Origin of the sequence: Acaryochloris sp. CCMEE 5410 (assembly GCF_000238775.2) — a bacterium.
Classification (GTDB): domain Bacteria; phylum Cyanobacteriota; class Cyanobacteriia; order Thermosynechococcales; family Thermosynechococcaceae; genus Acaryochloris.
Map to the genome: position 1 here is coordinate 115,343 of NZ_AFEJ02000006.1, position 115,343 is coordinate 230,685.

General features: G+C 46.6%; 113 protein-coding genes and 12 pseudogenes (2 of these 125 running past the window's edge). 53 read left to right on the top strand and 72 right to left on the bottom strand.

Annotated features, from left to right (window positions below; genetic code table 11):
• The 3 genes and pseudogenes from ON05_RS35300 to ON05_RS35310 all read right to left on the bottom strand — a co-directional run.
• On the bottom strand, positions 1-896 hold the beginning of the coding sequence (locus ON05_RS35300) for a DUF4157 domain-containing protein (RefSeq protein WP_236618869.1). It extends 997 nt beyond the left edge of the window; 896 of the gene's 1,893 nt are visible here — the first part of the coding sequence; the start codon lies at positions 894-896; its stop codon lies off the left edge, out of view.
• Between the two features lie 110 nt (positions 897-1,006).
• Positions 1,007-1,156 (bottom strand): hypothetical protein, encoded by a 150-nt coding sequence (locus tag ON05_RS35305; protein WP_262562713.1) that lies wholly within the window; start codon positions 1,154-1,156, stop codon positions 1,007-1,009.
• 71 nt (positions 1,157-1,227) lie between these two features.
• A pseudogene (locus ON05_RS35310) lies at positions 1,228-1,560 on the bottom strand (transposase); the annotation flags it as partial.
• A 126-nt stretch (positions 1,561-1,686) separates the two neighbouring features.
• On the opposite strand from ON05_RS35310, the gene ON05_RS35315 reads away from it, so the two are divergent.
• Both ON05_RS35315 and ON05_RS35320 read left to right on the top strand, forming a co-directional pair.
• The gene (locus ON05_RS35315; RefSeq protein WP_010470557.1) at positions 1,687-2,553 is read left to right on the top strand and encodes a transposase; all 867 of its coding nucleotides are present in this window, start codon (positions 1,687-1,689) and stop codon (positions 2,551-2,553) included.
• A 190-nt stretch (positions 2,554-2,743) separates the two neighbouring features.
• Positions 2,744-2,941 (top strand): annotated as a pseudogene (locus ON05_RS35320) (ISAs1 family transposase); the annotation flags it as partial.
• Positions 2,942-3,172: 231 nt separating this feature from the next.
• On the opposite strand, the gene ON05_RS35330 reads toward ON05_RS35320, so the two are convergent.
• From ON05_RS35330 to ON05_RS35350, 5 genes are all read right to left on the bottom strand, one after another.
• Positions 3,173-3,931 carry a DUF4261 domain-containing protein gene (locus ON05_RS35330; RefSeq protein WP_010470563.1) on the bottom strand — a complete coding sequence of 253 codons (759 nt, stop codon included), beginning with the start codon at positions 3,929-3,931 and terminating at the stop codon, positions 3,173-3,175.
• Between the two features lie 34 nt (positions 3,932-3,965).
• Entirely contained in the window at positions 3,966-4,403 is a 438-nt protein-coding gene (locus ON05_RS35335; RefSeq protein WP_039779242.1) for a hypothetical protein, read from the bottom strand.
• Between the two features lie 17 nt (positions 4,404-4,420).
• Positions 4,421-17,311, bottom strand: coding sequence for an FG-GAP-like repeat-containing protein (locus ON05_RS35340; RefSeq protein ID WP_010470567.1), 12,891 nt, complete (start codon positions 17,309-17,311; stop codon positions 4,421-4,423).
• A 109-nt stretch (positions 17,312-17,420) separates the two neighbouring features.
• Complete coding sequence (locus ON05_RS35345; RefSeq protein ID WP_029315046.1) at positions 17,421-18,158, bottom strand: hypothetical protein; 738 nt, start codon at positions 18,156-18,158, stop codon at positions 17,421-17,423.
• A gap of 382 nt (positions 18,159-18,540) precedes the next feature.
• Complete coding sequence (locus ON05_RS35350; protein ID WP_010470571.1) at positions 18,541-19,323, bottom strand: glycosyltransferase; 783 nt, start codon at positions 19,321-19,323, stop codon at positions 18,541-18,543.
• A 55-nt stretch (positions 19,324-19,378) separates the two neighbouring features.
• On the opposite strand from ON05_RS35350, the gene ON05_RS35355 reads away from it, so the two are divergent.
• The 3 genes from ON05_RS35355 (at position 19,379) to ON05_RS35365 (ending at position 22,270) form a co-directional block, all read left to right on the top strand.
• Complete coding sequence (locus ON05_RS35355) at positions 19,379-20,269, top strand: Rpn family recombination-promoting nuclease/putative transposase (protein WP_010470573.1); 891 nt, start codon at positions 19,379-19,381, stop codon at positions 20,267-20,269.
• A gap of 514 nt (positions 20,270-20,783) precedes the next feature.
• A complete protein-coding gene (locus ON05_RS35360) occupies positions 20,784-21,038 on the top strand; it encodes a hypothetical protein (protein WP_010470575.1) in 255 nt (84 codons plus the stop codon).
• 89 nt (positions 21,039-21,127) lie between these two features.
• Positions 21,128-22,270 (top strand): peptidylprolyl isomerase, encoded by a 1,143-nt coding sequence (locus tag ON05_RS35365; RefSeq protein ID WP_010470577.1) that lies wholly within the window; start codon positions 21,128-21,130, stop codon positions 22,268-22,270.
• A 217-nt stretch (positions 22,271-22,487) separates the two neighbouring features.
• Here the strand turns inward: ON05_RS35365 and ON05_RS35370 are convergent, their stop codons facing one another.
• From ON05_RS35370 to ON05_RS35445, 16 genes are all read right to left on the bottom strand, one after another.
• A complete protein-coding gene (locus ON05_RS35370) occupies positions 22,488-25,742 on the bottom strand; it encodes an efflux RND transporter permease subunit (RefSeq protein WP_262562709.1) in 3,255 nt (1,084 codons plus the stop codon).
• A 22-nt stretch (positions 25,743-25,764) separates the two neighbouring features.
• Positions 25,765-26,553 (bottom strand): sulfite exporter TauE/SafE family protein, encoded by a 789-nt coding sequence (locus ON05_RS35375; RefSeq protein WP_010480395.1) that lies wholly within the window; start codon positions 26,551-26,553, stop codon positions 25,765-25,767.
• On the bottom strand, positions 26,553-27,248 hold the full coding sequence (locus tag ON05_RS35380; protein WP_010480394.1) for an MBL fold metallo-hydrolase: 696 nt from the start codon (positions 27,246-27,248) through the stop codon (positions 26,553-26,555). The genes ON05_RS35375 and ON05_RS35380 overlap by 1 nt, the downstream gene beginning before the upstream one ends.
• A 168-nt stretch (positions 27,249-27,416) precedes the next feature.
• A complete protein-coding gene (locus ON05_RS35385; RefSeq protein WP_010480393.1) occupies positions 27,417-27,959 on the bottom strand; it encodes an NUDIX domain-containing protein in 543 nt (180 codons plus the stop codon).
• Between the two features lie 72 nt (positions 27,960-28,031).
• Positions 28,032-28,394: a helix-turn-helix transcriptional regulator gene (locus ON05_RS35390; RefSeq protein ID WP_010480392.1), complete on the bottom strand. Its 363-nt coding sequence runs from the start codon at positions 28,392-28,394 to the stop codon at positions 28,032-28,034.
• Between the two features lie 54 nt (positions 28,395-28,448).
• Positions 28,449-29,423 carry a cysteine synthase A gene (gene cysK, locus ON05_RS35395; protein ID WP_010480390.1) on the bottom strand — a complete coding sequence of 325 codons (975 nt, stop codon included), beginning with the start codon at positions 29,421-29,423 and terminating at the stop codon, positions 28,449-28,451.
• Positions 29,424-29,436: 13 nt separating this feature from the next.
• On the bottom strand, positions 29,437-32,121 hold the full coding sequence (locus ON05_RS35400; protein ID WP_010480388.1) for a cyclic nucleotide-binding domain-containing protein: 2,685 nt from the start codon (positions 32,119-32,121) through the stop codon (positions 29,437-29,439).
• Between the two features lie 106 nt (positions 32,122-32,227).
• Positions 32,228-33,226: an NAD(P)/FAD-dependent oxidoreductase gene (locus ON05_RS35405; RefSeq protein ID WP_010480387.1), complete on the bottom strand. Its 999-nt coding sequence runs from the start codon at positions 33,224-33,226 to the stop codon at positions 32,228-32,230.
• A 48-nt stretch (positions 33,227-33,274) separates the two neighbouring features.
• Positions 33,275-34,375, bottom strand: a complete 1,101-nt coding sequence (locus ON05_RS35410; protein ID WP_010480386.1) for a nitronate monooxygenase family protein — start codon at positions 34,373-34,375, stop codon at positions 33,275-33,277.
• A gap of 108 nt (positions 34,376-34,483) precedes the next feature.
• Positions 34,484-35,170, bottom strand: coding sequence for a 4Fe-4S single cluster domain-containing protein (locus ON05_RS35415; RefSeq protein ID WP_010480385.1), 687 nt, complete (start codon positions 35,168-35,170; stop codon positions 34,484-34,486).
• A gap of 244 nt (positions 35,171-35,414) precedes the next feature.
• The gene (locus ON05_RS35420) at positions 35,415-35,822 is read right to left on the bottom strand and encodes a hypothetical protein (protein ID WP_010480384.1); all 408 of its coding nucleotides are present in this window, start codon (positions 35,820-35,822) and stop codon (positions 35,415-35,417) included.
• Positions 35,823-35,929: 107 nt separating this feature from the next.
• Positions 35,930-36,463: a DUF3122 domain-containing protein gene (locus ON05_RS35425; RefSeq protein ID WP_010480383.1), complete on the bottom strand. Its 534-nt coding sequence runs from the start codon at positions 36,461-36,463 to the stop codon at positions 35,930-35,932.
• A gap of 45 nt (positions 36,464-36,508) precedes the next feature.
• Complete coding sequence (locus tag ON05_RS35430) at positions 36,509-37,018, bottom strand: hypothetical protein (RefSeq protein WP_010480382.1); 510 nt, start codon at positions 37,016-37,018, stop codon at positions 36,509-36,511.
• Between the two features lie 285 nt (positions 37,019-37,303).
• Positions 37,304-38,653: an efflux RND transporter periplasmic adaptor subunit gene (locus tag ON05_RS35435; RefSeq protein WP_010480381.1), complete on the bottom strand. Its 1,350-nt coding sequence runs from the start codon at positions 38,651-38,653 to the stop codon at positions 37,304-37,306.
• Positions 38,650-38,982 (bottom strand): metalloregulator ArsR/SmtB family transcription factor, encoded by a 333-nt coding sequence (locus ON05_RS35440; RefSeq protein ID WP_010480380.1) that lies wholly within the window; start codon positions 38,980-38,982, stop codon positions 38,650-38,652. The genes ON05_RS35435 and ON05_RS35440 overlap by 4 nt, the downstream gene beginning before the upstream one ends.
• A 34-nt stretch (positions 38,983-39,016) precedes the next feature.
• Positions 39,017-40,321, bottom strand: coding sequence for an NAD(P)/FAD-dependent oxidoreductase (locus tag ON05_RS35445; protein WP_010480379.1), 1,305 nt, complete (start codon positions 40,319-40,321; stop codon positions 39,017-39,019).
• Positions 40,322-40,974: 653 nt separating this feature from the next.
• Between ON05_RS35445 and ON05_RS38245 the strand changes: the two genes are divergently transcribed.
• The 5 genes and pseudogenes from ON05_RS38245 to ON05_RS35465 all read left to right on the top strand — a co-directional run bounded on the left by ON05_RS38245 (position 40,975) and on the right by ON05_RS35465 (position 43,880).
• The gene (locus tag ON05_RS38245; RefSeq protein WP_236619152.1) at positions 40,975-41,082 is read left to right on the top strand and encodes a YgaP-like transmembrane domain; all 108 of its coding nucleotides are present in this window, start codon (positions 40,975-40,977) and stop codon (positions 41,080-41,082) included.
• Positions 41,061-41,183, top strand: coding sequence for a DUF2892 domain-containing protein (locus ON05_RS38250; RefSeq protein ID WP_236619155.1), 123 nt, complete (start codon positions 41,061-41,063; stop codon positions 41,181-41,183). Before ON05_RS38245 ends, ON05_RS38250 begins: the two co-directional genes overlap by 22 nt.
• 197 nt (positions 41,184-41,380) lie before the next feature.
• Positions 41,381-41,878: pseudogene (gene petC, locus ON05_RS35455) on the top strand (cytochrome b6-f complex iron-sulfur subunit); the annotation flags it as partial.
• A 57-nt stretch (positions 41,879-41,935) separates the two neighbouring features.
• The gene (locus ON05_RS35460; protein ID WP_236619154.1) at positions 41,936-42,388 is read left to right on the top strand and encodes a beta-lactamase hydrolase domain-containing protein; all 453 of its coding nucleotides are present in this window, start codon (positions 41,936-41,938) and stop codon (positions 42,386-42,388) included.
• Positions 42,389-42,632: 244 nt separating this feature from the next.
• Positions 42,633-43,880: an IS256 family transposase gene (locus tag ON05_RS35465; protein ID WP_010480376.1), complete on the top strand. Its 1,248-nt coding sequence runs from the start codon at positions 42,633-42,635 to the stop codon at positions 43,878-43,880.
• Positions 43,881-44,027: 147 nt separating this feature from the next.
• Here the strand turns inward: ON05_RS35465 and ON05_RS35470 are convergent.
• A pseudogene (locus ON05_RS35470) lies at positions 44,028-45,556 on the bottom strand (IS5 family transposase).
• 205 nt (positions 45,557-45,761) lie between these two features.
• On the opposite strand from ON05_RS35470, the gene ON05_RS35475 reads away from it, so the two are divergent.
• The 4 genes and pseudogenes from ON05_RS35475 (at position 45,762) to bchD (ending at position 49,680) form a co-directional block, all read left to right on the top strand.
• Complete coding sequence (locus ON05_RS35475) at positions 45,762-46,190, top strand: rhodanese-like domain-containing protein (RefSeq protein ID WP_010481378.1); 429 nt, start codon at positions 45,762-45,764, stop codon at positions 46,188-46,190.
• 57 nt (positions 46,191-46,247) lie between these two features.
• Positions 46,248-46,997, top strand: a pseudogene (locus ON05_RS35480) (Photosystem Q(B) protein 1); the annotation flags it as partial.
• 110 nt (positions 46,998-47,107) lie between these two features.
• Positions 47,108-47,446: pseudogene (locus ON05_RS35485) on the top strand (Photosystem Q(B) protein 1); the annotation flags it as partial.
• Between the two features lie 176 nt (positions 47,447-47,622).
• Positions 47,623-49,680 (top strand): magnesium chelatase ATPase subunit D, encoded by a 2,058-nt coding sequence (gene bchD / locus ON05_RS35490; RefSeq protein WP_010481379.1) that lies wholly within the window; start codon positions 47,623-47,625, stop codon positions 49,678-49,680.
• Between the two features lie 217 nt (positions 49,681-49,897).
• On the opposite strand, the gene ON05_RS35495 is transcribed toward bchD, so the two are convergent.
• From ON05_RS35495 to hemF, 5 genes are all read right to left on the bottom strand, one after another.
• On the bottom strand, positions 49,898-50,263 hold the full coding sequence (locus ON05_RS35495) for a 2Fe-2S iron-sulfur cluster-binding protein (RefSeq protein ID WP_010481381.1): 366 nt from the start codon (positions 50,261-50,263) through the stop codon (positions 49,898-49,900).
• 255 nt (positions 50,264-50,518) lie between these two features.
• Positions 50,519-50,845 (bottom strand): MgPME-cyclase complex family protein, encoded by a 327-nt coding sequence (locus ON05_RS35500; RefSeq protein WP_010481383.1) that lies wholly within the window; start codon positions 50,843-50,845, stop codon positions 50,519-50,521.
• A 324-nt stretch (positions 50,846-51,169) separates the two neighbouring features.
• Complete coding sequence (pdxH, locus tag ON05_RS35505; RefSeq protein ID WP_010481385.1) at positions 51,170-51,796, bottom strand: pyridoxamine 5'-phosphate oxidase; 627 nt, start codon at positions 51,794-51,796, stop codon at positions 51,170-51,172.
• A gap of 76 nt (positions 51,797-51,872) precedes the next feature.
• Entirely contained in the window at positions 51,873-52,622 is a 750-nt protein-coding gene (locus ON05_RS35510; protein WP_029315810.1) for a heme oxygenase (biliverdin-producing), read from the bottom strand.
• Between the two features lie 141 nt (positions 52,623-52,763).
• Positions 52,764-53,711 carry an oxygen-dependent coproporphyrinogen oxidase gene (gene hemF, locus ON05_RS35515; RefSeq protein WP_010481388.1) on the bottom strand — a complete coding sequence of 316 codons (948 nt, stop codon included), beginning with the start codon at positions 53,709-53,711 and terminating at the stop codon, positions 52,764-52,766.
• 531 nt (positions 53,712-54,242) lie between these two features.
• Here hemF and acsF point away from each other — a divergent pair.
• From acsF to ON05_RS35535, 6 genes and pseudogenes are all read left to right on the top strand, one after another.
• A complete protein-coding gene (acsF, locus tag ON05_RS35520; protein ID WP_010481390.1) occupies positions 54,243-55,322 on the top strand; it encodes a magnesium-protoporphyrin IX monomethyl ester (oxidative) cyclase in 1,080 nt (359 codons plus the stop codon).
• Positions 55,323-55,325: 3 nt separating this feature from the next.
• Positions 55,326-56,277: pseudogene (locus ON05_RS35525) on the top strand (class I SAM-dependent methyltransferase).
• 289 nt (positions 56,278-56,566) lie between these two features.
• The gene (locus ON05_RS38915) at positions 56,567-56,770 is read left to right on the top strand and encodes a hypothetical protein (RefSeq protein WP_396150935.1); all 204 of its coding nucleotides are present in this window, start codon (positions 56,567-56,569) and stop codon (positions 56,768-56,770) included.
• Positions 56,771-56,873: 103 nt separating this feature from the next.
• Complete coding sequence (locus tag ON05_RS38920; RefSeq protein ID WP_396150937.1) at positions 56,874-57,305, top strand: hypothetical protein; 432 nt, start codon at positions 56,874-56,876, stop codon at positions 57,303-57,305.
• Positions 57,306-58,087: 782 nt separating this feature from the next.
• Positions 58,088-58,841 (top strand): annotated as a pseudogene (gene istB, locus ON05_RS38925) (IS21-like element helper ATPase IstB).
• Between the two features lie 346 nt (positions 58,842-59,187).
• Positions 59,188-60,294, top strand: coding sequence for an acyl-CoA desaturase (locus ON05_RS35535; protein ID WP_085945267.1), 1,107 nt, complete (start codon positions 59,188-59,190; stop codon positions 60,292-60,294).
• Positions 60,295-60,451: 157 nt separating this feature from the next.
• Here the strand turns inward: ON05_RS35535 and hetL are convergent, their stop codons facing one another.
• Both hetL and thiO read right to left on the bottom strand, forming a co-directional pair.
• Entirely contained in the window at positions 60,452-61,165 is a 714-nt protein-coding gene (gene hetL, locus ON05_RS35540; protein WP_010481568.1) for a heterocyst differentiation pentapeptide repeat protein HetL, read from the bottom strand.
• 24 nt (positions 61,166-61,189) lie between these two features.
• Positions 61,190-62,308, bottom strand: coding sequence for a glycine oxidase ThiO (thiO, locus tag ON05_RS35545; protein WP_010481570.1), 1,119 nt, complete (start codon positions 62,306-62,308; stop codon positions 61,190-61,192).
• 143 nt (positions 62,309-62,451) lie between these two features.
• On the opposite strand from thiO, the gene ON05_RS35550 reads away from it, so the two are divergent.
• The 5 genes from ON05_RS35550 to ON05_RS35570 all read left to right on the top strand — a co-directional run bounded on the left by ON05_RS35550 (position 62,452) and on the right by ON05_RS35570 (position 66,780).
• The gene (locus ON05_RS35550) at positions 62,452-62,817 is read left to right on the top strand and encodes a helix-turn-helix transcriptional regulator (RefSeq protein WP_010481572.1); all 366 of its coding nucleotides are present in this window, start codon (positions 62,452-62,454) and stop codon (positions 62,815-62,817) included.
• 374 nt (positions 62,818-63,191) lie between these two features.
• Positions 63,192-63,635 (top strand): DUF4079 domain-containing protein, encoded by a 444-nt coding sequence (locus ON05_RS35555; protein ID WP_029315831.1) that lies wholly within the window; start codon positions 63,192-63,194, stop codon positions 63,633-63,635.
• A gap of 546 nt (positions 63,636-64,181) precedes the next feature.
• Positions 64,182-65,279 carry a fatty acid desaturase gene (locus ON05_RS35560; protein WP_010481577.1) on the top strand — a complete coding sequence of 366 codons (1,098 nt, stop codon included), beginning with the start codon at positions 64,182-64,184 and terminating at the stop codon, positions 65,277-65,279.
• 222 nt (positions 65,280-65,501) lie between these two features.
• Positions 65,502-66,470 carry a sodium-dependent bicarbonate transport family permease gene (locus ON05_RS35565; protein ID WP_010481579.1) on the top strand — a complete coding sequence of 323 codons (969 nt, stop codon included), beginning with the start codon at positions 65,502-65,504 and terminating at the stop codon, positions 66,468-66,470.
• Positions 66,471-66,474: 4 nt separating this feature from the next.
• Positions 66,475-66,780: a P-II family nitrogen regulator gene (locus ON05_RS35570; RefSeq protein WP_010481581.1), complete on the top strand. Its 306-nt coding sequence runs from the start codon at positions 66,475-66,477 to the stop codon at positions 66,778-66,780.
• A 249-nt stretch (positions 66,781-67,029) separates the two neighbouring features.
• Here the strand turns inward: ON05_RS35570 and ON05_RS35575 are convergent, their stop codons facing one another.
• The gene (locus tag ON05_RS35575; protein WP_010481583.1) at positions 67,030-67,278 is read right to left on the bottom strand and encodes a DUF6429 family protein; all 249 of its coding nucleotides are present in this window, start codon (positions 67,276-67,278) and stop codon (positions 67,030-67,032) included.
• A gap of 144 nt (positions 67,279-67,422) precedes the next feature.
• Here ON05_RS35575 and ON05_RS35580 point away from each other — a divergent pair, with 144 nt between their 5' ends.
• The 4 genes and pseudogenes from ON05_RS35580 (at position 67,423) to ON05_RS35595 (ending at position 70,720) form a co-directional block, all read left to right on the top strand.
• Entirely contained in the window at positions 67,423-68,310 is an 888-nt protein-coding gene (locus ON05_RS35580) for a DUF4351 domain-containing protein (RefSeq protein ID WP_010481586.1), read from the top strand.
• 246 nt (positions 68,311-68,556) lie between these two features.
• Positions 68,557-69,083: pseudogene (locus ON05_RS35585) on the top strand (hypothetical protein).
• A 499-nt stretch (positions 69,084-69,582) separates the two neighbouring features.
• On the top strand, positions 69,583-70,020 hold the full coding sequence (locus ON05_RS35590; protein WP_262562657.1) for a hypothetical protein: 438 nt from the start codon (positions 69,583-69,585) through the stop codon (positions 70,018-70,020).
• 253 nt (positions 70,021-70,273) lie between these two features.
• Positions 70,274-70,720 carry a carboxypeptidase-like regulatory domain-containing protein gene (locus ON05_RS35595; RefSeq protein WP_010473928.1) on the top strand — a complete coding sequence of 149 codons (447 nt, stop codon included), beginning with the start codon at positions 70,274-70,276 and terminating at the stop codon, positions 70,718-70,720.
• A 90-nt stretch (positions 70,721-70,810) separates the two neighbouring features.
• Here the strand turns inward: ON05_RS35595 and ON05_RS35600 are convergent, their stop codons facing one another.
• The 4 genes from ON05_RS35600 to ON05_RS35610 form a co-directional block, all read right to left on the bottom strand.
• The gene (locus tag ON05_RS35600; RefSeq protein WP_262562658.1) at positions 70,811-71,029 is read right to left on the bottom strand and encodes a leucine-rich repeat domain-containing protein; all 219 of its coding nucleotides are present in this window, start codon (positions 71,027-71,029) and stop codon (positions 70,811-70,813) included.
• Positions 70,984-71,295 (bottom strand): hypothetical protein, encoded by a 312-nt coding sequence (locus tag ON05_RS38930; protein ID WP_396150947.1) that lies wholly within the window; start codon positions 71,293-71,295, stop codon positions 70,984-70,986. The genes ON05_RS35600 and ON05_RS38930 overlap by 46 nt, the downstream gene beginning before the upstream one ends.
• A 133-nt stretch (positions 71,296-71,428) precedes the next feature.
• Positions 71,429-71,560 carry a hypothetical protein gene (locus ON05_RS35605; RefSeq protein WP_010473930.1) on the bottom strand — a complete coding sequence of 44 codons (132 nt, stop codon included), beginning with the start codon at positions 71,558-71,560 and terminating at the stop codon, positions 71,429-71,431.
• Between the two features lie 94 nt (positions 71,561-71,654).
• Positions 71,655-72,182, bottom strand: coding sequence for a DUF4303 domain-containing protein (locus ON05_RS35610; protein ID WP_262562659.1), 528 nt, complete (start codon positions 72,180-72,182; stop codon positions 71,655-71,657).
• Positions 72,183-72,309: 127 nt separating this feature from the next.
• Between ON05_RS35610 and ON05_RS35615 the strand changes: the two are divergent.
• Positions 72,310-73,994: pseudogene (locus ON05_RS35615) on the top strand (ISL3 family transposase).
• Positions 73,995-74,519: 525 nt separating this feature from the next.
• Entirely contained in the window at positions 74,520-74,903 is a 384-nt protein-coding gene (locus ON05_RS35620) for a hypothetical protein (RefSeq protein WP_262562660.1), read from the top strand.
• Between the two features lie 32 nt (positions 74,904-74,935).
• Here the strand turns inward: ON05_RS35620 and ON05_RS35625 are convergent, their stop codons facing one another.
• The 4 genes from ON05_RS35625 to ON05_RS35640 all read right to left on the bottom strand — a co-directional run bounded on the left by ON05_RS35625 (position 74,936) and on the right by ON05_RS35640 (position 76,817).
• On the bottom strand, positions 74,936-75,193 hold the full coding sequence (locus tag ON05_RS35625) for a hypothetical protein (RefSeq protein WP_010480672.1): 258 nt from the start codon (positions 75,191-75,193) through the stop codon (positions 74,936-74,938).
• Between the two features lie 65 nt (positions 75,194-75,258).
• On the bottom strand, positions 75,259-75,996 hold the full coding sequence (locus ON05_RS35630) for a sigma-70 family RNA polymerase sigma factor (protein ID WP_010480674.1): 738 nt from the start codon (positions 75,994-75,996) through the stop codon (positions 75,259-75,261).
• Between the two features lie 62 nt (positions 75,997-76,058).
• A complete protein-coding gene (locus tag ON05_RS35635; RefSeq protein ID WP_010480676.1) occupies positions 76,059-76,436 on the bottom strand; it encodes a DUF6876 family protein in 378 nt (125 codons plus the stop codon).
• 69 nt (positions 76,437-76,505) lie between these two features.
• A complete protein-coding gene (locus tag ON05_RS35640; protein WP_010480678.1) occupies positions 76,506-76,817 on the bottom strand; it encodes a hypothetical protein in 312 nt (103 codons plus the stop codon).
• 254 nt (positions 76,818-77,071) lie between these two features.
• On the opposite strand from ON05_RS35640, the gene ON05_RS35645 reads away from it, so the two are divergent.
• The 8 genes from ON05_RS35645 to ON05_RS35680 all read left to right on the top strand — a co-directional run bounded on the left by ON05_RS35645 (position 77,072) and on the right by ON05_RS35680 (position 80,578).
• Positions 77,072-77,218, top strand: coding sequence for a helix-turn-helix transcriptional regulator (locus ON05_RS35645; protein ID WP_236619170.1), 147 nt, complete (start codon positions 77,072-77,074; stop codon positions 77,216-77,218).
• Positions 77,215-77,661: a DUF29 domain-containing protein gene (locus ON05_RS35650; protein WP_010480681.1), complete on the top strand. Its 447-nt coding sequence runs from the start codon at positions 77,215-77,217 to the stop codon at positions 77,659-77,661. Before ON05_RS35645 ends, ON05_RS35650 begins: the two co-directional genes overlap by 4 nt.
• Before the next feature lie 68 nt (positions 77,662-77,729).
• Complete coding sequence (locus tag ON05_RS35655; protein ID WP_010480683.1) at positions 77,730-77,984, top strand: hypothetical protein; 255 nt, start codon at positions 77,730-77,732, stop codon at positions 77,982-77,984.
• A complete protein-coding gene (locus ON05_RS35660; protein WP_262562661.1) occupies positions 77,959-78,222 on the top strand; it encodes a hypothetical protein in 264 nt (87 codons plus the stop codon). Before ON05_RS35655 ends, ON05_RS35660 begins: the two co-directional genes overlap by 26 nt.
• A 44-nt stretch (positions 78,223-78,266) precedes the next feature.
• The gene (locus ON05_RS35665) at positions 78,267-78,620 is read left to right on the top strand and encodes a hypothetical protein (RefSeq protein ID WP_010480684.1); all 354 of its coding nucleotides are present in this window, start codon (positions 78,267-78,269) and stop codon (positions 78,618-78,620) included.
• Between the two features lie 53 nt (positions 78,621-78,673).
• Positions 78,674-79,087, top strand: coding sequence for a hypothetical protein (locus tag ON05_RS35670; RefSeq protein WP_010480688.1), 414 nt, complete (start codon positions 78,674-78,676; stop codon positions 79,085-79,087).
• A 598-nt stretch (positions 79,088-79,685) separates the two neighbouring features.
• Positions 79,686-80,063: an AbrB family transcriptional regulator gene (locus ON05_RS35675; protein WP_010480694.1), complete on the top strand. Its 378-nt coding sequence runs from the start codon at positions 79,686-79,688 to the stop codon at positions 80,061-80,063.
• Between the two features lie 173 nt (positions 80,064-80,236).
• Positions 80,237-80,578, top strand: a complete 342-nt coding sequence (locus ON05_RS35680; RefSeq protein WP_010480696.1) for a hypothetical protein — start codon at positions 80,237-80,239, stop codon at positions 80,576-80,578.
• A gap of 25 nt (positions 80,579-80,603) precedes the next feature.
• On the opposite strand, the gene ON05_RS35685 is transcribed toward ON05_RS35680, so the two are convergent.
• Positions 80,604-81,197: a hypothetical protein gene (locus ON05_RS35685; RefSeq protein WP_010480698.1), complete on the bottom strand. Its 594-nt coding sequence runs from the start codon at positions 81,195-81,197 to the stop codon at positions 80,604-80,606.
• Positions 81,198-81,348: 151 nt separating this feature from the next.
• Between ON05_RS35685 and ON05_RS35690 the strand changes: the two are divergent.
• The 5 genes and pseudogenes from ON05_RS35690 to ON05_RS35710 all read left to right on the top strand — a co-directional run.
• Positions 81,349-81,486 (top strand): annotated as a pseudogene (locus tag ON05_RS35690) (HU family DNA-binding protein); the annotation flags it as partial.
• Between the two features lie 508 nt (positions 81,487-81,994).
• The gene (locus tag ON05_RS35695; RefSeq protein ID WP_010480701.1) at positions 81,995-82,387 is read left to right on the top strand and encodes a DUF1830 domain-containing protein; all 393 of its coding nucleotides are present in this window, start codon (positions 81,995-81,997) and stop codon (positions 82,385-82,387) included.
• A gap of 536 nt (positions 82,388-82,923) precedes the next feature.
• Complete coding sequence (locus ON05_RS35700) at positions 82,924-83,418, top strand: hypothetical protein (protein WP_010480703.1); 495 nt, start codon at positions 82,924-82,926, stop codon at positions 83,416-83,418.
• A gap of 339 nt (positions 83,419-83,757) precedes the next feature.
• Positions 83,758-84,252: a hypothetical protein gene (locus ON05_RS35705; RefSeq protein WP_010480705.1), complete on the top strand. Its 495-nt coding sequence runs from the start codon at positions 83,758-83,760 to the stop codon at positions 84,250-84,252.
• Between the two features lie 433 nt (positions 84,253-84,685).
• A complete protein-coding gene (locus ON05_RS35710; RefSeq protein WP_010480706.1) occupies positions 84,686-84,931 on the top strand; it encodes a hypothetical protein in 246 nt (81 codons plus the stop codon).
• A 645-nt stretch (positions 84,932-85,576) separates the two neighbouring features.
• On the opposite strand, the gene ON05_RS35715 is transcribed toward ON05_RS35710, so the two are convergent.
• Together ON05_RS35715 and ON05_RS35720 are read right to left on the bottom strand one after the other, a co-directional pair.
• Entirely contained in the window at positions 85,577-86,221 is a 645-nt protein-coding gene (locus ON05_RS35715) for a hypothetical protein (protein ID WP_010480708.1), read from the bottom strand.
• Between the two features lie 286 nt (positions 86,222-86,507).
• Positions 86,508-87,032: a hypothetical protein gene (locus ON05_RS35720; protein ID WP_010480709.1), complete on the bottom strand. Its 525-nt coding sequence runs from the start codon at positions 87,030-87,032 to the stop codon at positions 86,508-86,510.
• 305 nt (positions 87,033-87,337) lie between these two features.
• Between ON05_RS35720 and ON05_RS35725 the strand changes: the two genes are divergently transcribed.
• On the top strand, positions 87,338-88,381 hold the full coding sequence (locus ON05_RS35725) for a DUF6930 domain-containing protein (protein ID WP_010480710.1): 1,044 nt from the start codon (positions 87,338-87,340) through the stop codon (positions 88,379-88,381).
• 711 nt (positions 88,382-89,092) lie between these two features.
• Here ON05_RS35725 and ON05_RS35730 read toward each other — a convergent pair.
• The 5 genes from ON05_RS35730 to ON05_RS35750 all read right to left on the bottom strand — a co-directional run bounded on the left by ON05_RS35730 (position 89,093) and on the right by ON05_RS35750 (position 91,751).
• Positions 89,093-89,245 carry a chlorophyll a/b-binding protein gene (locus tag ON05_RS35730; RefSeq protein WP_010480711.1) on the bottom strand — a complete coding sequence of 51 codons (153 nt, stop codon included), beginning with the start codon at positions 89,243-89,245 and terminating at the stop codon, positions 89,093-89,095.
• Positions 89,246-89,309: 64 nt separating this feature from the next.
• Positions 89,310-89,453, bottom strand: a complete 144-nt coding sequence (locus ON05_RS35735; RefSeq protein WP_039782002.1) for a chlorophyll A-B-binding protein — start codon at positions 89,451-89,453, stop codon at positions 89,310-89,312.
• A 443-nt stretch (positions 89,454-89,896) separates the two neighbouring features.
• Positions 89,897-90,229 (bottom strand): hypothetical protein, encoded by a 333-nt coding sequence (locus tag ON05_RS35740; protein ID WP_010480715.1) that lies wholly within the window; start codon positions 90,227-90,229, stop codon positions 89,897-89,899.
• A 117-nt stretch (positions 90,230-90,346) separates the two neighbouring features.
• Positions 90,347-90,541, bottom strand: a complete 195-nt coding sequence (locus ON05_RS35745) for a helix-turn-helix transcriptional regulator (RefSeq protein WP_071826402.1) — start codon at positions 90,539-90,541, stop codon at positions 90,347-90,349.
• Between the two features lie 319 nt (positions 90,542-90,860).
• A complete protein-coding gene (locus ON05_RS35750) occupies positions 90,861-91,751 on the bottom strand; it encodes a tyrosine-type recombinase/integrase (RefSeq protein WP_010482428.1) in 891 nt (296 codons plus the stop codon).
• A gap of 71 nt (positions 91,752-91,822) precedes the next feature.
• Here ON05_RS35750 and ON05_RS35755 point away from each other — a divergent pair, with 71 nt between their 5' ends.
• From ON05_RS35755 to ON05_RS35780, 6 genes and pseudogenes are all read left to right on the top strand, one after another.
• Entirely contained in the window at positions 91,823-92,293 is a 471-nt protein-coding gene (locus ON05_RS35755) for a double zinc ribbon domain-containing protein (RefSeq protein WP_039782493.1), read from the top strand.
• Positions 92,293-93,444, top strand: a complete 1,152-nt coding sequence (locus ON05_RS35760) for a DUF4158 domain-containing protein (RefSeq protein ID WP_010482425.1) — start codon at positions 92,293-92,295, stop codon at positions 93,442-93,444. The genes ON05_RS35755 and ON05_RS35760 overlap by 1 nt, the downstream gene beginning before the upstream one ends.
• A gap of 146 nt (positions 93,445-93,590) precedes the next feature.
• The gene (locus tag ON05_RS35765; RefSeq protein WP_262562662.1) at positions 93,591-94,049 is read left to right on the top strand and encodes a hypothetical protein; all 459 of its coding nucleotides are present in this window, start codon (positions 93,591-93,593) and stop codon (positions 94,047-94,049) included.
• On the top strand, positions 94,031-95,143 hold the full coding sequence (gene istA / locus ON05_RS35770) for an IS21 family transposase (RefSeq protein WP_262562663.1): 1,113 nt from the start codon (positions 94,031-94,033) through the stop codon (positions 95,141-95,143). The genes ON05_RS35765 and istA (ON05_RS35770) overlap by 19 nt, the downstream gene beginning before the upstream one ends.
• A gap of 11 nt (positions 95,144-95,154) precedes the next feature.
• Positions 95,155-96,014, top strand: a pseudogene (gene istB / locus ON05_RS35775) (IS21-like element helper ATPase IstB).
• 170 nt (positions 96,015-96,184) lie between these two features.
• On the top strand, positions 96,185-98,143 hold the full coding sequence (locus tag ON05_RS35780; protein WP_262562664.1) for a Tn3 family transposase: 1,959 nt from the start codon (positions 96,185-96,187) through the stop codon (positions 98,141-98,143).
• A 255-nt stretch (positions 98,144-98,398) separates the two neighbouring features.
• Here the strand turns inward: ON05_RS35780 and ON05_RS35785 are convergent, their stop codons facing one another.
• From ON05_RS35785 to ON05_RS35805, 5 genes are all read right to left on the bottom strand, one after another.
• Positions 98,399-99,349 (bottom strand): ParB/RepB/Spo0J family partition protein, encoded by a 951-nt coding sequence (locus ON05_RS35785; RefSeq protein ID WP_010481593.1) that lies wholly within the window; start codon positions 99,347-99,349, stop codon positions 98,399-98,401.
• Complete coding sequence (locus tag ON05_RS35790; protein WP_010481594.1) at positions 99,336-99,941, bottom strand: ParA family protein; 606 nt, start codon at positions 99,939-99,941, stop codon at positions 99,336-99,338. Before ON05_RS35790 ends, ON05_RS35785 begins: the two co-directional genes overlap by 14 nt.
• 279 nt (positions 99,942-100,220) lie before the next feature.
• The gene (locus ON05_RS35795) at positions 100,221-100,703 is read right to left on the bottom strand and encodes a tetratricopeptide repeat protein (RefSeq protein WP_010481596.1); all 483 of its coding nucleotides are present in this window, start codon (positions 100,701-100,703) and stop codon (positions 100,221-100,223) included.
• 44 nt (positions 100,704-100,747) lie between these two features.
• The gene (locus ON05_RS35800) at positions 100,748-101,152 is read right to left on the bottom strand and encodes a hypothetical protein (protein WP_010481598.1); all 405 of its coding nucleotides are present in this window, start codon (positions 101,150-101,152) and stop codon (positions 100,748-100,750) included.
• Positions 101,153-101,259: 107 nt separating this feature from the next.
• Positions 101,260-101,682 (bottom strand): hypothetical protein, encoded by a 423-nt coding sequence (locus ON05_RS35805; protein ID WP_039782244.1) that lies wholly within the window; start codon positions 101,680-101,682, stop codon positions 101,260-101,262.
• A 209-nt stretch (positions 101,683-101,891) separates the two neighbouring features.
• Between ON05_RS35805 and ON05_RS35810 the strand changes: the two genes are divergently transcribed.
• Entirely contained in the window at positions 101,892-102,251 is a 360-nt protein-coding gene (locus ON05_RS35810; protein ID WP_010481601.1) for a PleD family two-component system response regulator, read from the top strand.
• Between the two features lie 131 nt (positions 102,252-102,382).
• On the opposite strand, the gene ON05_RS35815 is transcribed toward ON05_RS35810, so the two are convergent.
• Both ON05_RS35815 and ON05_RS35820 read right to left on the bottom strand, forming a co-directional pair.
• Positions 102,383-103,108, bottom strand: a complete 726-nt coding sequence (locus ON05_RS35815; RefSeq protein WP_010481602.1) for a hypothetical protein — start codon at positions 103,106-103,108, stop codon at positions 102,383-102,385.
• A 434-nt stretch (positions 103,109-103,542) separates the two neighbouring features.
• The gene (locus ON05_RS35820; RefSeq protein WP_010481603.1) at positions 103,543-104,094 is read right to left on the bottom strand and encodes a hypothetical protein; all 552 of its coding nucleotides are present in this window, start codon (positions 104,092-104,094) and stop codon (positions 103,543-103,545) included.
• Positions 104,095-104,207: 113 nt separating this feature from the next.
• Between ON05_RS35820 and ON05_RS35825 the strand changes: the two genes are divergently transcribed.
• A complete protein-coding gene (locus ON05_RS35825) occupies positions 104,208-104,996 on the top strand; it encodes a PD-(D/E)XK nuclease family protein (protein ID WP_010481604.1) in 789 nt (262 codons plus the stop codon).
• Positions 104,997-105,186: 190 nt separating this feature from the next.
• Here ON05_RS35825 and ON05_RS35830 read toward each other — a convergent pair whose 3' ends face one another.
• The 16 genes from ON05_RS35830 to ON05_RS35905 form a co-directional block, all read right to left on the bottom strand.
• On the bottom strand, positions 105,187-105,342 hold the full coding sequence (locus ON05_RS35830; protein WP_175307306.1) for a hypothetical protein: 156 nt from the start codon (positions 105,340-105,342) through the stop codon (positions 105,187-105,189).
• Between the two features lie 249 nt (positions 105,343-105,591).
• Positions 105,592-105,963, bottom strand: a complete 372-nt coding sequence (locus ON05_RS35835; protein WP_010481608.1) for a hypothetical protein — start codon at positions 105,961-105,963, stop codon at positions 105,592-105,594.
• A gap of 15 nt (positions 105,964-105,978) precedes the next feature.
• Positions 105,979-106,152 (bottom strand): hypothetical protein, encoded by a 174-nt coding sequence (locus ON05_RS35840; RefSeq protein WP_085945268.1) that lies wholly within the window; start codon positions 106,150-106,152, stop codon positions 105,979-105,981.
• Positions 106,153-106,256: 104 nt separating this feature from the next.
• Positions 106,257-106,844: a DNA cytosine methyltransferase gene (locus ON05_RS35845; RefSeq protein ID WP_010481610.1), complete on the bottom strand. Its 588-nt coding sequence runs from the start codon at positions 106,842-106,844 to the stop codon at positions 106,257-106,259.
• A gap of 142 nt (positions 106,845-106,986) precedes the next feature.
• On the bottom strand, positions 106,987-107,850 hold the full coding sequence (gene istB, locus ON05_RS35850; protein ID WP_262562667.1) for an IS21-like element helper ATPase IstB: 864 nt from the start codon (positions 107,848-107,850) through the stop codon (positions 106,987-106,989).
• Between the two features lie 12 nt (positions 107,851-107,862).
• Positions 107,863-109,416 (bottom strand): IS21 family transposase, encoded by a 1,554-nt coding sequence (istA, locus tag ON05_RS35855; protein WP_262562668.1) that lies wholly within the window; start codon positions 109,414-109,416, stop codon positions 107,863-107,865.
• Between the two features lie 240 nt (positions 109,417-109,656).
• A complete protein-coding gene (locus tag ON05_RS35860; RefSeq protein WP_010482100.1) occupies positions 109,657-110,580 on the bottom strand; it encodes a DNA cytosine methyltransferase in 924 nt (307 codons plus the stop codon).
• Positions 110,581-110,584: 4 nt separating this feature from the next.
• Positions 110,585-110,998, bottom strand: a complete 414-nt coding sequence (locus ON05_RS35865; RefSeq protein WP_010482098.1) for a hypothetical protein — start codon at positions 110,996-110,998, stop codon at positions 110,585-110,587.
• 51 nt (positions 110,999-111,049) lie between these two features.
• Positions 111,050-111,364 (bottom strand): hypothetical protein, encoded by a 315-nt coding sequence (locus tag ON05_RS35870; RefSeq protein ID WP_010482096.1) that lies wholly within the window; start codon positions 111,362-111,364, stop codon positions 111,050-111,052.
• Positions 111,365-111,375: 11 nt separating this feature from the next.
• A complete protein-coding gene (locus tag ON05_RS35875) occupies positions 111,376-112,425 on the bottom strand; it encodes a phosphoadenosine phosphosulfate reductase family protein (RefSeq protein WP_010482094.1) in 1,050 nt (349 codons plus the stop codon).
• A 10-nt stretch (positions 112,426-112,435) separates the two neighbouring features.
• The gene (locus tag ON05_RS35880) at positions 112,436-112,651 is read right to left on the bottom strand and encodes a hypothetical protein (RefSeq protein WP_175307316.1); all 216 of its coding nucleotides are present in this window, start codon (positions 112,649-112,651) and stop codon (positions 112,436-112,438) included.
• 42 nt (positions 112,652-112,693) lie between these two features.
• The gene (locus tag ON05_RS35885) at positions 112,694-112,954 is read right to left on the bottom strand and encodes a hypothetical protein (RefSeq protein ID WP_010482092.1); all 261 of its coding nucleotides are present in this window, start codon (positions 112,952-112,954) and stop codon (positions 112,694-112,696) included.
• Between the two features lie 228 nt (positions 112,955-113,182).
• Positions 113,183-113,650, bottom strand: coding sequence for a DUF488 family protein (locus tag ON05_RS35890; protein ID WP_010482090.1), 468 nt, complete (start codon positions 113,648-113,650; stop codon positions 113,183-113,185).
• 24 nt (positions 113,651-113,674) lie between these two features.
• Positions 113,675-113,932 carry a hypothetical protein gene (locus tag ON05_RS35895; RefSeq protein ID WP_010482088.1) on the bottom strand — a complete coding sequence of 86 codons (258 nt, stop codon included), beginning with the start codon at positions 113,930-113,932 and terminating at the stop codon, positions 113,675-113,677.
• Between the two features lie 736 nt (positions 113,933-114,668).
• Positions 114,669-114,986 carry a hypothetical protein gene (locus tag ON05_RS35900; protein ID WP_010482086.1) on the bottom strand — a complete coding sequence of 106 codons (318 nt, stop codon included), beginning with the start codon at positions 114,984-114,986 and terminating at the stop codon, positions 114,669-114,671.
• Positions 114,983-115,343, bottom strand: partial view of a hypothetical protein gene (locus ON05_RS35905; RefSeq protein WP_010473985.1) — the 3' portion only. The gene runs 86 nt beyond the window's last position; only the last 361 of its 447 coding nucleotides appear in the window; its start codon lies beyond the right edge, outside the window — the gene reads right to left on this strand; it ends in the stop codon at positions 114,983-114,985. Before ON05_RS35905 ends, ON05_RS35900 begins: the two co-directional genes overlap by 4 nt.

Here is a 115,343-nt window from a genome sequence, read left to right on the forward strand (position 1 = left end):
ACTCCAACAGGACGTCCTGCTCTCTTCACTGCGTAATTGATTGACGTTAGCTCTACAAAGTCGCCCGAAGGTTTGTCCCTAGCCAGGACAACTTGACGCTGGACAACGGCCTCTTCTGCATCGGATACTTGTTGTGTCAAGGGAATCAGGTTACGCTGCACCTGTTGTTTTTGTTGCTGCACAACGTGAGTTAATTCATGGGCAATCAGCTCTTGGCCTACGGGCTGGGTAGGCTGATATTCTCCTTGCCGAAAAAACACATCTTGTCCCGTCGTAAACGCCCTTGCCTGAATCGATTGATTTAACTGGTCTGATTGGACATCCGTATGCACCCTTACCCCACTAAAATCTGCCCCCATCGCCTGACCCATTGGCTGTTGCAATCCTGCATCCAATGGCTGACCACCACCCCTCGCGCTACTGATAGCAGACTCTAAATCTGCTGATGCTTCCTCATCTGTCATTGCTTGACGACGCTGGATAGCAGCACGAAGACTTTTCGCTTGCATCTCCCCTTCCAGTTCTTTCTCTTGCTGCACGGATTGCCCTTGATTGAATTGAGATAAAGAAGGGGCATTAATTTGATGTACTACCTGAGAAGCAACCCGATCCGCTTCCTGTTCATACTTATCTCCCGGTTCTCCAAGTGTCAGCTTTCGCTGAATCCAAGGTTGTACCAATTCTCCGGATGGATTAGGAACCTTATCTTTCCAGGGCGTTCCAAACCTTTCCCACTTCTCCTGTTGAGCTTTCCATTCAGCCAAACCCTCTTCATTTGTTTTGGCTTGAAGGGGGGGAGGAACTGGTGTTGCTGATTGAGCCTGATCTGATGATATTGGTTGAGGTATCGGTTGTGACTTAGATTTTTCTGGCTTATAAGAATGAGTACGCTTCATCAACTGTCCCTCATCTGCAACCGAATCACATACATTTAATCCTAAACTCACGGAAAAATTTCTTACGGTAGAAATCCAAATAGAAATATTTACCGCACTTTAAGGATTTTCTACCCCCAAACCCTACTCACCCGCTCCCGATCCAACCACACTCCAACCATCTCCTCGATCCGCTCAATGGTTTCCCCTGGCCGCAGCTCAATAACCTGCAACACATCGAACATGTCCTCTAATTCAAGTGCTGCTGTTGTACAGTACATCGCTATTTGGGTCTTGTCCTCTTTTGGTGATGCTGTAGTAAATGTACTCAAAGCCATAACTAGTAATTATTTCAGCTTGCCAGCACCAGGCGTTTATTCAAAAGGTCGAGGCCAGCCCTCCCGTACATTTGGCGCTTAATCATTTTCAGTTTGTTGTTAAATCCCTCCACTGGCCCGTTGCTCACCTCTAATGTCAGCCCAGCCTTGACTGCCTCATAGTCATCACTTAACCCTTTCGCAAAAGTCTGAAATGGCTTGAATACGCTGTTCTTTGCAAGATCCAGCCAGTTGTCCAAGTGCTGGGGTAACCGCTTTCGGACTAAGAACAAAAAGCTCTGTGTTAGCGTAATGGCATCGGATAGCTCAGGCTGTCCACTGAGTTGTATCAGAGTTTCTTCTTCTTCTAGGCAACTCATTTCGGGTTTTATTCCATAGCTCAGATCACCTAAAACCCGTTCCCTGCATAGTCTTCCAGCGTTACAGACTAAAATGACGCCAGTCATTTAGTTTACCGTTCGTTAGGAGTGCAGATGCCTCAAACTAAGTCCCATAAATGGATTCCAACATTCTTAACCCTTGAGCAGTTTGAGACATTTGTCTTACCCCATTTGCACATCGGCACTCGGGGACCTCAACCCAAGCTCTCTTTGCATGCCATCTTCAACTACATTTTGAAGTTGCTGCACTTGGGATGTCAGTGGAGTGAACTACCCATTGAAAAGGACAAAAATGGGCGACCGGAAATTCACCACTCCAGTATTTATAGAGCCTTTCGACGCTTTGAAACCCATGGGTGTTTTGAAGACATTTTCAAGGCGTCAGTCTCAATGCTTAATGAAAAAGGAAAGTTAGACACTAGCGTTATTCATGGAGATGGGACAACCACTGCAGCCAAGAAAGGCGGCGACAATCTGGGATTCAATGGCCACAAACATATGAAGGGAGACAAGGTGGTAGCCTTCTGTGATCGCAACTGCAATATCATCTCTCCATTTGTGACTGCCCCAGGTAACCGGAACGAGTCACCTCTATTCAAAACGGCACTGACGCAAGTGATGAGTACGGCCCGAACAGTAGGCATAGACTTGATTGGGACTGTCGTCAGCTTGGATGGCGTGTACGATAGTCGTGAGAATCGCAAGACCATTTTCAATCGAAGGATGGTGCCAAATATCAATGAAAATCTTCGGGGGAGAAAGACGCCAAAGCCAGGTCCTAAAAGACTGTTCGACTCATCCATCTTTCAAGAGAGATTCAATACTATTGAGCGAGTCTTTGCCTGGGAGGATAAATTCAAGCGCTTGCTACTGCGATTCGAGCGGATCAGCAAACTGCACTATGCCTTGAAAAGCTTGGCATACACGATGATCAATCTCCGTCATTTTTGCCAAGGTTAGTTTCAACTTGAAATCTATAAATTCTAGAGGTCTCTGCAACTGAGATCCAGTTCGTCATGCTTAGAAAACGGAACTATGGGGTTAATTCTCAAAGTGAGGCGATGCAATTGCCTGTTTCTTCTCTCTTTGTTGTTCATGTTAGGTTAAAAATCCGATTTGTCAGGTCAACTGGATAAAAACCCGAAATGAGTTGGAAGATAAGCTGCGGGCTTGTCAGGGATACAGTGCTCAAAACCTATCTGTCATTCGTCATATTGCTGCTAATTTGCTGCAGCAAGAGTCAACTGCGAAATGTGGGGTTAAGGCCAAACGGCTCAAGGCAGGTTGGGATGATGACTACCTGGTCAAGATCCTCAGCGTTGCTGCCAAGGGAATACCTTCTTCATGAAGAACTATGTGCGATTGCCCTGATCATCCAACCTTAAGATTTGGTGAATTTAATGCAGCTCAACGATTTTGCAAAGCGGTGGATGAAGTGAGTAACTTTTTGAGACCTCGCACTCGAATGGCAGAATTCGTGTCACTATCTGATCGAAGAAAGAAATTCATCAAAGGAGTCAATGAACTCCAAGAATTATTCCAGGCTGCTTAACAACAAAGACGAGGAAAATTGGGGGTACTAATCACTATTCTCAGGGATTTGGCTAACCACTTCTGACGGATTCCACTCGGGTGCAAGCTCCCACATCCCAAATGAATTGTGGAAGTAATTATCTGGGGAATATAAGTCACAATCTTGGTGTAGAACTTTATAAACTTTTGATTCTGGAGATGTACTGAACTTATCACCATCTTTTATAAAAGGATTTTCATTCAACAAATAGAGTAGAAATATTTCTAACAATTGAGCAGCTTCATTGGGACTAATATTGTCCTTGAGAATAGCATCGCGACAACCCAGATTATGCATTCCACAGGAGTAATAAGTGCCATCATTACCAATGAGAGTAACATAGGCTTTATAAATAGAGAATATATCCTGTTGCATTGTGAGTGTTAACCAATCTTGAAAACAGTGCGCAATACCAGAGGACTCAACTTTTATAGCTAATCCTCCACAGGTGAGCAGCTTGCCCGAGACTTCCATTGCCCTGTACGCTGATTCTATGGAGCCACCAGGAGCAGTTATGTATACGGTATAGGTATGAGAATCTATAGCCTCCAAATCTTGTTTATTTAGTGACTGGCGACCTGCTAAAGAAAATGCCTTACTTAATTGAGGATCATAATCGTATACTTCAAAGTGGTAGTTTTGATTTTGCCGTAAGTCTTTAACTTGGTTTGAGCTACAAAGTAGATATTGGCTTTCATTAACCGATGAAATGATCTCTGCTTGGGTAGACCATCTCCCAGGAATACCGATAATAATATCTTCCATCTTCTTCAATTAATTTCAATAAATACATTAATAGCTAGTTTTTAAGATAATCATAAAGTCCTTCTTTAAAAACAATAACCTCTTTAGGACGCTTATGTTTAAATAACTTAAAACTTGGAGTGATTAGAACAAACCCAAATTTATATGATACACATTCAAATCCAGTCATGATAGCTGATTCATCCATAGACTTGATCCATTCATTTAACTTCTCAAAAGATAGCCGCTTAAGTAGACTACGATTTAGAAAAATAGGATTTGCTGGCAAAAAAAGAAGTATGCGATCACAACGGTGACTGGGAGCTCTATAGACTATATGGAGACCAAGATTCCCAAAATAATCTCTAATTTCATCAGAGTCAGGATTTACAAATGTTTTAGGTAAACAGTTCAAAGCTTTGTGGACTTGTTTAGGAGTCATTCCTAGCTTAACTGGGCCAACACTCTCATATGGTTTAATAAGAAAATCCATCTTTTTCACTCTAAGATTTACCTTGGCCGAAACAAATCAGGTTCTTCTCTCATAAGTTTCTCTGTGTAGATCTCCATTTGCCTGATTCCTTCCTCATACCTATCTCCGAAAAGCCTCCTAATATTTCGAATATCCATGTTTTGTGCTTCTTTAAACTTACCTTGTTTAATCAGCTCTGCTTGCTTTTCTCGGTATTCTATGGGATCCGCTGCTTCTTCGATATCCGTTGCTAAATTGTGGCTAGCTGTTTGTTGATGGTCGGCCACTGTCAAGCAAATGGTTGGGGCTCTGCCATAACTAAGTTCTAGCCCATTCTTTTCAATGGCAGCCCAAGAAGGTGTGTGGTGAGCTTGGCCACCTTGATTGCTAGTGGAAACTGTAGAGTGTGAACCACCGAGATGGTGTTTTCTACCAGGCACTTTGGGTACACACCCTTCATCACACTCATCTGGATTAGGATCTAAGAAGTCTTGCCAGGACTCAATAGCAGTTTTCCACGCAAGCGCATCTAATATTCGTCGGCCTATGTCATATAAAATATTTCTTTCTGGTCCAGATGGCTCGGGATCATTACCATTATTTTCCGGTTCCGGGCGTCCATTCTGACTTGGCTCTTGTGTCTGAGGTTTAGCTTCTACATCTGGAGTAGTAGTCGGTTCTGCTGGTTTCGGTTGTGTTATGAAGCCACTAATCCTATCAGATATATCTTCTGCAATATCTTGAGAAAGCTCTCGATCAGCAGCTATTCTTGACAATCCAATTATTGTGCCCGCTAAGATCACTTCACCAAGCTTAATACCTAAAGGAATAGCTATAAAAGCCGCATTGCCACTGGGGTCAGTAAAATTGACAGGACTATTGAACACATATCGACTCAGATTTACATCCCCAGCACTAAACCCAATCGGATCTTCACTGATAAACTTTCCTACCCTCGCATCATAGTAACGAGCCCGGTAAAAGTACTTTCCTGTTTCTTCATCAAACTCCCGCCCCGTATAGCCAAACCGGAAGTCAGTTTCAGGATTTGTCTCACTCGTTATTTGACCAAAGCTGTCATAGGTAACATGATTGAGAACATTCCCGTCATTATCAATCACATCCCGGATAGTCCCTTGATTATCCGCTAATGCCCAACGCACCTCGCCATTGGCAATTTCTTCAGCCAATACCTGGTCAATTTGAGGACCATGCAGATAGCGATGTGTCTGCTCGCCATTCTCATCAAATACCAGGGCAATATGGTCACCATCGTAAACAAAGCGTTCCGTCTGCTCTGATTCAGGACCATCCCCGTCTGGATCTACTGTCTTCTCTATCCGACGATCATAAACGTCATAGCCATATTCCACATCCTGGATAACATTACCTGCACTATCCTTCGTCACTACTCCCGTCAAACGATTACGATAATCCCAGGTGTATTCTGTGACTTCACCCGTAGTAATCTCCGTTCGGGTAATCCGATTGCCTTCCCCATCATAGGTATAGGTATAAGTGCCATCACTCAACAGTCGATTATTACCGCCCGTCTCATAACCAGCGTTAGTTCGATTGCCATTGTTGTCATAGCTATAGGCTTCATCATCCTGATAGCTATGGTCAGACCCCGTATTCTGGTTACGGTCATCATAGTTATAGTCACTGGTACCATCTGGTGAGGTAAAGCGAATAATCCGATTCGCGGCATCATAGTCCCAGCGATAATCTGCAATCACCACCGAGTCCCGAGAATGAGTCAGATTCGTTAATCGGCCTGCCAAGTCGAAGGTGTAATCACTTTGAGCCACCAGTTGAGTGCCAGCCAGGTCAGCATAGCGAGTAGACCCCGTCATTTGGCTAGCCACATCATAGGCAAAGTCAACCCGTTTCTCCGTGACACCATTTCCGCTCTGGGTCAGTCGTATCACCCGGTCTAACGCATCATAGGTATATTCCTCCAAGCCAGACACTTGACCCTCAATGGTGTCCGTCACCGTCAACATATTGTTAACGGCATCATAGGTATAGGTCAGCAAGACATTGGGAACACCCGGTGTGCCAGCATTATCAACCGTAATCAAGCGACCCGCTAAGTCATAGGTATAGGTATAGGCTGAATCAAGATCACTTATTGCCGTTAGCTGGTCCGCAGCATCATAGATGTAGCTGAAGGTCCGAATTGGATTGCCGGCTGCATCCAGCCAGATTTCCTCTGTCTGCCGATCCAGATCATCATAGGTATATTCCAACTGCCGACCATTCCGATCCGTCATCCCAATTAAGTTATCAACGGCATCAAAGGCATAGCGACGCGTATCTCCCAGCTCATTGGTATCCGTAATTCGTCGGTCTAAGGCATCGTAGGTATAAGAGGTCGAATTGTTCTCTGGGTCCGTAATTTGAAGGAGATTCCCCACTAGGTCATAAGCATACGTCGTGACTTGACCAATAGCATCGGTTTCACTCGTTTGTCGGTCGAGTGCATCATAGCCATAGCGGGTGGTATGGCCTAGCGCATCAATGATTGCGGTAACATTTCTCACCCCGTCATATTCAGTGGTGGTGGTATGACCTAAAGCATCTGTCACACTAGTACGCAAATCACGGTCGTCGTAAGCAAAGGTCGTGACACGACCTAACTCATCCGTTACAGCAATGACATTGTCAACCGCATCATAGGTATAGGAATGGGTATCTCCTAATGCATTGAAACGAGTCGTTTCCCGATCAAGGTCATCATATTCATACCGAGTGATGCGGCCCAACGCATCCGTTACACTGACCAGATTATCGACGGCATCATACCCAAAAGTCGTGGTGTGGTTAAGGGGGTCAGAGACGCTAGTTTGTCGATAAAGCGCATCATACTCATACGTTGTGGTCCGATTTAGCTCATCCGTGGCAGATAGAAGGTTACCAACGGCGTCATAACTAAACCTGCTGGTCTGGTTGAGGGGGTCCGTGATACCGATTTGGCGATAGAGATCATCATACTCGTAGCGGGTTGTTCGACCCAACTCATCCGTCATCGACGTGATATTGCCAACCCCATCATAGGAGTAAGACATGACTCCATTCAGCGGATCAGTCACTTGAGCTAACCAATCTCGGTCGTCATAGGTAAAGGAGGTGGTTCGGCCCAACTCATCGGTAATCGCAACCACATTATCCGCCGCATCATAGGTATAGGAATGTGTATCGCCTAACGCATTGATGCGAGTTGTCTCTCGGTTAAGGGCATCGTATTCATACTGGGTGATGCGGCCCAACGCATCTGTGACGTTAATAAGATTACCAATTGCGTCATAACCAAATCGGGTCGTGAAATTGAGGGGATCTGAGATACTCGTTTGGCGATAGAGCGCATCATATTGATAGGCCGTCGACCGACCCAATTCATCCGTCATGGACAGGAGATTCCCTACGCCATCATAGGCATAAGACATTACTCCACTGAGGGGATCCATAACCTGAGTCCGCCTGTCACGATTGTCATAGTCAAATTGGGTTGTCCGTCCCAATTCATCAACAGCAGTCGTAATATTACTGGCCTTGTCATATGTGAAACTAGAAACACCCCCAATAGCATCATTAATTTGTACTAAACGATATAAGTCATCGTATTGAAAAGAAGTTTGATTACCATTTTCATCAATGGTCGCTAATAAATTATCAGCAGCATCATAACTATGGGTCGAGCTTTGACCCAGAGCGTCAATAACCTTGACCAGACGATTTCGAGCATCATATTCATACTGAGTCCGATTACCTAGGGCATCAATATGAGCTGTAGCGTTGTTGCTGGCATCATACTCATATTGCGTTTCACCCCCTTCAGGGTTGATTATCCCAATCTGCCGATTCCGGCTGTCATATAGATAGCGGGTGGTGTGATCTAATTCATCCGTGAGGGTAATTAAATTCCCTGCAGCATCATACTCATACGTTGTTTGACCGTTGAGAGCATCCGTAACTTGAACCAATCGATCACGCTCATCGTAGACAGATTGTGTGGTGTTACCCCGAGGATCTGTCATGGCAATTAGATTGCCAGTTTCGTCATAGCTTAAGTTCGTAATAGGAGATTCTAAGGGGCCAGCACCATCAGGATCTGCTTCTATTACTCGCGTGAGCCGATTGAGAACATCATAGACTAGCTCAGTGCGGTTACCATTCTCATCAACAATGGCTGTCTGGTTCCCCGCAGCATCATATTCGAACTGGATCACCGCTTCATCTACTGTGCCTTGAGCTACTGTTATTCGCGTATTAAGCCCCAAGTTGTTGTAATCAAAATCCGTGATTCGACCCAAGGGATCGGTAATCGTATCTATCTGACCATTAACGGTATAGGTATAGCGAGTGACGATATCGTCATCACCTCCTGCCAGACCCACGACTCGTCTTTCTGCAAGACGATTACCTGTCAGCGGGTCGATTTGATAAAACGTTTGCTCTCCTAATTCGTCCGATACACTTGTGAGTTGATTAAAAACTGGATCGTAGGTAAACCTCTGAAAATCGCCTTTCCCAAGGTTTGAAGGTTGGGTTTGACCTCCTTCAGTCACTGACAAATTATCAGGACTGTTCTCAGCAACGTATAGCTTAGCAGTACCCGCACTACTGAAGAATCCGCGTGGGTTTGAACTTGAGTAAATTCGGTTGGTGCCAGGATTTTTATCAAAATATTGGGTAGCAAAGTCCAGATCCCCATCTAGATCCAGGTCAGCAACGACCAAAGACCCTGCATAGCCGCCAATGGCAAAATCTTGCCGTTGCTGAGAGAAGAAGTCTCCTTGACCATCCCCCAGGAGTACTGTGGCACTGGCATCAGTCGAATTAACTGTGACAATATCTAAGAAGCCATCTTGATTAAAATCTCCAAGGGAAACCGCCTGTGGATTTCTACCCACCTGGAGATCTCTAACTCCTTCAGTAAACGTTCCATCTGCCTGATTGATCCAAATATCAACGCTATTCGAAGTAGTCTTTACAATATCCAGATACAGATCGCCATTCACATCTCCCAATGCAAAGGCAGGGCCACTACTGGCATAATTCACTGAACTATTTCCATTCGCACCATAGAGGGTGGACTGGAATGATCCATCACCCTGATTCTCTAGTACAGAAAACCCACCCGCACGATGGAGAACGACAATATCTTGATTACCATCTCGGTTCAGGTCGCCTAGTTCTAAAGAAAATGGACTAAATTCAGTTGCATAATTAACTGCATCAGCAAACGTGCCATCGCCTCTGTTTTCCAAAACAGATATATTGTGATCTCTACTGTTGACTACCAATAAATCTAAATGGCCATCACGGTTAATATCACCTAAAGCAAGATCATTAGGAAGAATTCCCACATTATATTGAACTGCTGGAGAATTGAAGGCTCCTCCATTGTTTAGAAAGACTGAAACATTGTTATCAAAAGCATTGGCGACGGCAATATCATCAAGCCCATCACCATTAATATCTCCTAGCGCAATAGCGGATGGGCCGTTGCCAGTATTTAATGACCCTATTCCTTCCACCGTTATCCGGTTGAAGCGATAATTAGTGTAGACAAGATCAGGGATCCCATCATTATCTAATTGACCGACTGCGATTGAGTTAGCAGATGCGACTGGACCAGTGGGTTCATTGGCCCTAGGTAGATTAGGCTTGGGTCTAACTTGAAAAGATCCATCCCCATTGCCAAAAGCCACCTGCATCTCACCACCCCGAAGCAGGCTGGTGCCAAGGATATCTACGGATCCATCTTGATTTAGATCTTGTAGCTCAAAAGGTCTGAACGGGACATCGTCATAACTCACCGCAGAGAGCAATTCTCCATTAGAATCATTGAGAAAAACGGTGAGCTGATTGATAGCCGAACCAAATTGGTCTGAGCCTATAAAACTGTATGCGAGCAGATCTAAATTATTATCGCCATTAACGTCTCCAATAGTGAGTGAATTAATAGCCCCCTCAAAAACATAGCTTGATGGAGCCCTGAAAGTACCATCTCCTTGGTTGAATGCAACTTCAACCCTGTTGGTGTCTCGAGTAGCTGTAATTAAGTCTTCAAAGCCATCGTTATTGAGATCAGCTAGGTTGGCTGCCCCTACTAAACCACTACCTGAGTAATAAGCAGCTGCGGCAAAAGTCCCATCACCGTTATTAATGAGTGTTGCCACCCGTTCTTCAGCACCATTCGTGTTAAATGCTACAAGATCAACATATCCATCATTATTGAGATCTTTTTGTAGAAGCTCATAAGGAGGTAGGGTCAAACTGTAGGAAGAAGGAGAGTTGTAAGTCCCATTCCCGTTGTTAAGTAGAACAGAGACACTTGAGTTGTTGGGATTGGCCGTCACAATATCAGCTGACCCATTACCATCAACATCCATGACCAATAATGAATCCACATCATCTGTGAGTTCATATTCAGTCCGAGATGTAAAAGAACCATCACCTTGACCTATGAAGGTGATTAATTGATGGGTCGACGAACTAGAAGATAGGGCACTTATGGGTGCAAAAGCAGTCCTAGCTGCAAATGCAGCGACTTCCCCACCGTATCCACCCCCTGTTGCAACGACAGCAGAGAAGATGAGATCTAATTCTCCATCTCCATTGATATCATTGATGGAAACTGACTCAACCGTACCATCTTGGTTTAAGGGATTAATGGAGGTAGCAGTTGAGAAACCTTCGTTGCCAGTGTTCAACAGCAATGACAGCCCAGAAGCATTAAACGTTATTAAATCCAGACGATTATCTTGGTTAATATCATGGGCGAAAATTTTCTCTGGGCGTGAACCAACATCTAAAGTTAACGGTCCCCTGAAATGACCCAAACCATCCCCAAATAAAACTGATGCGGTATTGTCTTGATTATTCGCACTGGCTATATCTAGAAAACCGTCATCATTAAAGTCGCCTGTGACATAATCTTGAGCACGAGAGCCTAATTTATACAGTGGATTTAAGAAGAGTGTGCTATCCGGTGGGGGGAGCTGGGGTGGTTCTGTTGTTCCTGTAGCAAAAGTATCCTGAATGGTAAGGATGTTACCTTGATCATCATAAGTGTACTGATTGCTAAAGTTCCTACCATCTGTATGTTGTGTAATCAAATTCAGAGCGTTTCGCTCGAACGAAGCAATGCTACCCTCACCATCAAAAGATTCTACGGATTGTCCTACCTGATTTAATTGCCTCGTCGTAACATTACCGTTGCCATCTGCAAAAGCAGCATCTGCTCGACCTAAGACAAATGTTTGAGGTGGTGCTAGAGGATCTATCGTTTGTTCAGCTCGATATAACCCTTGCATTTGGATGGGATCGACTTGAACAGTGGTGCCATCTTTGCGTATCCCACCCGTGACTCGACCGGCAAAATTATAGAAAGATTGTTCTTGAAATCCTCGCTTATCAATCTCTGAAGTCATATGATGTTCAGCATCATAACCCCATGTTCGAGATTGACCATCAGGATCTGTAATCCGTATGAGATTCCCTGCTTCATCATGTTCGAGAAGTGTCTGTTTGCCCGCAGGGTCAGTAATTGTGCTGACGTGATTGTTGGTATATGTAAAAGCCGTTTCTAGTCCAACAGGGTCGATGATTTTAGTAATTCGCCCCTCAATGTCGTAGAGGTAACGGGTCTCATTACCATTGCGATCTCGGACAGACACCAGTTGATTTTCCGTATTGAAGCTGTATACCGTCTGATCCTTCAAGGTGCGCCGGAAGGTGCCATCAGCAAGTTTTTCTAAAGTGGAAAAATCATCACCAGGTGAATCATAAGTCCCACCAGTAGTGGCTGGTCCATTAAACAGCATTTCGTTGCCGTTACCATCAATTAGCAGTACAGACCCATCGGAGTTCTCAACTAACTCTTGCAGGCCAGAAATCCCCCAACCATTTCCAAAGACACTGCCCACGGAATTGACATGTAGAATTTGGCCTTCATAAGTATTTGAAGTGCCTGAAAATTGATCCCTTACAAATATACGGAGTCCAGTTTGGAGGGAATAATCATACAGACCAGATGAGAATGAACGGAAATCGAGTTGTAAAGCTGCATCAACATCACCTCGCGTTGAAGGTAATGACCAAATATGCTCACCACCTCGTAAACCATATTCACTCCCTTGATATCCGGGAAGCTGGTATTCAAAATCTCCTTGACTAACAGTCAGCTTTGCCACTAATTTCAGTCGTTCGGGAGCATTGGTGATCCCTGATGGTCTGATGTCGTTATAACCAAAATTGACGATGGGACGTGGATCTGCGCGCAATGAATCATAGGTCAAGGTCAATCCTCTAGTTTGGCCAAGGGATTGATAGGAAACAAGATTATGTGTTTCCGTTAAGGCTCCTGAGTGTAGTTCTACTTCTGAATTTACATCTACTCCTATACTTTTACATTTACAGTTTTCATCTTTATTCCGCGGATTATTGAAAAAGTTATCTAATGCGTCAACAAAGCGTGCAAAAAAGTGCCAACTGCTATTGCGAATTCCACCTTCAATAGTCTCAATCACAGTGCCATCCGCACTGACTTGGCCGACTCCCACTTTGTCAAAATCCCCTGTTTCAGGATTAATCGACCACAAGTCCATTAACTCTCCAGGTGCATACCCAGCTAAATTGGGTAAAGACAGCGGAGCTGGGGTATCAAATACCATGTCACCTGGCTGAATCGTCACCACTAAATCTGGATATAGGTTAGGGGGTAAGGCCGCAGGTGTGAACTCTGTCGGTACTTCCGTAATACTGAGCACCCCATCAAAAGGATTACCCTGCTGATCCAGCAAGCTCCCTGCAGCCACCGTCACCGCTGCTCCCGGAATCGTCGCCGTTGTCACCGTTGTATCCTGGGTCGGATCAATTACCTGGCCATTAGCAATATCCAGGACAGGCAGATATATTGGCCGATCAATCACATTGTTGACCCCACCATAGGGGTCATGGCCCAAGACCAAGGGCAGCTTCTCAGCGATAAACGGATAGACCTCTGTGGCCGTATTGATATCGTCGGGATAAATCTTTAAGGTATCCCCTGGCAAATCACCCACAAACTCCAACGTGAACGAGCCATCGGCTGCCGTGGTTCCTTCCACCCCAGCAATTTCCACCCTCACCCCAGCCAAAGGCTGCTGATCCACATTGGCGATCACCCCAGAAATGCGAGTCGTAGTGATGGGATCTGCCACCACCTCTAGGGTCACCTCTTGAGTGGTTTCTAACGCCCCATCACTGGCCACAATGGTAAAGGTATAGGTACCAATCTGATCTGGAGAAGGGCGGAACTCCAACGTGCCATCTCCTCGCAAAATTCCTATGGGTAACGCACCCTCAGAGCGCAACGAATAGGTAATGGGATCTCCGTCTGGATCCGTAGCCTGTAACGGTAGCTTCAGGACCTCCCCCGGCATCAGTTGAGGCACCGTAATGGCCTCCAACACCGGAGCCTGATTCACACCCCCCACCAGCACCTGGGGCTGCAGATCCAAATTCAGCAGATTGGGATTATCAAATACCACTTGCACGGCATCTGAGATTCCCCCTTCCAGTAACCCACCCGGACGAATCGCTAAATTCAGATTGATATAGGGATTACCATTACTATCGGCTCCTGAGGCATTGAGAAGCGTGACGCCGTCTGGAAGAGAATCAAAGACCACTGCGACCTGGCGACCAATGGCAGCCCCGGTATTCTCAATCTGTAGATCCGCGACATAACGACCCGTGTCCGTATCCAAGCTCACCTTGGACAGTACAACATCGAGATCAGTACTTGCTGTTAAGCCGCCCAAGTCCAACGTGGCTCCTGGCTGAGCCACATCTCGACGCATGGGGAAAACCGGACTGGCGACCCCAGATTCATCCACCTCATTCGTCAGGTTGGAGACTTGAATCACACTGCCTGTATCACTATCTCCATTGATCAGCTGGAAGACTAATAGTCCTTGTGGGGTCGTCACTGAGGTGACATCAATCTCCACCGTGCTGCCATTAAAGCGCACGAGTCCTGCCTGGAACTCAGCCCCCTGTTCGCCTAAGGCAAACACAGGGGTACCGTCTACCCCCTGATCTAATAAGGTCTGGCTGGGGTCATTGGCATCGACAAGATAGACCAACACCTGATCCGGTAAGGACTCTGCATCAGTCCCATCAAAGAATGCATTCAAATCAAAGGACAAGGTGCGAGACCCTGTGTCTTGCCCCAACTCAACTGCTAAGCTCGCCTCAGAAACAAAGCTATTTTGCTCGCCTAACACGACGGCATCACCGCTTCTTGCCACCCAACCCTGACTGGCCGTTGGACCCACCAGTAAGTCTGTATTGACCTGAAAGTCCAATTGGGTCTGAGTCACATTGCCTGCAATATCCGTGACCTCAACCGTCAACTGATGAGCACCGGCTGCCAACCCAGTTTGGGCTAACAAGGCGTCAAAGGCTCCCGTGCTATCAGCAGTGATATCGACAAACCCCTGCCCATTGAGGTCATACCGAATCTGGTCTACTCCAGCCACGGAATCCTGGGCGTCACCCAAAAGTCGGGCCGTTGGACTATGCTCTCCAGCCACTAAAGGCGTCAGCAAATCTACCGTGGGACGAGTGCGGTCGAGGGTAAAGGCCAACTCAACAATATCCGTGCTATTGCCCTGAGCATCCACAGCCTGCAGGTAGAGGATATGGTCTCCATCCGTTAAAGGAACCCCTAAGATTGAGCTGAGCTGGGCTTCATCTAAGGTGAAGCTGCCATCCGCTTGGAGAAGCGAAGTAATATCCTCATAGTCAATGGGCAGGGTATTATCCAAACCTGCTTTTAGACTGGCCACATTATCGGGGTAATTAATAGTGCCCTGAATAGTCCCGTCTGCCGTAATACCATCGGTATTAATCGCGCCTGTATCTTGCAATAAGGCTGCAGTGATCTGCAGGTCATCATCAACATCCAGGACCTGAATCGTCAATCCTTGAGTCGTGCTTAGTCCCCCAGCATCGGTACTGCGAAGGGTGAGGCTATACTCAGTGGCGGTTTCAAAATCAATAAGGGTACCATCCGCCACTTGGAGCTGGTCTCCCACGATTTGGAAGCGACCACCCGCATCATCAACTAGTTCATAGGTATGGCTATCCCCCTGGTCTGGATCAAGACTGGAGAGTTGACCCACCACTGTTCCCGTTGCTGAATTCTCCTCCACCGCCGATTGAGACAGGGTAATCTGGGTGGGCTGTTCATTAACATCCGTGATGTTAACCGTGAACACCTTCTCAACACTCAAGCCCCCTTGATCGGTGCTTTGGACGCGAATGGCGTAACTATCTTGAGTCTCAAAGTCAGGAGAAGCATTGATCTGAAGCTGATCATTAACAATGCTAAAGGCCGCATTATCGGCATCCCCCGTCCCCGGAACGAGGGTATAGGTGAAGGTATCCCCTGCATCAGGATCTGTCGTTGTGAACTGCCCCACCACACTATTGGCTGCCCCATTCTCCGAGAGGGTGGTGTTGCTGAGGGCAAGGTCTGTCGGTGCGGTGTTGCTCGGACCCGTCGGTGCAATGCCAATGACCGTAGCCCTGGCATTAAAAACTACATTGCCCTTGGCTTCAATCGATCCATAGATTGTGGAAGTGCTATTGATGCTGAAGTTACCCCGACTGAGAAAGCTTCCCCGGGTATTGGCAGAGCTATTAAAGGTTATGTCTCGTTGGGAAATGACCGTGAGGAAATCCGTGGGGTCTGTGGTTTCGGTTGCCCCATTGAATTGAATGCTTTGATTGTCACCCGTAGCGATCAGGGATTGGCCCCCTAATCGTGCCCCTCCATTCATATTGATGCCTTGGGAGGAGAGCAAGGTGACATCGGTCCCCTGAATATTGCCCAAATTCATGCCGCCATTGTGGGTGACGAAGGTGACATTGTTGAGCTGATGGCCATTGCCATTGAAATTGAGATAGCCGTTCGTTAACTCAATAATGGTGTTCTCAATGGTCACACCCCCTGGAACATTCAATCCCCAACCCGTGACTTTGACCACTGTAGGCTGGTCAGCGGTCCCCCCTGGTGGGAAATGATTGGCCCAGTCTGTGGCGTTATTGAGGGGATTTTGATAGGGGTTGAAGCTGATAGGGACAGTCCCATCTGGGATTTGAGCCGCCAGGGTGTCAGTTTTAAGGGTGTTAAAATCAGGGACTTCGACGATCTGCTCCTCTACGATCTGAGGCGGGACCAGATTCCCATAGGAATTGTTGTTCGCGTTGAAAATGGAGTAGCCCGCCGAAACGGCAACGGCGTTATCCACTAAGAGAGGGCGACCACTGTTATCGAGGACAGGCTGTCCAAACTCATCGAGTTGGACCGGCAGAATGGGATTGCCATTAATCGTAAAGCCATCTCCGGCATAGATTAAAGCATCATCACTGAGATCTAAAGGGTCTCCATCGAAGTCACTATTGCTATTGATGGTGACGGTCCCTTCAGCTTTGACCGTAAAGCCTAAACCGGGAGCCGTCGCATTGCTCGCCCCTGGGGCAGACGTGGAGGATAGGGGAAAATTCCCTACTCCTGGGTTGCCCACCAGACTTCCCTGGGTCGCCCCTGTTAAGGCATCACTGAGGAGGGAATTGAATTGAGCGGGTGGACTCCCGTTCGACCCAGATGAAGATCCAGCTCCCCCTGAACTGGGGATGATGGGAAAGGCAGGAGGTTGAAGAGGGCTTGGACTTTGCAACCCGAGTAGAGAGGGGTTAGGGAATCCCGAGCCACTGGGGGCTTGACTCCCCCCTGCTCCGATGATATCCGTTAGGCCCGGTAGTGCTCCTAGCAGATCTGCTTCTTCTAGAAGAGACCCACCTAAGAAACCGTCTTCAGGAACTAACCCACCACCGATGCCACCTGAAGAGGATTGACCGTTACTCATTGTCCTGCCTTACCATTCAATAAATCATTACAAACGCGCCCCAACTTCATCCCAGTGCTGTTTGAGCCTGGGATGATGAAGGTTAGGGTGAAATTAAAAGAGCGGAATCTTAGACGATTGCGGGGATCTGTTCTGTGGGTTCTGCTATGGGAATGTCTGCTGTCGTTTCGACTTTGGAAGCGAGGAATGACTGAACGACAGTCCGATAGGTCTCTAAATTACTCGGCCAGTTCCCCACTAGGTGCTGTACTTTTGCAAGTCGCTCTGCAGGGTCTATGGTTCTCAGATCCGCTTCAAAGTTACCCGTGAACATCAAGATGGGCACCTGCTCTGCTTCAGGGAGCTGCAGGGCTGCTTCTTGGATTCCTAAATTGAGGCGGTTGTCTTCAAAGGTATACATCAGATTCAGTCCTGCTCGGACGGGAGCAATCCCTTGCTGTTGCCAAGGACCGGGTGCTAAGAGCGTGTTGAACAAATACTCATGGGCTCCTTCTTTGCTACCAGGAAAGGTGATTAGACCGCGAAAGTTAATACCCACCGCTTGGTAGTCCATATTGCGAAGGATTTCGGTATAGCGTTGGGCAACAGAAGCAATCTGGACTTCTCCTTCAGCCTTATCTTGCAGGGGCTCAACGAAGGTTGTTTGATTCGGATAGGCAATAATATTGATGCCATTTTGGAAGCTGACCTGTGCTCCTTGGGGTTGGCGAACAGGCTGCCCGGCGAGTTCCCAGGCTTCGGGAATAATGCCACTGTAATGCAGGAATTCTGGATTCAGAAGTGTCGGATCTTGGCGCTTAACGGCGAGGACGAGCGCGAGTTCTTGAACTTCGAGTGTTTGTTGCATTTGGGTATAGACCGTAGGTTTTGTGTAGATTAATAGGTGTGAACACCACTTAGGCAAACAGATCCACTCCACCAACATGGATCTATGGGTGAGCAGCGCGCTCTGCACAGATCTAATGCTGTGAAGACTGAATTAATCTGTAGGCCAGCATGGAAGACCATGAGCCGATGGTGACGCCGTTGTCTGATGCCCCCGCATCTCTGGTCAAGGTGCCCTCAACGATTGGGCAAGCCGGCCAGTGTCAATTACCACAACGAACGTATAAATGCTAAAAAATCAACAGATAGAGCTGTTTTTCTCGATTGACTAATTAATCGTTCCCAACATAACAGCGGAAATTAACATCCGCAATAAAAAAAATAAAATAGATGGAATGAACCGACTATTTTGATTTTCTTTCCGTTGATTGTAATCTTTTTCTTAAGAAAAATTGACTTTTTACCTGTACTTCTATCTGAAATTTATCAGCTAATCCCCGTCGATTCAGTGCTCTAGAAATGGCTTCTCGGCTAAAGTAAACTTGCTGCAGCTGATCTAGGCCAGACATACTCTGGGGGTGGGAGCGATAGAAGTATAGCGATTGCTCTAAGTGCTGAATTTGCGTCACTTCCGACAACCGCAAGCACAAATCATAGTCAATGGCAGCTGGAAAATCAGAATCAATGCCACCCGCTTGGACAAAGGCTGAATGACGAATCAGACGGAAATGAAAGGTCATAAAATCCAACAGCAACTGATCTTTGCTAAAAGGAATCTGGCAACGGCTGCCGGGACCCGTCACGGTCCCATTTTCATCAATGACTTGGTAGTTGGTATACACCATCCCCACATCAGGATGAGTATCCAATTCATGGGCGGTCCGCTCAAGGGCAGTAGGAGCAAGTAAATCATCGCTATCAAGCCAACCAACATACGTTCCTTGGGTGGCGGCATGAGCAGCTTGCAATGAACGGGTACGCCCTTGATGGCGACCAGCGAATACTTTCACTCGTGGATCTGCCTGACTGTAAGTCTGGGCAATCTCTAAGGACTGATCTGTTGATCCATCGTCCCAAACCAGTAGCTCGAAGTCCGAGTAGGTTTGAGCAAGCGCACTCTCGATAGCAGCGGCGACAAACCGCTGTCGGTTATAGACCGTCATGACTAGGGAGATTTTAGAAGCCATACCCTGTTAAACAAATGTGGGTCTTCATATAGAAGGGGGCTGATATAATCGCTGCATGTTTGATTCTACCTGTAAGTTCCTTGCAGAAAGCTTTTCCAGTGATTTTGCGTCCTGGTTGATTGGTGAACCTATTCCGCTCACAGAACTCAGCCCATCTGAACTATCCCTCGAACCGATCCGGGCCGATGCGTTAATTCTTCTAGCTTCTGAGGAATACATTTTACATGTAGAGTTCCAGACCGAGCCAGATTCAAATATGCCATACAGGATGGCTGATTACCGTCTACGGGTCTACCGTCGCTTCCCCCAGAAGCAAATGAAGCAAGTGGTGGTCTATTTGACACCCTCAAACTCAGATTATGTTTACCAGACAGCCTTTGAGATTCCGGGGACACGTCATGAGTTCGATGTGATTCGCCTTTGGGAACAGCCGACTCAACTTTTCCTGGAATCGACTGGTCTGCTTCCCTTAGCTGTTTTAACCAATACTCCAGATCAAGCCCAAACTTTACGTCAGGTGGCTGAACGCATTGACGCCGTTCCAGAAATGCGAGTTCAGAGTAATGTGGCCGCTTCAACCGGGATTCTGGCTGGGTTAACATTGGAGAGGGACTTCATTAATCAAGTTCTGCGAAAGGAAATCATGCAACAGTCAGTCATCTATCAAGAGTGGAAAGAAGAATTCCTTCAGGAAGGCCGTGAAGAAGGCCGTGAAGAAGGCCGTGAAGAAGGCCGCCAGGAAGGAAGGCAAGAAGGCAAGCTTGAAGGTGAACAATCGCTCATCCTTCGTCTACTCAATCGCCGTATCGGTGACGTTTCCCCAGAGTTGAGATCGCAGATCCAATCCCTCTCCCTCGATCAACTCGAAACTCTGGGCGAGGCACTACTCGACTTTACGGAATCTGCTGATCTAGTGAACTGGCTGCAGGAGCACCACGCTGATTAACAGGTTTTCCGCTAACTCAGATGCGCAGCTGGCAAGTCGGAATGTTGAGCCAAACACAAAATAAATTGCACCACAGAGTATGAACTTGAAGATCACTCTATTAGATCGATGATTTTAATTCCAGATTTTTGACCAAAAATCAGAATTAAAATTCTATTTCGACTATCAAAGGCTTGCTGTGCATTGTTTTAAGCCAATTCCAAAGGTCTAAAGCTTTTGATGATTTAGTGTAATATTTGCCTGCTACTACGAAGACATTCTTAGAACCGGACAACAGTTATGCATTATTTACACACAGTAGTTTAGAGCAAGTTTGGTAATACAGATTTTCCGTCACAGAGAATTACTGCTCATAATTTCCTCACAAGCTATACCTAACCTTTGAGTGGCACTATTCAAGGCTAATGAGATTGTTTCTATTTTCTTGGAGTATAAAACCTATCAATGGTGAGAGATTTTGATTAGCTATTTTGTTGATTTAAATCAATTTTGTTGATATCGGGAGGAATAAAAAATGAGCTTAGAAACTTATCAAAAAGAAGTACAACATCTAGGAGAATCAAAAGGTGTCAAAGACCACGACCATGACTTAGTTCATGACCTGAGTCGTAGACTAGATGCCTTATGGCGATACGACCAATATATTGCTAACGCTGAAGAGCATGAATCAGTAAAGTCCTTTTGGATAAAGGTTAAGCAACAAGAACAAGAAAACATAGCGGAGTTAAAGAAACTCCTCTCAGAGCATATTAAAGTTGGTGACTTCTAAGGTTATCTCTCTAGCGTTCTTGCATTACCTGTAAGTATGCCTAAAGGTAACAGTGCAATGTAGGAAGTCGAGTGTGAAAGGAGGTAGCTATGACAGTTCTGATCCCAAAAATCTGGAGGAAACTGACCCACAGATTTGCTTTTTTAACTGTGAGTGCTGTGCTGAGCTGGAGCTTATTATCTCTAGGCTGGCTCCCCAGTCAGTTGACTTTTTGCTGGGCTGCTTTGCCCACAGGTGATGCGGTGACTAACCCCAGAACATTGCTGCGACTTGCACTCCCTACAGATAATCCTGCCTTTGAAACTGTTCAGCAATCTCTGGAAGAGATGCCACCCCAATTAGATGATCCATCAACACAGATGCGAGCTAAACAATGGTCTGAGGTGGAGAACCAAGTATCTAAAGCAGTACAAACGTTTAAAAGAGCAGAATCAGATCTTCTTGCTACGGCTCCTGCCCCCTATCGATCTCAAGCCTCGGACCGCATTGAACAAATTAATTCTGGTTTGGCAGACTTAAAGGTGCTAGCCGACCAGAAAAACGAAGCAGAATTTGCAGCTAAACGCACTCAAGTCTGGAACACCGTCGATCTGCTGGCTGCTTCTATGATCAAACAATTTCCGATAGAAATTCCAGACGACTACCAAGCCCTCCCGCAGCTCAAAGGGCGTTCAGTTGTTGCCATGGATACTAGCAAGGGACCCATCACTATCATGGTAGATGGTTACAGTGCTCCCATTACTGCAGGCAATTTTCTTGATTTAGTGCAGCGGGGATTCTACGATAATCAAACGTTTACCCGAGCAGATGAAGCCTATGTGGTACAGACGGGTGATCCAGATGGACCAGATGCTGGTTTTGTTGATCCTGATACAGGTGATTATCGGTCTATTCCCTTGGAAGTGCTGGTCAAAGGAGACTCTGAGCCAGTCTATGGCTTCACCTTAGAGGAGTTAGGGTTATCCGTGTCTGAACCCGTTCTGCCCTTTTCGGCTTACGGTACCGTTGCCATGGGCCATCCGCCTGGAGAACCCAATCAGGGGTCGTCTCAGTTTTTCTTTCACTTATTTGAGCCAGATTTAACTCCAGCAGGATTAAATCTTCTAGATGGTCGTTATGCCGTCTTTGGCTATGTGGTTTCTGGTCAAGAGGTCCTAGAGAAGTTGCAACAAGGCGACCAACTGAAGGGCTTAGAAGTGGTAGATATATCTCCTTCAGACGCATTGACTTAAAAACCACTTTCGTCAACTTGCTGGAGGAAAGCATTTTGCCGTAGATAAGTTCCTGTACCAAAATGGTAAGGTTCAACATCAAAAAGATTAGGATGACATTTCCTGAAGCAGATAAATTCCCAAAGCCTATGTCTGATTATAGTTTCAATTCATTCCGTCAATTTAAAAGTGTTACCCTTGTTTGAACCATGCCGAACGATTCCCCTCTAGAGAGCAGCTACGGCAGTGTTTGCTCGCTAAGCAGCTTGACTCCTGGTGCTAGGGGTCGGTGAGACTTATCAGGATTCCGACATTCACCGTAGTACATGAGTGGAATCACAACTAAGGTTAGCAGGGATGACGCTAGCATTCCACTAAGGAGTGTCCAGGCTAGCCCCGACCAAACTGGGTCACTGAGGATGGAGAGGGTACCCAACATCGTGGTGACGCTAGTGAGGAGAATGGGGCGAAAACGAGTCGCCCCTGCTTCGAGAATAGCCAGCTTTAAGTCAGCTCCTTCGCGTAATTTGTCGCCTACGAACTCTAGCAACACAATGGCATTGCGAACCACAATTCCCGCTAAGGCAATCACCCCAATCATAGCTGTGGCACTGAAGTAGACCCCATTTAGTGAAAACCCAATCAAGATGCCGATCAAGGCTAGAGGAATACTACCTAGCATAATTAACGGCACCTTAAAACTGCGAAACTGACCGACGAGAATGAGGTAAATCAGCAGGACCGCCACCAGCATGGCTAAGCCTAAATCTCGAAACACATCCAGGGTCAGCTTCCATTCACCATCCCACTGGATCGAATAGCCCTGAGGTAAAGGATGCTGCCAAAAATAGACTAGCTGGTCAAGAACGGCATAGACGGAAGAGCGATCGCCCATTTCGCCCATTACATAGGTCACGGGCCGCTGATCCTTATGAAAAATGGGTTGATCGACGGTAGTAGTTTGAAACTCCACCAGTTCCGACAACGGCACTAAAGAGCCATTAGTCGTGGGCAGTTGAATCCGACGCAGGTCATCAATACTCTGGCGATTAGTATCCGCAAACCGCACTTGGATGCCGACAGGACTGAGTTCATCGGCAACCTTGAGGGTAGACACTTGGGCACCTGAGATCGCAACCCGCAGCGTTTGGGCAATCTCTTGGGTCGCCAAGCCCGCTCGCTGGGCTTTCTCTCGATCCACCACCAGTCGCATCTGGGGCATTTGATTTTTTACTGAATCATCAATATCCACCACGGCATCGGTTTGGGTAAAGACCTGTCGCACTTGCTTGGCCAATTCCCGCAGTTGCCCATAGTCAGGACCATACACTTCAGCCAACATCGTCGAGCGAACCGGAGGACCAGGGGGATCTTCGACGAGTTTGACGAGGGCATTATGGCGCATTGCCACCTGCTCCAACTGCGGACGCAGGGCAAAGACAATAGCTTCCGATTGCCGAAACCGAGCATCTTTATTCGTGAGATGGACCCGAATGTCTGCAAAATGCTCCGCCTGCCGATCCGCAGCCCCTCGCAACATGCCGTTGAAGTCAATGGGTGACCCCATACCGACATAGGTTTCAAAGTGTGTAATATCGGCCTCTTGTTGGAGGACGGCCTCCAAATCCTCGACGATGCGATTGGTAGTTGCCAACTCCGTGCCCAAGGGAGCATCCGCTTGCACCAGAAAGGTATCCTTATCCGCTTTCGGCAGCATCCGAAACCGCACGGTCTGAGTGAGGGGCAAAATCATTGTTGCTAAGAGCAATCCCGTTACCCCCAGTAGGACAAATCGCCGTCGTGAGGCGGAGTCGAGGAGGGGAGCCATTACCCACCGATAGCCCCGATATATACGGGTCTGTTGAATACTGGGCAGCGCTTCTGAATGAGGCTGCAGCTTGATCAAACGCAGCGCCAGAAAAGGCGTTACCGTTACGGCCAAGGTTGTACTAATCAGCATCGCCACGGGCACATTGAAGGGAATCGGTCCCATATACGGTCCCATCATCCCTGTCACAAACCGCATGGGCAAAAACGCCAAGATAACGGTGATCGTTGATAAAAGGATCGGAGTGCCCAGTTCATTAACCGCACTGATGGCGGCGGCGGTTTTCTGTCGTCGGTCAGATGGCGGCACAGATTCAAAGTGGCGATGAATATTCTCGGTAACTGCGATCGCATCATCCACTAACGTCCCCAAGGCCAAGATCAGGGCAAATAGAGTAATGCGATTAATGGTTTGTCCCGCTATCCAGCCCACCGCCAGCGTCCCCGCTAAGGTCAGGGGAATCACAAAGGCAACAATGGCTGCTTCTCGCCATCCCAAAAACATCACCAGAAGTCCCACCACAGTGGCAATCGCAATCAGCAAACTTTGGTAGAGATCCCCGACAGCTCTGGCAGCGGTTTGACCATCGTTACGAGTGACGGCAATTTGCACCCCCGGAGGCAGTTGGGATTGGAGGGTATCCACCCGGTCAAAAATCTGTTGGGCGACGGTGACCGCATTCGTGCCTTTTTTCTTAGCGATCCCAATCGTCATGGCTGGCTGGGTGACAAATTCCCCTTGAGTCTGACTGCTGGGGTCTGGATAGGGATTGGCAATATCCCAGTCTGGTCGATAATGAATTCGCGATACCGTGGTGCGATCACCAAAATCATCCACCACCATCGCCACATCCTTTAGGTAGATAGGACGGGGATGGCCCTGCGCTGTGGCAGTACCAAAGCCCACCATAATCTCCCCCACATCTGCAGCAGACTGAAACAGATTGCCCCCCTCTAAAAATAGGCGGGTTTCTCCAACAGATACATCCCCCGTGGGCAGTTGGACATTCTCCACCTGGAGTTGCTGGCTAATCTGAGCAGGGGAGAGGCGATAACTAGCCAATTTATCGGGGTCCAAGTCCACCCGAATGGCACGGGGTTTCCCACCCACCAACGTCAAATTGGCGGTGTCTGGAATACTGCGTAAATCATTGAGGAGCCGCTCTCCCACTCGACGAAGCTGGTTATCGGTATAGCCTTGTCCCGTCAGGGTCAGGGTCACAATCGGAACATCATCAATAATCACAGGTTTGACGAGATAGGATGCCCCTGGGGGCAGTAAATCTTGGTGATTGTAGAGATGATTTTGCAGTTTGAAGAGAGAATCCTCCCAGTCTTCTCCTACAAAATACTGCACGGTAATTTTGGCTCCTGAATTTTGGGAGACGGAATACAGATGCTCCACCCCTGTAAGTTCTCGCAACTTAGCCTCGATGGGGTTGGTAACGATATTCTCGACCACCTCTGCTGGGGCACCGGGATAAGGCAGGATGACCTCGGCCGCTGGAACCACAATTTGGGGGTTCTCTTCTTGCGGGGTGAAGACGGCTGCCCCCAACCCAAACAAAACCAAGGCAGCAATCAGCAAAATTGTCACCTGGGAATTAATGAAATAGGCGGTGATTCGACCAACAATGCCGGTTTGGGGAGAAGGTGAACTTGACATCAGGGTTTCCTCACTTGCAGAACTATTGCTTCGCCAGGACAAATACCGCAACGACCAGCACAAAGTAACCAAACCCTTTTTGCAGTTGTTTGGCCTCGAATATTCGCGTCAAACTTGCACCAATTAGCGTGCCCAGACTCGCTGCCAAGGTGAAGGTAACAATCAGTATCCAATCCAGCTCCACTTGGTGCAGATACCCTAGAAATCCCGTTGCAGATTTAAAAGCAATGATTAGCAATGAGGTGCCAATAGCTTCTTTGATCGGCAAGTCTCCGAACAACACCAAAGCAGGAATAATGGCAAAGCCTCCCCCCACTCCCACAAAACCCGTCAGTACGCCAACCCCTAACCCTTCTAGAAGAATAGTCAGCCAGTGATGTTTAGAGTGAGGTCGAACGATTGGACGCACTACTGTTTGAGATGAAGCCTTAACAGGTAGAGACTTGATGCCTGAATCACGAATCATCAGTATGCTCGCGAGGACCATGACCATCCCAAAGCAAATCAGTTGAATCGTTTCTGCAATCCAAGGTAGAGAGGCTAACCGGGCTCCGAGAAAGGCTCCCACCATCGCAACAGGTGCAAAGATAGCAGCGGTTTTGACATTCACATATCCCTGTCGCCAATGGGGGATAACGCCGATCAGACTCACGGCTCCTACAATCACCAAACTCATGGCAATGGCAACTTTGGGGGCAATGTCTAAGACATAAATCAAAATAGGAACGGCCAAAATGGAACCACCGCCCCCGATCAGCCCCAGACTGAGGCCAATGCCAACTGCGAGAATATGCCCAAAGATCCAAGTCATTAGCTGACTGTGGCAACCTGGCCAAACTGTTGATTAGCGGGGACGGCTTCAGCAATTTTTTTCGGATCAGGAAGATTGAGGGTTCCCATCAACTGAATAAAAGCAGCACGATCTTTCCCCACGAAGCGGGGATTAAAGCGTTTCTCTTCTCCAATCGTTGATACGGTTTGACCTTTATAGTCATGACCTGGGTAAACCAGGGTTGTATCGGGTAGGATAAATAACCGCTGCACCACATGGTCATAGAGGGTACCTGCATCACCGCTCTGGAAATCAGTGCGACCACAGCCTCGAATCAGAAGGGAATCCCCTGTTAAGATCCGATCCTGATTGATCAGATAGGCCATGTGACTGTCGGTATGGCCTGGGGTTGCGATCGCACGAACATTCACCTCACCCAAATCTAAAACTTCTCCATCCCGGATCAACCGATCCGCACAATCGGCGGCGGCTCGTTCGGGTACTATCCCTTGGCACCCCGTTTGCCCCCGCAATTGCCCCGTACCCGTAACGTGGTCCGCATGAATATGAGTTTCAAGGCAGTAGCGCAAGGTTAACCCTAATTCCTGCAGCAGGTTCAAATCACGTTCCACCTGCTCTTGGACTGGATCGACCAGAATAGCCTCCAGATTGGCATTTGCAATCAGATAGGTGTAGGTACTTGTTTCAGGGTCAAACAATTGACGAAATAGCATCGTGCTTACTCCTTTAGGCATGTTCTGGTTTTTATGGGGGAAAAGCCACAATAACGCCGAGCTAGGGTTACTTGATTTCAGGCTAGGCAAGTAAAGCTAAAACGTAATATAGTTATATAGTAATATATATGCAACTGAACTGTCTACCCCCAATTCAAGAGGCGTTTATTAGGATTTTTGCTGCGAGTGCCACTCTAAGAGAACAGCCCGACATTGGAGGCATTGGAGGACATTCAACAAAGACTGAATACCTGAGAGGGAAGCGTTATAGGTAGCACCCACATACGTGCGATCAAGCTGAGTTCGGGGATGCAGTTCAGCGACAAACCCGTGCAGGTATTGATTAGAAAAGGAGCTGTTGATTGCCCATCCCTTATGGTTGATGGGGCTGAGAGATATTATGGCTGAAGTCTCAACACCCAACTCTCGCTTTAGGATGGCGATAGCTGCATTACTTGGCGATTGATCCTCGGCCACCCGACCTCCAGGAAAATCTAGGGTCTGAGTTTGCACACCCGGACGGTAAGTGGGTCGTGCCAAAATGAGCTGCTGATCTAGCAAAGGCAACACAATGACCGAATCTGCTTTTTCGACCCGCCAATATTCGAGCCGTTGTCCCTGTTCAGTTTGCCAATGTTCACCGATCAGGGTCAGCCATTGCGTTCGCAATTCCAAGATGCGATCGTAGACCTGCCAATCTTGAGAAGCCATAAGGTAAGGATAAATACGGCAGTTTGAGGCTAACTCACAGCAGTGTAGAGACTAATTTCGAGCTGAGCAACTTTAAGTAGGCTGACTGAAGGATTTAAATTGGTTAAATTTTTGAGCCTGCTGCAGTAAGCGATCGCTAATGGAATCACAGACCGATTCACAGAGTTCAAAGACCAACGGATTGACAATCTCGTAATAAGCACTGACCCCACAAGGAGTGCGCGAGAGGAGGCCCGCTTGAGTTAATACATTTAAGTGTTTAGAAAGATTGGCTTGTCTCAACCCTGTCGCCTCTACCAGATCATTAACCGTCATGGGACCAGTCCTGAGATTGCTGAGAATCTGCAAGCGACTGACTTCCGATAAGACTTTGAAGTACTCAGCCACTGCTACGAGAACTTCATGTGAAACTTGTTTGGCAAGCGTTTTAGACATGGATAGTGGGAATAAACAGAAGGCTACTAATACAATTATATAACCATATAGAATTTAAGAAGCAATATTCTCTCTAGCTTGTTTCAAGCTATTATTGGACTCTTGCCACATCGGGGTACTCAGGTAACGCTCACCTCCACTAGGCTGAATCACTACAATCCGCTGACCTTCAACGGCCATCTGCTGACCCAGGTGCAAAGCGGCATAAAGGGCAGCTCCAGTCGAGATTCCACTGATAATCCCCTCCACTTGAGCTAATCTTCGCCCCCAATAGTAGGCTTGTTGATCACTCACGGTGATGATTTGATCAATCAGATCAACCCGCAGGACATCAGGAATAAATCCTGCACCAATCCCCTGTAAATTATGGGAACTGGGTGCATGACCACTGAGGACAGCACTGTTTTCCGGCTCCACTGCCACAATCCGTAATTGGGGATTTTGTTGTTTGAGATAGCGACCTGCCCCTGTCAAGGTGCCGCCCGTCCCTACCCCCACGACCAGAACATCAATCTGACCATCTGTGTCTTCCCAGATTTCAGGCCCCGTTGTTTCAAAGTGGATTTTGGGATTTGCAGGATTGCTAAATTGCTGGGGAGAAAAGGCGTTGGGAAGGGCAGCCAGAAGTTCATTCGCCCGAGAGATAGCCCCCATCATATCGGCAGCAGCAGGGGTGAGGATGATTTCTGCTCCGTAAGCATTCACCATTTTTTGGCGTTCAGGACTCATATTATCTGGCATGGTCAGGATCAAACGATAGCCTTTCGCTGCACAGACCATTGCTAGGCCAATCCCCGTGTTACCCGATGTGGCTTCCACAATAGTAGAGAGTCCAGGCTGAATCAGCCCTGCCCGTTCAGCTTCAGTCAGCATACTGATGGCAATCCGATCTTTCACCGAAGCGGCTGGGTTCAACCCTTCTAATTTTAAGACAATATCAGCTGCACACCCCATCTCCTGAGGGAGACGTTGGAGCCTAACCAGTGGGGTACGGCCAATCACTTGGGTGATGTCGGAATAAATCAGCATAAGAAGACTGTTCCTAAGTTAAGAGGAGGAAGCATACATAAGTCAGCCCAGACATCAGCATCAGGTGGGGTAGCGCGCTCATCCAGGGGCGTTGAGTGATCCGCAAGAGGGGATAGACACTGAAAAGCAAAGCTGACAGTAAGGTAAGCCCCTGTAAAAATGCCGCCACATCCGGGCTCCAGGTAAGCGTAGGCAAACCCTGACCACTGTAGCCAAAGGTTCTAGCAATGACAGGTAGAATTTGCCCTGCTTCTGTGACCGCTGCAGGGATGTAATGGGCCAGGTTGGCCGTTAGGGTGAAGGGAAGATAGGCATAGATAACCGTTCGGTAGTCCGGCAACTCCCGGTCAAACCAGCGGGCGATCGCATGCGTCAATACCGTCAAGATTGCTGGAATGCTTAGGAGCAGGGCCGTCACTAAAATACCTATGGGTAGGTGCTCAGAATTGACGGGGAGGTCTTTCCAACCAAACCAACCCAAAATCTGGTGGTCGTGATGCATGAACACGCCACCAAACAGCAACAGCAGGAGGGCCACTTCCGGCCAGTTCCCTTGGTGATTTTCCAGTAAGTCTGCGGCTGGAAATCTCAAGTTGAGCTGTACGGAACGATTGGGGCAGGCTTTCAGGCAAGTCATACACAGCACACAGTCGCGGTTATCTTGCAATTGAGCGGGATGGGAATAGAGGGGACACCCATCCGTTGCCTGTCCTTCTGTGGGGAGTGCATTGGCAAATTCGACCGGGGTAGCGGTGCTTCCTTTGTAACAACCAAAGGTGTTGCACTGGCTACCACAGACTTGCTGCGTTGATCGCACCTCCAGCATTGAAAGCTTGGCAAACATGCCGTTCATACCGCCAATGGGGCAAAGATATCGGCACCAGAGACGACGTTCGTAAATCACACTGCCAATGACGGCCCCAGTAGCAATAATCACCAGCAGCCATGCCGATAGATAGGCGGTATGAGGTAAGTCCCAAAGTTCTTCCCACAGGTAAATAGCCACAAACCCCGTAAACAAGATCCAAGCTCCCCAGCGATTCATCCATTTAGTGGGCCAGGGCAACAATTGACGAGGCCAAATCCACAGAGAGAGTTGGCGAAGCCATTCCCCCGTAATCATGAAGGGACAAACTGCACACCAGAGGCGACCGACAAAGGCAAATAAGAATAGGTAAACAGGCCACCACCAAGCCCAGAAAAAGTTCAGGGTCATGCTCGCGTCTCGTGTCTGAGGACCGATATAACCCATGAGGGTCACGGGAATGAACAACGCCATAACCCCATACCAAATCCTCTGAGGCCACCAGGGGCTGAGTAGAAACTGTCGTAGCCAGGGAAGCTGGTTGAGTAAATCGATCCGAAAGGCATTATTGGGCGACTGCACGGACCACAAGGTCTGTTCCGAAATCACGGTTTGTTCCTCAGGGGTCATAGAGACCGCGCGCTTAAGGATACCAGCCAGTTCAACTAGGTTGCCAGGATAGTCGTAGCTAATTAAACGGCGGGTATTTGCCTGATCCAGTTTTAGAAGTGCGCGTCCTTGCTCCCGGCAAAATTGGGTTAGGAAATATTGGGCAAACTCGGGGATATCACCTTTGCGTTGGGGCAGACCGAACAATTTAATCGAGTGGGAGGCAATGCCAGGTAAGGTTAACTTGTGGGCGCTAGCTAGGATCAGACGCACCCAGGACTTTACAGGAGAAGGCAAACTGGCCACAGTGGGGTCTAGATTGGGTACCAAGGTTCCCATGTTCAGGTATTGAACTAAGCGATCTCGATCCTGATCACTCAAAAGCTGCACATTATCAATAAGCAATGTGCCCCGTTCAAGAAGTTCAATGACCCCAAGCTGAACATCTGCTTTGCCAAAGAGGAGATTCGTACAAACACCCCCTGTCTCAGAGCGAGGAAGCTGAGCACAATCGAGTTCTGCAAAAGGGCGATCCTTCAACCCAGAATGGGCATGAATATAACCCGCCAGGAAAGTTTTACCCGTTCCCAGTGCGGCTTGAAAGACAATGGGTTTGACATCAACGATAGCGGCTGCTACCTGCTGTGCAAGTTTAGTACTGGCCTTACTAGACCCCAGAAGGGTTTCTGTGGCAGGTACAGAATGAATATAGGGCTGCAATCCCTGAATACGAGCTTGTTCTCTAGCAATACGTTGGGCAAAGTTGACCAAATCTTGAGTTAGAAATTGATTAAAAATGCCCTGGATCTCGGTATAAGCCTGTGACAATTGCTCAAAGTCAGCTTGGCTCAAGAACCAGATTTCACTGGCACTGAGGGCGATCGCACTCGCTTGATAGCAAGCATGCTCTTGACGATTGATTATGGGGACATAGCCAAATAACTCCCCCGCATTGCGGTAAAGCATATGGGTTTTGCCCACTAGGGACAGGCGATAAATTTCTACCGTGCCCCACTTGAGTAGATAGAGACCCACAGGAGCTTGGCTTTCCCGATAGATCTCTGTTCCTGTCTCGACTTTGAGCAATTGTAGGGAGCGGGCAATCGCCTTTAATGGTCGCTCCTGAAGTTCTCCCCACACGCGGTGAAAACTCAACCAGTTATAGCATTCCGAAACGGTCAACTCCTCTTGATCCCTAATCGGATTGCCTTCAGGCTGAAGTGGGATGGTCCGTGTCTGATCACAATTAGTAACTGGATCGGAAGAAGTTGGAAGAGAACTCAAGGTGGAGTACCTCCTGCATGAGGTTGACGCGGTTTAAAACCTATAAACAAATGGCAGACTAATGGGGGAAAATCTTCTGATTAGACACGTCACAAGTGAACGGTATCTATGTCAGAATCTTGAGGTTCTCTTGCCATTTTCTAGGTCCAGTATCCTTACGAATCTCTCGCCAAATCTGGGTGGCGGCCATAGCACCATCCCCTGCTGCGACTACCACTTGATTCAGCCCAACCTTTAAATCCCCGATCGCAAAAATCCGAGGATGGGAGGTGCGGCCCATTTTGTCGGTGACCAGGTTGCCCCCTTTCATCTCTAGATCAATGCCGTTGAGATAGGTGTTGTGATAGCGAGATCCCATGGAAATCAAGCCCGTTTCCAATTCAACGACTGACCCATCGATTAGCTCTACCCCAGTCATCTGGTGGTCCTCACCCAAGAATTTCTGGATAGGGGTTTCTACCAGGCGATATCCATATTCTTCTAATTGGCTGCGCATCTGGCCACTAACCTCAAATAGGCCATGGGTAAAGATGAAGATTTTGGGCGTAAACCAACTGAGGTTGAACACCATTTCTTCAATACTGGCTTCACTACCTGCAAAGAAGCCACAGAGTTTGTCGGTCATCTCATAGCCATCACAAACCATGCAGACATGGAGGTTGTAACCCGCATAGTCATAAACATTTTGCATGTCGTCCAAGGGCAGTAGATGATCGATAATGCCGCTGGCGACGACCAGATATTTAGACTGGAATTTAACATTGCGGCTGTTCTGGCGACCCACCTTAACTCGAATCGCAAAGGTGTTCCCTGTGTCAGTGACCTCTTCTACATAACCATCGAGGAAATCTCCCGCCAAGGAGTCATAGTGTTTTTTACCCTGTTGTAACAGTTGCCGACCAGGCGTATCTGGGGGAAGGCCCAGGTAGTTGTGTAACTCTTGCATCCAAAATGAGCGGGCTTTGCCCTTGTCGATAATCAGACTGGAGAGGCGGAACCGTTGCAGATAGATTCCCGCAGATAGACCACCTGCTCCCCCACCGACGACAATGACATCGTAGAGATGATTCAAACGTTGTTCGAGGTTGGTTTTGTTGAGTTTCATCGGTTTCCTTTGTTATTCGTGCAATCAGGTTAAAAGCCAAGGACGGAGCTAGAGAGATGCAGTTAGCTCTTTCATCAACTCAGCGGTGGGAATAATCTGCTGAGCACGTCCGGCATTAGAACCAGCAAAAATTAAGCCATTTTCGACATCGCCCCGAGCAGCTCTGTCTAATGCCCTCACAATGCAGTAGGTCTCTTGAGTGTCTCGACAGCGGCAAACATGCAAACAACTGGTGAGGCATCGCTTTTCTAGATCAGGGGAATCGGCAATCGCCCGTTCAGCAAAAGAATTCCGCAACGCTCTTCCCGGCATCCCCACGGGACTAGGAACTAGAACCACATCTTCGGGATGGGCGTGGAGGTGAAACTCCTTGTACCGAAGATCGGCATCACATTCATCCGTGGTAATAAATCGCGTCCCCATCTGAACGCCACTGGCTCCCAACGCCAGCATCCAGTCAATATCCGTGCGGTCCCAGACACCACCCGCTGCAATTACGGGAATCTCTTCACTGATTTCCGATTGGAGATAGTTGGTAAGTTCAGGAATCACCTGTTTCGCTGCTAGGCGAGGGCTATTGAGATCTTCTAGTTTGGCTCCCAGATGCCCCCCTGCCGTCTGGGGATTTTCGACAATGAAGGCATCAGGCAGGCGGTGATGTTGGCGCTGCCACTTTTGACAGATCAGTCTAGCGGCTCGCGTAGTGGACACAATTGGAACCAGCGCCACTTCAGGATGATCCTGGGTAAAGGCAGGCAATCCGAGAGGCAACCCTGCGCCCGCAATAATTAAATTGGTTCCATGTTCTGCAGCGGTGCGAACCAGTGTCTCATAATCCTGGGCAGCGACCATGATGTTGATGCCAATGATGCCCTCTGGGCTAAGTGCACGGGCTGAATTTAATTCATCAATGAGGGCTAATCGATTGGCTTCAAAAAATTGTTCCCTTCTGTTGCGCCCCGCTTTCTGGTTTGGGTCGAAGTAGGGGGAGTTCAGCCCTAGACCCACGGCGGAGATAATGCCGATACCGCCTGCATTAGCAACGGCAGCAGCTAGATGCGCACCAGAAATGCGGATACCCATCCCTCCTTGAATAATGGGATAGCGAGCTGTATATTGACCAATTTGAAGGGTGGGAAGAGTCGTCATAATTTGTTTCCTCATTAGGTTCAGAAATTGAAGTTCTGTCTCAAGAGTCAGAACCCTCACTTGATTGAATAGTGCGTCGCAGACCAACCACCAGCCCCCCACCCAACTTCATCGATCTGATCTTGGGATTGGCTCAGATTGGCTTTGTAGATTTTCATGGGTTTCATTCTTCCTGGAACGACTCAACTGACCGTGGTAACCCGTAAGGATCCGGCTCCCATCAGGAAGGACATGGATCTCCAGTTGATCACTCGCCCAAGTGATGTTGTCCTTGAAGGCTGGATTGAAGATATGAATGCGCTGATTGCTGGACGCAACTGGAGAATCGGGAGAGTGAATTTTTAGTAGTTCTATAAATGGTCCATCAATGAGAATATCCAACTGGTCCAGCAGATCTTGGGCACCAAGTGGAGCAGATTCTTCTTGTAACTGCTCCAGCGTAAATCCCGTAAATGACATCACATTTAACCCTGCAGCCTTGACCTTGTGGGCCAATTCAGTGAGTGCAGACGCTTGCCAGAAAGGCTCACCGCCAGAAAAAGTAACGCCTTCATTGCGGGGATTGCTGAGAATCTTCTGGGCCAGGATGTCCACAGCTGTTAACTGGTTGATTTCAAACGACCATGAATTAGGATTGAAACAACCCGGACATGCCCGATGACACCCTTGGACCCAGACAACGGCTCGACAACCGGGACCATTCACTTCAGATTCATCAACATATCCCATGATGTTCAGATATCCCGGAGGAATATCCACGAGAGCTATGGGTGACAGGTTATTCTGTATATTCATGGTTTTAGCTACCAATAGATGAGCAGTGTAAGGTTCATCTGGAGTTACGGCTTAGACCAAGCGGAAAAGACTGCCCAACAAGGCCAGAATCTCCCTTTCAGGCTCTGACTATGCTCCACTCAGCACTCAACCGTTAGGTACAAATCCAGGTCGAGTAGATAATCTCTTGGATCAATTATTTAGTCGCTACCATAGCCCTACAATGCATACTGGGCTATGGATTATTGAGTATTGGAAATCGTCTTCAGACGTGGCTCAAGACACGACCCATGACGGAAAAGGACTTCAGGAAAGGGCCAACCATGCGCGGATCTTTAATCATCGAGCTGTAATCGCCCACCTCAAACTTGAGCTTGCCGCTCATGTAGGCCATGCTAAGCCCCATCAGGCTTAAACCCTTGGCTTGCCATTTTTGCCAGTCCTTTGGGGTAGCCCGCAAGTCCCAGTTCAGGGCTTGGTTGGTATAGGGATCCGCTTTGATCGCCCGGCCATTCTCTACTGCGAGAACACCCGTCGGGGTAGCAGTATTGGTGAAACCATAGCCGATGGTGGAATTAAAATTAATGCGTTCTAGTGTATCAGCCAACTCGGGCTCAGCATTCCACTGTTCCAGGTAGGCTTGCATCCACTCAAGTGAGAAAAGTTCATTCATCAATTAACCTCCATTAGCTACTACGAGCTTTAGGTATAACTAAGTTGAACCAATGGTGATGCACTAGTCAGACTGCACTCTTTGGTGCATTTATTCGGTTCAACACTTTAGGTATAAGCAGCCACCGCTTGCCATTCTTGAATCACATCAGGCGAAATATCCAGTACCACCGTTGAGCCACTCGTAGTTGGCAAAGATAATTGCAGTGGAATCACCTCTGACAATTGGGGCAAAATTGGTTGCAAATCATACTGGCCGACATTAGAAGCCAGTGGGCTGTCTGGAGAGATTTCTTGGGTCACATCAGTGGCAGTAAACGTTTGCTCTAAAGATGTTCTCAGGGTTAAGGGATGGGGATGCTCCACCTCGACAGCACCGGGAAAGCCAACCAATCGCAGCTTGAAACTCACCTCCCCATTGGGATAGATGCGTTTAAACGCGATAGCCTGCCAGCTCAACTCATTGCGATCCTTTAAGGTCTGTCGGGACTGGTAGAGCATTTGGTTCGCACTCTCTTCCTGTTGCACTATAAGGGCCGCAGCGGGTGGGGCTGTGAAACGCCCTATTCCCAGAAATACTAGGAAGACCATAACCCCCAATAACAGGAACCAAGACAGCGTTTTGCGAACGTGACATCCCATCCTTCAGAATCCTCCTATAATTGACAGCCACGAGAGCACAGATCCTTACTGAGCTGCTCTCCAAGGACTTCTGCCATTGCCTCTATTTCTGCCCATGCCTTTACCTTGTCCCATCCCTCTCCAGGCGGGCATACCGTTTTCATCTCTGAGGTCAATGTTGGTGTCCCCAGATTTCACTTTGGCAGCAATAATTGTGGGCTGGCTGGCCTCAGTTTTTCTAGAGCCAGTAATTTCGACGGGATCTCCAGACTTGAGATTAAATTGCTGCTCATCAAGATACCAAGATGGCCCTAAATGGACATCTACCGTTTCATCCGACGTTTCTACGGATAAATGCACTCCCTTTCCAGAGCGCCGACCTTGACTAGCAACCTGATCAACACGAACAATCTTGCCACTAATCGTTTCAACAGTATCAGGATTGAAGTCTCTTGGTCTTTGGGAAGTGAGGTGGTGGCCAGGTGACGATCTTGGCATTCCCTGGGCGTAGACCGGAGCAGCGATTATCGCGCCTGCTAAAAGGGCAATTGATATCGAAATTAAAATCCATTTCATTAGAGTTTCCTCCTTTCCTTTATAGATTGAGAAAAATATGGCTAAGTCATTAACAGGCTGGGCAAGGACAGTATCAGACTTATAAAGCTTGAGTCCGTATTACAACCTCAGATGTCTCAGGTGCCATATCGAAGGTTGAAATCGGCGCTAAAGTGCAACCTAATTCAATTATACAGTTAAATAACTATATAGCAATGTAACGATATATTGAACACAATCTTTGTGTCTGTACTGACGCTATTTCATGCGAAACTCAACACTCAAAACTCTTGCAACTTTTAACTTTCAACTCACTTGGAGAACTGTTCCGTTCTCAAGCTTGGGACTGGGATTGACAATTATGCGATCTCCCTTCTCCAGTCCCGAATAGACTTCCACAGATTTACTTGTAAACTGCCCTGTGGTAATGGGATTAAACTGGGCTTGGTGATCTACGACTTTGAATACCCCTGTGACCCCAAATTGCCTGACTAGCGCGTCTTTAGGAATCATAAGGCCCTGACGAGCAGTAGTATTTTGACGAGTAGTGGCTCTGAACTGCAACCGACCAAACATCCCTGGCAGCAAGTCTTGGGTCGTCTTCAAAGCGACCTTAACGGTGAAGTTTCGAGATCTCGGATCGGCAGCAGGGATGATTTGGCTAATGCGACCTGCGATCTGGCGATTGAGTGCATCGATTTGTACTGAGACCGACTGGCCCCGTTGAATCTGCCCTACAAGCGATTCAGGAACATCAACACTCAGTCTGAGTTGTCCGCTGCGTTCCAACTTCACAATCGATTCGCCGGGACCCGCCATTGCCCCCACTTCGGTATATTTGTGGGTGATCACACCTGGGAAGGGGGCAATCACTGTCCCATAGTCAAGGTTGGCTTGAGTTTGCTTGACTTCGGCTTGGGCTTGTTCAACTTGGGCTTGAGCCTGACGGATTTGAGCTTGGGCCTGATTCACGGCAGATTGGGCTTGCTTTACCGTTGTGCGGGATTGAGTCAGACCTGCTTTCGCTTGACTGATGCGGGCTTTAACTACTGATAAGCGGGTATTCGCCTCATCCAAACGAGATTGGCTTACCGCCCCTTCTCGTCGCAGCATAGTCATCCGCTTTTGATGGAGTTGGGCATCTGCGAGTTCGGCTTGCGCTTCAGTCAATTGGGCTTGAACCTCTTGGACACGGGCTTGGGCCTGACTTTTTTGAGCTTGGGCAGTCAGATAAGCTGATTGGGCAATACTGACCGCTGATTGAGCTTGAGGAATCGCAGCAGTGGCTTGCTGCTGTTGGGCTTGAATATCGCGGACGTCGATTTCAGCAATCCGTTGTCCAGCTTGAACGACATCGCCTTCTCGGACTGGCAGTTGCCGAATTTGACCCATTACTCGACTGGTGAGGGTGACCGTTTCAGTCGATTCAACGGTACCCGTGAGGGTCCGATCTACGGCTATAGGTCGTTGAGTGGCGATCGCAGTTTTCACTACTACAGGTGTACTGGCAGCAGCGGGTGTTTCCTCAGGTAGACGCCTATTTAGTAATAGCCAGGCAGTACTACTTGTCATCGTAAACAGTAGGGCAAGCAATCCCCAGCGTTTGAGTTGTGAAGGGGTGACTAAAGACTTTACTTTAGGAGAGATAAAATTCATTGCGATTCCTCTACAACCTCCATCTGAGATTTTTCGGGTTCTGAAGTTGTCAGAGCCTGTTGAGCCCGATGGCAGAGGCTCAGAACCTCCGGTGCAACAATGCGGTAGTAGCGCCATATTCCCTTTTTGCGGCAGGCGACTACTCCAGCATCTTTCATCAGCCGCAGATGTTTAGAGGCATTGGCCTGATGCAAACCCGTCTGTTGGCAAATGTCTTGCACACTCCGTTCTTGATTACAGAGAGTGGATAGAATCTGCAAGCGAGTGGGTTCACCCAGGATTTTGAAATGTTGTGCCAGTTGCTCCAGATCATGAGGATGAATAGTCATGACCATTGCCTCCCGTGGTCAAGTGAGCGAGCCTTCAATGACTCAGGACATCCTTGGGGACAGTGTGAGGTTCAGGCACTGCTTCTAACAGAGATAGACCCACAGCCTTTAAACCTAAGCGCTCAAACCAAGGAACAGCAGACCCACAACGCATTTTGGCCAGGAAATAGCGCTCAAAAGCTGTTTTCATCCAACCGACCCAGCGACCGCCTAGTGTAATAGCACGGCGTCGCTGCCCCGTCTCTGGATCAGGTAAAACAGGGTCGGCCAAAAAGAGTAATCCCGTGTCTCCAAAATCCGCAAAGCAAATCGCTTCTAAGGTGGGCGCGACAGGGGGTGAAAAGACTGCCCCTAGCTCCAAAGCAATGTTGTGGGCTACAGCCATCCCCATAGCCTCGACCATTTGCCCTGTCTTTGGCACCCCAATGGGAATGGGGGTTGCCTCTGGAGGGGCCAAATGGGTCACGACACCTGCACCGTAGACTGACGGGAAAACGGGATGTCGATAGGTAGGCAATATGGGAATGAACCCCTTGGTATCCCCCAAACCTGCTGCCTCGCGGACAAATCGTGGACCCCGAAACTGAGGGAGCAGCATCGCATACCGGAAGGGTAATGTATGACCGTTCGCTAAGTAAATGTCCTGGGAAGTGATGCGAATGATGGCTGAGTTTTCCAGGACTTCCACCTCCCTTTCGGCCATCAACTGGGTTACCAGTTGACTAGAGTTGGCCATCCCCCCAATCCCCAGATGCCCCGCATAGGGTTCTGGCGTCACAAAGGTAATGGGAACCTGGTCACGCAATCCCTGCTGACGAAGAATATAATCCGCTAACAAGGCAAACTCATAGGCGGGGCCAAAGCAGCTTGCCCCAGGGACTGCACCGACGACCAAGGGGCCTGGATTCTGCAACAAATCTTGCCAAGCAGCATTGGCCATTAAGGCATGGTGAGGATTACAGACCGATTGGGTAAATCCATTGTCGGGTCCCAATCCGGGTACGGCATCTAACGCCAACTCAGCCCCCGTAGCAACAACCACATAGTCATAGTCCAACGATTGAGAGTTAGTGTGGACGGTTTGAGTATGAGGATTAAGCTGGGTCACTGCTTCGGGTAGCCATTCAATTCCCCGTTTCGTCACCAGCTCCTCCACCTCTAGCTGAACCTGCTCCAGTGGCGTCAAACCCAGACCCACCCAAGGTAGGGAAGGAAGAAAGGTGAATTTGGGCGTGTTGGAAAGGAGTGTAATTTTATGTTGGCGGGGTAACAGATACCTCAGTTCGTAAGCAGTCGGCAACCCAGCCAGCCCAGCACCAATGACAACAATATGGGCCATATTTATTCCTCCCGAAAGGATGGGTCTTAAAAAAGCTTTTAGTCAAATTTGTGAACTAGCTGCAAATTTTATCTTGAGCTTTATATACTATATAACTAACTAATGATATAGTCAAATTATTTTAGCTTTGTCTTCAATCCTAGTCTTAGAACCAACCTTACTCGAACTTAGATGTGACTGCACTTGTTGAATACAACATTCTGTCTCTGATTTACATAGAAAGGGCTAGAGCTATCAGCAGGCAATGATAATGTTCTAGATTCGCTTTCCTATTTTGTCTTCTATCCAAAGATAGATTCATGTAAATAACTAAATAGCTATACTATTAATTAGCTGAAGTACAGTTATAGAATGAGCCTTTCTTCAGGTGGCTTTTTGATATTGCAGTAGAGCTGGGACGCTAATTAATAGAAAAGCTTAGACATAGTCTGACGGTTTATGAACATAGTTTTACAGACCATGCACTAAGCTCATTCCTAGCGTTGACAACGCTCAAATGCTCTCCCAGCATACATTTATCTGATGCAAAGCAATATCTTTATCCCTTACCATCACATGAAAACACCTTGTTGCTTTAATTGCTAGTTAGTTATATAATCATAAATGTGATTTTTTATCAATTCCTCAATCTACACATTTAGGAGGAAGTAACCATGTCTACGAATGTTGGAATTGTTGACCGTCTGTTACGCCTGAGCTTGGGAGGGCTTTTGCTCTATTTGGGGCTTGGAATTTATGGATTTATGGCGGTACAGCTCTAGGCGTTGGCTTAGCGATCTTTTCCGCTATCCCAGCACTCACGGCCCTTGTCGGCGTTTGCCCTCTCTATGGCTTACTAGGTATCAAAACCTGTCAGTCATAAGGGGTAAGGACTAACCATTTGACTGCTTTGAACAAAACCTCACGCTGAAAAAATCACCTTACCGTTACGGAGGTAAATATATGGTGGATGATAGTCTTCCCTTTGAATCTTCTTTAAGTTCCAAGAGCGATTCTCCCCTTGAAGAGGCGTCTCCCGTCCATCCGATTGATGACAAACTTTTGATAGAAAGTCCATCAATGTCGCGACGGCAACTGCTCAATTTTCTGACGGGCTCCGTGGTCGCCATCACAGCCGGATCGGTCTTATACCCTGGGGCTAAATTTTTCATTCCCCCTTCTGAAGAGAACGACAGTGGTGCCGTTCTCGCCAAGGACATTCACGGTAAACCCATCCCCGCCCAACAAGTTTTAGCAAATCCACCGGGGACCCGTGCCCTGATTGCGGGCCTTGCGGGAGAGCCCACCTATTTAACGGTTCAAGATGATGGCACGCTATCTGAGATGGGAGTAGTGGACAACTGCACCCACCTCGGCTGTACATTTCCCTGGAATGAGGTGGATCAACAGTTCCAATGTCCCTGTCATGGGTCTCGATTTGCCCCTGATGGTTCGGTGCAACGGGGGCCAGCGAACCGTCCACTGAAGTTATCTCGGGTTTGGGTAGACGGAGATGCAATCTGGATTGCGCCCTGGAACGACATTGATCCACGAACGGGGGAAACACCTTGGTGGGTGAAAAATCCCAACCCCTCTCAACCCACTGATGTTGCTAAAACGGAGCTTGCCAAAGAAATGATCCAACTGAATGAGTCTTTGAGTGTCGCCACGACACAGTTAAGTCCAAACCAACTGAAACAGGCAGCCCAAGCGGGATATCAATCTGTATTGAATTTGAGATCGCCCAATGAACCTGGCTTTCTAGAAAATGAACAGCAATTGGTGGAAAGCGTAGGACTGCAGTATGCCCATATTCCAGTCAATCCAGCGCAGATCACGGATTCGTTAACCGATCAAGTGCTGGTAACGATAGGCCAGTTGAAGAAACCCATATTAATTCATTGCAAAAGCGGTGTGAGATCTGGGGCAATGGCGTTGATATTTATGGCCCAGAATGAGGGGCTGACAGCGGATAGAGCGTTATCAATTAGCAAGGAATTAGGCATCGGCTTGGATGCTCAACCGCAAATCAAGCAGTTTGTCCACCATTACATTGACGTACATAGGCAAGCCTACACAGCAGCTTAAGCACGTTACCCAATAGCACCATAGCTATTTAATTGATTCAGTGAGGATCCTGGTGAAACTCAAGACCGACTGTATAAAAATGATCTTACTTCTCAACCAGGTGGAGTGTGGATGGTATTTGAATGAAGACCATGAATTGAATGTCTGCATTGACAATCATCATCGAATTTTAGTCTTGTCGCAAGAGACTGTAAATTATTTTGTGTAAGCGGTTTAAAGTACATCCAGATTGAAGGAGACCGCTTTGAAGAAACAACGCCACTCAGATCCTAAAGTTGAGCAACTGCTTGATGAATTGATGCAGGACTACAAGAGTCCTGAGCAGATATTGGGAGAGGAGGGATTAATCAAGCAACTCTCAAAACGCTTGATTGAGCGAGCCTTACAAGCAGAATTGGCTAATCATCTACAAAACACTCCTAAGGGAGAGTCACCATCGTCTTCAAAATCGGTGAATAGCCGCAATGGATATTTCGCTAAAACAATTCAAACTGAACAGGGTGCCTGCTACCTCCAGATCCCTCGCGACCGATTGAGTGAATTTGAACCCATTATTGTCCCTAAAGGCCAGCGTCGTCTGGCCGGTCTGGATGACAAGATTTTGGCCCTGTATGCGCGAGGCAACAGTACCCGAGATATTCAAGCCCAGCTGGAAGAGTTGTATGGAATCGAGCTATCCCCTACCCTGATTTCACAAGTTACCGATGCCGTTGCGGATGAAGTCCGTCAATGGCAAACTCGTCCATTGGATACGCTGTATCCCATCCTGTTTTTGGATGCGTTGTACGTGAAAATCCGCCAAGAAGGACGGGTCAAAAGTCGGGCAGTTTATGTGGTGTTAGCCATTAACCTTGATGGCCACAAAGAAGTCTTGGGTTTATGGATTGGACCACAGGAACGCGAGGGAGTGAAGTTCTGGCTCCAGGTCTTGACGGATCTCAAAAATCGGGGACTACAAGATGTTTTTATTGCTTGCGTAGACGGATTGACAGGCTTTCCAGAAGCCATTGAAACCCTCTATCCTCAAACTCGTGTGCAGCTGTGTATTGTCCACCTGATTCGCAATTCCCTCAAATATGTTAGTTGGAAACACCGCAAAGAAGTTGCAGCTGATCTCAAACCGATTTATCAAGCTGCAACAGTCTGCGAAGCGGAGGATGCTCTGACTCGCTTTGCAGACAAATATGATCAGCTCTATCCCACCATCAGCCAAATCTGGCTCCGTCATTGGGAGCGAGTGATCCCTTTGTTTGATTACCCGCCTGACATCCGCAAGGCCATTTACACCACCAATGCGATTGAATCAGTCAATCGTAGTCTCAGAAAGGTTTTGAAAACGAAAGGCGCATTCCCAGATGAAACCTCTGTCTTCAAACTGCTCTATCTTGCCCTCAACAATATTTCCAAAAAATGGACGATGCCTATTCGAGATTGGAAAGCGGCTCTAGCAAGATTTGCTATTGAGTTCCCTGAACGCTTTCCCATTGACTAAATGATTGAGCTTACACAAAATTCTTGACACTCCCGTCGCAAGCGTTAGCAGCTCATCAGCCTGTTAGCGCCAACATGGATGAGGATCATCTAAATAGGGTTTGCTGAAAAAGTAAATTGAGCTAATTCCTGGCATCAAATCGTACAATCAACCCAGTTGTGACGGCCAGGGCCATATTCCTTCACTGGCCCTAGAAAAGCCCCAAGGCAGCCCTGGCAGCTCCATAACGCTTTCCAACACCAGCAATCCCACCCAAAAATGAATGATAAAAGGTGGCGGAGCCACCGCTCTAGATTCATCACCAAGAACGTGATAGCAATCGCACTAGCAGCCGTATCCGCTAACTTCGCCATCACTCGATTCAAGCCAAATCTTCGCTTGGCCTGCCCAAACTTGCCCTCAATTTGGACTCTCACCTTTTCGTCCTCCCGTGCTTGTTGCTTGAGTTGGCCCTGCACCTGGGGGTCTTGTTGAGGTCTTCCTAACGGTGGTCCACTCAATCGGATACCTCGAGCTTTACACCATCGTCGATTAGCTCGGGTTCGATAGATTTGGTCGGCATGGACTGAGAGAGGATAATGGCCAAAGCGACGATGAAAAGCTTCCACTTGATATTGAAGATGCTGGGATTCATTGAACGCATCCCAGCTTAAACGTTCCAGAAACACACATCCGTTGACACAACTGAGGGATAGCTTGGCCCCAAACTCAACAGGTACTCCAGCTTTGCCTCGGACCATCGGTCGGACATGAGGCTGAGTGAGGCTGACAATACGGTCATCTACTCGACGCACGTGCTGTTGATACATCCACTCTTGCTGTCGAAAGACTTCATGAATCACCAGCAACAGACGGTACTGTCGCCGGGACAGTCGGGACAGAGACGCTCCTAAAGCTATCAATCCATCAATGTGGGCTAGATTCCGACGCACATAGCCCAACTGCTGACGAATCCCTTTACGAATCAGCTTGCGACTCGGTTGACGTTTCTTGGCAATGGCCAGATAAGCTTTGCGGGCCTTTTGGCGGTAGGTGCGAGGTTTGCCCTTGAGAGACAGCATGACTTGAGCATATAAAGCATCAAGGATGGCTTCACTCGCTTTGCGGGCATCATTGAGCAGATCTAAGTCTGTCGGATAGCGAATATCGGCTGGCGCACAGGTCGCGTCTATCAACAATTGGCCCTGGTTGGGAGGGGCAGGAGGCTCATCTTCGTCATCTTCAGGAGAAGGAGATGACTCAGGGGACATCACAACAGGAGAACCCTCAGATGCGAGCACTGATTCCACGACTGCGTCGTTGACTTGAGTCAGCAGCTCTAGATTCAACCGTTGGCGAAAGTGAACCAGCATGGAGGCATCAAACGGAGCACTCTCTCGATATTCACTAAAACCCAGAAAGTACTGCAAGTAGGGGTTCTCTCGAATCTGTTCTACGGTCTCTGCGTCGGATACACCCAATTTCTCTTTGATGATTAAGGTCCCTAAGGCCACACGAAAGGGTTTGGCAGGTGCCCCCATGGTCTGACTGAATTGGTCTGCATATTCTGATTCAAAGCTTTCCCAGGGAATCAGCTCGGCGAGTTTGACCCAGCGATTCTCTTCTGATAGTTTGCCTCCGAAGGGCAAGTAGAAGTTTTCAAAGGACAGTTGACCGGGGGATGGACGACGATACATTGGGGTGCATGTGCAAGGGTTTTGAGTATTTTGAACGATTTTCCTTGCACTTCTCAAGGGCACTCAACACTTGGATACACTGCAAATATTCAACCTTAGACTTTCGAAGCAAGCCCTAAATATCCAGTTTAAAGCTGACGCACCTTTGGAAACTGCGGCTTAGCCAGCAAATCAATAGTCAACTCGTGAAATAAGGAGGTCATTGATGACACCCTCTAATTCAACGCCAACTTACACTAACCTATCACCCCAAAAGTGGGGACAGTTACCCCATCCACCATTGCTGATTGATGTTCGCAGTGGTGCAGAATATGCCATGTTCCATGCCCCCCATGCTGTAAATTTCAGTCTTCATCGACTCCTGCTCGGCAAGATACCTGGGTTACGGAGATGGGCTTGGCCCGCCTGGTTCAGAGATTTGACCCACGATCAGCCAATTGCACTCATCTGTTTGACGGCTCATCGCAGTCCTATTGCTGCGTCTCAACTCTCCAAAGCTGGGTTTACGCAAATTTTCAACATCACAGGTGGCATGATGCAATGGCGTCAATTGGGCCTAGAAACTGTCTCAGGCAGCCAACCTATCCCTGATACCCCAGCTCAGGGATGCGTGGAGGAAGGATCTAAAGCCTAACTCCACTGCAAGACTCAATGATATCCACAAACACATGTTTGAAAAGGAGTATTCGTTATGTCTACCACGATTCAGACTCGAACTAGGTTTTCCCTCTTCTCAGCCTGGGACCAAGTCTGTGACTGGATTACCAGTACTCACAATCGACTATACATTGGCTGGTTCGGAGTATTGATGATTCCGACGCTGCTCGTCTCGGCCATTACCTTTATACTCGCTTGGGTGGCAGCTCCCTCCGTGGATATGGATGGGATTAGAGAACCTGTGATTGGTTCTCTAATGGGTGGAAACAATATGATTACCGCAGCGGTGATTCCCACCTCAGCCGCCATTGGTTTGCATTTGTATCCCCTATGGGATGCCACTTCCATAGATGAATGGCTTTACAACGGTGGTCCCTATCAACTGATTATTCTCCATTTCCTAATCGCCATTTGGGCCTATTTAGGACGACAGTGGGAATATAGCTACCGCATTGGGATGCGACCCTGGATTGCCATGGCCTTTTCTGCTCCAGTGGCTGCTGCCACGGCTGTGCTGCTGGTGTATCCGATGGGGCAAGGGAGCTTCTCTGAAGGGCTGCCCTTGGGGATTGCAGGCACCTTCCACTTTATGATGGCGGTTCAAGCGGAACATAATATCTTGATGCATCCGTTTCATATGTTGGGGGTAGTCGGTGTCTTTGGTGGAGCCTTCCTCAGTGCCATGCATGGCTCTTTAGTCACCTCCAGCTTGGTTCAGGAAACCTCTAGCCTGGAGTCGGTGAATATGGGGTATAAATTTGGCCAACAGGAAGCCACCTATAATCTATACTGCCAACGGCTGAGAGCTTAACATTTCAGATTGAGCTATAACTCTCTCTACCAAGGAATTTAAAGCTCATGTAACAAGCAAACTTTCAACTCGTTCGGAGTATACTCGCGGGACATGCTGGGTACTTAGGACGCCTATTGATTCCTGGTATTGCCTTTCGCAATAGCCGTTCCATTCATTTTCTATTGGCGGTACTGCCCACGATCGGGATCTGGTTTGCCGCTTTAGGCATCAGCACGATGGCATTCAATCTGAATGGGTTTAATTTTAATCACTCTCTGCTCGATAGCAGTGGACGACCCATTCGCACCGAAGCTGATCTCCTAAATAGGGCCACGCTGGGGCTACAGGTGATGCATGCTGTCAATGCTCACAATTTCCCCTTAACGCTAGCCTCAACCGATTCTATGGAAACTCCTACGATTCCAATAATGACGAGCTAAAGACACTTTGAGAAGGAGATCGCTAAGCAGGTTGAGGCTGAAGCAATCTCCTTCTTATTTAGTATCTCGATGATTGTTGGACAGACTTTTGCTAGATAGGTTGGCACTTCACAAGTATCCCCAACTTATCTGTAAGGCTTGAGCTGGAGACTCATATTCAAACAGGAATTTGTGAAATGGTTTCTCAGTTGTCAGTCAAAGAGAAATCTGGCTCGAAGTTAATGATTCCTGTCCAAGAACCGTCTACTTCGATTACCACGTTCCCGCTGACTGCGATCTCAGGTCAAAACGCGATTAAATTGGCACTACTTCTAGCAGCCGTTGATCCGAGTCTTGGAGGCATTATTATTTCTGGACGTCGGGGCACAGCGAAATCCGTGATGGCTCGGGCAATCCACGACTTACTCCCTCCGATTACAGTCATTCAAGGATCGTGCTGCAATTGTGACCCCCAACACCCAGAAGAGTGGGACGATCAAACCCTTAGAAGAGCGCATGCCGCAAAAGACGTCCAGAACGGCAGGCTGCCTACAGCAGTGATACCCACTCCTTTTGTCCAGGTACCACTGGGAGTCACCGAAGACAGGCTCTTAGGCTCAGTGGATGTCAGTCAGTCCATCCGCAAAGGAGAACCCGTTTTCCAACCTGGGCTAATGGCTCTAGCTCACCGAGGGATTCTCTACGTCGATGAGATTAACTTGCTAGAGGATCAGATTAGCAACTTGCTGATGACGATTTTGGCAGCAGGCCAGAACCAAATCGAACGCGAAGGAATTAGCTTTCAACATCCCTGTCAGCCCCTATTCATTGCCACTTATAATCCTGAGGAAGGAGAGCTGAGTGACCATTTTAGCGATCGCTTTGCCTTTACTCTGTCCGCTGATCAAGTCTTGGGTTTGGACACACGGGTACGGGCGGTTGAGCAAGCTATCCAGTATGCAGAAACCCCTCAAGCTTTTTTGCAGCAGTATCAAGAAGACATTGAGGACCTCAAAACTCAAATTCTCCTAGCACGGGAATGGCTTAAGGAGGTCCAGATTCAACCTGATCAGATTGAATATCTCGTGCGCGAAGCGAGTCGAGGGATGGTAGAGGGGCATCGAGCTGAATTATTCGCGTTGCGCATTGCTAAAGCTAAAGCTGCCCTAGATGGCCGCTTGGTGGTCAATGCTGAGGATTTACGCTGTGCCGTAGAGTTTGCGATTATTCCTCGATCAACCCTAATTGACTTGCCCCCAGAGTCAACTTCACCGCCTCCACCAGCAGACTCAGCCGAATCCCAACAGGACCCAGACGAGACTCAAGAGCAGGAACCCTCAGAAGAGGAGCCACTGAGGATTCCAGAAGAATTTATCTTTGACGCAGAAGGGGTGATTCTCGATCCATCTGTGCTGTATTTTGCCCAGTTGGCTCATCGGCGGCGCGGAAAAGCGGGTGGGCGGGGATTGATTTATTCCCAAGATCGGGGTCGCTATGTCAAACCCATGTTTCCCAAAGGGAACATTCAGCGAATTGCCGTGGATGCCACATTAAGAGCCGCTGCACCCTATCAAAAAATTCGCCATCGTCGCCAACCGGGTCGTCGAGTAATCGTTGAGGAGCAGGACATTCGCACCAAGCGCTTAGCCCGCAAAGCTGGTGCCCTGATTATTTTTGTGGTGGATGCCTCGGGTTCAATGGCGTTAAATCGCATGGAAGCTGCCAAAGGAGCCGCTTTGCAGATCTTGGCAGAAGCCTATCGCCATCGAGATCAAGTTGCGCTCATTGCCTTTCGAGGTGAACAAGCCGAGGTGTTGCTCCCCCCAACCCGCTCCATTGCAGCGGCTCGCAGGCGACTAGAACATCTGCCCTGTGGAGGAGGATCACCCCTAGCCCATGCCTTAGCACAGGCAATTCATGTGGGGCAAAATGCGCTGCAATCTAAGGATGTGAACCAGATAGTCATCATTCTAATTACCGATGGTCGAGCCAATATTTCCTTATCCCAGTCCTTAGGGCAACCCGCTCAAGAAACCGAAAAACAAAATATCAAAGATGAGGTACTGGAGATAGCCACCAAACTCTATTCATTCGGTCTGCAACTATTGTTGATTGATACAGAAAATAAGTTTATTTCTACAGGATTTTTAGCTGAGGTGGCTCAGCATGCCTGTGGGAAATACTATCAACTCCCCAAAGCCAGCCAACGAGATATTGCAGCAATGACCCAGGCTGCCCTGCACGAGGTTGCCTGAGTTTCTGCTTGGCCTTTATATAGTATGCGACCCGTTTTGGTCGTTAAGAGATTTTCGTACTCACTTTCCAACGAAGTTATAAGGGTTTCAGAGATTTCTAACCTGCTATTATCAATAACAGTAAGTTAAAATACTTGGTAATAGAATCCTTGCTCCAAAAGCATTTCAGCCTTAGCGACCAAAACGGGGCCAGTGTTATGAAAAGGCCGTTAAGGGGTTATTCCTCATCTAGCGGTAAACCAGCTCGGATCTTACCTTTGCCAAAGTAACGACCAAACTGGAGTTCATAAACTTCGTCTTCGTCTTGGGTTTCTACCACTAAATCACTGCGAGGATAGCTAACGCACAATAGTGCATACCCTTTTTTCTGTAGCTCCAGGGATAGCCCCATGGCTTCCGGTTGGTGTAAGTCTCCAGATAAAACTCTAATGGCACAGGTTGTACAAGCCCCATTCCGGCAGGCAAACGGTAACTGCTTCCCTTCTTTCTCAACACTCTCTAAGATATAGTGCTCTTCAGGGATTTGCAGTTCATACTCATTACCAGTATGGCGGTCCCGGATCCGAATCTTAAAAGTTTGCATACCATTTCATGTGGGTTCAGATTTCGCGAGCATAGCTTAACTGGTCATGGTTAAAAGCAAGGTAACACTTTTGATTTAATAGAATAGCTTAAAACTATTGTCAGATATATGCTTCAGGGATTTTGCTCGTCATAGAAGTGTTGCCCTGGCATCCTAGAACTTGAATCATGCCCAGTACTTTACTATTTTTGGATATTCTTCATGGTGATTTACGTTGGCAACCTCTCCTCCTATGGCGCTACCGCATATAAGTCATTAAAGAACAGCGAGGGATGCTAAGGGATCGGGGATAGCTTTTGAGGGAGCTTGAAACTCACCCATGTAGACATATTCCAAACGCAGTTTCAACCAGGTTACAAAGTTTGGATTAGTCGAAATTACAGCTGCACAGGGTTGTGGACATTTAGCTTTAATTGCGCGCATTTTGGGTAGTTCCAAAAATGTGGGCTGTTTTACAACCCAAAAGTCAATCTCTTTATTCTTCCCTTGGTAATAGCGATGACGTTCCTTGAGAACTTCCTCAAATGGTTCTTCTTCAAAGAGATAGTGTTGACTGGCAAGAACGTAGTGGTAAGTTTGCATGGCTTAGAACAGATAGTAATGAATAAGGCTAAGAACGTTTATGGATAGACCTATGCAAATATTCCTTCAGTACATCAATAATTTTGGGTAGCCAAGGAATTGAAAATAGAGTAATTCCAATTCGGAGTTGATGCTCCATGAACAGTGCCCGGCTAGCCAACTAACTATTCATCGCACTCGGTCACTAAATCACATAGCTTCAACAACAATTCTCTTAATCATAATTACAACTATATCACTATATAAGCAACAATTTATACTTACTGAACTTTTATAGAAATGAAACATTACGACAATCATTACTAGCCTTAGCACACCCAGCTATCACGGAGATAATCGCTGAATTTCCCAGAATTTCTCCTCTTTTTTCGTATACAAAAATCGATCATGTAGGCGATTGAGTCGAGCTTGCCAAAATTCAAAACTATGGGGAGCAACCCGATACCCACCCCAAAAAGAAGGTAAAGGGATTTCACCCGTGCGGAACTTCTGTTTCATCTCTTCAAATTTTGAATCCAGTACTGCGCGGGAGGAAATTGCAGAACTTTGATGAGAACACCAAGCTCCAACTTGACTCCCGCGAGGTCGAGTTGCAAAGTATCTCAGAGATTCTGTGGTTGGAATTTTGGTAGCGGTGCCCAAAATTTGGACTTGACGGTTTAGCGCGATCCAAAGAAACAGTAGCGAAACCTGTGGGTTTGCCTCTATGTGACAAGCTTTTCTGCTGGTGTAGTTGGTGAAGAAGACAAAGCCATTAAAATCAAAGGACTTTAGAAGCACTGTTCTCATAAAGGGCTGTGCTTCACGAGAAACGGTTCCTAATATCATGGCATTTGGTTCTGAGATATTGGCTTCACAAGCTTGTTGAAACCAGCATTCAAATTGGGCTACTGGATCCTGATCTAGGTCCTGTAGCTGGAGTCCAATTTTGTTGAGTTTATCCCAAGCCATTTAAGCGATTCATGATGATATAGATCAATGAATAAAGAGGAGGCATCAGAGAGGGAAGGGGAATTGCTGATGTCTTTTACTCAGTATCAATTAACTCGACTGCTGGAAGAGCAGTCTTTACAGTACTTCCCGGTATCCCTTGCCGGGTCACTAGATCAAATGCAGGCTCCCCGATCTCAGCTTTCACCTCAGCCTCCAGTTCTAGCATGACCTCACGGTTGAATTCGAAGGCAACATTGGCTTCAAGAACAATCCGTTGAATGGTTGCTTGATTAAGGGGCAGACTATTGAGAGTATCTCGGTATTTGGCTTTGAACATACGTCTAGCTTCGAGCGTTGGGAGTCGCTCAAATTCATACAACCCTGTGCCTTTACCGGGAGGTAACTCTAAGGCGGTGCGAATGATCTTTTTCAGGCTTTGCCCGCCCGACAAATCCCCCAAATAGCGAACGTAGGCATGGGCAACTAGCAGTTCCGGTGAGTGCGCAGCAACGTCCCTAATCTTCTTGACATAGGCTAATCCAGCCTTCGAAGGCTGGATTAGGTCGCGCCATTGTTCACCATAGTAAAAGGCTAAATCTTGCTCCAAGTTGGTGGTGCGATTCAGCTCAGGGAAATAGATCGCACCCACTACTGCATGATTTTGATGACGCTGAAGTACTTCTTCTAGTGTGCTGTAGACGTAATACAGATTAGCAAGCAATTTGCCAAAAGGCTCACGCACTACAATTCCTTTAAGAACACACTTCATAAAAGCCGTATTCTCAGCAGTAGTATGAGACTGTTGTGTGCCGTCCCTTAGTCGGGATGCAAGATTGCTGGCCATAGACTTTAACTTCCTAGATCATGAATTACTGATCGGGATATATTTGTAAGAAATTGTTTGTCTCGCATTCATGGAGGAGCGATTTAGGCTCTGATAAATTCGCCTGGATTACCAGATCGAATAGATACTGATAAAACTCTTCTAACTGACAGCCCTGTTCACCCAGTCCTGGGGCTTAAGAAATATTTCATAAAGCTGAGCTTCAGGGGTATTGGGCTCCGGAGTATAGCCATACTCCCAACGCACTTGTGGTGGCAGGGACATCAGAATGGATTCTGCCCTACCGTCCGTTTGCAGCCCAAACAAAGTTCCGCGGTCATAAACGAGGTTAAACTCCACATAGCGTCCCCGACGGTAAGCTTGAAACTGCCGCTGTCGATCGCCATATTCCATTCCTTGTCGTCGTTCTACTATAGGTAGATAGGCGGGCAAGAAAGATGCTCCACAACTGTTAATGAAAGCAAATAATCCTTCCCAGCCACAATCGATAGTACCGATACGATTGCTATATTGTGCTGCTGCACCTTCGAGGTCTGGCCCTTGATAAAGTTGACCTCGACCATCCTGATAGTCAAAAAATATACCACCGATACCCCGTGCTTCTTGACGGTGTTTTAGATAAAAATATTCATCACACCAACGCTTGAAGGTCGGGTAAAATTCAGGATGATGTGGATCACAAGCTTGTTTAAGGGTTTGGTGAAAGTGAATCGCGTCCTCTGAGAATGGATAGTAAGGGGTTAAATCTGCACCCCCACCAAACCACCAAACCGGACCGGCCTCAAAATAACGATAGTTAAGATGCACCGTCGGTATATAGGGGTTACGCGGATGCAGCACCATGGACGTACCTGTGGCAAAAAAATCGTGACCCACTGCCTCAGGACGCTGATTCAAAATCGCTGGTGGCAGAGTACTTCCCCAGACTTCAGAATAGTTGACTCCCCCTTGCTCAAAGACTCTACCGTTCTGAATAACACGAGTCCGTCCACCGCCCCGTTCTGGACGCTGCCAGCAATCTTCTTGAAAACGAGCTTGACCATCTAATTGCTCTAGTCCTTGACAGATCTGATCCTGTAAATCTTGCATAAACTGCTTTACTCTTTGCCGAGAATCTACAGGTGGAGAACTATTGAGAGTGACAGTAGGCGAAGTATGAGAGGAAAAGTTATCCAGAGTGGGATTGGAGTTTCTCGTTCGAGTGACAAGCTGTGCCATATCAATATTGCAATTCAAAATTACTATATAACTGTATAGCTAAAATAAAATGCAATTGTTTGAATTCATAAAAAGTCACAAATATAGTAATTGCTTCTATGTAACTGGGTTAAACAAGAAGCGAATACTTACAGCGGGTACTCAATTAAATTACTTTGATGATGGTGATATGAATCAATAATAATTCAAGGCTAGCTAAATCTGGTAATCTACTAGTCCCACTAAGGTTTAGAAAGAAGAGAAGAATTTAGCCTTTACAGTTATAGCGCCAACTATATTAGATAAAGAAAGGGCCTCAACAGACATTGAATTGAGGTCGTCAAGGCAAACTTTTGTAAAACAAGGCTAGATCCTCTATTCAGCTATAGTCTAATATAACTGAGTAGTTATTTTAATGTACTCATGGTCAATACCCTGTCACCGTCACCCCAAACTGACCTTAAGCTGAGCACAAAGAAAGCAGCGATTGAAGAGAGCGTTCTGACCCCTCGGTTTTATACGACCGACTTTGATAAGACTGCCAAGCTAGATCTCTCTGCCCAAGAGGCTGAGCTGAAGGCGGTTTTGGAGGAGATGAAAGCAGATTATAACCAACGCCACTTTGTTCAGGATCAAGAATTCAAACAGTCTTGGGACCATATACAAGGTGAGGAGAGACAGGCTTTCATTGATTACCTGGAGCGGTCTTGTGTCTCAGAATTTTCTGGATTTCTCCTTTTTAAAGAGTTGTCTCGCAGGCTTAAAGGCCGCAGCCCCTTGCTGACAGAGATTTTCCAGCTGATGGCCCGTGATGAAGCCCGCCATGCAGGTTTCATTAATAAAGCAATGGCAGATTTTAATATCACGCTGGAGCTTGGGAAATTAACGAAAGAGCGTACATATACGTTCTTTCCCATTGAGTGGGTACTCTATACGGTTTACCTCTCAGAAAAAATTGGCTATTGGCGTTATATCCTCATCCATCACCAGTTAGAAAAACACCCTGAACATCAGTTCTATCCGATTTTCCGTTACTTTGAGCCTTGGTGCCAAGATGAGAATCGACATGGTGACATTTTTAAAGCACTGATTCGCTCCCAGCCTAAACTTTGGAAAACTTGGCAATCAAGACTTTGGAGTCGCTTCTTTCTGTTGACAGTCTTTGCCACTCATACCCTGACGGTACATGAACGTACTAAGTTTTATGAGATGTTGGGGCTGGATGCCGCAGAATTTGACGCTGATGTGATTCGCCACACCAACGAAACGGCTAAACGGGCATTTCCTTCTGTGTTGGATGTGGATCATCCTGATTTCTTTCCTCGGCTGGAGAGGTGCTCTGATAACAACATCAAAATGAAAGCGATTGACAGCAGTAATCAGCCTCAGGTTATTAAGTTCTTCCGAAAGTTACCATTGATAGTAGGAACATTCTGGTATTTGATGCAGATTTATCTTGCTAAGCCGATCGATGCTGAACTGCTTAGAGGTACGGTGCGTTAAGCCATGGGATGCAAACTCAAGCCTGATTGGACTGGGGAGAACTTACTTTCCAACTTTGTTAATCACTTGATCCAAATTAAGCCCATCTATGCAGCGATGAAATATCAGGCCAGGCAGGTCTTGATTAAAACTGCAGAACAAAATGGCATTCCCTGGCCTCAAAACTACCAGTCGCTTGAATCGTCTGGTACGAAGGGGGTTCTGGAAAAAATCACCAACCCATCTGTGAGTTATCCCGATTACTATCTGGTCCCCTTTCACGCTTATTCTGCAGGCAACTTATGTTGGAAGGCAGCTTTTGAAGCACCTTCAGCCATTCAATCAATGGCATTACGGGTATGGCCTAAAGAAAATTTGAGTTGGCAAATAGCACAAGATAGATTGCGCCACAGCTTCCACCATGCTTTGAAAAAATATGGTCTTCATCGGGTTACTAATATCCCTGATATGGGTTGTTCAGTTGGCATCCAACTCAGGCTCTACATCGCTATTACATCGGTCGCCAAGATACCAAAGTGGAAACGGTAGGTTTAGACTTATCATCCTATATGCTTGCGGTTACCAAAACTCTGGATATTCAATCAGAGATTACTTCCTGAATCCATGCCCAAGCAGAAGATACCGGTTTACCTGACGAGTCCTTCGATATGGTGTCATTGCAATTTGTCACACACGAATTACCTCGCTAAGCAACCCAAGATATTTTCCGAGAGGTACTGAGGATTTTGCGTCCAGGCGGGTGCCTTGCACTCGTCGATACAAATCCCACATCACCTGTAATTCAGAATCTTCCACCTACACTCTTTACCTTGTTAAAAAGCACAGAACCTTGGAGTGATGACTTTATACGTTTGACATGGAAGCCGCAATGACTGCAATTGGTTTTGAGCAAATTAATACGGTTGCTAGCGATCCTCGACATCGAACTATTGTAGGCACAAAACCAAATATTTAACTTGATGCAAGAGTAAACAGCATGGTTGAAAGCTGTAGGATCTCAGAGCAACAATTTTATCTATTTAGAAAATCTTTACAACTTTTATCCAGTAGTAGTTGCAGCCTGCCCAGTTGAGTGACAATTACGTAGACAGAGGTTGTCAATTGCATAGTCTTCTCTAGGAATCAGAATCTAGTTCAATCCAGAGATCACATCTGCAGAGAGAGCATCAGTCACTTTCGATTTTTTATATCCCCATACAGGAAAGACACTAGGGTTTGTACTCCTACGCAATTAGGAACCTCTAGTGCCAGCTCCTATTAAACCTCAACAGGTTCATCTTTATATGCAGACAAAACAATCCGGCTCTTCTCAAGAAACAGCAGCTGCTAAAGCCGGCATTTCTACCCGCACAGCCCACCGCATTGATAGTGGTACTCATCGCCCCCAGCGCGGCCGCCCTCATGACTGGAAACCCGTGAAGATCCGCTGGATGGATTATGGGAATTAGAACTTGAGCCGATGTTAGAGCGTGAGCCTCGATTAGAAGCGACTACTCTATTGAGACCTTACAAGAGAACCATCCTGGGCAATATGATGACAAGATCAGAACCGTGCAACGCCGAACCGCTAAATGGAAGGCAGCTCATGGCAAGCCCAAAGAAGTGATGTTCAAAATTCAACATCATCCTGGGGAGATGGGACAGTCAGACTTCACTCAGCTCAAAGGTTTCAGTGTGACGGTTCAGGGTGAAGCCTTTCACCATATCTTGTATCACTATCGACTGAGTTATAGCGGCTGGCAGTACGTGCAGGTGATTCAAGGGGGAGAGAGTTTTATCGGCTTATCTCAAGGACTACAAAATGCCTTATCTGCCTGTGGTGGTGTGCCTAAGACCCACCGTACCGATAGTCTGAGTGCGGCCTATCGCAATACCGGCGGTCGTAACCCCCAGCTGACTCAGTTGTATTCGACCCTGTGTGACCATTACCGGATGGAGCCTACCCGCAACAACCTGGGCGTCTCTCATGAAAATGGGGCATAGAGGGTTCCCATGGCTATTTCAAGCGACGATTATGCCAAGCCCTGTATCGTCGAGGCAGCTTTGACTTTGCATCCGTAGCAGCCTATCAGCAGTTCATCGAGCAAGTCATCGCCAAGCTCAATGCCAAGTGCCAAAAAAGTTTGCACTGGAGCTGCCGACATTACAACCTTTGCCCAGATATCGCACTCCTGATTATGAAGTGCGCAGTGCCAAAGTCAGCTGCAATAGCACGATTGCCGTCCGCTGTGTCCTATACACTGTTCCCTCTCGTTTGATTGGCCACCGCTTAAAACTGCATCTATACCATGACCGCATCGTTGGCTTCTTAGGAACCACTCCCGTAATGGAATTGGCGCGGGTCCATGTCCATGGCTCTGGGAAGAAGAGACGCGCTCGCAGCATCGATTACAAGCATGTGGCAGAAAGTCTCAGGAGAAAGCCAAACGCATTTCTCTACTGCCAATGGCAATCAGAGCTACTGCCCAATCTTCAGTGGCATCAGCTGTGGGAATCACTCAAAGCTAATTTTGAGCGGGACCAGGCGGCACGATTAATCACCGAAGCCCTCTACATCGCCGCGACCCAAGATCAAGAATCCCAGGTGGCCGACTACCTACAAACTCAACTGGACCAGTCCACCCTGACCTTGAGCAGATTAAAACAAGCCTTTGAATTCAAGCTCTCGACTGAGCAATATCCTGACGTCACCTCACAACAGCACGATTTATCTGACTATGATCAACTCCTCCACAGCAGACCCGGACAACCCATACCAGTTGCTGATGACAACCCTAAAACAGTTGCGGTTGAGGCATTTCCTCGACGAGTGGCAGAGCATCGAGCATCAAGCGACTCAGGAGAACTGGTCCTACGCCCAGTTTCTGTTGGCTTTAGCTCAAGGCGAAGCCAGCCGTCGGGAGCAGAATCGGATTTCACGCGCTCTAACCGAAGCGCAGCTGCCCTACGGAAAGTCCTGGACCAATTTGAGTTTGCCCATGTTCCCACCCTTAATCCAGCTGCTCTCATGGAGTTTGCCCAAACGACTCACTGGCTAGAGTCCGGCAGCAACATTCTAATTTTTGGGCCGAGCGGAACAGGGAAAACACACGTCAGCTCTGCATTAGGAGCTTCTATTATTGAGTTGGGTAAGCGAGTAAAATTTGTCACAGCCACAACCCTGGTGCAACAACTACAGCTGGCCAAACTTCAATTGGAATTGCAGAGTCTCTTGTCCAAACTTGACCGCTATGATCTACTTATCATGATGATCTCGGTTATGTCCAAAAGTCCGATGTTGAAACCTCGGTCCTGTTTGAGTTGATTGCTCACCGGTATGAGCGAAAGAGCCTACTCATCACGGCCAATCAACCTTTCAGTCAATGGGACAAAATCTTTCCTAACTCAATGATGACCGTGGCTGCCATTGATCGCTTAATTCACCACGCCACCATTTCGAGATGCAAGCAGAAAGTTTCCGTAAGCAAGAAGCTGCCAAACACACAGCCAAGTCTCAAAAGGCTGCCAGCTGATCCCTAGCTAGAATAAAACCCCTGTACCCCACCCTAAATAGAGCTTCTTACTTGTAAGAAGCTCTATTTAGGGTGGCTTTATTGATAATTGTCATTTGCTCACTGGCGCGATCACCTGCGGAAAAGATCACCATTTCTAGATCTCAAGATGGTATTGCCAAGACTCAAATCGACCCGCAAACCATAATCAAAAGTAGCAGGTAAAACTAAAAAATTTTGGCCTACGTAATTGACATCTGAGACTGCCCCTATTTAGCGAGCTTGTTACCCTAACTTAAAGCTTATCTCAGGAAATCGGTATTTCTCAGTTATAGCTTCGGTTTAGATTTGAAATTCGATCAACTCAATCGGTATTGAAATTGACTAACTCAAAAGTTACCTTTGCTAAAAGCGTCGGGTTTAGGAAGGAATTAAACCGACGGGTAGATCAATACTTTGCCATAAATAGCATTAAATCCCGAGACAACCAAGCAATGTATTTCAAAACAGTGGTTATTACCACTTGGACATTGGCAGCTTGGGCAATTGTCCTATTTACTCAACACAGTCTAGGAATAAAAATTCTGGGTTGCATTTGTCTAGGCATTGGGATGGCTGGCGTAGGGATGAGTATTGGCCACGATGCTAATCATGGTGCTTATTCTTCCAGCCCTGTAATGAATCATCTTATTGGCTTTTGCTACGACATTATTGGTGTATCGAGCTTCCTATGGAAGTTTCGCCATAACCAGTTGCATCATGTCTATACCAATATCCAAGGCTACGATAATGAAATTGAGGGTGATGGTGTTGTGCGCATGTCACCTCATACCAAACATCAGGCCCATCATCGACTACAACATGTTTGGATTTGGTTCATCTATCCCTTTATTCCTTTTTACTGGTACATCAAGGACATTCAAAGAGTGATCTTTAACCAAGATTATCTAGGACATACTCTGCCACCGATGCAGCCTCTAGACTACCTTATGTTTTGGAGTGGTCGTATTATTTGGCTAATATTCTTTATCGGTATTCCTTTTGCAGTAGGCTATTCCCTCTTAGAAATTGGGATTGGTGTATCAATTTCCTATTTAACGTATGGAGCTATAGTGTGTGAGATCTTCATGCTAGCTCACGTTGTAGAAGGTGTAGAATTTCCAAAGCCCAATCTAGAGTCCAATCAAATTGAGGATGAATGGGCTATTTTTCAGCTTAAGACGACTGCAGATTTTGCACCCCAAAATGCTTTTTTGAATTGGTATTTGGGTGGTCTTAACTACCAAGCCATTCACCATTTATTTCCTCATGTATGTCATATCCACTATCCCCAACTTGCACCCATCGTGGCTGACGTGTGCCAAGAGTTTGGTGTGAGGTATGTGGTTTACCCTACTTTTGTAAAAGCAGTGTCATCTAACTACAGGTGGCTTCGATTGATGGCAATTAGCGGAGAGATTGATCAAGGTTCAGACTGTTGACTAACGTCTGATGATGCAAATGAGACAGACCATCATGACTGAGCTTGTTACCAAATGCTTGCTTTTGTCTGGCTCGAAACCCTATTTCAGTCTTGATTAAAGGATGGTCCTATCGCTGCTGCGAGGGCCTTTATCTAGCTAGGCTGACAACCAATAGTCAACTATGTACATTACCATTGGGCATAATGGCATCTTTGAGCTCAGCGTAGGTGAGTGCTGTACCTGTCAGATCAGCTCCCCTTAGATTAGCCTTTCGCAGGTTGACGCCACTTAAATCTACATAGCTGAGGTCTGCCCCACATAAACTGGCTTCACTGAGATCAGTGGCAAATGCATCTCGCCACTGGTCGCTTTTAAGAGTGGCTCGACATAGTTTTGCACCATCTAGGTTTGCTTGGGTTAAAAGAGCTTGGCTTAGATTGGCATAGCTTAAATCTGCTCCAGCTAAATTGGCTCTACCTAAATCTGTTCGTTGATCTGAGGTAGGACGTAGATCTACCTCAATGAGGATGGCACCATCCATTTGAACTGCACTTAAATTTGCACCACAGAGGCATGCTTTCAATAAATTTGCCTCTGTTAGTTGGGTTTGAATTAGCTTAGCTCCACTTAAATCCGCTTCTCGTAAATTGGCTTGCCGCATATCTGCAGAAGTCAGGTCAGCTCCCCAGAAAATGGTTTCGCTCAGATTAGCTCTTCGGAAGCATGTGTAGCTGAAATTGGTCCGGCCAAAACGACTTTGGCGTAAATCAGCATCAGAAAAATCCGCACCACAGAGTTCAGAATTGATCAACTCTGCTTCCCGAAGCTCAATGCGATGGAAGTCTCGTCCACCAACAGAATAGCGGTGAAGAACTGAATCAATATTCATCCAGATAATAACTCCCTGTTCAACCTAGAAACTTGCATGCCAGTCATAACCAAATCGCTGACAATTGAAGCAATCAAGGAGGGGATCGCTCGTTCCTGAGAGAATCAAGTTAGCCATAATTTTGCCAGTGATGGGAGCCAACAAAATTCCATTGCGGTGGTGTCCAGTGGCAAGAAATAAATTCTCATAAGGACTTGTACCAAGAATGGGTTCTTGATCAGGGGTTGTGGGGCGAAATCCTGACCAAAATTTTTCAAGTATCATATGTTGAATCTGGGGAAATAATCTTATTGCTGCTGCTAATAAAGCCTGAATACCTAAAGGGGTATTGTGTGATTGGAATCCGACATTTTCATTCGTCGCGCCAATCAAGATCCGACCATTACGTCTGGGTACTAAGTAAACTTCTGTTCCGAAAAGGACATGCTGCAAAGGCTGTTCACCATGGCTTGGAGTTATAGCGTGAACTGAGAGCATCTGACCTTTACAGGGTTGAATCGGAATGGGTAACAGATCTCCAGACCAAGCCCCCATCGCTAGGATATAAACTTCGGCTTGCCAGTGGGATGTTGGAGTACTTATCTGACAAATTCGATTTCCTTGATGCTTAATAGTATTAACATTTACGCCTTCTAGAATAGTCACTCCAAGATGCTGGGCTGCTGCAGAGAGTACCTTCGCTAGTGCCTGATTATCAACTTGGGCATCGGCTGGGAACCACCATCCTCCTCTCACATCTGAACTTAGCCCTAATTGTTGTTTTGAAAGCGCAGAGTAATCTAACCACTGGTGTTCTGTGTCCAATATGAATTGAGGTTCTGAATTTTGATCTATCAGATCCGCCTCATAAAGGGGAGCTAAGATACCACAAGGCCAGTATTGGGCATCAAGGCCAGTCAGATTTTCAAGTGTTTGTACCCAATCGGCATAAAGAGAGCGACTACGTAAACACAGATCTAATAGAGGACCTGAGGATAATCTCTCTGCTTGTGGAGCCAACATACCAGCAGCAGATTGGGTTGCCGCTTCGCATAACTTCCGAGTAATAACCGTAACTTCTACACCTTGCTGAGCCAATTCCACGGCTGTTGCTAACCCAATTAATCCTCCTCCAATGACTAATACTTCTGTAGTTGAGGGCATAATCTTGACTTTCTAATAGTGAATGAATTGGGTGATTTACCCAAAATTAAACCTTTGTTTACAGACCATATCATTAAGGTTGTCATTGCTGTATTAAAGTAGTATATAGTTATAAGTCGTAAAAGTTATCCCAAAGGCTCAATATGCCTAATACATTTCATGCTCAGACTTCTTCCGTTGTGTTGGAGCCCGTTGCAGAATACTTTAAGATGCTCTCTGAAGTTAGTCGGCTACAAATTCTGAGCTGCCTCAGAGCTGGACCAATGAACGGCAAAGATATTATTGAAGCCACTGGCATGGGGCAAGCTAATCTATCTAAACACCTGAGGGCTCTGACTCAAGCCGGTATTCTCTCCCGTCAGCCGCAAGGAGTATCAGTCTATTACAAGATAGCAGATCCGATTATTTTTGAACTCTGTGAACTAGTATGTGACCGCATTACAAACCAACTTCAAAAACAAGCTAAAGAGTTCGAAATGTTTAAGGACTTTATTAAGAACTCAAAATAATCAGATCCGATTTCGAATATCACTGCAAATGAGTATCTTCTGGGCCAATCATTTCAGAGCTTGTAGGCACTCTTATCCAATAACTAAGTAGATTAATTTCACTGAAATTAAAAAGGCTACACAATATCACTAAATAGCTTTAGCCTTTATTAAACTTCTTACTGTCTGTGCAAAATAACCTGATCTTCGGTAGTTTTTAAACTCCAAAAATCGGTACCGGATCGACTATTAGCTATCGTTATTCTGCAGTCAAGACTGTTGAGGATAATGGTTTTGCTGTGATAAATCCTGTCAAAGTAAAATGGTTTTTAAGTATTTAATATTTCTGTCTAATCGATCTTTATAAAAAAATCATTAGTAAGGTTGAGGTCACTATGGATTCACCCCCTCCTTTTCTGTTTGCATCTATAACAGCTTTTTCGATGACTTTAGCTGTTTGTTTATATCTAGGATTATGTATATTAGGATTTTTTCTGAGAAAATATCGACTTAAACATGGTCATGCAGCTTGGGGATGGTTAAGGTATCTTCACTACGGATTGGGCATTACATTTGTGCTCAACATCTTAGAATTAATGACATTTGGGATCATTGGTGCCAACATTTATGATGGAACAGAAGGGCACTCTCCCCATTTGCCAGCTGGCTTGTTTATAGCTGGATTAGCAATTATTTCTGCTTGGTCAGCCAGTCGTGTACACCCAAAACGACCTTGGGCTCGTCCCTTGCATGTGAGTCTCAATGGTCTGGTTTTCGTGGCTTTAATCCTTGTGTCATGGACGGGATGGTCAGTATTACAAGAAAATTACATCCCCTAATGCAAGGTAACTCTTTATGCCTGAGTTTCTTATCAACAACTATTAGTTATTGCCAATAATTAATGAGTGCTGAAGATTCAAGCAGGATTGCTATTAAATCTTGATTCAATAAATAGTGGAAGAGGTCATGCATTTGAAAAGTTTTTGTATTCGATGACCATGCGCTTGAAATAATAGACCTCTTGCAATATTCGTTTCATGATGTGCTACTTACGCAAAAATGTCGCTATCTGACTCGAATTTTAAGTCTTCTACCATATCGTTAGTTGAATTATGCAAGAGGTTTAATCACTTATTTACCCGCAATAACTAGATTAGTTTGAGCCTATTTTTCTAGTCTTTTAATGACTGGGTTGCAAAATCTGATTGGAATAATCAAGGCAACCATTTAGATTAAACCTGTTTGAGGCACAATCATGAGGCATAAATACAAGATTCATTTAAGGATATTCTATGGGCTTCTACTAGTAAAAAGCAACTAGTTATCACTGTTAACAAAATATCTAGATTGATTTTCCTTCAGTAAAGGAGAGGTTTTTTATAATTATGACTTCATCCCTTGATGCGTCGAACCTTCAACTGAGAACACTGCCCGATAAATGCATTACCTTACCAGATATCATAAAATCCTTGCCGAAAGAATGCTTTCAACAGAACGTATTTAGAGCTTGGTCTGGAGCTATCACTAGTTTAGTGATGGTGTTCTTAGGATATGTGGCCATTGTTTATTCTCCATGGTTTTTATTACCTATAACCTGGATATTTACGGGAACCGCCTTAACTGGCTGCTTTGTCATTGGACATGATGCAGGCCATAGGTCTTTTGCAAGACAGTGCTGGGTCAATAATTTGGTTGGACATGTGTGGATGATGCCTCTGATTTACCCTTTTCATAGCTGGCGAATTTTGCATAATTTCCACCATGCCCATACCAATGAATTGGGGGTCGATAATGCTTGGCGTCCTTTTGATATCCAAGAATTTGAAAATCTTTCCACCATGAGTCGCACTTTATACAAACTTATTCGCGGCTATTTTTGGTGGATAGGTTCTATTGTGCATTGGGCCAATTTGCACTTTAACTGGAATTCCTTTAATGAAAAAGACCGAGGTGATGTCAAGTTCTCCATTGGCGTTGTGCTTATATTTATTGCAATTTTTTTCCCTCTCATAATTTACATGACTGGTATTTGGGGTTTCGTTAAATTCTGGTTGATTCCCTGGATGGTCTATCACTTTTGGATGAGCACATTCACAATTGTTCACCATACTGCTGCTGATATTCCCTTTAAACCCACTGATGAATGGAATGCTACGGAAGCACAACTTTTGGGGTCAGTACATTGCGACTATCCCTTTTGGGTAGAGTTTTTATGCCATGATATTAATGTTCATGTACCTCATCATATTTCTTCAGCAATTCCTTTTTATAATTTGCGCATGGCTCACCAGAACTTGAAGAAGAATTGGGAGAATTATATTTATGAACGCAAATTTAATTGGGCCTTAATGAAAGAAATTTCTGAACAATGTCATCTCTATGATCCTGAACATGCATATTTATCTTTTAAGGATTATGCCTCTCGTAACAAGGGTATGGTTGCCAAAGTTTCAGATAGTCATGACTTCGGGTATAAGCGTTAATATTTCATATTGTTTATTCTCAAAAAATGGGAAATTAGTGTGTTATTGGCAACAACTTAACAACTCTGTACTTTCAGTACAGAGTTGTTAAGTTAAAGATTAGAATTCCCATCTTTTTTCGGTTTATTGAGATTAGCCTACTATCGATGATAAACATAGTTTTTTTAAAGAAAGGATCTCCTTATATCTTGTGTGGTTTTTGTTGTATTAGAAGGGGTCTTTATGGACATTAGTCTCATCATATCTAATATTTTAAATCCACCTGTATTATTCTTTTTCTTGGGCATGACGGCTGTTTTCGTCCAATCTGACTTAGAAATACCCGCCCCGATCCCCAAGTTATTCTCGCTTTATCTGCTCTTTTCCATCGGCTTTAAGGGGGGAGTTGAACTTATTAAGAGTGGGATTACCCAGGATGTAATGTTGACTCTAGCTGCGGCGATGATGATGGCGTGCTTCGTTCCGCTCTACACCTTCTTTATTCTCAAAATCAAGCTGGGAAATTATGATGCGGCTGCGATCGCAGCGACGTATGGCTCTATCAGTGCCGTGACCTTTATTACCGCTAGTGCTTTCTTAACCGATTTAGGAATTGATTTTGATGGCTTTATGGTAGCCGCCCTAGCCTTAATGGAATCTCCTGCTATTATTGTTGGCTTGATTCTCGTTAACCTATTTGCCGCCAACCGAGAACAAGACTTGGAATGGTCTGAAGTTCTAAAGGAAGCCTTTCTCAACAGTTCTGTGTTTCTTCTCGTTGGTAGTTTACTGATCGGCGTCTTAACGGGAGAGCATGGTTGGGAAGTCCTAGAACCTTTTACCCAAGGTCTGTTTTATGGTGTGCTCACCTTCTTCTTACTCGATATGGGGTTAGTGGCTGCACGCAGAATTAAAGACTTGCAAAAAACCGGAGTTTTCCTAATTGGGTTTGCCATACTGATACCAATAGTCAATGCTGGTATCGGGTTAGGAATCGCCAAACTGATTGGCATGTCCGTTGGTAATGCACTCTTATTCTCAGTGCTTTGTGCGAGTGCTTCATACATTGCTGTTCCTGCCGCAATGCGCATGACTGTTCCCGAAGCCAATCCGAGCCTCTATGTTTCAACGGCTTTAGCTGTGACTTTTCCATTCAATATTATTGTCGGAATCCCTCTGTACCTTTCTGGAATCGAGTTTTTGTGGAGTTAAGGGCATGCATCCTGTTAAAAAAATTGAAATTATTGCGAATTCCTTTGAACTCGGTAAAATTTTAGACGCTTTAGATCAATCGGGGGTTCATGGTCATGCTGTCATCCATAATGTTGCGGGTAAGGGCTTGCGCGGTGATACTGAAGACCTAGACCACACGATGCTAGATAACGTTTATATCATCGCCTTTTGTGCACCTGACTTATTGAAGCCAGTTGTGGACAATATTCGCCCTCTCCTTAACAAATTTGGTGGTACTTGTTACGTTACAGATACTCTAGAAATTCGGTCTGTACGCTGTGTCTCTTAAATGATTTATTCCCTGAGTTAGCGTTCATAAGGTCTGGATTAAGGTAACTTAATAAGTATTATCTTTTTGCTATTTATTGCCTACCATGGTCAGTCGCCAAAAAGACAAAATATTTGTAGATTACAGCTTTTATATGAATAACTAAACTTCTTAAAATTAATAAATCGTTATCAAATTTCTAGAGTAATTTACATTTATCCCAGACCTTATGAACGCTTACAAGGTTTTTCCAAAATTAAAGGATGGGCTTTACGATGAGGTCTCTTTTGTAAATAGCTGTTTAAATAGCTCTCGACTTCTCGCTAGTCCTTCAGGTGTCAGGATGACAGATTTGGCCTTGGTGACAGGGTCACTGATCCACCCTTTGTGGTGCAACCGATTAAGAGCCTCCCAATCGTGCCCTTTCCAACTGCGAGCCCCCTGTTCAGTTTCATCATGAATATTTAGGGCTAGTAAAGCGAGAACCGCATCATCAATTTTGTTATTGTCGGGCTTCATAACTATTTAACTAACATCGTTAGTTATCAATGGTGCTATTCTATATCCACAAAAAACTGCCGATCTTTTAGCGTCAATTTCATCCAGTAGAATAACCGGAATTGCTCATTGTGATTTCAAGTTTTTTTTATCAAGGCTAAGAGAGTGCCCAAAGTTTCAGACATTGGCGGGAAACGTTTGTTGGGATTAGCTCCTGATGCTTGGGCACAGTGGGTGACTCAACAAACTGATGTCATTGCTCTCGAAATCCTGGGGTCTGAATTTCAGTGGGTCAGTCGTGAAAACGATGTGCTCATGAAGGTGGAGAGCCCTGCTCATGGCGAGTTTCTGATTCTCACAGAGTTACAACTACGCTACACAGACAAAATGCCTCTGAGGATGAGAGCCTATGCAGCCCTGGCTCAAGAAAGCTATAACTTGCCTGTTTATCCTGTGTTGGTCAATATTTTGCCGCACTCTGCTTCAACCGTTGTGAGTAGGCGCTTTGAATCTGATTTCTTGGGTCTCCAGGCTCGACAAGATTACTGTGTCATCAATCTTTGGGAGGTCGATGCTGAGACCGTATTCGAGCGATCGCTGGATACCCTACTTCCTTTTGTGCCAATTCTCAAGGAGGGTGGAAATCAGCAGACGGTTAGACGGGCCTTGGTTCAGCTCCAGCAGAATGAGGAATTAGTTGAGTTAGAATCTCTATTAGGGTTCTTTGCTAGCTTTGTCCTAGACACAGAGCTGGTAAGACAAATTATGAGGTGGGACATGACGGTATTACGAGAGTCGCCCTGGTATCAAGAAATTCGGCAGGAGTCTTTGCAAGAAGGCCGTGAAGAAGGGGAACAGACTGGCATTCTCAAAGGGGAACAGTCCATTGTCCTCCGCTTGCTCACCCGCCGCATCGGTGACGTTTCCCCAGATTTGCAATCGCAGATCCAATCCCTATCCCTCGACCAACTCGAATCTCTCGGTGAAGCATTGCTTGACTTCTCAGAACCTGCTGAGCTGGTGAACTGGTTGCAGGAACATCGCATCAATTAATAAGTATTCGGCTCACTCAGATGCGCATCTGGCAAGTCGGCATGTTGAGCCAAACGCAAAATAATTTGCACCACAGAGAATGAACTTGCAGATCACTATATTAGATCGGGGATTTTAATTCCAGATTTTTATCCAAAATCTGTATTAGACTATTTCTTAGACTAAATAATGGTATGCTACCCTGGCAACTCGAAAGTTTTCTGTGATTGACTTTCACCGTCACTGGTCAAAGGAGTGGCCTAGAGTATGGCTCGTCACATTAATCCCAAATGCTTAAAGTGCATCGACTATTCTCGATCTGAGGCCAAGCACATTCACGGACCTCAAGGGATAGCTGCTGGCAAGATAACACTTGTGACAGCAAACGCTCTCACTACCGAAACCGCAAGGGGAACAATGCCAACCGCAGGGGAGAGCGCGCCGACCAGAAGGTGGAACAGACTGAGGTTGAAACCACTGAGACGATCTCCGTTCCTGTTCAAGCCCCACCCGTGGCGTTGCTCTACCTCTACAAAGAAAAGCCCAAGGATGCCCACCTCCATGCTCTGGCCGTCAGTGTCTGGCAAGGCAGTGAGAAGTTAGCGGAAATCGAACCTATCCACTGTATGGGCATGACCAATACTCAGGTACGGAATTACCTCAAGGAAGTGCTGAAGGTACTGCGCGATCGCTTCGGTATCACGGAGTTCGAGCCGTCGATTCGCATGGAGCCATCCGAGTGCGAGATTGCCGAATGTCCTTTGAAGGATAAGCGCCATGTTCAAACAGCTTGAGCTAGATTTTGCTAGTACGTTGGCCTCTGCTTTGGATGTATGAATCGTTGGAGCAGTATTTGCAGGGCGATCTCACCATGAACAGCTCCGGGTGACTTACCCTTTGATGCACCGCATGATCTTTAAGAAGCAGAATGCAGCACCAGCAACAGTTACAGCCGCAGAAATGCTTGCGGTTTTCCCATTGTTCCCTCCCCTCTAGATGCATACTTTGAAAAGGGTGATAAATTGTGAAACGCTGCCATGGAGCTATCTAACACAAGTCTGATTTGCCAATACTTTGCATAAAAGCGCCATCGAGCTTTTCATTGCTGAAGGCTTTCTAAGGGCTAAAGGAAAGGAATGCTGAACAATCTCTCTTTGCAGTTGCGCTGTGCTCCAGCTTGCTAGTTGCCTGTCAACCATCGGATGATTCCCCTCTCCAGACGCCGCTACTTCTTCAGATGCTAGCGCTTCAGGGGCCGGGACGCTGCAGATAGCGGCCAATGGTGAAAACTTTGTGCGCCAAGGCTTCACCTCTAAGGATGGTTGGCAGATCAGCTTTGATCATGTCTATGCCCATTTGTCTGAAATTAAAGCCTATCAAACCAATCCCCCTTTTGACCCCGATACAGAAGCACCGCTGCAGTCCACCTCTGAAGTAACACTGCCTGCTGAAACAGTGGATCTTGCTGCCGGAGATGAAAACGCTGCTCCTGTGTCAGTGAGCGAAACAGAAGCACCTGCAGGACATTACAATGCCCTAGCTTGGAAGATGACTCCCGCTGAAGATGGGCCTGCGGCGGGGCAGGTTCTGATGCTGGTGGGGCAGGCAATCAAGGATGGCAAGACCGTTGAATTTACGCTCAGCTTTGATCGCGAATTGGCCTACACCTGTGGCGAATTGTCGGTGATGAGCGCAAAGGCGTCGTTGAATCCGGACAAACGGCAGATTTAGAAGCCACCTTCCACTTTGATCACATCTTTGGAAATGGAGAACTCCCGGCTGATGACGACCTCAATGCCTCCGCTTTGGGGTTTACGCCCTTGGCCGCTTTAGCTGAGGAGCAGACGCTCAAAGTAGATTGGTCCACGCTGAAGCAAAGCTGTCTCCCGATGCGTTCCAGACACTAGAGAAGGCATTGGTCGGGCTTGGGCATGTAGGTGAGGGCCACTGTCGATCTGAGGTTGTCACGTCATAGAGGTCTGGGATGAACAGACGTTGGGCACCGATATTAGGATTGTGGGTCAATCTCTGGGTGACTCCGGCGATCCTTGCACACGGCATCGTTGTGGATTATCGCGTCACCCCTGGCACTGTTGAAATTGAAGCAGCCTTTGAATCGGGGGAGCCAATGGCGAATGCCCAAGTGACGGTCTATACGCCCGATCATGCGGCTGAACCCTGGCTAACGGCAACGGCGGATGAGGAGGGCCACTTTACCTTCTCGCCTCCGGCTGACCAGAAAGGCACTTGGCAGATTAAGGTTCAGCAGGCGGGACACGGCAAGATTCTTAATATCCCTGTCAACGAAACTAGCAGTGGGACAGCAGGAGCTAAGCCGTTCAGTCCTTTAGTGCAGAACGTGATAAGCGTTATCGTGATTGGGGGCTCCATTTTGACGGCCATTTTGTTGTTCTCTAAAAGGAAGCAGTAATGCACATCTGTGATGGTTTACTACCCGTTCAAGCCTGTATTGTCTTACAGCTTAGGCATTTTCTAGAGAAGCAGTTCCCTTCACAAAAAATCAACGAGGTTCATATTGCTCAAGAATATGAGGGGGTAATGGGTTGCCCTCCACAGTTATCTTTGTTGATTGACGCAGCTTCTCTATCTCTACTGGCAAGCTACTCAGCTTATTGCCCCGGAGATCTAGGGTTTGTAGCTTGGTAAGCTGTCCAATTCCTGGTGGCAAGCTACTCAGTTGGTTACTCGACAGGTTAGCGATTGCAGTTTGGTAAGCCATAGGATTTCTGGCGGTAAGCTACTCATTTTGTTACCCGACAGGTTTAGCGATTGTAGCTTGGTAAGCTGCATGATTGCTATTGGTACTTGGGTGAGTGATAGCCCGCTTAAATCTAATTCAGATGCCTGTGTCTCTTGTGCCACTTGAATTCGATGCTGGGCTTCAAATAGTTTTGAACATCTTTGGGTAGTTGTGATTGCGCTAGATGCGTAGAATTCTTTGAACTGGATTTGCCAGTACAACAACATCCTTTCTGTCCGCTTCATGGCATAGCGCAGTCGCCAGAACTACGAGCACCACTATTCCTTGAGAGAATTTCCTGATCTGTGACATATCCCGCAGCTTCCGTAGAAAAAAAAAAGAATAACTGTACTCAAGTCTAGATCTACCCTGCTATTTTTACCCCCAAACCCTACTCACCCGCTCCCGCTCCAACCACACTCCGATCATCTCCCCGATCTGTTCCATCGTCTCTCCTGGCCTCAGCTCAATCACATCCCCAATCTCAAAGTTCTCCTCAAGCTCAACCACGCATGTACTTTAAAGCGCTCTGTGGCTCTTGTCCTCTTTTGGTGATGTGATTTTGGCTGTATAGGGAAGTGAGATTCTCTCAATAGCTACCTCGTTATGTCACAGTTTTTCTATACCAGTCAAGGATTTCTAAATCATTGCAGCTCTCAATAAAATACTCGATTTCTTTGTCGCTTTGATCCCCGAACCACACAGAGAGTAATGGTTCTCGTGAGTTACCAAGAATTTCAGCACGAAATCGGAGAAGCGCTGCAATAAGCGCTTTGTAAAGTGAATCAATATATTCACAAAAGGCATCATCATCCACATCTAATCCATGCGTGGTCTCACTAACCTTTGCCAAATGCTTGTTGACCGATGAGAAAATGTTGTTATTTTCCAAACAATGCGGAGAATCTTCGGGAGACCACCGAAGCATAGTTATTAACTCATCAATACTCTTGTTGCGATAATAGTCTTTTTCCTTATACTCATTGGCTACTGTACGCAAGCCATCTTCAGTCATGACTACAATACCCGCCCACTCAACGCAGGGAGTTGTGTAAAATCCATACGCATAAACCTTCTGCTCTGGATAGACATTTTGCCACCAGTGAAAGTAGGAGGTTGCAGCATCAAACAATTCGTCTGACAGATTACTTATCATAGCGTTGTAAGTTTTACCACAGAACACCTGATTGATTATGGGGTATTGTACTGAAGGAATTAGTAAGAGGATGGAGAGATGAATCCATCTCCCAGGACAGCTCGTGGAACTCCTCCAACAATTCCTTCCGTGCCAAGACACTCTCCATTTGAATAGTTGGGATCTTGATTCCCCAAACCATCAAATAACCTTCCATGTTTCTTCAACCCAAGTTTTTGCCTGTTGCCCAGTCTGCCATCAGACATCACATCGCGTTCACAGTCGCTATGAGCGGACCTTGAGAGACCTCCCCTGTGTGGATTTCTGCCTGACTATTCTGCTTCAAGTCTGTAAGTTCTTCTGCTCCAATAAAGCTTGTAAGCGTCGGATCTTCACTGAGCGACTACCCCAGGTCGCTGTTCCTTGGGCCAGAAAGACCGTTCGCTTTGCTGAACACCTAAGCTCGATTGGTCTAGCCCTTGGCGGTGCAGCAGCAGCGAGGCTGAGCTATCAGATCAATTATGGGAGTAGTCGCAATACGATGTTACGCGCTATTGCCAAGCTTGAGCCTCCCCCAGCCCCAACCCCAAAGATTCTAGGGGTTGATGATTTTGCTTTCCGGCGTGGCCATCACTATGGAACGATCTTGGTGGACCTGGAGCAGCATCGGACTATTGCACTACTGCCAGATCGTGAAGCAAAACCTTAGTCGCTTGGTTGGAAGAACACCCTGGTGTTGAGATCCTTTCCCGTGACCGCTCCAAGACCTACAAGTCAGCCATGAGTGAAGGTGCGCCCAATGCCATTCAGGTCGCAGATCGTTTCCACTTGCTGAAGAACTTACAAGAAGTATTGGAAAAGGTATTTCACTCTAACTATCCTGCGCTGAAAAGTGTTGATGCAGCCCTTTGAAATCTGAAGTACCTGAACCACATGCACCAGAGAGTATCGAGAAAACGAGGTTCCTCCCGATGAGCAAGGTCCTCGGAGTCGTACTCGTCGATTGCACAACTATCAACAAACTCACGCCTTAAAGCAGCAGGGGTATCGAGTGACTGACATTGCTCATCATCTAGGTATTGCCAAAAGGACTGCTTACCAGTATTTGTCCCACCCAGTCTTTCCTGAACATCAGCCCTATACCCGTAAAGTGCCTACTGTTATCGAACCTTACAAAGACTATCTTTACCAAGAGTGGATGGCTGGGCGACAGAATAGCCAACAACTATTTGAAGAAGTTCAAGAGCAGGGATTTAAAGGTAGTTATGGCACGGTTGCTCGATATACACGCCAACTCCATCAATTTAGCCCTCGCGACCCATCTAAACCGAAGGCTCGACCGGCAAGAGAGTCATTGAATAATTTACCTGGACGAGGGCCAAAACCAGCACCAGCAGGTGGGATTACACAACCAAAACCTCTGACACCCAAGAGCGCATCATGGTTGGTGATGCGTCACATGGATGAACTGACCGCTGAAGAGGAAGAAACCCTGACTCAGCTTAGTGGACAGCCCGAATTATCCGATGCGATTACGCTGACACAGAGTTTCTTGCTCTTGGTTCGTAAGCAGTTACCCCAGCACTTGGACAACTGGCTTGAACTGGCAAAGAATAGCACACTCAAACCATTCCAGAAGTTGCTAAGGGGCTGATTGATGACTATGCGGCAGTCAAAGCGGGGCTGACATTAGAGGTTAGTAATGGGCCAGTTGAGGGGCTAAACAACAAACTCAAAATGCTCAAACGACAGATGTATGGTCGGGCAGGATTAGACCTGTTGAATAAACGCTTAACTCTGTCAAGCTAACAAGGGTATCAAACTACATTTAAATTCTTGAGAATTGTTTATATTTTTTGAGTAAAATCCCCAATTTAGTCTTAAGTACAGTTAGCAAGATGAATAAGATCTATGTTTAATTGGCAGAGTGTACCATCGTCTGCTGAGATGCAATGGAAACAAGTTTTCTCTGGTCAGAGAATGACATTGATATAGACGGTGATTGTCCCGTATGCGGTAAGTCTTCACTGCATCGATATTATGATGGTTCCGGAATTAGAGGGGCTCTTTGGGAATGGTGTTCATCTTGTTATTCATATGAACATTACAGTGCAAAAGTTCCTCCATGGTGGAATCAGAAGCTTGATTTAAATGGCCTAACTTTAACAGGCACACCCGAAGCTTTAGAATTAGCAAGGCTATGCTAAGAGGTAGATCTTGGAAGGAGCATATCTCTTCTTTACAAAATCATGAGAGGAAATCTCAAAATATATTGTTTGCTGAAGCTAACGATTTCGGTCCCAACTCAAACTATAAACTGTTAGGCAGCAGGTCTTGGAAGAGAAACTCATCATCGAAGTTAAAGATATATTCGAGCTGGTACATCCTCCAGGATTAATCATTACTCCAATGTTCATTGTTCCAGAATGTTTTCAAGAACTAGAACTGCCAGTAAGAGTAGAGGCTCCTAATGGTGGTACGAAAAAGTACGAATGCCAGCTTTTGAAAATTCGCTTCCGCTTAGCGAATGGCACTCATGTTTATAGAGTGCAACTAAATTTCCCAACTGCGACTAAGGCAACTATTCCAGTGGGAAGTAAATCTTTCGAGTTCAGAAGTGTTGCTGAACCTTCAAGTTGCTTCCTAACAAGACATTTATTCTCAATTTCGGATCACCAAAAGAGGACAAGAGCCTGTTGGAATCTCTCTAGAATTTGAAATGTAGCGGGTGGGTGGCTTAGTTGGCCTAGTTAGGCCAACGCTTTTTTGGTGGCGATAAAGGCCCTATGAGAACCGACCAGATCGATAAAATCCATTGCGATATCGTCGGGACTCTCAGATTGGCACTCAAAAGCGCCATGCCGATGCCAGTCCAAGATGACCCAAGGAAAGCAAGAGTCATGAGTGTCTTGGTACTTCCCGACCGTGTACTGCCGATCATGCAGAATGGCGCCAGACTGGAGCAGGTGGGAAATAACTCTGCCAGGAAAACTTAGTGAGTAATACATGATGGATTGCCCTTAGTGGTATGTCGCGGATGGGCGGGTATGGCCCCGCCCCGGCCAAGGGAGTGTTAATAGTTGGGAGTCGCAGAAAAGACGGACTCGGCTAACTCCTTGAGTTGTGGGTTCTCTCGGAGCTGTTTGCGGGATTCATAAAGATATCCCTTGACCGTCTCTCTTTTTATTCCAAAGTGGGAGGCAATGCTGGCAGAATCCCTATCTTGCCAGTAATACGCTTGGAGGAGCTTGGCCTTTTGCTCGGTTAATGAAGTGGTGATGATCTGATCGAGCCTTTCTCTTAAGTCTTTATTCAGTGCAGAATCGAGAGGAGTATACCCGTCGCTATTACGGTTCGTGTGAATCAGTTGGTTACAAGTGTTTCTGTTTCTGCGGCAAAACCTGAATTCACCCCTGAAGAGGTTGAGAAATCGCTGTCTAAGTTGAAATGACACCCAGCTTTTGAACTTTCTTTGTCTTCCTGGCTTATTCGGGTTATGGTTGTTTGCCGCCCGCTCCACACACATCACCCCCAGTTGGTACATTTCATCTCTGGAAATTCGTTCGGACCCGATAAAGCGATAGATTTGTGCCCAAATGATCGGGCGGCACTCATTGATAAGCAATCTCAGCGCTCGTTCACCGCGAAGGCAAATTCGTTTCTCTGCTAGTGTTAAACCCTCTTTCTTATGTTTGAGTAATTGAGTCCGGGCTTTGACTTGGGAAGCTAATTCCCATGCTTGTTGTTCCGTTAAACCTTCATGGAGAGGGCGCTTGCTATAACTGTCTTGGGAAAAAACTATCTGTACCATGATGAATTACTTTATAAATGTGTCGTGCGGGCGGTTTAGCGGCCACCGCCCAGGCCAGGAGATTAATGTTCGGAAGGCAGTAGCACTACGCCGTATTCCACATACAGCTTCATTTCTAGCAGCGGGAAATCCGTGAAGGGAATCTCTTGAGTAATCACGGGGCTGCAAGTACTGGGGCTGTCTTCGTAGCAGTTCAAGACAGCGCTCTGGTCGGGGTTAACGGTCAACATCCAGAGCTGGAATTCTTGGAGGTTGGGATTGCATTTGATGATTCGGGCCTGTTGGTAACTTGCGATCTCATCTAGAAGCCAGGGACACTCCCCTTTCTCTGTCAGTGTTTTGACACCTTCGGAGTATCGGATGCCCAGCCAGTGCTGATAGTGAGATTCGCTGCCATAGCAATGCGCGAGTTCAGCGTGAAGCTCTGAAGCGGTGATCATGATATTTCTTCCCTGTGTAGCGAGTGGGTATGGGTAAAGTGGGAGGGGCAGGGGTGCCCCAGGACATTTCTAAATTTCGTCCTTGTAATCGTTCTCGGCTTTAAGCTGGCGAGTGGAGGGAACGGTGCGCCAGTTTGCTAGCCAGTGGTCATTTCCGTAGGTGGCTTTGACCCAAGCCTCTAGGCGAGGTCTTAGCAGTCCAGGCTTGCAGATGACGGGTGCGAAGACTTCAAACAAATCGCCACCCTCACGGACACCGGGGAATTGTTCAATCTGAAGTTCCACCATCACCATTTCGGGATGGAGTGGATCAGTGACTTGGGCGTCGATCCACTTCTCCAGCTCGTTAACGGTGGTGGGCGTTTCGAGTAAATTAGACATAGTTAAATTCCTTTGTTGGGTTTTAACTAGGGCACCGCTGCAACTTTCTCAGGGTCTGGAGCGGTGTCCTTGCTTATGTGCCCATTATACACATTTAGACTATGATAATCAATACTTTAACGTAGAATTTTTGGTGTTAAAATGTGAGTGCTAGGATCTGAATGTTGAAAACTATGCACCAAGCAGTGATTAAATGGAAGCTTCATGAGCTTTTATCTATCCAGAGAAAAACTAGCCGCGATCTAGCTCAATTTATGGGGGTTCATGAAAACTCTGTGTATCGTCTAAGGAAGTCGCAGGTTATGCCTCGTCTGACTCATGAAACCCTAGATAAAATATGTGAATTCTTAGATTGCAGTCCTGGAGATCTATTGATTCGGGAGAAAGAAGATAAGCCATGACCACCAATATGCGCACCCTATATGACCGTGATGTCGTGGAGTGGGCCGATCAGCAGGCTCAACTGTTGCGTGATGGTCGGTTTGACTTACTCGACCTGGAAAACTTGATTGAGGAAATTGAAGATGTGGGTAACCGCCATCGAGACAAGGTAAAAAGCCAGCTCAAACGGATGCTTTTGCACTTACTGAAGATCAGCTATCAGCCCTCTAAGCATACTAGTAGCTGGGATATCACTATCGTCGATGCCGCCAACCAAATCAAAGATGAATTTGAAGATCGCCCCTCCTTGCGTCCTCACTTGGAGGAATCATTCGATCTATGTTACAAGCGGGCGCGTCGAGATGCAGCCAACGAAACCAGGCTCGATATTTCCACGTTTCCTAAGCAATGTCCTGATGGTATCAGGGCTAAAGCATGGGAGTTAATCAACAGTGATGACTAGATTGTGAGGATGCACTAGATTGAACTATTGCGAAAGGCTATAAAGGTTCTGTTGCAGAGAGATAAACAATGACAGCCGCTAATTTTGACAACACCCCCGATTTCCGCACCTGGGTTGAAACTACAATCGGCCAAATGCTTGCTGTACAAAAGGAGATTCAGGAATCACAACTAAGAAATAGTCATGATATTGCTGAGCTTAGGAAAATTACATCCGATCTAGTGGGATATTCCATCAATCAAGGAAGCGACATCCAGACCGTTCGAGAAGATCTGCAAACCCTCAAAAGACGGGTAGATGCCCTTGATGGTGGTAGCGCGTAAGACAAGCTTGCTGATGGACCCTGAAGAAATCATCATCCGCTATTACAGCGAACCAATACCTGTGATGGTTGATCCGGGAAAGCATCACCCACGATATGAGCCAGATTTTCTTCTGGGTTGGATTTGTCAGGGCAGATGTAAAACACCTGTGCTCCAAAAATTCTCTAGCGGTGAGATTGTGGCTAAAGCAAAGTTCAGTAGAGCCCAATGTCTGTCTCGTGTGACTTACAACATTTAGGATCAGAGAAAAATGGCAGCACCTCACTTATCGAGGTATTTTGTATGGATGAAGCTCTAGAGTCTCTATCGCAACAACTCAAGGTTGGTGATGTCATTGAGATAAGCATTATTGACAGAGATTTTTTCCCAGGACAAACGGTTGAGATTCCCATTGCCTGCAAGCATCTGACTAAATATAATATTTTTCTCTATTTTTATCCCCACAGACTGAACCTGGAATTTATCGGTGTTGGAGATGACACGGATAACGAATGGCTTGCTCTGGTGATTGATCATCTGGAAATCATTGATCTAAGACGGGGGTATATTGCCACCTACGACGAAGAGAACTCCTGGAGTAATCAACTGGTAGCTTGGAGAAAAATAGGTACTAATTCAGGCTCTAGCATGAGATAGAGCTAAGCTTAACCTCGATTCAATAGACTTGGAATGGACAACTGAGATCTAACATGACTCATATTCCAACCCTGAATTATCATCAGCTTGAGCTCTTAAGATTAGCCAAAAAGCATTCTGTGGAAGAAATACACTTTGATTACGAGTTACCCTACATTAATGACTGTAAACCCCCCAGTGGTCATCCTTCATTCATTCAAGAATTAATTGATGAACATCTCATTCAAGTTCAAGAGAGAGGGACCTCTTTATGTGCTTCACTGTTTCAGAAAGAGAGTTGGACCAATTTCAGTAAAGAGATTGACTATCCCAACCAAACCGACTGGGATCGATGGCGACAGGGGTTTATCGCCCAGCTTGATGAAGGCTTTGTATACCTTATGACACCTGGACGGGGTTATGGAGAGTTCTGCAAAGTCTGGATCCGAGAGATAAGCATTCGAGCAGTTCAGCCTAGCAGTCTGTGAGTGGGGTTTGTAGCAGGGATTATCTTAGCCTTGTTAAGGAACAGGATCGCAATCCAATCTGAGATCGCAGATGAGATCAATGACAACACCATCGAGAACATACTAGGTAAAAGCGATATAGAGTTGGCCCTTGATGTACTGATGGGCAACTTGCAATGCCAGACTAGGACTGACTCAGGGCGATGACCAGCAAAAGTGAACAAATCAAAGGCACCCCTCTCAAAGACAAGCCAGCGAAAATCGCTCGCTGTGGGATGTCCCATACCAAATTTGCCCAGCATCGAAGTTCGAAGCAGTGGTTTAAGCTTTCTATTCAGGGAAAAAATCCAGGTCCATCTGTTGAATTTGATTTTTATCGTCAAGATAACCCTAACGGTGCAAATAGACGCACCAGGACTGAAACTAGACAATTAACAAAGGTTTAGAAATTATTTGTTAATAGTCAATATTTCTTGATTTAAGTCTTAGATTCTTAGATAAAACTCCAGTATCCACCTAAATATTTGTCATATCTCTGTTTTTACTATTAGCATCAAGTAATAGTAATATGCCAGTATTTATATATTCAGGTGATATTTTACGAGGAATTTATTGACTTATGGCTAGGAATAAAAAACAGCCTAAACCGATAACAGGTAATGATTTGATTGAAAAAGTAAAACAACTGAGTGATTTAACTCGCGAAGAAAAAGCAAGGGCCTGTGGTTATGTTGCTATTGAGAAGGATGGCTCAGAACGGATTAAGCTCATGGCGTTTCTAAATGCGCTTTTGGATGCAGAGGGCATTAACTTAGACAATCATCCCTCTAATGGCAGTGGCCAAGGAGGACGCAAAGCTAGCTATCGGATCAGTGTTCAATCCAATGGCAACCTACTGGTGGGGAGGGCCTATACCCAAGAACTGGGTGTCGAGCCTGGGGATGAATTCGAAATCTCTCTGGGCCGGAAGCACATTCATTTGAACAAAGTTGCCTAACTTGTTCCACTCCGACTACAACACCTCCTCTGTAAAGTGCATACTAGGGGAGGTGTAACCACTTTCCTTGCACCTAGCCCATAGTTGAGGCAAATACCCGTAACCTCACGTAGGACAATCTGCTATTTCTCTAGCTAGGTTAAATATGTGGTTCCAGGGGTTATGACTAAACGATGGAAGATGTCACAGGTCTTTTTTATCAACCGAAACATTCTCAGCCTCAGCAAGGCAATCAAATTCCTCAGTTAGACGATTGGATTGAATTAGAGATGGGCAATCGGATTGTCATCTCTGGGGTGATTAGTAATCACCCCAGCTATACCGATGGTCAGCGGATTGTGACCTCTTCCATTCAGGGGTATAAAACAAACACAGATGGCAGTGTCTACGCGCTGACTAAACGCTCCCGCTATAGTCTGGGGCAACGGTTAAGTCAGTATGACGCGAATAAACTCAAAGCTGCTCGACACGCCTTTGACAAGGTTATAGTACCTGGTAAAAAGACCATCTGCTGAGTGTCAGTCTTGGATAGTTTGCAGCCTATGCAACAAAGGGTAAGATGTTTGGAACCTTTAGACTGTTGCTATCCTTTGAGATTTCCATTGCAATAAACAGGCTTTCGTCCTCATCCTGATAAGCCTCTATGAGTTGCTGCTCGTCTTCGCTTAGGTCAGGATCGCTGTTGAGGGCTATTTCTTGTAGGGTTTCTTCTACGAGTGCCATCTGCTGTTCGGCCTCTGCTAGAACGGCTTGAGGTTCAGACTGTAGCAGGACTTCGAAATTGGCCAAGGCCTTGTACTTGGTTTGAAACGCTTCTAGGGTAGCCTGGAGGTTGGTTTTCTCCTCGGTGAGCGTGTTGATGGTTATTGACTGTTCGACTTCCTTTGCTTCTAGGGTGCGCTGTTCTTCCTTTAGGCGTTGCTGTTGATCTGTGAGGGCCTGAATGGTTTGTTCAAGGTGGGCGTTGTCTTGCTGAAGCTGATGGGTTAAGGATTGATAGGTTTTGATGGCTTTAATGGCGGGCAGCAGCTTTTGCTTAAGATTCATGTGGGCCACGTCGAGCTGATGAAATTCGTCAGAGAGTTTGATGTAGGCCCCGGCAAGGCTGTTATAGCGTTCGGCGATAGTTTTCATGGGAGTTTATTAAGGGGTGATTCATCCCCTCTATTATTGTGATCCCCATTGGATGCTTTTGTTCTTGGGAATACGTTTGTAAGCAATTAAAACAAAGGAATATCAACGGACAAGCTTATTACCTGGAAAAGCTTGGGAGGAGTTGCTAGCAGACCGCAAAGCCAGGGAAGGCCATAATCCTCATACAGGAGAGAAGCTTCAAATTCCCGCAACCCGAGTTCCAGCCTTTAGACTTCAAGGAGAAGGTCACGGCTTGTCTGGTTTTAGTAGATTGTCTGTCATGGCTTAAGTTTCAGATTCTCGGCAGATTCTGAAATGTGCGGTAATTTTTAGGTGTGAAATCGGTGAGTTAGTATCACTGGGCAAAAGATTTGCGATCGTAACCCCTACCCACCATGATCACCTTCACCAGGAAGACCGCAGATCATATCCTCAAACTGCACCACCAAGTTTTACGGCCAGGATTACCCATCGCTGAAGTCATCCTTGCAGAAGACCAGGAACCAAAGACCCGGCATTATGAGGCATGTGACCAGAAGGGAGAAGTGATCTGCTGCGCTCCTCATTCCCCCGACCTGGCACGGGGAAGTTGCATGGCGACTCAGGGCAATGGCGACAGCTCCAGACTGGAGAAATCAGGGGATTGGATCGGAAATGTTCTGATATTGGGCAAACTGAGCAGAATGTCAATTTTCCTCACAGGGTCCACATCTTTCTTGGATAGGCTTACTCTAAACGGTGGGGATGGATGCTGATGCCAAAAATAGCAATCACTCACGGGAGAAGGAGAAAGCAGTATGGAGACGCTAATTCGCAGGACGGAGAGACAGCGTAGCGTAGTAGCAGCAAACAACAACGTTTCCTGCTACTACATTAACAAAACCCAAGCAATGCAGGTTGTAAGGGTTGTCACTCTTCCTCACCAGTTCTTAGAACGTACCCTTTTGCCGAGACAGCAACTCCGGTTTGAAGCACTACCCCACGCAGAACTAGAGGTTTATACCTACTCGAACGCCACAGCAATACTCAGCGCAAAGATCCTGTGTGCCAGTCTACAAGAAGACCTCGGCTATAACTGGGTTACCCCCACCTCTAGTCTATGGGTAGAGATAATTTCGTCAGACCTACCAGTAGATAGTATGCAGCGCAACTCGTGTTCTTCGGCGTTGCTCAATGGCGAGATGAATTAAATGCAGGCCGATCATGATGTTTGGAACGCTCAGCAGGAAAGTGATCATGCTGAATTGAAGCGGCTTGCGGTTGAGGTTTAACATACCAGAAACAGGTTTGAAATAAGACCAATCGACTAAACCAAGCCCAACGAGAACGTTACAGGAAAAAGCAAGAAGAAAGTTAGGTAATACAGATTCTCAAGGGATTCTGAAAATATTGAGTTGTTTATTTTATTAGGCTCAATTGCAGGGTTGATACTGTTGGCGAATGTGCGCGGGGGCAATCATATCTCTGGCTTAATTCCCCGTTCTGGTCAGCCAGGGTAGCAAATCATGCAGTACTGGCGGTTTGACGGGGAGGTGGAGATTGTTCCTGTGAGTTGATTTGCCTGTACCAAAGCAATTTGTCTATTCTGTGGATATATACAGAAACATGCGTTCTTCTCCCTCCCCAACCCTGAGTCGGGAGGGATTTCATTGTTTATCGCCAGTTCTTATCAATTTAGTTTGTATCTGCTTGCTTAATCTCAAGAAGACTCATCAGAGGAACCCTTATGGCTAGAAAATCTAAAGGTTTTGGTGAATTACTCCATCAAAAACAAGATTTAGAGCAAACAACCGCTCAATCCTTCAAGCGGTTGCATAAAAAGGTTAAGGAAACAACTGGTAAAGACCTTATTAAAGACGTAGCCATTAATCCGAAGGGCGTTGCCAGAATGTCCGATATTTTAAATGAATTTATTGATCCCTACAAAGGAACAGCTTATGGTTTGGAGGAAGTGGAATGCTTGTTGAGTCTTGCTGTTGTTGCCTGGAATATCGCTTTATCACCGAAGGAGGACCGCCAAGAAGCAATAGAAAGCATGTTGTCAGCAGTCGCCTCTGGGATGGACCGAAAAAGTCGAGCGGATTTGCAAACCTTAATCCATGAGTTGATAGAGCGTAAAGACTGTTATTTTTCAGACTGTCAGCGCTATATTGCTAATTTTGACTTACAGTCTCAAGGGGATAGCTATTTCCTTTCAGTTGCTTCTTCTCTCGAAAAATAGACTTTATATTCTCTTCTCAATCATTGTGAATTGGATGGGTCTATTACTATGGGTGCTGTGATAAGGAGGTGGAAATCGTACCGATCCGTTGATTTGCATCTCTTTGGCAATCTGCCTATCCTTATGGTGTCTCTATTTTGAGCTTTTAAGCTTTAACACCCTCTAGCAGTGAGAATAGAGTCAATAGATTCATGCAGAGCATCAGCTATGTGCGGTCATCGTTTTGTGTTGCTACTCCTGATAGGTGGCTTCTTCCTGATTGCCAGCCTTCATCTCCGGCGACAGTAATTTTCCAATGCAACTTAATTCCTATCTCATAAACTATTCGTGAAAACCCTTATGGCTAGAAAATCAAAAGGTTTTAGTGAATTAATCCATCAAGAGCAGGATTATGGAAAAGCAGCCGACAAATCCTACAAGCGACTGCGACAAAAGGTCAACAAAACAGTTGGCAAAGATTATTCTGAGAACATGGTCATGAACCCGCAGGGCGTTGCCAAAATGTCAGAGATTTTGCAGGCGTTTGTTGAACCCTACAAAGAAACAGCCCATGATTTCACAGAAGTGGAAGGCTTACTAGGTCTTGCTGTACTAGCTTGGAACATCGCCTTGATACCCAAAAAGAATCGCCAAGAAGCAATGGACAGCATGTTACCTCAACTAACCGCTGAAATGGACCAAAACGATAAAGCGGATTTGCAAAGTCTAATTCAAGAGTTAATTGAGAGAAAAGACCGTTATTTCTCAGATTGCAAGCGTTTTATTACTAGTTTTGATTTGCAGCCTCAAAAGGATAGCTATTTTCTTTCAGTTGCTTCTTCTCTCGAAGAATAGACTTCGAGTGATATTCGCAACCATGACAGAATTCAGGGGGTTATCGCCATGGGCGCTGTGATAGGGAGGTTGAGCTGTTCCCAGCTAGAACAAGAGCAAGCTTCTCTTACCGCAATCACGACAACGGTACGGTCTGATTCTGATAACCAACAGCAGCTTTTCAGCACAGTTTTTATGTCTAGACCGTTTTAGGGCAGTGCTTTTACAGTGACTACATCTTTTAGCCATAATTTCCCCCAGGCTGGTTATCTCAAGTCTATAGGAAGGGGCCAGATAGAGGCCGTTAAGAGTAATACATAAACCTTTAAGCTGACTTAGATCTCTAGGGCAATTTGCCCATCTTTCTTCATAGATTATTTGTATCTTTCTGTAAGTGACCATGGTGAGGTGGAATATGATTCCAATCCGTAAAGCGAATTGATAGGCTAAAAATATGGAAAAGGAAGCCTATCTGACCCCAAAAGGCATTAGTGATGTAGATTGGGCCAATACACCCGAAAGCGTCAAACGTTTGCTCGTAGTGCTTTTAGAACGGATAGAGCACCAAGAGAAGCAATTGAAGGCGCAGCAAACTGAGATTGATTGGCTCAAAGAACAATTGCATCGCAAGAGTTCAATCAAACAAAACCAGTTTGGTCAAACGCTAGGGTCAACTCTGCAAGATTCTACCGTGAGCTAGGCTGGCGGGAAGTCTCCGAACAGTTTAAGAATGGCAATGCTGGCCTGTCGGTGAAGATGCTCAGAGAAGAAAAGACGCTCGCCACTGGGCAGGTTTCGGGGCTGGTGTTGGGTCGATGATGGGCTTGAGATGATGCGGAAGTAGGCCCCCCGAAACAAGCAAAAGTGTAGCGTACTTTAGATCGGCAATGTCGCCTTCGCAAAACCGGGCTTTTGCTCTGCTCCCTGCCTTTAACTTAGGGATGTTGCACTATTGGATTCTTTTGAGCTTGGTTCGAGTTTTGGGAATGGTATCGGGTTTACTCTTAGCCACTATCTCAGCATCAGGGAATTTCTGGAGTACTGGCCATCTATGCTCACCCTGGCAAATCCAGCCGAGCAATATATCAGGCTCATAAGATGAGTGACTCATCCCAGGATCCACCATGACAGGCATCGGCGGGCAATAATAGCGGATGATGATTTCATCAGATTCCATTGATCACGGTTGTGGGGTTTTTGGCATGTGCGCCGAGCAAAGCTCTCTTTGTACAAGATATTCAACTACATTTTTAAGTTCCTGCATACGGGTGTCAGTGGAAAGAGCTACCCATTGCAAAGGATAAATTTGGGCAACCGGAAATTCACCACTCCAGTATTTATAGGTTTACTCAAAGCTAGGGATATGTTGCTTAGCGTTAACGGGCAGCTTGCGGTAGCACTTGGTACAAGTCACGCCATCGTCCTTAGTCGGATATTCCCAACCAAAGCTATCTCGCTGGGGTGGCGTTGCACCACACAGCGCAGGAGTGCGCCACTCGCCAATTTTGTCTTTGCCTAAAACCGCATGAACGATTGAGCCTTGCTTGGTTTTGACATGGGTGTAGAGCTGTTTATGACCTTTTCCCTTGTTCTTTCGAGCACTTGAAGCTGACTTAGAGTTGGATTTAGATGCAGGTGCGCTCTCTAGAGTGGTCGATGCAATCGCCTCAGCAGTCAACGCCACCACACCAGCTTCCCTGGCCTCTGGAACCACTACTGGAATCTCATCAGCTTGTTTCAGCGATGAGATTGCCTGCATTAGATGGGATATCTTGTCTCGCCGCTGAATCGAGCTGAGGACTTCAAGGTATTTTTCACTGCCGACTCGACCACAGGCGCTCAGAACACTGCCGTTCCGCAGGCGAGCATACTCATAGCCTGTCTTTGAATGAGTCGAAATATCCAGGTGAGCACCGGGATCAGCAACCGGGCCAGAGGCTTTAATCTGGGCCATCAACCCCTCTAGCTGGGCAATGATAGAAGAAAGCATGTTGTATTTTTTGGATTCTTTTACGACAGCTCGATACAGAAGCACTCCAAATCACTTCACTTTAGCAATTACGTCGCAATTTTTCTTGTTTTTTTACGACTATATACAGAAGCCAATCAGCTAAAAATGGGTCCTGTTCAATATCGGTTCAAATGGGGTAACACTTTCACTTTAATACAAAGTTCTGAAAAGCTTAATTAGCAAGTATTCTAAAGATTTTGACCTTGTGAAAAGTGTTACCCCATTTGAACCGTACCACCAGGTTGATTACCTCGGCTACTCAACTTTACTTCGTAGATTTAAAGTACTTTTTGAAGATTCGGGAAAGCTCATCATGGAAGCCCCAACCCATTTCAGAGGTACTTTGAACAATACTTTTTGCTTGAGCCAAGTAGTTATCTTGCAATCTATTTTTAGATACTAGCTTGGCCGCCCGTTCAAACAAATCCTCAAATGCCATATAGAATTTCTCATCGATATCTCCGTAAGCCAATGTAAACTCCACACCTGTCTCGACACAAAAGTAGATAAAATTAATCACCTGATCAGTACTTGTCGCTTCTGCTTCGACTTTCTGAACCATCTGATATGCGATTGATGGGTTGCCGTCTCCATGATCCCCAACAGGGAAAAATTCAGAGCGAACATACGCTTTGTAATCATCAAAGTCGCGGTCGGAAGTTGTGATACCAACTTTTGAGTTTAAGAAACGTTCAGCGGCAGCATTATCCTTAGCCAGTTCTATAAACATCCCTATGAGTTCATCTTTTGAGCAGTTCCTGAGATATTTTTGAATGGTTCGTGTTTTCATAGAATGTTAATGTGTGCCCAGAACCTAAACCTATTTATCGAAGACTGCAAGGTCTGATTCATCTACCAGGAAATCAATGTATGAAGAGAAACAGAGCATTGTGGACAATGATTCAGTTCTATGACCAGATAGGGTAACACTTTGAACCAAGGTTAAAGTCTACATCTGCTTATTCAACAAACATTTAATGTTTGACAATTGAATGTGAGTGTAACTCTATTTTGAGTCATGCTCAATTCTAAAAAATATGTTTCGTAATGCTAAATCTCTGGAGCGAACGAAAATTTAATCCCAGTATTTGAATCATGTCTGACGAGAAAAGAAAGAATCAACGCCTTCAGAAAGCTCAAACCTTACGTCAAACCCATGAAACCTGGTCAGGAACGTGTGGTCGTGCTCCCTTTTGGATTGTGCCTGACGATATCGCTCCCTATCGTCCTTTTTTGTTCTGTTTAGCCGATGAGAGTTCAAAGGTATTGCGTACCAATACCTTTGAACAAGAACCGTCCACCAACGAGATATTTGCAGAAGTTCTCCATGGCATTTGCCGTCCGATGTTGGGATCCGGTAGAGCCCGCCGTCCAAAAGTTCTGTTCCTTGACAATTCTGATCTTGTCGATGCACTGACACCCTTACTCTCAGACTTAGGTGTTCGCTGTGAATTCCGCCATTCTCTTCCCATTCTCAAAGAGTTACTTTACTCAATGGAGAAACAGATCAATCGGCGCGAACCTATTCCGGGGTTATTAACGATCCCTTCTATAACCAAACCTTTCTTGGGACATCTTTATGAGCTGGCTGCTGATTTTTACGCTGCCACTCCCTGGTACTGGTTAAATGATATGAATCCAATAGCAATTTGCGTCACTCCAGATAAAGAGCCTCGCTATGCTGTCGTTATGGGTAGTGGCGGAGAAATTTTTGGTTTGGCGGTCTATGATAGCTTGGATGATTTACTTGCAATTTATGACTCAAGTCTGTCAAATCAGCAACTAACCAAGAAATCTAGCACGCTAGTACTCTTTTTCGAGGAAGCAAGAGCCATGGGGTTTGAAGATCTTGATGCTATGGAAGCAAATGATTGGTCAGTTGTTGACGAGCTAGGCTACCCGATTTTCGGACGCAGCACCCCATCAATGGAAATTCGAAATCCTTCCAAAGCAGATCTGTTCTGGATGGAGGCTGCTTTAGCTGGTATCTTGAAATACCTCCGTAAACATACTCCTGTGGAGTCCTTTGACTGGATTCCCTCAGATGAGACTATTAGTGTAAAACTCACTGGCGGAAAAACGCAAACCAAACTACGATTTCCTGATTTGAATGAATTACTAAGTGGGCACCTCGATTAATTTCCCTGGACCGAAGTTACGTAACATCGATGATAATAATTCAGGTCTTTCCGGTAGGCTCGTCGGGTGCAGGGAGATCTTTTATCTCGCAGCAAATCGCTCAGAACATCACTCTGGCCATTTCATATCAATGGAACGGTTTTGGTCGCTAAGGTTGAAATCCTTGTTCAGTATAGGTTATAGATATAAATATAAATGCTTATGGAATACCTAATAGAATCAAAACTCTGAAAATTCATAACAACAGCACTGTCCCACTTTCGATGCTTGGGCAGTTTTAGAAAAGTTTCTGAAAGCTATATAGAGCAATAGATATAGGATTCTAGTGTCCCAGATTGGTCAGTTGAGGGACAGTCTACTCTTGATCACCGTTCAGGAATCTGAACACCTTAGCGACCAAAACCGTTCCAATAATATTAAATGGCCCATACTGGCAATTACCTTAGAAAAATTGCCAGTATTTCTCGCGGGTAGAGCTACTTAATGAACTACCAACCACAGAATTCGTTTATCCTCCTACTGATATAAACCTAATAAAAAACTCCAACCATTCGTTGGAGTTTCTAGAGGATTTATTTGTTCTAAGAGGTGGAGACGTTTAGAATCAATGTGTTGCACAGTGAACATGAGTTTTTGGAAAAGCAATATTCATTGTGCAAATTTGCTTTTGTAAGTAAGACTACCCTTAGGCAAGGGCCATACCAGAGGTCTTTAGAAAGCCAACCAGGTCAGAAGTTGACCAATAATGCCTTTGCCAGTAAGAGCTTCAGTAATTAAGGCTAAGGTAAACCCAATCATGGCGAGTCGCCCATTCCAAGTTTCGGAAAAAGCGCTAAATCCAGTGAAAGAAGGCTGAGAATTCATAACAATCAAATCTCCCTTAATACTTGGTTCGTGGATGTGAGCAGCAGAAAGCCAGTTGGCAGGCTTACATCAATCCCCAGAAATGGAGAACACCTTTTCCAGTTACTAATTCAATAACGATAGCTAGATAGAAGCCCACCATCGCTAGGCGGCCACTCCAAGCTTCAGCAAAGGGATTAAAGCCAAAAAAATTGTTAGATGTATTCATGACTGTAGACTCCGTAAAAATCATGTGTGTTGTGGTCTTATGTGGATGAATGTAACAAGATTATTACAGAAAGTCAATGAAATCTTTGAGTAGAGTTACAATTCCTTGACTTTTACCAGATTTATGTATACTCAAACACTTTTCTGAGATTACTAATATTAGACACGAGTTCGGGGATTGATGCGAGATTGCGATCGCATTTCCAATACCAAGCCCTAAGCACGAAGCTCCAACACCCTTACCTAGGTAACATAAAGTCCTTGCAGAACTTGAGGTTTTAGAGCTTCAAAATCATTCAATGGTATTTCATCAGAAGGATTGCAGAGCTTCTTTAGTAGCATCTCCAGCATTGGGTTTTCACTGTTGTAGACCACTTCTGCCCTCGTGTTGTCTGACTGGCAAAACCAGGATTGAGATGTAAATCTAGCGCTGATTTTCTCTCCTTAAAAAGGCACCCCATCAAGCGGAGCCTGAGGCTGTCCTTTTAGGCCATGCTCCAGCAGAGTTTTAGAAAGTTTATAGAGATATGACCGCAAGTTATAAACCCGGTCATACCTCTGGCCATCGTCGCGCCATTCTAGTAACCCCTTGTATAAGTTTTGGGCCGTTCCTTCCAGCCCTGAGATATACGGCGCAAGACTGGCAAGTAGGCCATCCATAAGGCTTTTAACCTCGTCTAGTTGTATATCTGGTGAACGGAAATCAGGATCCGAGCCGAAGCGCTCAACTATTCTTTGCGCCTGCTGTAAGGTCTCTTTTAGAGTTTCGGGTTGCATTGCTGGAAAGCTCCTAGGTCAAAAATGGCATGTGTACTTAATAGATAGGGCAGAAATGCCCTATACCAAAATTACCGGGGTAGACAACACCGTTAGGTTAGGCAGGCTGAGCGGGGCTTATTGATCCGAAAAAGTGACATGCACAATCAGATTTGTTTGTACCTTGTAGTACTCACAAATACGCTTCAAATTTTTGATAGATGGTAGATGCTCAGGATCGTTGTACAGGTTGTACGCAGTTGCCTGTGCTAGACCTACGTCTTTACCAAACCGATAGGGAGTTATACCCCTTTCGTCTAAGAAGTCTTTGATAGTGGGGTTTACGGGGCAATGGAACGATAAACAACGCTAAGGCTGTAACGCTTGTGGGGCATGGCTTCTAGCCTCAGATTTTTCCTAATTCTTCATGCTAAAAACCGCTACAACCTTTACTGAGTATGGCGTTGAAGAAACTGAGATTTTGAATTTGCATTATAGTAATCCCTGAAATACTTACGGGTAGGCATTTACAGGAATATCTTGTTGGTGTTGTGAGTATTTAGTTTATAGTCTGCTGACTGACTACTCCGGGGTAAACCAATTAGAAGAAGAGTGTGTCTATTTTGAATCCTTTATCTTCTGAGTTGACCTATCAATTAATCAACTTTTGTAGAGCCTGTTTAGCGACTTTTTCAGCTCTGCTTGAAGTCACCTTTTGATAGCGCAAAGTCGTCTGTAAATGTTGATGTCCCATCAAGGCCCTCAACTCCTCGATTCCCATTAAACCCACTCGCTCCGTGGCAAAGGTATGCCGTAGATCATGGAGCCGTAGCCCCTCCAAGACCGGATCCTGCTCAGTCAATTTTTTCCAGCTTTTATAGATGGTTGTATAGCTCACACGGGTTATCAATCCTGATTTGGGCTGTTGTGCTGTAAATAAGGCTGGAGAACTGGGGTGTCGATAATATTGAATGTATTCCGCTAATACTTGTGCGGCATCATCGCTGTAGAAACACCACCGGCGTTTATTGCCCTTACCCACCACTTGAAACTTACAGTCTTGGAGATCAACATTGGCGAGATCCAAAGCCAGTAGTTCAGCAATCCTGGCCCCCGTGCGATGAAGCAAACGGACCAGTGCGTGCATGCGTCTATCTGGTTTAACCCTTTGATACAGCCGTTGCAATTGCTGAGGGGTGAGATATCGGACTAACTCGTCTGTCCCAGACTCTCCTTGTTGTACATCAGGTTTACGTTGCTTGAGATGAGCAATGGGATTCGATTTGATATGCCCTCGTTCCAAAGCAAAGTTCAGCAAGGATTGAAGAATCGCCTGGTGACGCCGATGGGTAGTGTAGGACAACTGCTGGAGACTGTTGAGGTAGTCTTCAAGTACTTCCCGTGTCAGTAATTCCAGTGGTAGGCTGCCATACTGCTGCAGCAAAGGAAGAAGGGTCAACTCATAGGACTTGAGAGTGCTAGCAGCGTAGCCTGGACGGTTGAGAAATTCAGTCGCTACTGTAGCTAAGACCTTACTGGACATGGAGTATATTTATTTACTCTAGAAGTAGATAATAGTGTACTACTGCCTTGTTGTTTCACTACATTGGTTTGATGTCGTCAGATTGGTCTGCTTGTCCTCCTCACCCCCAAGAATCCTTAAAGGATTATGTCTGTCGTCTTCGTCAACAGCAGAATTGGACTCAGGCCCAACTCGCTACAGCTGCAGGGGTACATCGCCAAACCATTGGCAAAATTGAAAAGGGACAAACTCAACGCCTCAATCAACGGGCGAGAAACGGCTTGGCGTTTGCTTTGAGCATTCCAGCAGAGTATCTGGATGCCCTCAGCCAAGGTAAACCTATAACCCCAGTCTCTTCAGTCAAATTCTGTCCTCAATGTTGGCGACCAGGACAGACGCCAGATCCGATATGGACAGATTTACGGAGTCATTTTTGTTTTGCCTGTGGGACTCGCCTCATCAACCAGTGTGCTCAGTGTCAGCAACCGATCTTGTCCTTGCAATTCCGCTTTTGTCCCTATTGCGGTAAGGCTTATCAGAGCAAAGCGGTCAGTTCAACCTAATGCCGGTCAATTTTCTCAATGAGTCGGAGCGCACTCACCTTAGTCAGATTCCTGCAGACATCCTTGAGATCGATCTCAACAAATATTTCACTTTGACACCAGAAGATATCCAGCAGGTTAAACGGCAACGGCAGCCCCATAACCAATTGGGCTTCGCGATCCAGTTGTGTACGCTGCGATTTTTAGGCTTTTGTCCTGATGATTTGCAACAGACACCCACTCAGGTTTTAGAGTTTGTGGCCCAGCAGATTAACATTACCGTCGAGCATCTGCAGCGGTATGGCAAGCGGGCGCAAACCCGCACTGCCCATTTACAGCAAGTGCAGCATTACTTGGGTTTTCGAACTCCCAAATCTAAGGACTTAAAGGCACTGGGGAAATGGATGTTAGAGCGGGCATTGGAACATGACGAACCTTTGCTGCTATTCCAACAAGCAGCGGAAAAACTATTGGCACAAAAGTTGGTGCGTCCCAGGATAACTACGATTGAGCGGATGGTAAGTACAGCCCGCAACCAAGCCATGAAAGTGACCTACCAGATGATGAAGCCATTGGTTAAGGCCTCAGGGCGAAAATTTCTCAACGATCTGCTCAAGCCCGAGGGAGACGGTAAGGCGATCCGATTAAGTCGATTGCGGTGGCCGGCCACCAGTAATTCAGCCGCTGAAATTTTGAGAGTCATTGAGAAGATCAACTTTCTGCGCAGCCACAACGTTCATCAATGGGATGTCACAGAGTTTAATCCGAATCGACTTAAATTCCTGGCTCGATTAGCTAAAAAGACTAGCATCAAGTCATTCAAGCGAATCCCCGTAGAACGGCGGTATCCGTTACTGATCGCTTTTTTGCAGCAACTGCTAATCGAGACTACGGATGAGGCCATCGATCTATTTATTCGTTGTTTATCAGATGCTCATTCCAAAGCTCGACGAGAACTGCGAGACTTTCGCCAAAAAGAAGCGGTCGCGATCAATGAAAAGGTCATGCTCCTGCAGCAGTTAGGTGGAGTCATCTTAGATCCAGCGGTAGAAGATCCTGCAGTGCATATTCTCACCAACTTCTCCACCCCTGTGGAGGTTGACTTCTCCGGTCGAATGGCAGTAACTTCTCCACCCCTATGGAAGTTATCTTCGCCAGTCAAGTGGCAATAAACTTCTCCACCCCTGTGGCAACAACTTCGCCGGATAAGTGGCAGTTAACTTCTCCACCCCCTTAACCATCATTTCGACAGGTCATTATCCCTAGCCAGGCCAACCTCTAAACTTCTGTGCATTAGCCAGAGGAATGGAGATTGGCAATGGCCTATAAACGTCAAGGAGCAACCCTGTCGATGAGTAAATTTCGCGAAATTATCCGTTTACATGAACTCGGCCACAATAAATCGGAGATCGCTCGTAGCTGCTTCATCTCCCGTACCAGTGTCCGGGACTATCTGCGCCGTGCCCAGGGTCAATCTCTCAGTTATGACCAGTTAAGCCAACTGAGTGATAGTGATATCCAGCATTTGCTGGGAAAAGGTCAGCGTCAGTCCTCCCGTAAGAAGCCAGCGATTGACTTCGAATATGTGCATCGAGAGATGCAACGCAAAGGGGTCACCCTGGGCCTACTGTGGATGGAGGGTAAAGAGAGAGGAGACTGGAACTGTAGCTATAGTGGCTTTTGCCGTCGATACCGTCAGTGGAAAAAGCAGCACTCGCTATCCATGCGCCAGATTCACAAGGGAGCGGAAAGATTTTTGTGGACTACTGCGGTATGACGGTGCCGGTGGTCCATCCCAAAACCGGTGAGGTGACTCAAGCTCAAGTATTTGTAGCCTGCTGTGGAGCGAGTAACTACACCTATGCAGAGGCGACCGAAAGCCAAACCATCAAGAACTGGCTCGGATCTCATCAACGGGCCTTGGCCTTCTTTGGTGGGGTGCCGGTCGCTATCGTTCCAGACAACCTCAAGTCAGGAGTCACAGATCCGTGTCGTTATGAGCCCGGTATCAATCGGAGTTATCAGGACTTTGCGGAACACTACAACGTGATTATTCTGCCCGCTCGCCCCAAATGCCCTCGGGATAAACCCAAAGTGGAGAATGCGGTACAGCAAGTGGAGCGTCATATCCTAGCGCCATTGAGAGATCAGACCTTTACCAGTTTCAAGCAACTGAATGAAGCGATAGCAGCGGGACTCGAGAAACTCAACCATCGGACCATGAAATCCTATGGTCTATCCCGTCGAGAATTATTTGAGCAAGTGGACCAACCGGAACTGAGGTCCTTGCCCAGCCATGCGTTTGAGTTTGGCGAATTTAAAACTGCGAAAGTGAGTTTTGATTATCACATTGAGGTGAACCGCCACTATTACAGTGTCCCTTATGGCTATGTGGGTCAATCGGTATCGGTCAAGATTACGGAATCTTTGGTGCAGATTTTCCATGACCATCAGCGCATTGCGGTACATGAACGTTCCAGCGTTTCATTTCAGCATTCCACGCAAGAGGGGCATATGCCCCCGGCACATTTGGCTCACAAAACCCAATCGAGAGAGACCTTCCTAGCTTGGGCCGAGAAGGTTGGACCGGCCACGAAGCAGCAAGTGATAGAGATCTTTGAGAAGAAAGCCCATGACGAACAAGCATTTCGAGCCTTAAAAGGGGTGCAACATCTGAGAACAACCCATGGTGCTGAAAGGTTGGAAGCCGCCTGTAATCGGGCTAATGCTATGGGGATGGTGGGCCAACGCTATCTCAAGTCCATGCTCCAAAACAAACTTGAATCCGACCCCTTACCGGATGAAACCCATAAGGTGATTCCTATTCACCATGCCAATGTCCGAGGGTCCGAATATTATCAAGCGACGTAGGGGAGACAACGATGCAAGCAATGATTGAACAGCTACAACAAATGAACTCACCGGCGTACTCGAAGCTTGGCGAGAACAGCAGGCGATGCCCACCTATCATGATCTGTCCTTCGATGAACGACTGGCCTTGATGGTAGAGCGCGAATACATCCGGCGTCAGAATCAACGGATGCAACGCCGACTCAGGCAAGCGCGACTGCCGGTGCATGCCACCTTAGATGCCGTGGATTTCGATGTCCCAGAGGACTCCGTAAAATCCAGTTCCTTGAATTTGCTCAAGGCCATTGGCTCCAAGAAAACCTGTCATTGATTCTATTGGGGCCGACCGGTGTAGGGAAGTCTTTCTTGGCGTCGGTCCTTGCAAATCATCTGTGCAAGCAAGGCCATAGCGTGCGCTATATCAAAACCGCTGACCTGGTGCTGGAGTTGAAGCTGGCCAAAGGAGATGGGTCTTATCCCAAACTCCGAAAACAATTAGCGGCCTACGATCTATTGGTGCTGGATGAATGGCTTAGAGATCCCCTGTCTGTCTTTGAAGCTCGAGAAGTACTCGATATCCTAGACGAGCGTTTCCGTAAAGCCTCCTGTTTATTCGCCACGCAAATGCCCCTGGAGCAATGGCACTCACAATTCAAGATCCCACCCTCGCCGATGCCATCCTCGACCGGATTATCCATGATGCGATGAAGGTCTTGCTCCGAGGAGAATCCATGCGGAAATTGACCAGCAAACTGACCCTGAAGCCAGAAGGAGAACTGAGTAATGACCGTTCACATGAGGAGAAAACAACGAGAGAAACGATCCCAAGATCTAACCTTAAACGCACAAGGAGAAGAAGGATGAAAAAAAGGAGGGACAGATACATGAATAGACCGGATGAGATCACGATCTTCCATTCGTGATATGTATGAATTCAGAGCTGATTTTTTGCCTATGAATTGCAACCCATAATTCCATATCTACCTGTCGAAAATGGTTGGCCAATATTTTTTTGGTTGGGGGTGGAGAAGTTAGTGCCACTCAACCGGAGAAGTCGTGATTATGCAGCATGCAGTGCGATCTGACATTTTTGAGTGTGTCTCGCCAGAGCAGCTGCAGGCTGCCCTGGCAGATTGTGAGCGAATAGTTCGGCCTGCCAAAGATGAATCCTATGATTACTTTGCCAATCGCTACAGCTATTTTCGTCAGTTTGCACCTGCATTTCTGAGCACCTTTGAGTTTCACTCTCATCGCCAAGATGATCCGCTCCTCAAAGCCATCAATCACATCCGTGAATTAGATACTGGCGGCCAACGGCAGATTTCAGAAGACGCGCCTATGGAGTTTGTTACAGAGGCTTGGCAGGAATATATCTATGACGACCAGGGGCAGATAAAACGCCGCTACTATGAATTGTGTGTGCTCTGGGAACTCCGTCATGCGTTAAGCACCGGTGCTCTTTGGATTGAAGGGGCACGCCGCTACGCGAATCCAGAAAGCTACTTGATCCCAAAGCAAAAATGGGAGGAGATGCGCAGTGAGTTTTGCCAATTCACGGGTCTACCTGAAACTGGAGCAGAACGATTGGCCCAGTTGAGTGAGCAATTAGAAGCAGAGATGACAACATTTGTTGACACTCTCCAACAGAATCCAGATATCCGCCTAGAAGAGGAGCATCTTGTCATTTCTCCCCTGGATGCGGAGGAAGAATCTCCACGTCTTCAGCAATTGAAAGTCTTAGTTGAACAATGTATGCCACAGGTTGAGTTAACAGAACTGTTGATAGAAGTGGATGAATTGACTCACTTTAGTGATGCTTTAATCCATACCGGAGGGAATGCAAATCGCACAGATAATACCAAGCTGCACCTCTATGCCTCTTTGCTTTCCCAGGCGTGTAATTTAGGGCCAGCGGCAATGGCTAGAGGGGCCGATCTGTCCTATGACAGCTTGCTTTGGCATACCAACTGGTACTTAGATGAAACCAATTTACGCAATGCCAATACGATGTTGGTGAACTATCATCATCAATTGCCCTTAACTAAGGCTTGGGGAGGCGGAACCCTATCCTCTTCTGATGGACAGCGATTTCCAGTGGCGGTCAAAAATGCTAAAGCAGTGCCGTTGCCCAAATATTTTGGTTATGGCCGAGGCGTTACGTTTTATACCTGGCTCTCAGATCAGTTCTCCCAATATGGAATTAAGGTGATTCCTTCCACCAAAAGAGATGCGACCTATCTACTTGATGGAATTCAGGATAATGAAACTGAGTTGACGATTTTGGAACATACTACTGACACCACGGGGTATTCGGAGGTCGTATTTTCCTTTTTTGATCTGTGTGGGTATCGCTTCTCACCTCGGATTCGCGATCTGGCTGACCAGACATTGTATCGCCTCAGTAATAAGTTTCCGGATCCGCTCCTCAAGCCACTCTTTCAGGGCCGGTGTCAGCAACAGTTCATCATCGATGACTGGGATGAGATGCTACGTACAGCAGCCTCACTCAAGTATGGATGGGTCAGTTCTTCGTTATTGATGAATAAGCTACAATCCTTGCCAGACCCCCATCATCTCTTGAGAGCATTTCATGAATACGGGCGGCTATTGAAGACTATTTTTATCCTGCAGTATCTCAATAGCAAGGATTATCGACGGCGGATTAACCGTCAGCTCAATAAAGGTGAGTCGGTGCATACTTTACGCCGATATTTTGTCATTGCTCAGCAAGGTGAATTACGAAAACGGCATCAAGAAGGATTAGAAAATCAAGCGAGCTGTTTGACCTTAGTGACGAATGCTGTGGTGGTCTGGAATACGATCTATCTAAATGCCGCACTAGAGTACATCGAACGGCAGGGCTATGTCATAACTGAGGAGGATAAAGCACATCTCTCACCGGCACGATGTGGACACATCAACCCCTATGGAAAATTCAGCTTTGATATCCCTAAAGTGCAGAGCTTGAAAGGGTTACGGCCACTGAATGCTATTAAAAAAGCAAACTCTCAAAACTTCTAGCCTATACTCAGTAAAGGTTATAGCGATTTCAATCCTGAAAAGCCAGTAAAAATTGGAGGCTAGAATCCATACCCCACAAGCGTTACAGCCTTAGCGTTGTTTATCGTTCCATTGCCCCGTAAACCCCTGATCGGCCTTCGGCCATCGATATTTGCTTTGCTTAGGGTGGTCTTGCCTGCGCCGCTACCTCCAGATATGCCGATGATTGTTGGGGTGGTCATGGGTGGAAGTAATGTAGGATCTCTGTACAAGAGATTAATCAGACTCTATTAATGATTCAATTTGCTGAATTAGTGATTCCAGCTTTTTCCTTTTCTTAGAATCTTCCCAAACTTTTGATTTTCCTACCTCTTTCGAAATAGTTTTCCACTTTTCCTTGTAGGAGGTTATCTCATGAGCTGGTTGTTTAGATTCCTTGATTGACTTAACTCTGTCGCGAATTTCTCTAATCGAAAGATTCTTCTTTGAAACTTCGCGCAGTAACTTAGCCCTTAATTTCTGGTCTTTGACTTTGGCTACTGCAAGCGCTTTAGTGTACTCAATCTTGCCTTGGCGGATAAACTCAAGAACATCCTGTGGCAACCGCAAGAGCTGTAGTTGATTTAATGCAAATGAGCGCCATCGGATGTTTAAGCTTTCACAAATTTGCACAACAACATCACTATCTTTTTGTCCTATAACGTTATAGGACTGACGACGGACATCATTGTCCATTTGCTTAAATAGAGCTATAACTTCCTCTTGGGACTTCTGTAGCTCAACAGATAACAAAGCTAGAACTGCTTCAACTTCCTCAACTGGATTCAAGTCTTCATGATGCTTATTTTCAATTAGCTGTAACTTTAGTAGATCTCTAGTGTTAGGTCGATCAATGATGCGGACAGGTAATTCTTCTAATCCAGCAATATCTGAAGCTCGATACCGTCGCTCACCAAACACGAGCTGATAGAATCCTGGTTTATCAGGTAATTCAAAAACAGCCAAATCTTCTAAAATTCCTTGCTCTTTAATTGTCATAGCAAGACTATCAAGTTTTTCAGAGTCAAAGTATTTTCGAACTTGATCATCATCTCGGACAATTCTGGAACGATGAATAAGTTGATGCTTGTAGCTAATATTACTGCTATGGCTATAAGTCTGTTCAGTAGAATCTGCCTGGTCTTCTTCAGTTTGCAAAGTTGCTAGCAGCTTATTAAACTTCCCCATTTATGATCTCCTTGCAAATTGCAGTGTATTCTTTCCATGCAATCCCAGCACGTCGGTCGCTGACTTGATTTACAGCTACCCCTTCAAGAGCAGCCTTTTGAAAAGCCACCAGTTCTCGCACTTTACCTTTGAATAAAGGTAACCCAGCTTCTTTTAGCATTTCTCTTGCCTCATCACCATCCTTACGAGGAAGAGATGGAACCCTAGTTAGTAAAATTTTGAATTGCTCTGACCCCAGCGACTGAAGCAATGTGACTGATTGAAGCAATGCATCTAACGACAACACATCGGGCGTAGTAGGAAGTATTAATAAATCACAACCATCTACTAAATCTTGAAGATCATCTTCAGTAGGGCGAGCTTGAGTATCAATAACGATATGCTCATACTTCCGCGCATATTTTGCAGCTTGCTGTTCACCTACAACTTTAAAGGGCAAGCCATTTCCGCGTTTTGACCACCTGGATGCAGAACGATTAGGATCACCATCGACAAGTAGAGTATCCTTTTCGATCTGAAGACTAGCTGCAACATGAATTGCTGTTGTTGTTTTACCAACACCACCTTTGAATGAAGCTGTGGTGATAATCATTGAAAGCCAAGCTAATCAACAAGGAACAATTTAGCGCCTTCGTAAGCGGTTGTCCATAACGGAAAATATTTAGACGCAAAATTTAGGACAGATAGAAATACGAAACGCTCGCCTCGGGGCAGTTTCGGGAGCTGATGTTGTGTCGAAGATTAGCCTGCGATGATGCGAAAGTGGGTGCCCCCGAAACTCGCAAGAGCTTAGCGCACCACGGATCGGCAAGGCCGCCTTCGCAAAACCAGGCTTTTGCTCTGCTCCCTGCCTTTATTTGAGGATGCTGCATTATTGGGAAGGTTTAGCCAGATTTGGAATCATTTTCACCAGAAGAGAAGCAGCCTGATTCTGCGGATCAAGCTGAGTTGCCTTGGTTGCTGATTGCAAAGCCGCTTGATAATCCTTGAGAATCAATTGGCTTTGAGCAAGATTGACATAAGCTTCTGCGCTCTTTGGCTGTAGTCGGGTAACTTGGGCAAAATCATCGGTGGCTTCCTGGTAATTCTTGGCATCCAGGTGGAGGATTCCACGAAACGAGTAGGCAGTGGCAAGAGATGGATCTAACTGGATCGCCTGATTGAGTTCTCTCATTGCCCCCTCAAAATCTTTCTGCTCAAGGAGAGAAGTCGCTGCGGCGAAGTGCGGGTTCGTTAAAGGATTAGGGGATGCAGTCGCTAGTGGTGAATGGCTGACCAATGCCATTCCCTGACTGATAAAGAGGAAAGCAGCTATCGCCGCAGTGAGATAGGCATGGACTCGTTTGCGATTCATGTACTGCCCCCTCGATGTTTGTGCCCTTCATTTTACTCCCACTTCTAGCCTGGTTGAACCGCCCGGAATTCCATCTCTTGCACCCAGACATAGCTGAAGTCTTCAAACTCTTCCCCAGGTGAGATTAGAGTTGCCGATCCATCCTGACTAGCAATAAACTCTTTTCGCCATAACTCCCAAGCATAGATGGATGGCAGCTCCAAGTCAGAGCAATACTCAAGCCAACACTGTTGCTGGAATTGTGAAATTCCACAGTGAACACAACTCTGTTGAACTTCGACCAATCCCAAGTCAATCATTTCTTGAATTAGCAAAGGGTTATGGGTCGGTGGTTCCCCATTGCCCATAACAGGAGATTCAAATGATAGCTGAAGCGTTTCATCAGGGTTCTCTTTTGCCAGTCGCAAGATTTCCAATTGCACCTGGGTTAGAGAGGGGATCAAGACCATGCATTGTCCTCGTTTTGTTGAAATACTAGCGCACCCAGATCGGCTATGTCACTTGGAGTAAAAGCATGGTTTTGCCCCAATGCCTGCCTTTAATTGGAATCATTGCACTACTGGAGGATTGAGTCTTCACACGGTTGAATTGCTTGGACTCCTATTTCTTGAATCCATACATAGCTAAAATCCTCAAATTCTTCCCCAGGTATGGCTACTCGTTCCGAGCCTTTCAGCCTAGCAATAAATTTATCTCGCCATATCTCCCAGACAAGAGTAGACGGATACGCTAAGTCTCCACTGAATTTAGCCCATGATTTCTTTTGAAACCGTGAGAAATCGCAACGCATTTGCTTGGACTGAACTTCAATCAAATCCAAGTCAATCAGTTTCTGGATAAGCGCTGTATACCCTGCTGGAGGTCCACCATAATTGATGATTGGCAATTCGCAATATAGCTGAATCGTCTTACCAGGATACTTTTTGGCAAGCCTCAAAATCGCTAATTGTTTTAGGGAAAGGGTTGGGATGCAAACCATTCGATTAATCCGCGCTAGAAAAATATTAGCACCACTTCGCTCCACCTTCTAAGGTTTGCGCCTATCTCACCACGTACACATCCATTGCTGGAAGCGGATTTCCGACGTAAAAAATAGAACATCTTAGATTAAAGAAGGGCATCCTAAATGTATTGGGTGGAGCCATTTTTTATGAGCTTACCTCTATGTGTTACGGGAGAAAAAAGTAAATGAAAACTGTTTTAGTAGTAGATGATAGTCCGGCTGAACTAAAGCTAATGTGTCTATATTTAAAAGAAGCTGGCTATCTTGTTATTAGCACAGATGATGCCAAAGAAGCTGTGACAAAAGCTGAAACTCAAAAGCCTGATCTTGTCATTACTGATGTGGTTATGCCAGAAATGAGTGGGTTTGAGTTGTGCCGAACTCTAAAGAAGAGTGAAGCGACTCAGCAATTACCTGTGATTATCTGCACGACAAAGAATCAGGATTTAGATAAGCTCTGGGGTAAAAAGCAAGGAGCAGATGAATATGTCACTAAGCCCTATACCCGTGAAGATTTTCTAAAAGCCGTTCGTTCTGTTCTATAAGCAATGAATTGAATAGTAGCTCTTATGCAATTGGTGAGGTTGTCCCATTTTGGATACCTGACACGATACCAAGCTACCAATCACCCAGCCTTTAGATTCTTCTAAAGGCTGGGTGATTGGTATGAGTATGATTAGGAGGATTTAGCAGCTTCTTGCTTCATCACATCAGCCAGGGTCACCCTCTTGGTTCCAGTCCGACGCTTGCTCCCACCACTAGCCACAGCAGGAGTCGGGTCTTGAGGTACAGCCAACTCATCATCCAGTGGGTCAGGATCAACAGGTGGATCAAGGACTTGGACAGTGGATTCATCCTCTATGATGATGGACTCATCCTCATCGACGAGGACAACTTGCTCCAGGTCTTCCGTAATATCAGGAGCCAGATCCTCAGCCTCGACTCCAGAAGCATTGTCAGTGATATCGTCATTCGATTTCGCTTCTTCCGTTCCGGTAGCTTTGCCAAAGCTAGGGAACTGAATTGGCTCGTCGTTCAAGATGGCATTAGTTTGGTCCTTGAACCACTGAAGTGCTTGATCATGTAAATCCCAGTGGGCATCAATACGATCTGTGACATGGCTCTTGAACAACTTCTGGACGAGAGCAGACTGCTTCGCACAACCATGCTTGTAGACAGCCACAGTTCGTTCCTTGACCTCCTCAAAGATCGGTCCGTGCTTCTGGCTCACTTTGGACAGGCCCCAGGAGCAGAGAGCAGTGAAGTTTTTCCAGCCCTGGATCTCCTTGCGGATGACGAACAGGAAGGCTTTGTTTGCAGCTCGGCCCACTTGGGTAGCGGCAGTGTCGATGACTTCGGTGTGGTCAGCTTGTTGGATTTTGACAGAAGTGATGAGCTTCATAATTTTTGTCCTTTAAGAATGAATAGTGGATAGGGCACGACTGGCATGTGCAACCGAGTCGGCCATGTGGATATAGAGAAAATGCAAGGGGGTTGTTTTGGCCTCGCATGAGAATATACCCTCGGGAAAAATCAGGCTCGATGGGGAGCCGTCATGAGGTGGATTTGGAGAAAATACTTTGGGTGGGAGTGGCCCCTTTTCGGCCCGATCTAACGTTCACGAGGACGGGCGTTTATCGAGGAGCCTTCTCGCTGATTTTCAGGGATATCAGGAACCTTTTCGATATAATCAGTATAAATCCCCTGATATTAGCAATCAAGGGGAGAATACTAGGGATTTATTATCTATTATCGGGGATATATAAGGAGATGCTAGTGTGCTTATGCCACCTTTGTGCGGAGGTCGATGTAGGTTTTGCGCTGGTTAGGTTGCGTTCAAGAAATTGGCTGTTCAATTTCTAGGCACTCAAATGTATCAAGCAGTTCATTGACTTTCTCTAGTCGTTTGGATAGCGATTCATTAGGACTGTTATAAATGCACAGATCTAATTCCAATTCTTTCAACATTCGCTCATACAGGCGATCACATGTTTGCCAAAATTGCTTGATCGCAACTTCACACTTTGCTTTCTCATCATGCAGGGCAGGATCGATCTCTATCGGAGGGAGACCACGCATTTGTCTATCCAATCCACTTATTCTATTATCAAGAGTCTCTTCTCTACCGAACACTTTTTGGAATTCTTGATATGCAGGCACGATGGTTAGGCCCAGCTTTTCAATGTGGGCAGGAACTAGCTGCCACTCACTAAGGTTATGTACATCAAGTATTAAAGACCTATAAAGTTTAGGCTTCGGTTGTAGACGCAGAAACTCTGGTTCAAGAGCGACTCTACTAATACCCACTTCAACAATAAAATGGATGGTCCCATTCACCTCCTCTCGAAAGACCTTCTGTTGTTGCTTTTTCTTGAATAGAGCAAACATAGCTTTTCTCCCTTGATTGGCATATTACCGGAAAATTTTGGTTGAGTCCTTATTTTTAGGATTGTTGTCAGAGCGCATGATCTACAGTGGGAATATACCCCCAGCAAAAATCGATGGCTTACTCTCTCTCTGCCACGAAGCTAACCACCTACAAGCAATGCCCCCAGGCGTACAACTTTAAATACGAGCGGGGCCTCTCTTCACCCTCAGCTTTCGGCTCTCCTAAATTTGGCAATGCCCTACATGGCGCACTCGCAGAAATCTACAGAGATTGGAACTACGCTTATCCCCTGCCATCATTGGATTGGTTTGCTGTCTGCTGGCAGCAGCATACCGGAGAGCTGACCCCAACCCAGATTCACGAGGGCTGGATGGCATTGCAGCTCTACTATGAGCGATACGTTGCCCCACTACCCATGATCCGCAAGCCCCTTGGAGTGGAGGCGAAGCTTAAGGCCAGTTTCCAGGTGAATAATATCGAGTTCTCCCTCTCTGGAAGATATGATCGGTTGGACTTTACCGATGACGGACTGGAGCTGATCGACTACAAAACCAGTAAGACGATTGCACCCTCTGATGAAATTGATTTACAGCTAGGACTCTACTACCTAATCCTGGAGCAGACTTATCACAAAGCACTCCAAAAATTAAGCTTGATCTACTTACGGCAAGGCCAGAAAATCACGTTTGATGTGACCCCAGAACATCATCAGCAGGTTCGAGAACTGATCGGGGACATGGCGTTGAAACTGAGGGCAGACCAGGACTGGGAGCCAGAGGAGGGACAACATTGCGATCGCTGTGGGTATCAGCGGTATTGTCCTGCCAGGACGAAGAAGCCAGAGCCATTACCAGAGGGGACTCGGGAAGGGCGGCAGGTACAGTTGTCATTGGGGATTTAGGATGTTGAGGAGGAAATATTGCTTTCTCTTTCTCGATGATTTTTTGAGGTGATGCTTATCGGGAGAGAAAAATAGCTTTGTTTGGCTACACCGTCAAAGTACAGATATTCGACGGCGTGGAGATCGAGAATCGAAATACTTTTTCCCTCCCTAGAAATACCCTGGTTACTTGAATTGACAGACATTGGTTTTAATCCTGTTGATTATCTCTGTACTCAGCAATCTTGAAATCGGCTTCAGTGGACTGGTTGGGGCCAGAAAATTTGCCGTAAGTCATCATTTTTCCTTGGACTGAATTACTTTGCGTCTCTGATGGTTCTGGCTTAAGTTGTAAGTTTTTGGTCATCACTTATCTTCATCCTTACAGAACAATCCCACCTCCTTAGACCCATCTTCGACAACAACATCAGGTTGGGGGATGGTTCTTCTGCTCGGTACTACGAACAGGCCAGCTTCCTTAACCTTATAAGGTGTTGGAATATTGATGAAATGGCCAGTGCAATCTGGTCTTATTTTGTCTCTACTTTCCATTTTTTCAATCCTTTTGATAAATCTTACTAGGAATATACCGCTTGCAACTCGAAACAACTCGAACTTAATAACAACTGCGGCTGATGGAATCTCCCAGCAGAAAAACGTGGACGAGTTGCTGCGCAAATGCTATCGGTACTACCCAATGAGCGCATCCCACGATTAGATATGCCTCTGGATCTCCCGTGAAATAGTAGTCGAGGTAAACCTTACACTTATTCGCTACTTCAAAATACGCGAAACCCAACTTATAAAACTGAGGTGGGTTTCTCTCCAAATTTACAAAGCCTTCAATGCCAACCTCTGACCGATCAAAGCGTTGGATTTCAATGTTCAAATTTCCCGGCCCAAATATTTCCAAAGTCTGAAACTCCAAGCCGACTTGAGTCTCAGACTTCAGACCCACTCGCCACCCTTCAATCTCTTCTCTCTTCATCGACAATCACCTCCATCACTCAAACTCAGGAAACTCCCGCACTCGAAGATCCTGCGGCCATTCCTCGGCATCCCCACCCTTCCCTGAACGGAACTTGGGAACCCCCACAGGATTGCTGCCGAGCTGCTTGATAAACACGGGGACTTCCGCTGATTTGCATTGGTCCCGTATGGAGCGAATCCAGTCCACATCACAAGGCCGAGCGCCAGAGCAGCCACCAGAGCAAGGTGTAGCTATTCATAATTGCCTCCTGAGTTTTCAAATTCCAGGTGGAAACTGAAATCTTCGTGGCTTCAAAAATGTGAGGATGACAGGGAATCAAGGCAACGTTGCACAATCATCTGCATTACGGGTGGGGTGACAGCGTTGCCAAGCTGCTTGACCTTCTCGCGTTTATTTCCCAAGACTTTGTAATCTTGAGCAAAGGCCATCGCTGCCTGGATTTCATGGGGCTGAAGCATACGGAAATAGCAGTCTTCAACAGAGATGGAATGATCCGGTTGCACCAGTGCATGGCGGTCGCCGGCAGTGATGGTGGGAATGGCAGAATCCATGCCACAGACCTGATCTGAGCCGCTGTAGTAACTAGCTAGAAAGGGTTGAACTAGGCCGTGATGGCCTCCCCCAGCAGTGACCGTACCTAGCGGCTTCTCCAACGAGTGAAATAGACTATGATTTCGGAGTGTCACCATGAAAGGTTGCACCAGGGAATTATGGTCAACTGTGGTGATTGTGGGCAGTGGGTCACGGATGCAAGCAGCCTGCGCCCCGGTGTAGTTCCGCACAATAAACGGTGTTGCCAAGGCCATTGTTTGGCGGGCGGTTTGGGTGGGTAGAATCCCCTCTGCAGCATAATCACGACTTCTCCGGTTGAGTGGCACTAACTTCTCCACCCCCAACCAAAAAAATATTGACCAACCATTTTCGACAGGTAGATATGGAATTACGGATTGCAATTCATAGGCAAAAATTCAGATCTAAATCCATACATATCACGAATGGAAGATCGTGATCTCATCCGGTCTATTCATCCATCTGTCCCTCCTTTTTTTCACCCTTCTTCTCCTTGTGCGTTTTAGGGTTAGATCTTGGGGTCGTTTCTCTCGTTGTTTTCTCCTCATGTGAACGGTCATTTCTCAGTTCTCCTTCTGGCTTCAGGGTCAGTTTGCTGGTCAATTTCCGCATGGATTCTCCTCGGAGCGAGACCTTCATCGCATCATGGATAATCCGGTCCAGGATGGCATCAGCCAGAGTGGGATCTTGAATTTGTGAGTGCCATTGTTCTAGGGGCATTTGCGTGGCAAATAAACAGGAGGCTTTGCGAAACCGCTCGTCTAGGATATCGAGCACTTCTCTAGCCTCAAAGACAGATAGAGGATCTCTAAGCCATTCATCCAGCACCAGTAGATCGTAGGCAGCTAATTGTTTTCGGAGTTTGGGATAGGACCCATCTCCTTTGGCCAACTTCAACTCCAGCACCAGATCAGCGGTTTTGATATAGCGGACGCTATGGCCTTGCTTACACAAATGATGGGCCAGTACGGCCGCTAAGAACGACTTCCCTACACCGGTCGGCCCTAATAGAATCAATGACAGATTTTCTTGGAGCCAATGACCTTGAGCAAATTCAAGGAACTGGATCTTACGGAGTCCTCTGGGGACATCGAAATCTACAGCATCTAAGGTGGCGTGCACCGGTAGTCGAGCTTGTCGAAGTCGGCGTTGCATCCGTTGATTCTGACGCCGGATGTATTCGCGCTCTACCATCAAGGCCAGTCGTTCATCGAAGGACAGATCATGATAGGTGGGCAAGGCCTGTTGTTCTCGCCAAGCCTCCAAGAGGCCCGTGAGCTTCATGTGTTGCAGCTGTTCAATCATCGCTTGCATGACTTTCTCCCCCTACGTTGCTTGATAGTATTCAGACCCTCGGACATTGGCATGGTGAATGGGAATCACCTTATGGGTTTCATCCGGTAAGGGGTCGGATTCTAGTTTGTGTTGGAGCATGGACTTGAGATAGCGTTGGCCCACCATCCCCATAGCATTAGCCCGATTACAGGCGGCTTCCAATCTTTCAGCACCATGGGTTGTTCTGAGATGTTGCACCCCTTTTAAGGCTCGAAATGCTTGTTCATCATGGGCTTTCTTCTCAAAGATCTCTATCACTTGTTGCTTCGTTGCCGGTCCAACATTCTGAGCCCAGGTGATGAAGGTCTCTCTCGATTGGTTTTTGTGAGCCAAATGCGCCGGTGGCATATGCCCCTCTTGCGTGGAATGCTGAAATGAAACGCTGGAACGTTCATGCACCGCGATGCGCTGATGATCATGGAAAATCTGTACTAAGGATTCAGTGATCTTGACCGATACCGACTGGCCCACATAGCCATAAGGGACACTGTAATAGTGGCGGTTCACCTCAATGTGATAATCAAAACTCACTTTTGCGCTCTTCCATTCGCCAAACTCAAACGAGAGACTGGGCAAGGGTCTGAGTTCTGGTTGGTCCACTTGCTCAAATAATTCTCGACGGGATAGACCATAGGATTTCATGGTCCGATGGTTGAGTTTCTCCAACCCTGCTGCAATCGCTTCATTCAGTTGCTTGAAACTGGTAAAGGTCTGATCTCTCAAGGGAGCCAGAATATGACGTTCCACTTGCTGCACTGCATTCTCTACTTTGGGTTTGTCCCGAGGGCATTTGGGGCGAGCGGGCAAGATGATCACGTTGTAGTGTTCCGCAAAGTCTTGATAACTCCGATTGATACCGGGCTCATAACGGCACGGATCTGTGACTCCTGACTTGAGGTTGTCTGGAACGATAGCGACCGGCACCCCACCAAAGAAGGCCAAGGCCCGTTGATGAGATCCGAGCCAGTTCTTAATGATTTGGCTTTCGGTCGCTTCTGCATAGGTGTAGTTACTCGCTCCACAGCAGGCCACAAATACTTGAGCTTGAGTCACCTCACCAGTTTTGGGATGGACCACCGGAACGGTCATTCCGCAGTAGTCCACAAAGATTTTTTCCGCTCCCTTGTGGGTCTGGCGCATGGACAGCGAATGCTGTTTTTTCCACTGGCGGTATCGACGACAAAAGCCACTATAGCTACAGTTCCAGTCTCCTCTCTCTTTACCTTCCATCCACAGCAGGCCCAGGGTGACCCCTTTGCGTTGCATCTCTCGATGTATATATTCGAAATCAATTGCAGGTTTCTTACGGGAGGACTGACGTTGACCTTTTCCCAGCAGATGCTGGATATCACTATCACTCAGTTGGCTTAACTGGTCATAACTGAGTGATTGACCCTGGGCACGGCGCAGATAGTCCCGGACACTGGTACGGGAGATGAAGCAGCTACGAGCGATCTCCGATTTATTGTGGCCAAGTTCATGTAAACGGATAATTTCTCTAAATTTACTCATCGACAGGGTTGCTCCTTGACGTTTATAGGCCATTGCCAATCTCCATTCCTCTGGCTAATGCACAGAAGTTTAGAGGGTGGCCTGGCTAGGGATAATGACCTGTCGAAATGATGGTTAGGGGGGTGGAGAAGTTAACTGCCACTTATCCGGCGAAGTTTTTGCCACAAGGGTGGAGAAGTTTATTGCCATTTGACTGGCGAAGATAACTTCCACAGGGGTGGAGAAGTTACTGCCATTCGACCGGAGAAGTTACCCTCCCAAGGGGTGGAGAAGTTACTGAGAATATGCACCCTCCACACTCCGAACCCGATTGCTCGTGTCTTTGCCGTAAGCCGTCTCCACCAGAACAGGAGAACAGAACTTTTCTAATCCCTTACGAATTCGTTCTAGGGTTGCTGGCTTTAGGGGCCTTTTGCGCTCACCTACCTTGGTGCTGGGATAGCTCCAGTCAATGGCGGTATGGGCTGGGGTGTAGTACGGCTCCACCACCTGAGCGCAACTGGGGCAGCGATATACATATTGATTTCGCTTGCCGTAGCGTCCCCACTTCTTAAATGGGTTTTTCCAGGACTGAATGGCCTCGACCTCGCCACACTCCGAACAGTGGGCCAGAGGAGTAAAGCTGAGATTGGGTTTGGGGTTGTTTTTTCTCCAGAAGACGATGTAAACCCGGTCTCTGCTTTGCGGCGTCGAACCTGCAAACATGCTATTGAAGAACACTGCCTCATGGTCATACCCCAAGGAATGCATGGCATTGAGCCAGCTATCGAACAAGATCCAGTGATGTACCTCGACCACATTCTCCACAACAACGAAGTTGTACTGATGAACCTCTGAAAATCTGACGACATCCCAGAGCGTAGCCCGTGACCGACTTTCAGCCGGGTCAATGGTCTGGGGGTTGAACAAGTCCATCTGGCCCAGGTTCTTTCGCTTTTTCCCTCTGGCTAAACTATGGTTCGTGCATTCAGGGCTAGTAATCAAAATGTCGGTACTGGGATAGCGACAAGGGTCACAAGCGCTGATATCCACGCAATCATGGGCAGTATCGGGGAAGTTGGTATTGTGGGTTTCCACCGCACGTTCCCAGTGGTTAATCGCCATAACAATCTCGCAGCCCGCTTGGGAAGCACCACTGCTCGAACCGCCACAGCCGCAAAATTGATCAGTGACGGTGATATAAGATTTCTTCTTCATAGCCCTAATACCCACCAAATTTACGGAAGAGTCTCAGCTCTCTCTCTTCATCCGCCAAAAGCCTTTTTTCTTGGCGCTTAGCCTCCTCCGTAGCAGCATCCCTGCACTCTTCACCGCAAACAGGGAACCCTTCGCCTGAATAAGCTGCATGTGCCCAAAACTCATGCCTATACTCAGGAACACTAATTGCCTTGCCACAATGCCCACACTTTTTCGCCATGCGAGGCTGAAAGTATTGACAGGTTGAGGCAATGGTCTCTTCCAATTCTGAGAACTGATCGAAGTAGGCGGGATCGGTGTTGTTGTTGACGAGTTCACACTCCCAGGTGTCTGGCTCAGGAGGTTCATATAGACCACCAGCACTACCAGAAAGATAATTACAGTTGAGGCAATACAAGCACGTTTTCTGATGAGTCATAACCAGAAATCCTTAAATGAATTGTGGTGATGGACGATTGAGCAGCCCTAGCTAGACCCAAGCTTTTTGGGTCGCAATGAAGGCTCGTTTGGAACCCACTAGATCAATGAATTCCATTGCGATAGCGTCTGGAGAGTTAGATCGGCACTCAACTTCTCCATGCCGATGCCAGTCCAGGATGGCCCAGGAAGACCTTTGAGTATCGAGGTATTCCTCCACGGTGTACTGTCGATCATGCAGAATGACGCCAGACTGGAGGATATGAGAAATAATTTTGCCAGGAAAGCTAACGTGGAGTCGCTTGCGCTCAGATGCAACGCGATTCCAGTATTCTCGGTTGAATTTGCGATAGGCAGAGGATTTCATGTTTAATCTCCTTAAGTCGGTCCCGCATCCTCCCCAAATGCCCCCGCAGGCAGGGTCCAGGTATCTGGGTCAACGAGGATGGGCAGTGTGTATTCTTTGCTGAGGGCTAACCGGAGCTGGTCAGGATGTTGGTGAATGGCGTCATAGACCATGCCCTTAGCCGCCATCTCTGGAATGGAAAGCTTGTTGTCGAGGGTGTGCTGAAACGCTTGCTCGTACTGGTGCAACCGCTCTGTACGTTCTGGCGATATAGCCGTATTGGAAGCCCACTGGTTAGGTGAGCCGAAGATGCAGAACTGGCAGCTCAGCCGACCCCAGCCTAGATAGTAGGCAGGATGGGCCTGCACTCCCCAACGCTGGATTGTTTTCCAAACTTGCTCTGAAGAATAAGAGTGGACGGGACGCCAGTGGTCAATATGACGCCTGAGCTTTGGGCTGTCCCGCCGATCAGTCCGGTGAGGCTCGAAACTCTGATACTTGGCCCTGGCTGCACTCTCCTGTGCCCGCTCCCCTGTGACCACCAGAGTTCGGGAATGGTTGAACCTGGATTGGTTGGCAATGGCAGTGCTGAGAACATCAATTTTTAGATACGAAGAACACCACCGGGTTTTGAGGTCAGCAGTCTTGGCAGGAAACTTGCACCGGGTTCCAGGCTTGCCTTGCCCTCCAGAAACTTGCTCACCATCAGGTGTTTCAAAGTGCGTGGGTGCCTTGGGTTGGTTGTCGCGGCACATCTCTCGTTCAAGCCCTCCCTCCAGCCAGCTCATGTAAATCGGGAGATCGAAAGCTTGGGCAAACGTTCGGCAGTAATCTTCTGTGATAGGCCAGTCAAACAAAGTAGAGCTTTGGGGGTTGATTGAAGGATTGCTAAGTCCGTCTACCAAGTGATGATGCAACTCAATCCTGCCCTTGGGTACGCCCAGTTCCAGTAGTCGAAGCAGACAACAGATCGAATCCTTACCACCAGAGAACGCAACCAAGATACGGTCATAGGTGGACAGATCGGGGAGCGTCGAAACACCGGGCACCTGGAGGGGCAAGACCATTTGGGTGGCGCTCATGATCCTGCCCCTAACAACACAACTTGAGTCGAACAGCGGGGCGTAAGTCGGTGATTTTGACCGTGGTGAAGTTCTTGCTCCACTTCCCGGATTTGTCCTTGGAAATCATCAGAACATGCTGTCTGGAGACTGTTGAGAACACCTTGAGACGGGTGCCATTCTGTCTCCTGAGTGTCCCGAGGAAGTACACCAGATGATGCTGAGGAGAATAGACTAAATTGCTCATGGAATTTTCCTCCAGTATTCAATTGGTTAATTGGGGTTGTGGTTACCGTTTAAGTTCGAGATAGGTGACGGCAAACGCACCTTCAATATCTGCATTGCATTTTCTAAAGCAGATGCAATCTCCGTCTGGTTCTAGGAAGTACTCCAACCAAAACTCATGGCGAACCTGATGCGCTTCAGCAGGGCAATTTGGATCGACAGCCTGAGTAAACGCAACTGGATCAAAATGACCGAGGGCATAGCACCCTTGCAAGCCACCGATCCAATCACGGCCCACTTCCCGCAATTCCAGAACTTCAATCATGGAACTGTCTCCTATTTTTATTCATAAGCAAACAAAAGAATGGAGTTGCCACCCTTCTGTTGAGGTCGTGATTCTGCTGTGGTGGCTATCGCTTCATCAGCAGGGGAGCCGCATGTAGCTGTGAGTAGACGTGGTAAATTTCAATTAGCGGAAACTGATGCGTTGTAGTAGGGCAACTTTCTTGCCGTGGGTTGCCCTTGATATTCGAGGTATAGCTGAGTCTAATATTTATATTGGTGTAGGAATCCACTCGCCACAGCGAGGGCAATAACACTGATCCACACCGGGAATGACTAGAGATTGGCAGCTAGGGCACCGCAGACCCGGGTCTGCGGTGATATCGCAGCCACCATAGCAATCGGGTCGATGCTTACGGATAGCTTTCATCGCTAGGTTTCGATGACAGAATTCACCAGCTTTCTCCCAGCACAAAAGAGTGCAATCTCTTTCTGCGGTCAGGGAAGTTAACCAGGAATTCACCTGGGGCCAAGACTGCTGGAGTTCTTGACGATATCGGTCGGTATATTCTTCCTCGTTTAGCTGGTTGTGCTTCCAATCATCAAGCAGCCTTTGGGAAGGGGCTAGGAAGGATAACCAGGCATCAACCTTGAAGGAGCGGGGATGAGAGCGAGAAATCGATATCAGAGACCCGTGATGGTTCTGAGGCTCAAAATACGATGCGGAATAGATAGCCATACTCATATGTTCCCCGCATTCCAATCAAATCCGAACTAGTACCTTCAAGTCTGATTCCACCTCATCCCCTTCATCCATCTCTCGAAGATTCTTCAGAAACTCAGGTGTTGGATAAATTCCCCGTGGTTTCCCGCAGTCCTGGCAGAGCCAGCGACAGTAGGGGCGACCAGAGGATTTGTGGATCAAGGCTTGGGATGCGATCGCAAACTTCAGTTGATGACAACTATGGCAACGACGAACTAACGGCACCTCTTGGAGCCGCACAGATTTTTTGGCAAACATGGTAGGTTGCTCCTAGGATGTTTAATTGGTTATTAGCTGAGGCGATTCTTTCTAACCGTGGGTCGCCTCTTTGTTCGATTGCAGTGAAATGCTTGAGATGGGGCTTGCAGGGTGTTGCTCAAATAACCCAGCCAAAACCACTTACGGCTCAGGTATATTGGGAACATTGAGCAAAACATCATTTGTCTTCTCTGGGCAGTTTCTTTGGGAAGCTGCCTCTTTACTTTCTCCAATTGATTCACTACATCCCTAGCTACGGGGGTTCTGGGACTTCCACTCCAGATAGGGCTTGACGGCATCGCAGTGGCAGGCCAAGGGGGCACACTTTGCTATGTTGTTCCTTGAGAAAGGGACACATGAATTTCATAGCCAAAGGCGGTTTTCAGGTACGAGAATCGCCTTTTTTCAAGAAATTTCCCGATAGCTCTATGACTTGGGATGTCGGAAATGCTTTCAGAGTGGGAATACTAAGGGCACTATATTTCTTCAGATATATAAAGGTAGCTTGTCCGCATTAGCTACCTTTTTTTATTGAAGCTGCCTGAAACCTTCGGGCTATGTTAGATTTCTTGGGGATTGTATGAACAGCAATCATTTGAGGGCGATCTAATATACTCCAGGTCGCCCTTTTCCATACCGCTTTGTCATCCTTCGCCTCAATTGGGGCATCCTCATAGTTGTGAGTACGGATAACTACTTCACAACCATCAACGAAATAGATCTCGACAGCTTCTCGTTACTGAAGCTGTCTTTTTTGTCTCAAGCTCCCCTCGCACCAGGCCATCCAAGATTTCGCCAACTGGCAATCACTGACATCATCGGGCAGCTCTGCCCAGAACAACTCAAAGGCTTGCTGAGCCTGCCAGTAATAAGCAAAATAACCCTCTCGCACCGACCAGTTGCACAACAGAAGGTTACGGAGGGATAGAGCTTGGTAAGGATGAAGGCGACCGGGATAAACCGGGAATCCCTCCTCCTCACAGAAGCCCTTGATATCCTCCCGGCAATATTCCGTCAGGGTTTTCAGTGCTTGCCAGTCGATGGTCGGATTCATATTCCAAACTTTTTCTGAGCAGAGATGAACAAGGTGCTAGCCGCACATTTGAGCGTTTCTTCACTCACTCCAGACTCCCCTAGCGCTCTGGATGCCTGTTTGAAACAGAACGCATAAAGATCAGCCCGACTCGTGATGTAACTTGCGATCGCACTTTTCACTTCTCCTTCCAACTCCCCAGTATCCAGAGGAGGTGCCTCGACCACTGGGGACTGACCTGGAGCCGGGGCTTGCTCGACCAGGCTGTACTTGCCTTTGGCATCCTTAGCGACCTGAACAGGTTGACCTTTGCGGAGAGCTTTCAAGGCTGCATCATCGGGATTACCCCAAATCTTTATATCTTCTCCATCAGGGAGT

Excerpts from the sequence above, each read along its gene's own strand:
- ON05_RS35495 (WP_010481381.1), bottom strand. The coding sequence starts at position 50,263 with ATGCAAACTTTTAAGATTCGGATCCGGGACCGCCATACTGGTAATGAG.
- ON05_RS35315 (WP_010470557.1), top strand. The coding sequence starts at position 1,687 with ATGCCTCAAACTAAGTCCCATAAATGGATTCCAACATTCTTAACCCTT.
- ON05_RS35750 (WP_010482428.1), bottom strand. The coding sequence starts at position 91,751 with ATGTCCAGTAAGGTCTTAGCTACAGTAGCGACTGAATTTCTCAACCGT.
- ON05_RS35715 (WP_010480708.1), bottom strand. The coding sequence starts at position 86,221 with ATGCTTTCTTCTATCATTGCCCAGCTAGAGGGGTTGATGGCCCAGATT.
- ON05_RS35865 (WP_010482098.1), bottom strand. The coding sequence starts at position 110,998 with ATGACTCATCAGAAAACGTGCTTGTATTGCCTCAACTGTAATTATCTT.
- ON05_RS35795 (WP_010481596.1), bottom strand. The coding sequence starts at position 100,703 with ATGAATCGCAAACGAGTCCATGCCTATCTCACTGCGGCGATAGCTGCT.
- ON05_RS35695 (WP_010480701.1), top strand. The coding sequence starts at position 81,995 with ATGGAGACGCTAATTCGCAGGACGGAGAGACAGCGTAGCGTAGTAGCA.
- ON05_RS35460 (WP_236619154.1), top strand. The coding sequence starts at position 41,936 with ATGATCCAACTGAATGAGTCTTTGAGTGTCGCCACGACACAGTTAAGT.
- thiO (WP_010481570.1), bottom strand. The coding sequence starts at position 62,308 with ATGCCCTCAACTACAGAAGTATTAGTCATTGGAGGAGGATTAATTGGG.
- ON05_RS35475 (WP_010481378.1), top strand. The coding sequence starts at position 45,762 with ATGACACCCTCTAATTCAACGCCAACTTACACTAACCTATCACCCCAA.
- bchD (WP_010481379.1), top strand. The coding sequence starts at position 47,623 with ATGGTTTCTCAGTTGTCAGTCAAAGAGAAATCTGGCTCGAAGTTAATG.
- ON05_RS35735 (WP_039782002.1), bottom strand. The coding sequence starts at position 89,453 with ATGAATACATCTAACAATTTTTTTGGCTTTAATCCCTTTGCTGAAGCT.
- ON05_RS35885 (WP_010482092.1), bottom strand. The coding sequence starts at position 112,954 with ATGATTGAAGTTCTGGAATTGCGGGAAGTGGGCCGTGATTGGATCGGT.
- ON05_RS35825 (WP_010481604.1), top strand. The coding sequence starts at position 104,208 with ATGGCTTACTCTCTCTCTGCCACGAAGCTAACCACCTACAAGCAATGC.
- ON05_RS35340 (WP_010470567.1), bottom strand. The coding sequence starts at position 17,311 with ATGAGTAACGGTCAATCCTCTTCAGGTGGCATCGGTGGTGGGTTAGTT.
- ON05_RS35705 (WP_010480705.1), top strand. The coding sequence starts at position 83,758 with ATGGCTAGAAAATCAAAAGGTTTTAGTGAATTAATCCATCAAGAGCAG.
- ON05_RS35890 (WP_010482090.1), bottom strand. The coding sequence starts at position 113,650 with ATGGCTATCTATTCCGCATCGTATTTTGAGCCTCAGAACCATCACGGG.
- ON05_RS35420 (WP_010480384.1), bottom strand. The coding sequence starts at position 35,822 with ATGAATGAACTTTTCTCACTTGAGTGGATGCAAGCCTACCTGGAACAG.
- hemF (WP_010481388.1), bottom strand. The coding sequence starts at position 53,711 with ATGCAAGATTTACAGGATCAGATCTGTCAAGGACTAGAGCAATTAGAT.
- ON05_RS35895 (WP_010482088.1), bottom strand. The coding sequence starts at position 113,932 with ATGTTTGCCAAAAAATCTGTGCGGCTCCAAGAGGTGCCGTTAGTTCGT.
- ON05_RS35755 (WP_039782493.1), top strand. The coding sequence starts at position 91,823 with ATGTCGTCAGATTGGTCTGCTTGTCCTCCTCACCCCCAAGAATCCTTA.
- ON05_RS35550 (WP_010481572.1), top strand. The coding sequence starts at position 62,452 with ATGCCTAATACATTTCATGCTCAGACTTCTTCCGTTGTGTTGGAGCCC.
- ON05_RS35305 (WP_262562713.1), bottom strand. The coding sequence starts at position 1,156 with ATGTACTGTACAACAGCAGCACTTGAATTAGAGGACATGTTCGATGTG.
- ON05_RS35720 (WP_010480709.1), bottom strand. The coding sequence starts at position 87,032 with ATGAAAACACGAACCATTCAAAAATATCTCAGGAACTGCTCAAAAGAT.
- ON05_RS35435 (WP_010480381.1), bottom strand. The coding sequence starts at position 38,653 with ATGAATTTTATCTCTCCTAAAGTAAAGTCTTTAGTCACCCCTTCACAA.
- ON05_RS35385 (WP_010480393.1), bottom strand. The coding sequence starts at position 27,959 with ATGGCTTCTCAAGATTGGCAGGTCTACGATCGCATCTTGGAATTGCGA.
- istB (WP_262562667.1), bottom strand. The coding sequence starts at position 107,850 with ATGCAAGCGATGATTGAACAGCTGCAACACATGAAGCTCACGGGCCTC.
- ON05_RS35410 (WP_010480386.1), bottom strand. The coding sequence starts at position 34,375 with ATGACGACTCTTCCCACCCTTCAAATTGGTCAATATACAGCTCGCTAT.
- ON05_RS35345 (WP_029315046.1), bottom strand. The coding sequence starts at position 18,158 with ATGCAACAAACACTCGAAGTTCAAGAACTCGCGCTCGTCCTCGCCGTT.
- ON05_RS38930 (WP_396150947.1), bottom strand. The coding sequence starts at position 71,295 with ATGAAGCGGACAGAAAGGATGTTGTTGTACTGGCAAATCCAGTTCAAA.
- ON05_RS35330 (WP_010470563.1), bottom strand. The coding sequence starts at position 3,931 with ATGGAAGATATTATTATCGGTATTCCTGGGAGATGGTCTACCCAAGCA.
- ON05_RS35800 (WP_010481598.1), bottom strand. The coding sequence starts at position 101,152 with ATGGTCTTGATCCCCTCTCTAACCCAGGTGCAATTGGAAATCTTGCGA.
- ON05_RS35360 (WP_010470575.1), top strand. The coding sequence starts at position 20,784 with ATGAGCTTAGAAACTTATCAAAAAGAAGTACAACATCTAGGAGAATCA.
- ON05_RS35835 (WP_010481608.1), bottom strand. The coding sequence starts at position 105,963 with ATGAAGAGAGAAGAGATTGAAGGGTGGCGAGTGGGTCTGAAGTCTGAG.
- ON05_RS35815 (WP_010481602.1), bottom strand. The coding sequence starts at position 103,108 with ATGAAGCTCATCACTTCTGTCAAAATCCAACAAGCTGACCACACCGAA.
- ON05_RS35375 (WP_010480395.1), bottom strand. The coding sequence starts at position 26,553 with ATGACTTGGATCTTTGGGCATATTCTCGCAGTTGGCATTGGCCTCAGT.
- ON05_RS35805 (WP_039782244.1), bottom strand. The coding sequence starts at position 101,682 with ATGGTTTGCATCCCAACCCTTTCCCTAAAACAATTAGCGATTTTGAGG.
- ON05_RS35370 (WP_262562709.1), bottom strand. The coding sequence starts at position 25,742 with ATGTCAAGTTCACCTTCTCCCCAAACCGGCATTGTTGGTCGAATCACC.
- ON05_RS35900 (WP_010482086.1), bottom strand. The coding sequence starts at position 114,986 with ATGAATCCGACCATCGACTGGCAAGCACTGAAAACCCTGACGGAATAT.
- ON05_RS35445 (WP_010480379.1), bottom strand. The coding sequence starts at position 40,321 with ATGGCCCATATTGTTGTCATTGGTGCTGGGCTGGCTGGGTTGCCGACT.
- ON05_RS35820 (WP_010481603.1), bottom strand. The coding sequence starts at position 104,094 with ATGTTTGCTCTATTCAAGAAAAAGCAACAACAGAAGGTCTTTCGAGAG.
- ON05_RS35680 (WP_010480696.1), top strand. The coding sequence starts at position 80,237 with ATGGAAGATGTCACAGGTCTTTTTTATCAACCGAAACATTCTCAGCCT.
- ON05_RS35650 (WP_010480681.1), top strand. The coding sequence starts at position 77,215 with ATGACCACCAATATGCGCACCCTATATGACCGTGATGTCGTGGAGTGG.
- acsF (WP_010481390.1), top strand. The coding sequence starts at position 54,243 with ATGGTCAATACCCTGTCACCGTCACCCCAAACTGACCTTAAGCTGAGC.
- ON05_RS35685 (WP_010480698.1), bottom strand. The coding sequence starts at position 81,197 with ATGAAAACTATCGCCGAACGCTATAACAGCCTTGCCGGGGCCTACATC.
- ON05_RS35880 (WP_175307316.1), bottom strand. The coding sequence starts at position 112,651 with ATGAGCAATTTAGTCTATTCTCCTCAGCATCATCTGGTGTACTTCCTC.
- ON05_RS35665 (WP_010480684.1), top strand. The coding sequence starts at position 78,267 with ATGGATGAAGCTCTAGAGTCTCTATCGCAACAACTCAAGGTTGGTGAT.
- ON05_RS35365 (WP_010470577.1), top strand. The coding sequence starts at position 21,128 with ATGACAGTTCTGATCCCAAAAATCTGGAGGAAACTGACCCACAGATTT.
- ON05_RS35725 (WP_010480710.1), top strand. The coding sequence starts at position 87,338 with ATGTCTGACGAGAAAAGAAAGAATCAACGCCTTCAGAAAGCTCAAACC.
- ON05_RS35830 (WP_175307306.1), bottom strand. The coding sequence starts at position 105,342 with ATGACCAAAAACTTACAACTTAAGCCAGAACCATCAGAGACGCAAAGT.
- cysK (WP_010480390.1), bottom strand. The coding sequence starts at position 29,423 with ATGCTGATTTATTCCGACATCACCCAAGTGATTGGCCGTACCCCACTG.
- ON05_RS38245 (WP_236619152.1), top strand. The coding sequence starts at position 40,975 with ATGTCTACGAATGTTGGAATTGTTGACCGTCTGTTACGCCTGAGCTTG.
- ON05_RS35730 (WP_010480711.1), bottom strand. The coding sequence starts at position 89,245 with ATGAATTCTCAGCCTTCTTTCACTGGATTTAGCGCTTTTTCCGAAACT.
- ON05_RS35670 (WP_010480688.1), top strand. The coding sequence starts at position 78,674 with ATGACTCATATTCCAACCCTGAATTATCATCAGCTTGAGCTCTTAAGA.
- ON05_RS35355 (WP_010470573.1), top strand. The coding sequence starts at position 19,379 with ATGTTTGATTCTACCTGTAAGTTCCTTGCAGAAAGCTTTTCCAGTGAT.
- ON05_RS35710 (WP_010480706.1), top strand. The coding sequence starts at position 84,686 with ATGGAAAAGGAAGCCTATCTGACCCCAAAAGGCATTAGTGATGTAGAT.
- ON05_RS35740 (WP_010480715.1), bottom strand. The coding sequence starts at position 90,229 with ATGCAACCCGAAACTCTAAAAGAGACCTTACAGCAGGCGCAAAGAATA.
- ON05_RS35675 (WP_010480694.1), top strand. The coding sequence starts at position 79,686 with ATGGCTAGGAATAAAAAACAGCCTAAACCGATAACAGGTAATGATTTG.
- ON05_RS35600 (WP_262562658.1), bottom strand. The coding sequence starts at position 71,029 with ATGGCTTACCAAACTGCAATCGCTAACCTGTCGAGTAACCAACTGAGT.
- pdxH (WP_010481385.1), bottom strand. The coding sequence starts at position 51,796 with ATGGCTTGGGATAAACTCAACAAAATTGGACTCCAGCTACAGGACCTA.
- ON05_RS35780 (WP_262562664.1), top strand. The coding sequence starts at position 96,185 with ATGCAGCATGCAGTGCGATCTGACATTTTTGAGTGTGTCTCGCCAGAG.
- hetL (WP_010481568.1), bottom strand. The coding sequence starts at position 61,165 with ATGAATATTGATTCAGTTCTTCACCGCTATTCTGTTGGTGGACGAGAC.
- ON05_RS35575 (WP_010481583.1), bottom strand. The coding sequence starts at position 67,278 with ATGAAGCCCGACAATAACAAAATTGATGATGCGGTTCTCGCTTTACTA.
- ON05_RS35500 (WP_010481383.1), bottom strand. The coding sequence starts at position 50,845 with ATGCAAACTTACCACTACGTTCTTGCCAGTCAACACTATCTCTTTGAA.
- ON05_RS35760 (WP_010482425.1), top strand. The coding sequence starts at position 92,293 with ATGCCGGTCAATTTTCTCAATGAGTCGGAGCGCACTCACCTTAGTCAG.
- ON05_RS35655 (WP_010480683.1), top strand. The coding sequence starts at position 77,730 with ATGACAGCCGCTAATTTTGACAACACCCCCGATTTCCGCACCTGGGTT.
- ON05_RS35380 (WP_010480394.1), bottom strand. The coding sequence starts at position 27,248 with ATGCTATTTCGTCAATTGTTTGACCCTGAAACAAGTACCTACACCTAT.
- ON05_RS35870 (WP_010482096.1), bottom strand. The coding sequence starts at position 111,364 with ATGAAATCCTCTGCCTATCGCAAATTCAACCGAGAATACTGGAATCGC.
- ON05_RS35635 (WP_010480676.1), bottom strand. The coding sequence starts at position 76,436 with ATGATCACCGCTTCAGAGCTTCACGCTGAACTCGCGCATTGCTATGGC.
- ON05_RS35640 (WP_010480678.1), bottom strand. The coding sequence starts at position 76,817 with ATGTCTAATTTACTCGAAACGCCCACCACCGTTAACGAGCTGGAGAAG.
- ON05_RS35425 (WP_010480383.1), bottom strand. The coding sequence starts at position 36,463 with ATGGGATGTCACGTTCGCAAAACGCTGTCTTGGTTCCTGTTATTGGGG.
- ON05_RS35560 (WP_010481577.1), top strand. The coding sequence starts at position 64,182 with ATGACTTCATCCCTTGATGCGTCGAACCTTCAACTGAGAACACTGCCC.
- ON05_RS35570 (WP_010481581.1), top strand. The coding sequence starts at position 66,475 with ATGCATCCTGTTAAAAAAATTGAAATTATTGCGAATTCCTTTGAACTC.
- ON05_RS35630 (WP_010480674.1), bottom strand. The coding sequence starts at position 75,996 with ATGGTACAGATAGTTTTTTCCCAAGACAGTTATAGCAAGCGCCCTCTC.
- ON05_RS35405 (WP_010480387.1), bottom strand. The coding sequence starts at position 33,226 with ATGAAACTCAACAAAACCAACCTCGAACAACGTTTGAATCATCTCTAC.
- ON05_RS35660 (WP_262562661.1), top strand. The coding sequence starts at position 77,959 with ATGCCCTTGATGGTGGTAGCGCGTAAGACAAGCTTGCTGATGGACCCT.
- ON05_RS35645 (WP_236619170.1), top strand. The coding sequence starts at position 77,072 with ATGGGGGTTCATGAAAACTCTGTGTATCGTCTAAGGAAGTCGCAGGTT.
- ON05_RS35440 (WP_010480380.1), bottom strand. The coding sequence starts at position 38,982 with ATGACTATTCATCCTCATGATCTGGAGCAACTGGCACAACATTTCAAA.
- ON05_RS35765 (WP_262562662.1), top strand. The coding sequence starts at position 93,591 with ATGGCCTATAAACGTCAAGGAGCAACCCTGTCGATGAGTAAATTTCGC.
- ON05_RS35595 (WP_010473928.1), top strand. The coding sequence starts at position 70,274 with ATGAACAGACGTTGGGCACCGATATTAGGATTGTGGGTCAATCTCTGG.
- ON05_RS35700 (WP_010480703.1), top strand. The coding sequence starts at position 82,924 with ATGGCTAGAAAATCTAAAGGTTTTGGTGAATTACTCCATCAAAAACAA.
- ON05_RS35555 (WP_029315831.1), top strand. The coding sequence starts at position 63,192 with ATGGATTCACCCCCTCCTTTTCTGTTTGCATCTATAACAGCTTTTTCG.
- ON05_RS35860 (WP_010482100.1), bottom strand. The coding sequence starts at position 110,580 with ATGAAGAAGAAATCTTATATCACCGTCACTGATCAATTTTGCGGCTGT.
- istA (WP_262562668.1), bottom strand. The coding sequence starts at position 109,416 with ATGGCCTATAAACGTCAAGGAGCAACCCTGTCGATGAGTAAATTTAGA.
- ON05_RS35625 (WP_010480672.1), bottom strand. The coding sequence starts at position 75,193 with ATGTATTACTCACTAAGTTTTCCTGGCAGAGTTATTTCCCACCTGCTC.
- ON05_RS35390 (WP_010480392.1), bottom strand. The coding sequence starts at position 28,394 with ATGTCTAAAACGCTTGCCAAACAAGTTTCACATGAAGTTCTCGTAGCA.
- ON05_RS35415 (WP_010480385.1), bottom strand. The coding sequence starts at position 35,170 with ATGAATATACAGAATAACCTGTCACCCATAGCTCTCGTGGATATTCCT.
- ON05_RS35810 (WP_010481601.1), top strand. The coding sequence starts at position 101,892 with ATGAAAACTGTTTTAGTAGTAGATGATAGTCCGGCTGAACTAAAGCTA.
- ON05_RS35565 (WP_010481579.1), top strand. The coding sequence starts at position 65,502 with ATGGACATTAGTCTCATCATATCTAATATTTTAAATCCACCTGTATTA.
- ON05_RS35790 (WP_010481594.1), bottom strand. The coding sequence starts at position 99,941 with ATGATTATCACCACAGCTTCATTCAAAGGTGGTGTTGGTAAAACAACA.
- ON05_RS35335 (WP_039779242.1), bottom strand. The coding sequence starts at position 4,403 with ATGGATTTTCTTATTAAACCATATGAGAGTGTTGGCCCAGTTAAGCTA.
- ON05_RS35785 (WP_010481593.1), bottom strand. The coding sequence starts at position 99,349 with ATGGGGAAGTTTAATAAGCTGCTAGCAACTTTGCAAACTGAAGAAGAC.
- ON05_RS35350 (WP_010470571.1), bottom strand. The coding sequence starts at position 19,323 with ATGGCTTCTAAAATCTCCCTAGTCATGACGGTCTATAACCGACAGCGG.
- ON05_RS35875 (WP_010482094.1), bottom strand. The coding sequence starts at position 112,425 with ATGAGCGCCACCCAAATGGTCTTGCCCCTCCAGGTGCCCGGTGTTTCG.
- ON05_RS35430 (WP_010480382.1), bottom strand. The coding sequence starts at position 37,018 with ATGAAATGGATTTTAATTTCGATATCAATTGCCCTTTTAGCAGGCGCG.
- ON05_RS35510 (WP_029315810.1), bottom strand. The coding sequence starts at position 52,622 with ATGGCCAGCAATCTTGCATCCCGACTAAGGGACGGCACACAACAGTCT.